Here is a 100,983-nt window from a genome sequence, read left to right as displayed (position 1 = left end):
ATATTAAATTGTCGACAGAATATGAGAGGTAGGGCGAAGGGGTGTAGTTCATGTTTTTCCAATGAAAAAGAGTTAAATATAAAGCGGTTTTTAATTTAATTCTTTTATATCAGTTGTTTGTTGGCATGTTTAATTTAATTTTGGGGTGTTACTTTTTCGTCTGGCAGGCTGTTTTGAAAATTCCCTTACAAGCTTACACTCCGTTACTTTAATTTGGCGTTTCATTTTAAAATGGAAAAAAGGGGGGTGACATTTTTATTTTTCCAATATCCCGTCATATGTACTCGATATATTGTATGCCTCACACTGATCTTAACTATTTATTCTGTATAAATGCATATATTTCCAATATCAGGGACCTATGTTTAGTTAATTCTCTATGATTATTAATTCCGCGAAATATATCTTTTTTTATTTTTATTTCTGCGTGATGGGTGTCACGTTGTGGTGGTTTTGTTTTGTGATTGATTGGGTTTTCTACGGCTTATTTCTTTTATGTTGTTGTTTTTAATTGGTAAATGCTGCTTTTACTTGGAAATGTGATGTCTGTCTGTTTTTCTCTATATTGAGGTGTTTGAGTGTTGATAATTCGCGGCGCGAATGTAGTATGGGTGACAAGCAAGCAGCGTGGTATTTACTTAGTTCATAAGAAACTAAAAACCAAATTGCTTCTTATTTTTACCTTATTAGCAGCAGTTATTTCGTCTATCTTGTTGCTAATTTAATATCTATTTTTTAATTGAATTTGGCTTCCTAGACAAATAGAAGTCACTAAATACTATGCTTATTTAAAGGAATATTGATATGTTTAAAAAAACACTTTTAGCCGCAGTTTTGACAACGGTTTGTCTCTCCTCTCAGGCCTATCAGATCGGTTTAGATAACGATTTTAATGTTGAAATTTATGGCGTCGCAGCCCTATCTGTCGTTAATTACGACACAGGAGATAATGATAACGGCACAGAATCAGACCAAGGTTTTGTTGTCGAAAATGAATCCCGTATTGGCTTCCGTGCCGGTAAAGCAATGACTGATTCCATCGAAGCGTTTATGCAAGTTGAGTCAGGTTATGTAGGCGGAACAGACTGGGGTCACGGTGGTACACACGGTGGTGTTCTGGGTTTTAGGGACACATTTGTCGGCCTTAAAGGTAATTGGGGTAAAGTACGCGTTGGCCGTGTGTTAACACCATTATATGAAATTGTTGACTGGCCGTTTTCTAATCCCGGTTTAGGCTCTGTATTTGATTGGGGCGGATTAACGGCTCATTACGATCGTCAGTCAAATCAAGTTCGATATGATCAAAATTTCGGTGATGTCGCCTTTGCCGCATCAGTTGGTCGTGATTCAGCTACAGCGGCTACGGGTAATGGTGGCAATGCAACAAAAGGGTCATATTTTTACGCTAGCAGTGTAAAATATACCATTAAAAAAGTAACTTTAATGGGTGCTGTAGAGACAGGCTCTGATTTTAAAGGCGTCGATGGGCAGGACAATTTAACTTATATTGTTGGTTTTGAAGCGGGCCTACCCGGTGGTTTTAGTTTAGCCGGCGCTTATAAAAAAGAAGCTGTTGACAACTTTGTCGGTGAAACCTCAACTTATGATGCTGAACAGGATTCCGTTTCTGTCATTGCTCAATATTGGAATGGCCCACTCGGTGTTAAGCTTGGCTACGCAGCTAACTTTGATGAAAAACACGATGGTTCGAGTCAAAGTGATACTGATTCTAATACTATTTCAGCTCAGGTGATGGGCTCAATTAACGGCTTCGTCCCTTACGTTCGAGTTGCCGGCAGAACGGTTGGCACAGCTGATACAGATGTTGTAACACGCGTCGGCTTAGAGTATGGTTTTTAGCTCATAAATTCTGGTATCTCTCCAGTACTCAGAAGATGCCGGCAACATTGCTGGCATTTCTGTGTTCAGTCTATCAAAGAAATAAACGGCTCTTTTTGGTAAGGAAAATATAATGCTAAAAAAATTTATAATACTGTCATTAGTGACATCGCTCTGGGCATGCTCTCACCTCTCTTCTAGAGGTGATCTTAGCAATGCGGTTGAAAACGTTAATATTAGAGCAACTTATATTGAAGTATTAGGGAAAAAAATAATACCTGATAATTTAAGTGCAGATGGTCACGGCGTATTAGAATCAACTGTGTTTATTACGGCTAATTTTGCAAAAGAAAAAGTAGCCCCTAGCTCTGAATTACAAATGACGTTAGGTTATTTTAAAAATTATAACCCCTATCAGTTTGTTGTTGTTGACGGACGTCGAATAGCGTTGACCGAGAGCCAAGTCGCGACTAGTTTATGCAGTGAAAATTGCGTGACTACGCAATATTTTAACTTTCCACTTAGTAACGAGTTACTATTACAATCTGCACATGACGAGCTGATTTTTGAGTTACAAAATAATAATGGTAATAATAAACTGTTATTTTCAATTCCGGGTGGCTACATAAAAGCGTTACTGCAGAGTTCAGATATCAATACATCGGCTGTTAACAAGGTGCAGAAAAGGGAGCAAGATCCCGTAGTGATCAGTCAACGTTTATTTGTTAAAGCAAGCCCGGATGAAAAAGAGATCTTTACTAAATGGGCATTTGCCAATAGACAAGAGGATATAGCAATGCTTGATTCTGAAAGTCAGATCTTAACTATGCTTGCTTATTGGTTTGATCAGGCAGATAGAGTACAAAAAGCAGAGATATTATCGTGGGTAATATCTCTATAAAAAAGGGCACTTAAAGAATAAAATATTAGATATGGGGGATTGAAATAGGCAGGCTGGCCTAAAGACGTATCTTTTGTAATAAATCGCCCTCATAAATAGCTTCTTTGATGAGTGAAAATGCTGCAATAGTTGAATTTTGCTGTAACTCGGTAGGTACTATTGACAGTTTATTTTGAAATTTTGGTAATGTTTGGTGGGCAACACATTGTTGAATTATTGAAAATAGAGTGTCCCCACTTGCGGTTATTTTGCCCGCGATAATTATTTTTTCTGGATTGAGGATATTAACTAAAACAGCAATCGTTTTTCCCAAATAGGTGGCCGCATCTTCAACTATTTTTTGACATAAAGGGTCTCGATTAGCGGCCGCTTGGTATATGTTTTCTATTGTGAGTGTCTCAGGCGTTATGCAAGTTAAACCGCCGTAATTAAGCGCACTTTGTACTTTTTCAACAATCACATTATCGTTTATTTCGGTTTCTAAACAGCCAAAGTTGCCGCAATGGCATTGTTTACCCGCTGGGTTGGCTTGAATATGTCCAATCTCTCCAATATTACAGTTTTCACCTAACAAGCATTTACCTTGAATAATAATGCCAGATCCTACGCCGTGGTGGATACTAAGTAAAATTGAGTCTAAACAATTCCGTGAAGCCCCAAAGTAGTGCTCTGCTAACGCGAGAGCGCGAGTATGATTCGCAATAAATGTTGGGATATTAAACTTTTTTTCAATGTACTCAACTAATGAAAAGTTATTAAATGAGTAACGCGATGAGTAAATTATTGTGCCCTGTTTAGGATTGATTAAGCCTGCCATAGTGATTGAGATTGCTGATATCTTTTCAGAGAATTGTTTCTTATTATCAATAATAAGCGCTATTTTAGACGTGAGTAGCTCAATAAGGTGCTCATGATTAGTTGATTCCAGACTGTCTTTTTCGTTTGCTAATTCTCTGCCTGATAAATCATAACGGCTTATCGATAATAGGTTGCGACCAATTTTAATGGCTAATACATGAATTGATGAATCATTAGGCGCGAGAGAAATGGCAGATCGTCCGCCTGTTGATGCTTGCCTGGCAGTTTCTCTTATAATCCCATTTTCGAGTAATTGTCGTGTTATTTTAGTGACACTCGCAGGGGCAAGTTTGCTGATATTTGCTATTTTTACGCGAGAAATGGGGGTGTGTTTTTCAATGACTTTATAAATAGCAGCGTAATTTATTTGCTTGATATTATCAATATTTGCAATAACTGAAACTGTTTGTTTATTATTTTGTACCATTATTATTTCACTTTCAATAATTATCCGACAGGCGATGTGGTATTTATGCTGCTTAGAAGTCTCTTTCAAACAGAATGAATGTAGTCTAACAAATATTGGTCATCTATTATGTGTTTTTTATTGCTGCAGAAGGTAGATTATACAATTAGTATTTATATGTACTGACAAAAAATGACTAGAAAAGCTATTTTATATTGACACATATTAAACCACTAAAAATCATTGATAATACCCATATTCTTTGAAAAGTGAGTTTCAAAGAATATCGGTACTGATTGATGAAGCTTGGTTAGCTGTTTTGATAGTATCCGTTAACTACGGTCGCAATGACTTTATAATCATTGTTAAAAATGGTGAGGTTTGCAATTTTATCCGCTTCAATGCTGCCCAATTTGTTTGCTACTGAAATAGCTCTTGCAGGGTAAAGCGTCGCCATACGGATAGCCTCTGATAGTTCAATATCAGCAAATTTAACACATTTTTCTATGGATTCGATCATCGTTAGGGCGGATCCTCCGAGTGTACCGTCTTGCCTGAAACATTTCCCTTTTTTGTAGTAAACGGTCGTGCCAACAAAATCAAATTGGTCTATGTTTGCGCCCACGGGAGATGTTGCATCAGTGACTAATATCAGCTTTTCACCTAGAATTTTTTTAGATATGCGCACATTTGGATAAGCCACATGAATACCATCAACAATAATGCCTGCATAGATTTGATGATCATAAATAGCACCAATAACGCCGGGTTCTCTGCCGGTCATAGGGCTCATTGCATTAAATAAGTGGGTTGCAAACGTTGCGCCATTATCAATGGCCGCTTTTGCTTGTGCATAAGTGGCATTGCTATGGCCTATCGACACGACAATACCTGCGTCATTGAGTTGCTTAATGACTTCAAGAGGCGAGTTTTCAGGTGCTATTGTCACTTTTGTTACAATATCGGCATTGGCGCAGATAAGATCAACCATTTCCTGATCTGGTTTTCTAATAAACTCAGGACGGTGAATGCCTTTCTTTTCTAAGCTAATAAACGGGCCTTCCAGATGCAGTCCTAATACTTCGTTAGCTGTTTTATCTATGAAATTTCGAGCGACCTTAAGTGCCGCTATGATATCGGCATCTGATGAAGTGATAAGTGTTGGTAAATAGCTTGTACAGCCTGATTTTAGATTGGCCGCCTGCATTATATTAAGTGTTTGCTCAGATATATTTCCATTAAACATGACGCCGCCACAGCCATTAATCTGCAAATCGATGAAGCCGGGACAAAGATTAGCGCCATTGAGGTTGATCATTTTGGTGTTCGCATCTAATGCTGAGATTGGTTTAATACTTTTAATTTTATCATTTTCGATAACAACAGCGTGATCAGTTAAAATCGCTTGTGTTGTGTAAATTGTACAATTTGTTAGTGCATACATAACAAATTTCTCCATATCAAGGTTTCCTACTTAAATGCTGTAAAGGTATGCTTTACTTCAACATAAATAAAGCAACAAGAATAGTTCATAGCGATCTGTATAAATATGATACTTGATTTTACGCACTCAAATTTACGCTAGCGAAGGCTTTGATTACACATGGCAGCTAATACCTTGCTATCGTGAAATTATTTGTTTAACTATATATTACCGATATTGTCGCTTTCTAATTCAGTAAAATATTTAAGCGTTTTCACTTTAAGTTCCATCGTAGAATCTGAGTCACATGCAATCAGCGCTTTGGGATGAAGTTGTAATGCAGAAACGGTCCATAAGTGGTTTAGACAGCCTTCAACGGCCGCTTTAACTGCTAACGCTTTGTTGCTGCCTGTTACCAAAATTAATATCTCAGCCGCTTCTAGTAAAGTACCCACACCAATTGTTAATGCTAATTTAGGCACTTGATTAACATCATTATTGAAAAAACGTGAGTTAGCGATGCGTGTGTCGGGTGTTAATGTTTTAACTCGAGTGCGAGAAGCGAGTGAAGATGCTGGTTCATTAAATGCAATATGACCATCTGTACCAACGCCGCCCATAAACAGGTTGATTTTACCATAACTTCTAATCTTTTCTTCATAACGTAAGCATTCAGCTTCTAAATCATCCGCAAGACCATTTAGCAAATTGATATTTTTTGGTTGAATATCGACGTGATTAAAAAAGTTGTTATGCATAAAGCTGTAATAGCTTTCTGGATGAGAGGGCTCGAGGCCAACATACTCATCCATATTAAATGTAACGACATTTGCAAAACTAACGTCACCAGCTTGGTGAAGTTCAATCAAACGTTTGTAAGTTTCCAGTGGAGTACCACCTGTCGGCAAGCCTAAGATGAATGGTCGATCGGCTGTTGGTGAAAATTTATTGATGGTGTCTGCAATATAACGAGCAGACCAAAGACCTACAGTGGTTGCATTATTAAGAGGTATTAAGCGCATGGTTTTCTCCAAGTAAAGTGAATATTAAATATGGGTATTGCATCATTAATTTGTAGTGTAAATTAAGATTGCATAAAATGCCATATGAAAGGAGTAAATAAAAAATATAAAGCGATCTAGCTCACAATGTAACCTATATTGATTTGCGCCAAGCCGTAAAAGCTTTAAAGTTTACTGCGGGATTTGTGGTTTTCCACCGAATTTATAGAAAACATTTTTTAAAATGAGGTTTGAACTGCGGATAATAATCATCACGAAATAAGTGCGTTGTGTAATCTTTAGGAGAGTTAGTATGAACATTCTTGGTTATTTTCAAAAAGTCGGTCGGGCCTTAATGGTGCCTGTTGCAGTTCTTCCAGCGGCTGCAATTTTAATGGGTATCGGTTACTGGATAGATCCCGCTGGTTGGGGCGGTGATTCTGCGTTAGCTGCTTTTTTAATTAAAGCGGGAGCGGCTGTTATTGACAATATGTCAGTATTGTTTGCCGTGGGTGTTGCTTATGGTATGTCTAAAGATAAAGATGGTGCGGCTGCACTTTCTGGTTTAGTTGGCTTTTTGGTTGTAACTACATTACTTTCCCCCGGAGCAGTGGCACAAATTCAAGGTATTGATCCTTCACTTGTGCCATCCGCATTTTCTAAAATCAACAACCAATTTGTTGGTATTTTAGTCGGTATTATATCTGCCGAGCTTTACAATAAATTCTCTAGTGTTGAATTGCACAGTGCATTAGCGTTCTTCTCTGGACGTCGTTTAGTGCCAATTGTCGTTTCAGTCGTTATGATCGTTGTGTCATTTATACTGATGGCTATCTGGCCTGTTATCTTCTCTGGACTACAACACTTCGGTGAAACAATTTCTGGAATGGGTGAAGTTGGGGCGGGTATCTACGCATTTTTTAACCGTTTATTAATCCCTATTGGTCTTCACCATGCTCTTAACTCTGTGTTCTGGTTTGATGTTGCAGGTATTAACGATATTCCTAATTTCCTAAGTGGTCAGTCTGGTATCGATGCCGGTACAGCTATCATCGGTAAGACAGGAATGTATCAAGCTGGTTTCTTCCCCATCATGATGTTTGGTCTTCCTGGTGCGGCTCTTGCTATCTACAGAGCAGCTAAACCTGCAAATAAAGCCAAAGTTGCATCTATAATGTTAGCCGCAAGTTTAGCTTCTTTCTTTACCGGTGTAACTGAGCCTCTTGAATTCTCATTTATGTTTGCTGCTCCATTGCTTTATGTTATTCATGCAGTATTAACGGGCGTATCAGTATTCATCGCTGCATCAATGGGATGGATGGCTGGTTTTGGTTTCTCAGCAGGTCTTGTGGATATGGCTCTTTCTTCGCAAAACCCACTTGCAGTTAAATGGTACATGCTTATTGTTCAAGGTGTTGCATTCTTCGCAATCTACTACTTCGTCTTCCTCACAGTCATTAGACGGTTAGATCTTAAAACACCTGGTCGTGAAGATGATGCAGAAAATGTTTCCAATATCACTGGCAGCCAAGACGCCGGCGAACTCGCGACTCAGTATGTTGCAGCGCTTGGTGGAATTGCTAACCTAGAAGTCATTGATGCTTGTATCACTCGTTTACGTTTGACACTTAAAGACCGTAGCGTAATCAATGAAGCTGAGCTTAAAAACTTAGGTGCGATGGGGGTTGTTAAGTTAGGTGAGAATAACTTGCAAGTCATTATTGGCACTCAAGCAGAAAGCATTGCTACTCGCATGAAGGCTATTAAATAAGATAACTTAGAATAGTCTGCAAAAGCACTCCGAGCAGTCGGAGTGCTTTCTTTATGTCTAAAAGCGAGGGATCTTTTGTAAGAAGTAAATGACCTCATTGAGAGTGAGCACTTATAGGCACAAATCCCAAATTGCTGGGTCGATAACAGCATGTTGGCCTAGCAAATGTTTTATCAGTTATTAGCATACTTAAATTGCCTGCCTTAACATTGAACTTAAACAGTAACTATTCAGAGTTATTTATTGAAGGAATCATTTTTTGCATTGATGGCATTGCTAAGCAATTTTATTAGGCATGTTTTAGCTCCTTAAAGACAGCAATAAAAGTATTCATAAACGTACTATTAATAAAGGTGTTTCTATGTATCAAAAAACAGTCACTATCACAGCGGTCAATGGCCTACATACTCGCCCAGCGGCTCAATTTGTTAAACAAGCTAAATCTTTTGCATCTGACATTTCTGCTGAAGTCGGAGGTAAATCGGCCAGTGCTAAAAGCCTATTCAAATTGCAAACGTTAGGTTTAACTCAAGGCACAGCGGTGAATATCAAAGCTGAAGGTGCGGATCAACAAAAAGCAGTTGAAACGTTAGTTGAGCTAATGGCGACGCTTAAATAGTAATATCGCCATGATACCTCAAGATGTTATATCTGGATTCAGTTCGGAGAGCATAATAAGGCCCTGCATGAAGGCATTTTGAGAGATTAACTAACCTCAGTTCTGGATAATGGAAGCGAAATTAGATTAAATATCAAAAAGTTAAAAAACATATTATACAGTGCTGTTAGTTTTGCGTAGTTCAAGGCGAATCATCGCAGCAATAACTGGTTATTGCTAGATGATTTAACGCAGAAATACGCGTAAATAACGGTACTGTATCGTTTAGCTTATCCAGAATTGAGGTTAACTACGTTAATCCTCTATCGGCAGGCGTAAGACTACTGCTTGTCGAGCTGAGTCCTCGTAGGGCAAGGAAGACCGCACTCATCTACGTGGTTATAACATGTTAATGTTGAACCGCTATATTTCATCATATTTCCTCCATAATAAATGCCTTTATAGTAGATACAATAAATCATCAGCGCTATGCTTTGCATGAAAAAGGTAAGCACACAATTATTAAGGAAAGCCAATGAAGCGCATTAAGGCAATAATTCCCATTGTTTTTATCTTCTTAACCCTACTTTGGTTTACATCTGAAGACTTTGCTCGGTTAACGTGGTCCTATTTTTCTATTAGAGGATTTATCATACAGTACAGCGGTATTCTTGCTATTTCTGCAATGAGTATTGCGATGATATTGGCTGTACGATTAAATCCGCTTGAAAAGTTTACCCAAGGGCTAGACAAATCATACCGATTGCATAAATGGTTAGGGATCAGCTGTTTGATAGTGGCTGTTATTCATTGGTTTTGGGCAAAAGGCACAAAATACATGGTTGCTTTGGGGCTATTAGAAAAACCAAGCCGAAATGGAAATGTTATTGGAAGTGGTCTTGGCGAGGGGCTCGGTAACGGTCTTCACAATGGTGCGGGGCTTGGTAATGGCAGAGGTTCGCCCGATTTAACAACAATCAAAGGTGTGTTTAGCAGTCTACGTCATTTAGCTGAATCGGTCGGTGAATGGGGATTTTATTTACTTGTTTTGCTGATTATTATTGCATTGCTAAAGTCTATTCGTTATTCCAAATTCTTAAATACACACAAAATCATGCCTGTGGTGTATTTGTTGTTTGCCTTTCATACCATTATATTGACCAAGTTTACCTATTGGCAAGCTCCTATCGGCTGGGTTATTGCCATTTTAATTGCGGGGGGCTGTTGGGCCGCTATTTACAGCCTGTGTGGCAGAATAGGTAAGCAGAATAAGGTCCAAGGTAAGATAGAAAAATTTCACTTCTACAAACATAATCGGGTCTTAGATATTACCATTAATACACAACAAAGTTGGCGAGGTCATCATCCTGGGCAATTTGCATTTGTGCAATTTAAAGGTGAAGAAGCGCATCCTTTTACAATTGGTTCGGTTAAGAATGTCAGTGGCCGTATTCGTTTTCAGATTAAAGGTATTGGTGATTTCACTAACAACCTTAACCAAAATTTAAAAATAAATGATGAAGTGATAGTGGAAGGCCCCTATGGTTACTTCAATTTCAAATCGAAAACTAACCGGCAAATATGGGTGGCTGGGGGCATTGGCATCGCTGCATTTACCGCTCAAATGGAGAGCTTGGCTGAAAACCCACAGTTAAAAGCAGTTGATCTGTTTTATTGTACACAATGCCCTGATCGTGATTTTATCGAATATATACAGACGCTAGCCAAGCAAGCTAATGTTAATTTCTATTTGATGGACACTAATGTTGATGGTTTCTTAACGGCGGAGCATATTTGCGACGAAGTGCATGGCTGGGAAAAGGCTGACATTTGGTTTTGTGGCCCGAGCAACTTTGCTAAAATTTTACAGAATCGTTTTGCGCAGTTGGGGTTGAAAGGCAATAGTTTTCATAATGAATTATTTGAGATGCGTTAAGTCTGTCCTCTTGTACTCATATGAAAAATACTCCGGAACGGGTTTTCAGCTTGACCTACGCATTGAGTTGCCTTTTCCCTCTCAAATTAGAGCACTGCGACTGATTTGACTTGTGCCCAAATAGGAGTCCCAAGCTTTAGTTGTAGTCGATTAAGGGAGTAGTTGGAAATTTGAGCCAATAACTTTTGTCCCTTGGCCAACTCCAGAGTGACAAGGCTCTCTCCCTTTTGTTGTCCAGCATCGATACGTAATACCTGTCCCTGAAATATATTTAAAATGCTCGAGTGAGATGGTTTTTGCGTACACAAGCTCACATCGCTGGCATAGAGCCGACAGCGAATCGGACTCTCTAGCGGTAATGGACGAGGGGTTAATCTTAAGGTCAGCTCATTAGCGGTCACTTCTGTCATTAAATCCTCGTGCTGGGCGGTAACTCGTCCTTCAAATAGGGTACTGGCGCCATCAGCAAATAATTCAGCAAAACGTGGATCAACCATGATCTCACTTATTGCACCAGAACAGATATGTTTGCCTTGATCTAGCATTACAATGTGATCGGCTAATCGCACTACTTCATCAGCTGCATGACTAACATATATCACCGGGATCGACAGCTCACGATGTAGCCCTTCTAAATAGGGCAAAATCTCGCGTTTGAGTCGCTGGTCTAATGCCGACAGTGGTTCATCCATTAAAAGCAATTGAGGAGATCGCAATAGTGCTCGAGCAATTGCAACCCGTTGTCGTTCGCCGCCAGAAAGTGCCGCTGGAGGTCTTGATAATAATGGACCAATGCCGAGTAATACAATGACCGAGTCTGGTTCAATCTTACGCTTTTCTTTGGCTAAGCGGTTTAAGCCAAATTCAAGATTTTGTTGCACATTGAGATGTGGAAATAGGCTCGCTTCTTGAAACACATAACCAATCTCACGTTGATTGGCGGGGATAAAAATCCCTTTAGATTCATCTTGCCAAACTTTGTCACCAATCTGGAAAAAACTATTGGGTAAACGTTCTAAGCCCGCTATCGCACGTAAACAAGAGGTTTTTCCGGAGCCAGATGGCCCAAATAGGGCCGTGATACCTTTACCGGGTAAAATGAAGTCAACATCTAGCTGGAAGTCACCGCGATCTACTTGAAAACTGGCTTGTAATTGACTCATGCCATACTCCTCTTAGCTGCTTTTTGATTGACTAGATAGACGATTAGTAAAGCTAAAAATGAAAAGATGACCATACTGCCAGCGAGCCAATGTGCTTGGGCATATTCCATGGCCTCCACATGGTTGTAGATTTGTACCGACAATACGCGAGTTTTACCTGGAATGTTGCCGCCAATCATCAAAACCACCCCGAATTCACCAATGGCGTGGCAGAATCCCATCACCATTGCGGTAATAAATCCTGGACGTGCTAAGGGGATGACAACATTCCAGAAACAGTCCAAAGGCGAGGCACCCAAGGTAGCGGCGACTTCCAATGGTCGTTTACCAATCGATTCAAAGGCATTTTGTAGTGGCTGAATGACGAAGGGAAACGAGTGAACGGCGCAGGCAATGGCAATGCCAGTAAAACTAAAAGGTAATATTCCCAGTCCCAATATGTCGGATAGTTGTCCGATAGGGCCGTTGGGACCCAGTAATAGCAACAAGTAAAAACCCATCACAGTGGGCGGTAGCACCAGTGGAACCGCAAAGAGGGCACTAATAACCGGTTTATAACGTGATTGAGTTTGCGATAACCACCAAGCGAGTGGTGTGGCCACCAAAAACAAAATTATGGTGACCACTGAGGCCAGCTTAAGCGTGACCCATACTACGGTTAAGCTTGTTTCAGACATTGATGTCTCCTTGCTCGAGCGTTTGTACTAACTGATAGCTGGCCGTAGCGAATAACAGCATGGTTGCCGCTCTCATCCACTCACCTGAGTGTTTAAACACTTCACTTGTAGCCCTTTAAAAATGAGAAGACGAGCTATCTTTTTTACTGCACAACAGCACAAATCATAACGTGCACTCAACTTAATACGGCCGAGTCGCGCCTCTGACCGCAAATCAGAGGTACTAAGATCGCCCTGTGGTAGGTCTTCTTGGTATAAGGCAAACAAGTGCTGATCACCCAACATAATTTCGTTGATCATAAGTCAGCTCTTGGTTTTAGATTTTATAGCCAAATGAGCGAATTGTTCGTTTGGCAGGTTCACTTTGTAAAAATTCTAATAAGGATTTAGCCACATCATTGCTTTCACCTTGGTTTAATAGCACTGCGTCTTGTTTTAGGGCTCGATGCAGGTTAGAAGGAACTAGCCAAGCACTGCCTTCAGTGATTTTACCCTTCTGATAAACCTGAGATAAGGCGACAAAACCACAAGAGACGTTTTCGGAGCTAATATATTGATAGGTCTGCCCAATATTATGCCCTTCAACAATCTTTGGCTGCGCTTTTTCATACATATCCAATTTCTTTATGGTATCGATTGTCGCTGCACCATAAGGAGCATTCTTAGGATTCGCAATGGCAATGTGCGCGACCTGAGAAATGGCATCGATAAAATCTTGCTGGGTTTTATAGCCGCCGTTTTTCGACCAGAATGCTAATTGCCCTTGGGCATAGGTAAAATGAGAACCGTTAACGGCTAGTTTTTCATTCTCTAGGGCTTTTGGACGGCGTTGATCAGCGGCTAAAAACACTTCAAAAGGAGCGCCATTCTTAATTTGCGCATATAAAGTACCCGTTGAACCAGCTGAAAGCATGACCCTATTTCCTGTCGCTTGTTCAAACTCTTTTGCTAATTGCAACATAGGCTTATAGAAGTTAGAAGCCACTGCCACTTTTACCTCTCCTGCCTGTGCTAGGCCAGCTGCTGATAGCAGTGTGATCATCATTATCCATTTAAAGTCGGTCATATTTATTACTGCATCCATTTTCTAATCAAAAGGGCGATACGTTAGAGCCATATTTGTTGTGCTATTTACGCTATTGTCGATGTGTTGTTGTTAATATAACGACAATGGCGGAATAGTTTACATTATCACCAAGGACTAACATAAATAAAAACACATAAAAAACAATAAGTTGGATTTGTTCTAAGTGTCTATTCATAACCTGAAAGCTTTCAATACAGAGTCTTCTGCTAGGCTACGTTACGGATTTGCAAAGATAAGGCCAACTTAATAGATTAGAGACCCCCGTCATTCTCGTACGGCTTAGCCCCTTTTGTTGCTCGCCATTACTTTAAGTTATATATGGACACGCCTTTCTATCAAAAAACACCATTATGGTTAATGTGATCTGTAAGCTAATTGATTGAAATACTTATTTTATATCTTATTCTGTTGTAGGTGGATAACTCTTTTATTGTATTTTTCTTAGATTGCTTCGATTGCTATGATCATTCTCATTCTCTATTTTCACAACCTGTTAATGCTGTGTTTTCGCGTGCAGAGCTTGGATTTTGGTCATTATCCTGGACCTTCGCAGAGAATGCCGCTGGCCCATTACTGACAACTGCAGAAGAAGCACAGCATTTCTGTTACTCTGTTTATATTAGAAAGTCACCGCGCCAATATTCAGCAATTGTGTTGCTTTATGGCGAGTTTCACTAATATTCAATTTCAAAAAGATATTCACATGGCCAGTTTTCTTCTGTTTTTGTGCGTGTTTGGATGAATGTGTTAACAATAAATTTAAATTAAGTCTTTATTTTTCATGACTTTATAGGGTTATTGAAATAAAGGGATCAAGCTATGCTTGCTAGTCAGATTTTCACTGGCTGCCGCAATTAGCTGCATATTATTCCCTTTTTGCGAAATTCAGTTTGCTTAATTCAAATTACGCGTACTAAATTTTTATAAAAAGTCAGGATTATAGCGTTACAAAGTGTTTAAAAATCCTTATACTTACGTGCTTCATTTTTAGGTGCTGGTGATGGGACTGATTTTTACCGCTTTGCACTCCTCACTTTTTCCTTTTGAGTGAGATCGTTTTACCCTCCATTAGAGATTGTTTGGTTGGTATTATTAATTATTAACAGTGGATACAATGAGTTATGAGCACAAAAAATACTGAAAATACCACAAGCTCACTGGACGGGCTTAAATGGGGTATCACAATTTTATTATTAGCAGCAATTATTGTTGGTAATTATATCTATGGCGAAAGTTTACATATTGTTGCGCGAGTAGGTGTGCTTTTGCTTTTAGCTGCACTTGCTGTATTCTCCGCTGCAATGACTGAAAAAGGCAGAATCTTTGTCGATTTCGCTAAAGAATCACGTTTAGAAGTACGCAAAGTAGTTTGGCCAACACGTCAAGAAACAATACAAACAACATTGATTATCCTCGCTGTATCAACAATTGTTGGTTTGGTTTTGTGGGGTCTTGATGGTGTTTTTGTTCGTGTTGTTGAATTTATTACAACAGCAATTTAAGGGTTTAATATGTCAGAAGAAGTACAAAAAAAGAGATGGTATGTTGTACAAGCTTTTTCAGGTTATGAAGGGCGAGTTCAGAAAACATTAATCGAGCATATTAAATTAAACGAAATGGAAGATTATTTCGGCGAAATTCTTGTCCCAACTGAAGAAGTTGTCGAGATGCGTGCTGGTCAAAAACGCAAAAGTGAACGTAAGTTTTTTCCAGGATATGTACTCGTAGAAATGGCGATGAATGATCAGAGCTGGCATTTAGTGAAAAGTATTGATCGCGTAATGGGCTTTATCGGCGGAACAAAAGAACGTCCTGCGCCTATCTCGCAAAAAGAAGTAGATAACATTCTTAATCGTCTGCAAGAGTCGCATGACTCACCACGCCCAAGAACACTCTTTGAAGCGGGTCAAATTGTGCGTGTGACTGAAGGTCCTTTTGCTGACTTTACGGGTACGGTTGAGAAAGTTGATTATGATAAAAGTCGCCTAAAAGTATCTGTTTCTATTTTTGGTCGTGCAACACCTGTTGACCTTAATTTCTCTCAAGTAGAGAAAGATAATTAATCTTTGGCTTACAGATTAAATGAGCAAACGCTATTAAAGGTTAAAAAAACAGCAAAAGTTCTTGTGAATGGTCGCATATTATAGATATAATATGCGGCCCTTTTTAATCGGGAAGCTAAATTCATTTGGAATTAGCGTTACACCCAAATATAGGTAGTAAAATCATGGCTAAAAAAGTACAAGCGTATATTAAGCTGCAAGTTTCAGCTGGCGCGGCGAATCCGTCACCACCAGTTGGTCCTGCACTTGGTCAACACGGTGTTAATATTATGGAATTCTGTAAAGCATTTAATGCACGCACAGATTCTATGGAAAAAGGCTCACCAGTACCTGTTGTAATTACAGTCTACTCTGACCGTTCTTTCACATTCGAAACTAAGACATCTCCTGCATCTTTCTTACTTAAGAAAGCGGCTGGTATCAAATCTGGTTCTGCAGTTCCTAACAAAAACAAAGTGGGCAAAGTAACTACAGCTCAACTTGAAGAAATTGCTAAAACTAAAGAAGTTGATTTAACCGGTGCCGATCTTGATGCGATGGTACGTTGTATAGCGGGTTCTGCTCGTTCAATGGGTCTGGAAGTAGAGGGATAATACCATGGCTAAATTATCAAAACGCATGAAAGCTATCCGTGAATCTGTTGACGGAACTAAAGAATACGAAATCAATGAAGCTGTTGCACTGATTCAAAAATTAGCGACGGCTAAATTTGCTGAAAGTGTTGATGCATCTATCAATCTAGGTATTGATTCTCGTCGTAGTGACCAAAATGTGCGTGGTGCAACTGTACTACCACACGGTACTGGCCGTAATGTTCGTGTTGCTGTCTTTACTCAAGGTGCAAACGCAGAAGCGGCTACAGCTGCTGGTGCGGACATCGTTGGTATGGATGATCTTGCTGCACAAATCAAAGCAGGCGAAATGAACTTCGACGTAGTGATTGCATCTCCAGACGCAATGCGTGTTGTTGGTCAACTAGGTCAGATCTTAGGGCCACGTGGTCTAATGCCTAACCCGAAAGTTGGTACTGTAACCGCTGATGTCGCGACTGCTGTTAAAAATGCAAAAGCGGGTCAAGTACGTTACCGCAACGACAAGAATGGTATTATCCATTCTACTATCGGTAAAGCAACGTTCACTGCAGAACAAATTAAAGAAAACCTAGAAGCATTATTGGTTGCGCTGAAAAAAGGCAAACCATCAGGTGCTAAAGGTCAATTTATTAAAAAAGTTAGCCTATCTTCAACTATGGGTGCAGGTCTTAAAATCGACCAAGCATCACTTAGTGCTACGGTAGTTTAATTTTTTAATACCCATTTCCATTTTGATTTATTGGAATAGGATGTGGGTATACAGGGCGATAAATTATCTGTATAATTCGTCGCCTTACTTTGGAGGGCCTTAGGTCCCTTCCGAGACCGTAGGTGCTGATAGTGATATTGGCTTAATTTCCTACGTAGATGGTGCCGGACCCCAGAAAGAATTATTCTACCTGGATCCGATTACCGAAATAGTGCCTCATTTCCTAAATGGGATATGAGGGTGTTTATCTGGGGTAAAATCCAGTGTAATCCAGGAGTAAAACCAAATGGCATTAAGACTCGAAGACAAGCAAACTATTGTCACAGAAGTCAATGTAGCTGCTAAAACTGCTCTGTCTGCTGTTGTAGCCAATTCTCGTGGCGTAACAGTGGGTGCAATGAATGTACTTCGTTCAAAAGCCCGTGCAGAAGGTGTTAATTTACGTGTAGTACGTAACACTTTAGCGCGTCGTGCACTTGAAGGTACAGACTTTGCATGTTTAATAGAGTTGTTTACTGGTCCAACTATCCTTGCATTTTCAAACGAACATCCAGGAGCTGCTGCTCGTCTTTTAAAAGACTTCGCAAAAGCAAATGAGCAGTTTGAAATTAAAGGACTAGCATTTGAGGGCGAATTTATTGACGCTGCTCAAGTTGACCGTCTAGCAACACTACCAACATACAACGAAGCAATTGCGAAACTGATGGCGACTATGAAAGAAGCTGCAGCGGGCAAACTTGTTCGTACACTGGCTGCAATTCGCGACCAGAAAGAAGAATCTGCAGCGTAATTGCTGTAATACTATCTAATTTTATAATAGGAATTGACTCATGTCTCTTACTAAAGACCAAATCATTGAAGCAGTTGCTGCATTATCAGTAATGGAAGTTGTTGAATTAATCACAGCAATGGAAGAAAAATTCGGCGTGTCTGCAGCTGCTGCAGTAGCTGGCGTTGCTGGTCCTGCTGAAGCTGTTGAAGAACAAACTGAATTTGACGTTGTAATGACTGCATTCGGCGAAAACAAAGTTAAAGCAATCAAAGCTGTTCGTAGCGCTACAGGTCTTGGCCTGAAAGAAGCTAAAGACGCTGTTGAATCTTGCCCAGTAGTGATTAAAGAAGCTATCTCTAAAGCAGATGCTGAAGCACTTAAAGCTGTGTTAGAAGAAATCGGCGCAACAGTTGAACTTAAATAAGTTATATTTTATAACTTATTAGCCATGTAAATGGCATTGGCTGGTGATTTTTTAATCACCGGCCTTTTTGCGCTATAGGATGCCGTGATTTTTCATTATTTTTTACGGGGTCGGACACTAAAGGTGATGTTATATAACGCATCATTAACACCAAAATAATGTTCGCCGTTGTCTAACATTATCAGTCTAATAATAGACTTAGGCAGCTATGATCACTTATCAGCGAGCAAAGGAACCACATGGGTTACTCTTATACTGAGAAAAAACGTATTCGTAAGGATTTTGGTAAACGTCCACAGGTAATGGAAAAACCATACCTGTTGTCGATTCAACTAGATTCATTCAAACGATTCATTGAAGTTGATTTAACTGGAGAAGTTGGTTTAGAAGCAGCTTTTAATAGCATCTTCCCAATCGCCAGTTATTCAGGCACATCAGAACTACAATATGTCAGCTACCGTTTAGGTGAGCCGGTATTTGATGTCAAAGAATGCCAGATCCGTGGAGTAACATACTCTGCTTCAATACGCGTGAAATTACGTCTTGTTATTTATGATCGTGATGCACCAGCAGGCACGGTTAAAGATATTAGAGAACAAGAAGTTTACATGGGTGAAATGCCACTCATGACTGAAAACGGTACTTTTGTAATCAATGGTACTGAGCGTGTTATCGTTTCTCAATTACACCGTAGTCCTGGTGTGTTTTTCGACCACGATAAAGGTAAAACGCACAGTTCTGGTAAAGTTCTTTATAACGCGCGTGTAATTCCATACCGTGGTTCTTGGTTAGACTTTGAGTTTGATCCTAAAGACAACTTATTTGTCCGTATTGACCGTCGTCGTAAGCTGCCTGCAACTATCATGCTGCGCGCGCTGGAGTACTCGACACAAGAAATTCTTGAAATCTTCTTTGATACTACGAAGTTTAAGATCAAAGATGGCAAGATCACCATGGCATTAATCGCAGAGCGCTTACGTGGTGAAACTGCGTCGTTCGAAATTATTGCTAATGGCACCGTTTATGTTGAACAGGGTAAGCGAGTAACCGCTCGTCATATCCGCCAGCTAGAAAAAGATGGTATTGACAATATTGAAGTGCCACTTGAATACCTTGAAGGTAAAGTTGCCGCAAAAGATTATATCAGCCCAGAAACGGGTGAGATTATTGTTAACGCAAATGATCAGTTAACGGCTGAACTCCTTGCTGAGCTTTCGCAGTCCGGCTTTAAAGAGTTTGAAGTTATTTACACTAATGAACTTGATTGTGGGTCATTTATTTCAGATACATTACGTGTTGACTCGTCAACTAACCGTATTGAAGCTCTGGTTGAAGTTTATCGCATGATGCGTCCTGGTGAGCCACCAACAAAAGACGCAGCAGAAGGGTTATTCCAAAACTTATTCTTTGCTGAAGAACGTTACGAACTATCTAAAGTAGGCCGTATGAAGTTCAACCGTCGAGTCAATATCGAGGGTGATGAGGGATCGGGTATCTTATCTAAAGACGATATCTTAAGTGTCATGAAAACACTGATAGATATCCGCAATGGTAAAGGCGAAGTGGATGATATCGATCATCTTGGTAACCGTCGTATCCGTTGTGTTGGTGAAATGGCTGAAAATCAATTCCGTGTTGGTTTAGTGCGTGTTGAGCGTGCGGTTAAAGAGCGTCTATCATTAGGCGACCTTGATGCTACCATGCCTCAAGATCTGATCAATGCAAAACCTATTTCAGCTGCTGTTAAAGAGTTCTTTGGTTCATCACAACTGTCTCAGTTTATGGATCAAAATAACCCGCTTTCAGAAGTAACACATAAACGTCGTATCTCAGCGTTAGGACCTGGTGGTTTAACACGTGAACGTGCTGGTTTTGAAGTACGTGACGTACATCCAACGCATTATGGTCGCTTATGTCCGATTGAAACGCCAGAGGGACCGAACATTGGTCTAATTAACTCACTGGCTACTTTTGCGCGTACTAATGATTACGGTTTCTTAGAAACACCTTACCGTAAAGTTGTTGACGGCAAGCCAACCGAGCAAGTGGAATATCTTTCTGCTATCGAAGAAGGTTCATTCGTCATTGCACAAGCAAGTGCAAGTGTTGATGAAAAAGGCTTACTGAACGAAGAGATGATCCCTTGTCGTCATAAAGGTGAGTCTACCTTTATGAGTCCGGCGGACATCGATTATATGGATGTATCACCACAACAGATCATCTCTGTTGCGGCGTCGCTTATCCCGTTCTTAGAACACGATGATGCTAACCGAGCTTTAATGGGCTCAAACATGCAACGTCAAGCAGTGCCTACGTTACGTGCTGATAAACCACTTGTTGGTACAGGCATTGAACGTCGTCTTGCTATCGATTCAGGTGTTACCATTATCGCTAAACGTGGTGGTTTAGTTGATTATGTGGATGCCTCGCGAATTGTTGTTAAAGTTGATGAAAACGAACTCCTTCCTGGTGAAGCGGGCATCGATATCTATAACTTAACGAAATACACACGTTCAAACCAGAATACTTGTATCAACCAAAAGCCGACTTGTAAACCTGGCGAGCCAATCGTTAAAGGTGATGTGCTTGCAGATGGCCCATCAACAGATATGGGTGAGTTAGCGCTTGGTCAAAACATGAAAATTGCTTTCATGCCTTGGAATGGTTACAACTTCGAGGATTCAATCCTTATTTCTGAGCGTGTTTCGCAAGAAGATCGTTTTACTACTATCCATATCCAAGAGTTCTCGTGTGTTGCACGTGAAACTAAATTGGGTTGTGAAGAAATTTCTGCGGATATCCCGAACGTTGGCGAAGCGGCCTTAAGCAAACTTGACGAGTCAGGTATTGTTTACGTTGGCGCTGAAGTTAAACCAGGTGATATTCTAGTTGGTAAAGTGACACCAAAAGGTGAAACACAGCTAACACCAGAAGAAAAACTATTACGCGCTATCTTCGGTGAAAAAGCGTCTGATGTAAAAGACAGCTCGCTGCGTGTATCTGCTTCTACATACGCAACGGTAATAGACGTACAAGTCTTTACCCGCGATGGTGTTGAAAAAGATAAACGTGCACTAGAAATTGAAGAGATGCAGCTAAAAGCCGCTAAGAAAGATTTAACTGAGAAGTTCAAAATCTTAGAAAATGCGATTTATGAAAAAGCATTAAATATTCTTATCAGCTCAGGTCAAGATGAAGCGCGTCTACTGCAGATGCCTCGCGCACAGTGGTTAGAAGTGCTGATCGATGATGAAACTAAGCAGTCTTATTTGGATCAAATCGTTGCTCAATACGATGAAATAAAAGCTGATTATGATAAAGAGTTTGATCTTAAACGTCGTAAAATCACCCAAGGTGATGACCTGGCACCAGGCGTGCAAAAGATAGTTAAGGTTTACTTAGCTGTTCGTCGTCGTCTGCAACCAGGTGATAAAATGGCCGGCCGTCACGGTAACAAAGGTGTTGTCTCCAACATCGTTCCCGTTGAAGATATGCCGCATGATGAGTTTGGTGTCCCTGTTGATATCGTACTTAACCCGCTAGGTGTACCATCGCGTATGAACATCGGTCAGATTCTTGAAACACATTTAGGCCTTGCGGCTAAAGGTGTGGGTGAGAAACTTGAGCGTATGATTAAAGAACAACGCGACGTTGAAATCGGTAAAGTGCGTGAATTTATTCAGAAACTTTATTCTTTCGGTGATGCTCCTTGCCATGTTGACCTTAATGATTTCGATGACGAAGCGGTACTCCGCCTTGCTAAGAATCTTTACAAAGGTTTGCCAGTAGCAACTCCTGCATTTGATGGCGCACATGAAAGTGAAATTCGTGAGCTATTACGTCTTGCTGATTTACCAGAATCAGGTCAGTTAAACTTAATTGACGGTCGTACGGGTATCCCGTTTGAGCGACCTGTTACTGTAGGTTACATGTATATGCTGAAACTGAACCATTTGGTTGATGACAAAATGCATGCACGTTCAACAGGATCTTACAGTCTTGTTACTCAGCAGCCGCTTGGTGGTAAAGCTCAGTTCGGTGGCCAGCGTTTCGGTGAGATGGAAGTATGGGCGCTAGAAGCTTATGGTGCGGCTTACACGCTTCAAGAGATGCTTACGGTTAAATCGGATGATGTTAATGGTCGTACTAAGATGTATAAAAACATCGTAGATGGCGATCATAGAATGGAGCCAGGCATGCCTGAATCTTTCAATGTATTGTTGAAAGAGATCCGTTCATTAGGCATCAATATCGAGCTCGATGAAAGTAATTAAGCATTAAGCTGTAGTCTAAATATGTGGCGTCTTGTTACCTGAGGCGCCTAGTTTCAACTCCTATGGGAGAGTAGCGTGAAAGACTTACTAAAGTTTTTAAAGCAACAAAATAAAACCAAAGAATTTGATGGTATTAAAATTGGTTTAGCATCACCTGAAATGGTCCGTTCATGGTCATTCGGTGAAGTTAAAAAACCGGAAACAATTAACTACCGTACGTTTAAACCTGAGCGTGAAGGTCTATTTTGTGCGCGTATCTTTGGTCCAATTAAAGATTACGAGTGCTTATGTGGCAAATACAAACGCCTTAAGCATCGTGGTGTTATTTGTGAAAAATGTGGTGTTGAGGTTACTCAATCGAAAGTTCGTCGTGATCGTATGGGTCATATCGAATTAGCATCACCTGTTGCGCATATTTGGTTCTTAAAATCACTTCCGTCTCGTATCGGTCTAATGTTGGATATGACGCTACGTGATATTGAACGTATTCTCTATTTTGAATCTTTCGTGGTTGTAGAACCCGGCATGACAGATCTTGAGCGTCGTCAAATTCTTCTTGAGGAAGAATATTTAGACATGCTTGAACAGTGGGGCGATGAGTTCGAAGCTGTAATGGGCGCAGAAGCTATTTTTTCTTTATTGAAACAGCTTGACCTTGAACACGAAATTGCGGTGATGCGTGAAGAATTAGGTACAACTAATTCTGAAACCAAACGTAAAAAATTGACTAAACGTCTGAAATTGGTTGAGTCTTTTCACCAATCTTCAAACAAACCAGAATGGATGATTCTGACTGTATTGCCAGTACTTCCACCTGATTTGCGTCCGCTAGTACCACTCGATGGCGGTCGTTTTGCGACTTCTGATCTAAATGACTTATACCGTCGTGTTATTAACCGTAATAACCGTCTGAAACGTCTATTAGATTTGGCTGCGCCGGATATTATCGTACGTAATGAAAAACGTATGTTGCAAGAATCTGTAGATGCATTGTTAGATAATGGCCGTCGTGGACGCGCTATTACTGGTTCTAACAAACGTCCTCTAAAATCGCTTGCTGATATGATTAAAGGTAAACAAGGTCGTTTCCGTCAGAATCTACTCGGTAAACGTGTCGATTATTCTGGTCGTTCTGTAATCACTGTTGGTCCATCACTGCGTTTACACCAGTGTGGTCTACCTAAGAAAATGGCACTTGAGTTATTCAAACCATTTGTTTACGGAAAACTAGAAGCACTCGGTCTGGCTACTACTATCAAAGCAGCTAAAAAACTAGTTGATCGTGAAGGTGGTGAAGTTTGGGATATCCTCGAAGGGGTTATCCGTGAACATCCAGTACTACTTAACCGTGCGCCAACACTGCATAGATTGGGTATCCAAGCATTCGAACCTGTACTCATTGAAGGTAAAGCTATCCAGCTTCACCCGCTAGTATGTGCGGCATACAATGCCGATTTCGATGGTGACCAAATGGCGGTACACGTACCGTTAACAATTGAAGCACAGCTTGAAGCGCGTACTTTGATGATGTCTACGAATAATATTCTGTCACCAGCAAATGGTGAGCCGATTATCGTACCTTCTCAAGATGTCGTACTTGGTCTTTATTATATGACTCGCTCTAGGATCAATGCTAAAGGCGAAGGCATGTGGTTCCAAAGTGCGAAGGAAGCTGAAAAAGCTTACCGTGCAGGTGCTGTAGCGCTACAAGCTATTGTTAAAGTGCGTATGACACAAGTGCATATTGCCGAAGACAAATCTCGCAGTGAAACAACTGAAATCGTTGAAACGACTGTAGGTCGCGCAATACTGTCATTGATTATGCCTGTTGGTCTGCCATTCTCTCATGTTGATCTGAACATGGGTAAGAAAGCAATCTCAACGGTGTTGAATGCTTGTTACCGTCTATTGGGTATTAAAGATACCGTTATTTTCGCTGACCAACTAATGTATACCGGTTTTGAATATGCAACATTATCAGGTGCCTCAGTAGGTATCAACGATATGGTTATTCCTGATGCGAAGAAACGTTTAGTTGAAGATGCGGAAGAGCAAGTTCTTGAAATCCAAGAACAGTTCCAGGCCGGTTTAGTAACTGCTGGTGAGCGTTACAATAAAGTAATCGATATCTGGGCAAGTACCAACGATCAAGTTGCGAAAGCGATGATGGAAAACCTTTCTAAAGAGACCGTGCTTACTAGTAAAGGTGAGGAAGTTGAGCAGGACTCATTCAATAGCGTTTATATGATGGCCGATTCGGGCGCACGTGGTAGTGCTGCTCAGATTCGTCAGCTAGCGGGTATGCGTGGTTTGATGGCTAAACCAGATGGTTCTATCATTGAAACGCCTATCACAGCGAACTTCCGTGAAGGTCTAAACGTACTTCAGTACTTTATCTCTACGCATGGTGCGCGTAAAGGTCTGGCCGATACCGCACTTAAAACAGCAAACTCGGGTTACCTAACGCGTCGTCTAGTTGATATTGCACAAGATCTTGTTATCACTGAAGAAGATTGTGGTAGTGAAGATGGTCTACTGGTTAAACCGCTTATCCAAGGTGGCGATATCGTTGAACCACTTCGTGAGCGAGTGCTTGGCCGAGTTGTTGCACAAGATGTGATCCGACCTGGTACAGAAAACGAAATCTTATTTGCACGTAACACACTGCTTGATGAGAAACTTTGTGATCTTATTGAAGAAGCCTCGGTGGATCAAATTTGGGTGCGCAGTGTTATCACTTGTAAAACTGACTTTGGTGCCTGTGCGGCTTGTTACGGTCGTGATCTTGCGCGTGGTCATGTTGTTGGCCAAGGTGAAGCAATCGGTGTTATGGCGGCACAATCAATCGGTGAGCCAGGAACACAGTTAACAATGCGTACGTTCCACATCGGTGGTGCAGCATCTCGAGCGGCATCTGAAAATAATATTCACGTTAAAAACTCAGGTAAGATTAAGTTACACAATGCTAAATTTGTAATTAATTCTGACGACAAAGTAGTTGTTACCTCGCGTTCAACTGAGTTAACGATTATCGATGAGTTAGGTCGTACTAAAGAAAATCATAAACTGCCTTACGGTGCTGTACTTGAGAAACAAGATGGCGTAGCAATCACAGCGGGTGAGATAATTGCTAACTGGGACCCACATACACATCCAATCATTACGGAAGTGGAAGGTACGGTTGAGTTCTTAGACTTTATCGAAGGTGTTACGATCAATAAGCAAACTGATGAATTAACAGGTTTATCAAGTATTGTTATTATCGATCCAGGACATCGTCCGTCTGCGGGCAAAGAGATGCGTCCAATGGCTAAACTGGTTGATGCTAAAGGCAACGATCTGTTTATTCCTGGTACTAAAGTTGCGGCGCAATATGCATTACCTGCTAATGCAATCGTCAGTCTAGAAGATGGCGCGCAAGTACGAGTCGGTGATGCGGTTGCACGTATTCCGCAAGAAAGCTCGAAAACACGTGATATTACCGGTGGTCTACCACGCGTAGCCGACCTGTTTGAAGCGCGTACACCAAAAGATGCAGCTATCTTGGCAGAAGTTTCTGGTACGCTCGCATTTGGTAAAGAAACTAAAGGCAAACGTCGTCTTGTTATTACTCAGCCAAATGGTGATATCTATGAAGAGATGATTCCTAAATGGCGTCACTTAAACATCTTCGAAGGTGAGAAGATTGAAAAAGGTGAGGTTATTTCTGACGGTCCAGAATCGCCACATGATATTCTTCGTTTACGTGGTATTAGCCCAGTGGCTAACTACATCACTAACGAAGTACAAGAAGTTTACCGTCTACAAGGCGTAAAAATTAACGATAAACATATCGAAGTTATCGTTAACCAAATGCTACGTAAATGTATGATCACTCATGCTGGTGACTCAGACTTCTTGGCGGGTGAGCAAGCTGAAGTGGTACGTGTCATTATTGACAACCGTCGCTTAGAAGCTGAAGGCAAAGTGCCTGCTACATTCGATTATGTTTTACTGGGTATTACTAAAGCATCACTTGCAACTGAATCATTTATTTCAGCCGCATCTTTCCAAGAAACAACACGTGTTCTTACGGAAGCTGCTGTCGCCGGTAAATGTGATAAATTGCATGGCTTGAAAGAGAATGTAATCGTAGGTCGTTTGATTCCTGCGGGTACTGGTTTTGCTCATCACAGAGCACGTGCTGCAGCGAAAGCTAAAGCGCTTGAGCCGAAAGTTGAACAGCCAGTAGTTGATATCGATGCCGCTGAGCAAAACTTAGCGGACTTGCTAAACGCGGTTGATTTTGGTGATTAATCCTCACTAAATTGAGCTAATAAAAAAGGTGCTTCGGCACCTTTTTTTATGCCTGTAATTTAGCCATCAGTGATCGCCTGTTAACTGAAACCCGTTAGCTAGTAGCCCTTGTTTTTGTTCATCATCTAATCCAATATGAAGGAACAATAATTAATATCTTAAGGGTAATAGATAAATGACAATTAAAAAAATAATTAATACAGCTAATGCTCCTGCTGCAATTGGCCCCTATTCTCACGCAAATCAAGTGGGTAATATGCTGTTTACATCCGGACAAATCCCGCTTGTTCCTGAAACTATGGAAATTGTTGCGGGAGGCATCACTGAGCAGACAGAACAGTCAATGCAGAATTTAATGGCGGTATTAAAAGAAGCAAATGCTTCAGCTAAAACGGTCATCAAAACAACTTGTTTTCTGAGTGACATGAATAATTTCGCTGCATTTAATGCTGTGTATGCTAAATATTTTCCTGAAAATGCACCTGCACGGTCTTGTGTAGAAGTGGCTCGCTTACCAAAAGATGTTTTAGTTGAAGTAGAAGCCATTGCAATAAGCGAAGCGTAACGACTTGGAGTCGAAAGGTTATAGCTACGAAATTTGACAATCGTAGCAATAACGACACTTTTTATGGCTTTTAGTAGAAAATTATTCTTTTATATCTCTTTTTTTAGCAAATATAGCAAAAAACTGCTTCCTCAATGCCTGTATATTTACCTCATTCCCGTTGGACGATTTAAGGTACAAAGATGAAAATGCATTTATGGAGTGAATTTATCGCTGTTATTAAAAAAGAAGTGGTGCCAGCTTTAGGTTGTACTGAGCCCATTTCTGTTGCTTTAGCGGCTGCGATAGCGGCACAAAAACTGTCGGGAAAAGTGCAAAAAATAGCGGTTTGTGTTTCTCCTAATCTAATGAAAAATGGGATGGGCGTCGGTGTACCCGGTACCGGTATGGTGGGGCTACCAATTGCAGCTGCCGTGGGGGCAATTGCAGGTGATCCAACCGCGGGGCTTGAGGTACTTAAAAGAATTACCCCAAAAGATGTGATACAAGCAAAAGCACTGCTTAACTGTGATTCTGTTTCCGTCAATGTTGCTGATGTTAGTTATACCCTTTATGCCAAAGTAACTGTAAGCAGTGGCATTGATTTTATAACCGTTACGATTGCAGATTCCCATACTCAAGTACTATCCATTGAAGAAAATGGAGTCTCGACTTATATCGCTCCTCAGTTTTGTTCGAAGAAACCTCAGTCTTACGATCCGTTTAAAGATATTGTTGTAAAAGACCTCTATGATTTTGCCGTGAATATTCCAATCTCATATATTTCCTTTATAGAACAAGCGCAAACGCTAAATGAAGCTCTTTCTATTGAGGGATTAACTGAGAATTATGGTTTGCAAGTTGGGATGACTTTTCAGCGCAATATAGAACGTGGCTTATTATCTCACGGATTATTAACTGATGTCATTATGCATACTTCAGCGGCTGCAGATGCGCGTATGGACGGAGCAATGAAAACTGCGATGAGTAACTCTGGCTCTGGCAACCAGGGAATTACCGCTACTGTGCCGGTTGTTGTCGCTGCGGCCTACTTAGGTGTAGGTAAAGATAAAACTCTACGTGCACTTGTTTTTTCTCACTTGGTAGCTATTTATATTAAAAGTCAGCAGCATAAACTGTCGGCGCTTTGTGGGGCAAGTACCGCAGCTATGGGGGCTGCTGCTGCGATAACTTTCCTGCTTGGAGGTAATTACCAACAGATAAGTCATTCGTTAAGTAGCATGATTGCTGACATTGCTGGGATTATTTGTGATGGTGCAAAGCCAAGCTGTGCGCTGAAAGTCTCATCGGCAGCGGGTGCTGCCGTCAAAGCGGCATTGCTGGCATTAGATGGTATGCATGCTTCCGGTGACGATGGCATTGTGACTAATGATGTTGATCAATCAATTCAAAATTTGTGTGCATTAGTAAATGGTTCCATGATGCAAACTGACGTACAAATTTTGGATATTATGATCAATAAGTAGGGCAATGTGATTATGAGATTCTACGATAATAATTTAATACATTACTGAAAAATACCAATACAGTCATTTTCAGTGTTATTGAGTTTAAATCAAAACACCATTTAATACACCACAGAGAACACAAATGTGCTGGGCACTGTACAGAGAGAGTTCAAATATAAGTGTTATCTTTTTTAATGGTGTTGTTGGATTTAAATCAAAATATAGTTTAATGCACCACATAGAAAAACTAATATAGTGATTTCTCTGTGAACTCTGTGTTCTCGGTGGTAGTGATATCTTTGGAAATATGTCGAATTAACTTATCGGAAGGGCGGTTGTATATTTGAGCGGCTCCATCGCAAAAGTTGAGGTTACATTGGAAATCCCGGGTACGCTGTTAACCAGTTTTTTATAAAAATGGTCAAAGTTTTTCATGTCTGCAACTTGAACCTTCATCATATAGTCATATTCACCTGCCATACGGTAAAACTCAATCACCTCCGGATATGCTCGGACTGTATCAACAAAGTGGCTATACCATTCGTGGGAATGATCGCTGGTTTTTAACAAGACAAATGCAGTAAATAGCAACCCAAGCTTTTCTGGATCTAGCAGTGCGACTCTTTTTTGAATAATACCTTCATCTTCAAGTCGTTTGATTCTCTTCCAGCAAGGGGTTGTGGTTAAGTTTACTATTTCCGCTAATTCATTTAGAGAAACAGTACTATCGTTTTGCAGTATTGAAAGTATAATTCGATCAGTTTTATCTAATTTCATTCTATATCAGCCGCTAATAAGAGAGCAATTTTCTCTCATGTAATTACAATATAGAAATATTAATGGAACTTCAGCTGAAAGGCTATTATGAAATGAGGGCTGAAGTTGTTTAGAGCTTCGCGAATGGATTCAAAGTTCGTTGCTAGTGACTCGTCGCTGTTATTATATGGAGTGCTTTAATGGACAACCAAAAGACTAAATTTTCAGTTGTTGTGACTGGTGCGCCTTATGGCTCGCAAAGCGCCAGTAGTGCTTATCAATTTTGTGCGGCCGCAACATTGGCAGGACATGAAATAGCGGGTGTTTTTTTTTATCAGGAAGGGGTGCTCAATGCAAGCCAGCTAGTCAGTCCCGCAACAGATGAGATCAATTTACCTGATTTATGGGCGACACTTGCTAAGCAGTATCAATTTCCCCTTGAGGTCTGTGTGTCTGCTGCGCTACGACGTGGGGTTGTCGACCAGCAAGAAGCAAAACAGTTATCTCTTGCGCAGTTTAATTTAAAATCACCCTTTGTATTAAGTGGCCTGGGGCAGCTTGCAGAGCTCAGCGCAAATTGTGATCGTTTAGTGCAGTTTTGATAGGTAGGCATGATGACTGAAAAAAAAATGGGTATTATAAATCGTTGTTTACCACATGGCAGCGCGCATGGACGAGAATCGTTAGATTTAACATTGGCTATGTCTGCATTTAATGAGTCTATTTCACTTTTTTTTATCGGTGATGGTGTTTATCAGTTACTCGCGGGGCATTCTCCGGCCGATATACTACAGAAGCATTATCAGCCCCTATTTAAGATGCTAGAATTATATGATATTGAGAATATCTATGTGTGCAGCGCTTCACTGCGACAAAGACGGTTGACGACTGAGATGTTAATCATCGAGGTGACTCCCCTTGCGCGTGAACAACTACAAGTCAAATTAGCTGAGCAACAGCAATTACTGAGTTTTTAAATATGTTACTTCATACGGTAAAAACATCACCTTTTCAGACACTTGCAATTTCCAATTGTCTTGACCTACTGGCGGATGGCGATACGTTGCTATTGATTGAGGATGCTGTCGTGGCTAGTCAGGCTGATCATCCGTTGTATGCGCAGCTTAAATTACTTGCTGATCAAGGTCGGCTAATGGTTTTAGATGCCGATCTCGAGGCGCGCGGTATTCAAAACAGGATCGGAACGCGCTGTAGTTACTTAGACTTTGTTGCATTAGTCATTAAACATCAAAGCCAACTTGCCTGGTGAGCAGAAATTCGCTAGCTATCTGCATTTGCTCATCAACTCTTAGTTTTTGCGCTGATAAGCCTGAACACTGTAAAGCTGATATAGCAGAAAGCGGCTAGCGGTTAACCAACAACCGCTCTTTAAACACGATTGCTTAATTATTGACTCCTTTTTCTAATCAGCGTAAACTCTCGCAACCCTTATTTTAAGGGCTGATTTTTCACACACACAATTTAGGAGCTATGTAATAATGGCAACGATTTCACAATTGGTACGTAAACCACGTAAGGACAAAGTTCAAAAAACTAGTGTTCCTGCGTTGGAAGCGTGCCCACAAAAACGTGGTGTATGTACTCGTGTATATACAACTACTCCAAAAAAACCAAACTCAGCAATGCGTAAAGTTGCTCGTGTTCGTCTAACTAACGGTTTCGAAGTAACTTCGTACATCGGTGGTGAAGGCCATAACTTGCAAGAGCATAGTGTAATCTTGATCCGCGGCGGTCGTGTAAAAGATTTACCGGGTGTTCGTTACCATACAGTTCGTGGTGCATTAGATACTTCAGGCGTAACAGCTCGTCGTAAAGGTCGTTCTAAGTACGGTGCTAAAAAGCCAAAGGCTTAGTATTTTCCGTAAGTAAGGCCAAACAAACACTATTTTAATTTAATATGTTTTGGGTAATATCCTGAAGCGCACGGAGAAATAAGATGCCTAGAAGACGCGTCATAGCCACTCGTAAAGTACTACCAGATCCTAAGTTCGGATCAGAAGTTTTAGCAAAATTCGTTAACGTTGTAATGGTTGACGGTAAAAAATCAGTTGCTGAAAAAATTGTTTATGTTGCATTAAAAACTGCCGCTGAAAAAAGCGACAAAGTTGCATTAGATCTTTTTGAAGTAGCTCTTGAAAATATACGTCCAAGCGTCGAAGTTAAATCTCGTCGTGTTGGTGGTTCAACTTACCAAGTACCAGTAGAAGTTCGTCCTTCTCGTCGTAATGCGTTAGCAATGCGTTGGTTAGTTGAAGCATCTCGTAAACGTGGTGAAAAATCAATGGCATTACGCCTAGCTGGTGAGCTAGTCGATGCATCAGATAATAAAGGTTCAGCGGTTAAGAAACGTGAAGACGTTCACCGCATGGCTGATGCTAACAAAGCATTCGCGCATTACCGTTGGTAAGAATCTAGTACAAATTATTGTTTGTGTTTTTTGTTTCAATATTAAAGCTTGGTTTTATTTAAAAGGACATCAAATTGTCACGTACAACACCCATTGAGCGCTATCGTAATATCGGTATTGTTGCTCATGTCGATGCGGGTAAAACAACAACGACAGAGCGTGTATTGTTCTACACCGGTCTATCTCACAAAATAGGTGAGGTACATAACGGTGCGGCAACAATGGACTGGATGGAGCAGGAGCAGGAGCGGGGTATTACTATCACCTCCGCGGCGACTACTACATTTTGGTCGGGCATGCAGGGGCAGTACGAACAGCACCGTATCAACATCATTGATACGCCGGGGCATGTTGACTTCACTATTGAAGTTGAACGCTCTCTGCGCGTACTAGATGGTGCGGTGGTCGTGTTCTGTGGTGCATCGGGCGTTGAACCGCAATCAGAAACTGTTTGGCGTCAAGCCAATAAATACCATGTGCCGCGTTTAGTCTTTGTTAATAAGATGGACCGTACAGGTGCAGATTTCGAAGCTGTGGTCACGCAGATCCAAACTCGTTTAGGCGCTATTTGTGTTCCCATTCATTTGAATATAGGAACTGAAGAAGAGTTTAAAGGAGTGATCGACCTGATAAAAATGAAGGCGATTCATTGGACTGATGCGGATCAAGGCATGACGTTTGAGTATTATGATATTCCAGTTGACTTACAAGCACGTGCGGCACAACTGCATGAAGAGCTTGTAGATGCGGCAGCGGAAGCAAACGATGAACTGATGGAAAAATACCTCGATGAAGGTGAGCTTTCTATTGATGAGATCAAAGCGGGTTTACGTATTCGTACGTTAAACAATGAAATCGTTTTAGCGACCTGTGGTAGCGCCTTTAAAAATAAAGGCGTGCAAGCGGTCTTGGACGCGGTCATTGACTTTCTGCCTTCTCCACAAGAAGTTGCTGCTATTAAAGGCATCAATGAAAAAGAAGAAGAGATTGATTGTCCGGCTACTGATGACGCTCCCTTTGCTGCACTCGCGTTTAAAATAGCAACGGACCCCTTTGTGGGGACGTTAACGTTTATGCGCGTGTACTCGGGGGTGGTTAATTCAGGGGATCACTTTTATAACTCAGTGAAAATGAAGAAAGAACGTTTTGGCCGTATCGTTCAGATGCATGCCAATGACCGTAAAGAGATCAAAGAGGTGCGCGCTGGCGATATAGCTGCTGCAATCGGCCTTAAAGATGTCACTACGGGTGATACGCTTTGTTCTCCTGAACATATAGTGATTCTTGAGCGCATGGAGTTTCCTGAACCGGTGATTCAAATCGCAGTTGAGCCTAGAACAAAGGCTGATCAAGATAAATTGGTTATCGCGTTAGATAAACTTGCTGCTGAAGATCCTTCATTTCGTGTCGAAACAAATGAAGAGTCTGGGCAAATTTTGATTTCCGGTATGGGTGAATTACATCTAGATATTATCGTCGATCGCATGCGTCGTGAATTTGCTGTTAACTGTAATGTGGGTCATCCACAAGTTGCCTACCGAGAAACCATACGTAAAACGGTTTCTGTTGAAGGTAAATTTATTCGTCAGGGTGAAGGACCTAGCCATTATGGCCATGTCCATCTTAAACTTGAACCGCTTAAGGCGGGTTCTGGTTTTGAATTTGTTAACGCAATTGTCGGAGATAGTGTTCCCAAACAATTTATCTCTGCTGTTAGCAAAGGCTGTGAAGAACAGATGAACCAAGGTGTGCTTGCAGGATACCCGATGCTTGACATAAGAGTCACTTTATTTGATGGTTCATACCATGAAGTCGACTCAAGTGAAATGGCATTTAAAATCGCGGGGATGATGGGGTTCCGTGATGGGGCATTAAAAGCGAATGCAACTATACTTGAACCGCTGATGAAAGTTGAAGTGACAACGCCGGAAGATTGGATGGGATCTGTTATTGGTGATCTTAATAGTCGCCGTGGTACCATCGATGGTATGGGGGATGGCCCCGGTGGGGTTAAAATCCTGCATGCTAAAGTACCGCTTGCGGAAATGTTCGGTTATGCAACCGCATTACGCTCTGCGACACAAGGTCGCGCTTCATATTCTATGGAATTTTCCGAGTATGCTGATGCGCCTAAAAAAATAGCGAATGCTATTATTGAAGCGAAATAAAAAATAAATTAAACTATGACCTTTCCATGTGATGGCATGTGGAGAGGTATTAACTGATAAAGAAGGTACACACTGTGTCTAAAGCTAAATTTGAACGTAATAAACCACATGTAAACGTTGGAACAATCGGCCACGTCGATCATGGTAAAACAACTCTAACAGCGGCTATCTCTGCTGTACTATCTAAAGTACACGGCGGTGTTGTTAAAGATTTCGCATCTATCGATAACGCTCCTGAAGAGCGCGAACGTGGTATTACAATCAATACCTCTCACATCGAATACGATACAGAATCTCGTCACTACGCACACGTAGACTGTCCTGGACACGCCGATTATGTTAAAAACATGATCACGGGTGCTGCACAAATGGATGGTGGTATTTTAGTTGTTGCTGCAACTGATGGCCCTATGCCACAAACTCGTGAGCATATCCTACTTTCTCGTCAAGTTGGTGTTCCACATTTAGTTGTTTTCCTAAACAAATGTGACATGGTTGATGATGAAGAGCTTCTTGAGCTAGTAGAAATGGAAGTTCGTGAACTTCTTTCTGAATACGATTTCCCAGGTGATGATCTACCTGTTATCCAAGGTTCTGCTCTTAAAGCACTTGAAGGCGACCCAGTATGGGAAGCTAAAATCATGGAACTTGCTGATGCACTAGATACTTACATTCCGCTTCCAGAGCGTGATGTTGACAAACCATTTATCCTTCCAATTGAAGATGTATTCTCAATTGCGGGTCGTGGTACAGTTGTTACTGGTCGTGTTGAGCGCGGTATCATCAAAGTTGGTGAAGAAGTTGAAATCGTTGGCCTTCGTCCAACAGTTAAAACTACTTGTACTGGTGTTGAGATGTTCCGTAAATTGCTTGACGAAGGTCGTGCTGGTGAAAACGTGGGTGTTCTTCTACGTGGTACTAAGCGTGATGACGTTGAACGTGGTCAAGTTCTTGCTAAACCAGGATCAATCACTCCTCATACTAAATTTGAGTCTGAAGTGTACATCCTAAGCAAAGATGAAGGCGGACGTCATACTCCTTTCTTCAAAGGTTACCGTCCACAGTTCTATTTCCGTACAACTGACATCACTGGTGCTGTTGAGCTTCCTGAAGGTGTTGAAATGGTAATGCCTGGTGATAACCTTAAGTTCATCGTTGAACTAATTGGTCCAATCGCAATGGATGAAGGTCTACGTTTCGCTATCCGCGAAGGTGGCCGTACTGTTGGTGCTGGTGTTGTTTCTACAATCATCGAGTAATAATTACTCTTTAAATTGATAGATTGAACAATACAAAAAAGAGAGCTTAGGCTCTCTTTTTTTATGACTGCAGAAAACGGATTATCCGTGAAAGTACGCTGCACCTGTAAAAGAATGTAGGTGTTAGCTTTACAATCATCGAGTCATAATTACTCTTTGATTTTAGAATTTTATTTTAGCGTATTGATATTACTGCTGAGAGTGATGCGTTTAGACAGGGGGGGATATTAAGAGCCGCAGTAGAGGTCGCTGTAACAGTAATTATTATAACATTGACATGGTTGTTCCAATAAAGGCTGTAAATGGCTGTAAAGTTCCTCACTTGCGTAGAAACATCATCAATTTTATATACGGACTGTGCAGGGGGGAATTGATTACTTTAGCTTCAGGACTGAATGAAGTGAGGTAGGGATAGGCTCCCATTGAAAATAGGTTAACAGCGCTATTTAGATTATTTCTAGCCAAATAGCACTGTGCAATAAAATTACATTACCTCTTTACGTGCACGTGTGACCACATTTTCGGGCATTTTTTCTGCGAGTTGAGAAAGTAGTCGTCGTGACTTTCGTTTAAGTTTTGCATTATCTATTATACTAAGAAATAATGCGCGGTAGGCATCTTCATAATCAACGGGACTACCATAACCATCAATTAACATGCGTACATAGTTAAATTGTGCATTCAAAAATCCTTGCAGTGCCGCTTCTCGGTAATAGATAATTGCGCGCTCTTTATTCGCTTCAACTAGAGTCCCTCTTTCATAGTAACGGCCTAATTGTTCAATAGCTGGCAATAAACCTTGCTTCGCAGATTGTTTGATATAGTACATGCCAAGTCTGGCATCACGTTCAACACAGACTCCCCAGGCAAGCATATCACCCCATAAATAGGTATATGCGGGTTCTTTTATTTTTAGCGCATGTGCTTTGATATCTTCGACTAATTGGCAATCATCTGCTTTCACTCGTTGTAGATGCTGATTAATGTTGACTAAGTGGTTGAGTTCATCCTGAGAATAAACTTGTATTACATCATATTGCGAATCGTATGCACTGGCGTATTGGGAAAATGTAAATATCAACAATAAAAAAAGCGACTGCTTCATAACCTTCATTCCTTGGGTTGGGATCTAGTTCTTTTTATTTCTATCGGCAAAGTCGCACAAATTTTAACCCCTATTATTTTTTATGTAAATAGAAAAGCCGCTGTCAACGGCGTTTTCAATCACGGCTTAGTAAATCTGAGAGGTTAAATACCACTGCCAAGATTTTCAGTTTGATCCTCATGTAAGCCACATTCGCGTTTTAAACCGAAGAAACGTGTTTCCTCTTCACTCATACCCGTTTCAAGGGGGCGGGATGTTTGCACGTCACCCACAGAAACATAACCTTGATCCCAAAGTGGATGGTATTTAAGGTTGTTATCTTTAAGGTAGTAATGAACGTCTTTATTACTCCAATCAATAATAGGTAGAAACTTAAAACAAGCATTTTGAATACTCAGTACAGGCAGATCTTCACGACTGGATGCCTGCGTTCGGCGCAAACCTGAGCACCAAGTTGCGGCATTCAATTCTTTCAGTGCGCGTTTCATCGGCTCAACTTTATTAATTAAATTGTAGCGAGTTAAACCATCAACACCTAGCTCCCACAACTTACCGTAGCGTGCTTCCTGCCATGCACTGCTCTGCTGTGCCCGATAAGTCTTCAAATTAAGATTTAACTTTTCAGTCAATTCATCGATAAACTGATAAGTTTCAGGAAATAGATATCCTGTATCAGTTAAAATAATCGGCGTGTCTGCTTTTATCTGTGTGATCAGATGTAAACAGACTGCGGCTTGAATTCCGAAACTTGAGGATAAAACAAATTCACCTTCAATATTTTCAAGCGCCCATTTCACTCGTTCTTTTGCTGTCATCTCGTTGAGCTGAAGATTAATATCGGCTAGCGATTCTTTCTGCTGTGCTTTATCTAAGTTTAATAGCGCTGCAATATGTAGTTTATTGGTCATGAAAATCCCTCGAAGCGATAATGACTTCTGCAATGATACCTGCTCGGATTGAAAAATCACCAAAACATTCACCCTGTTCTCGTTCACTTGCCCAGCGGCCTATAAGTTGATCTAAGGTTGTAATGATGGTTACTTCATCAATATTTTCTTTATACATTTTAGGTAAGCGAGTGCCGTTGGTATTGCCGCCTAAATAAAGGTTATAACGACCGGGTGCTTTGCCAACGAGGCCTATTTCAGCCAACATTGCACGAGCACAACCATTTGGACAGCCTGTTACTCGTAAAATAATTTTATCTTTTGCAATACCATGCTTTGTTAATAACGCTTCTACATCATCGGTTAAACCTGGCAGATAACGCTCAGCTTCCGCCATTGCTAATGGACAAGTCGGTAATGAAACACAGGCCATCGAGTATTTGCGTTGATCGGTGGTACTATCGTCAATCAACCCACATTCACGTGCTAATGCCTCTATGTTCTCTTTGTCAGATTCAGGAACACTAGCAATAACCAAGTTTTGATTAGCGGTCATACGGAAAGTACCCTGATGTACTTTCGCAATCTTAACTAAACCTGATTTTAGTGGTTTACCGATGAAATCAAGAATTCGGCCATTCTCAATAAAGACGGTTAAGTGCCATTTATCATCAATTCCTTTCACCCAACCAATGCGATCACCACGCTCAGTAAATTCGTAAGACCCCGGCGCGGCAAAGATCACACCTGAACGTTTTTCTACTTCGTTTTTAAACTTCTCAACACCGTGGGTTTCTATCGTGTATTTAGTTCGCGCATGAGCACGGCTAACGCGGCCACCGAGATCTCGTTGGGTGGTCACCACCGCTTCCGCAATCGCCATCACTTTATCGGCAGTAATAAAGCCAAAGTCATCGCCTAGCCGCGGGAAAGTGGTCTTATCGCCGTGGGTCATCCCTAAACCAGCGCCGACTACAACGTTATAACCAGTGATTTTATTGTCGACAATAATAGCGATAAAGTTAAGATCATTGGCATGAATATCAACGTCATTATAAGGGGGTAGTGCTACTGCAATTTTAAACTTACGCGGTAATAGTGTTTTACCGTAAATCGGTTCATCTTCAGTCTCTAATACTTTCTCACCATCTAGCCAGATCTCTGCATAGGCTTTACTTTTTGGTAGAAAGTGTTCGCTGAGTTTTTTGGAGAGTTCATATATTTCTGTGTGTAATTCAGATTGCTCCGGATTCGATGTACAAATTGTATTACGGTTAACATCGCCAGCTGTGAAAATTGAATCTATATCTGCTTTAAACTTAAGCTCCTGAAATACTGACTTAAGATTACGTTTGAAGATACCGTGGTATTGAAAAGTTTGACGCGTCGTAATGCGAATACTGCCCGCATCTGTTAACTCCGATGCGATACGATCAATTTCTAGCCATTGATGTGGTGTAACGATACCTCCGGGTAAACGTGCACGTAATAAAAAAGAGTATAACGGCTCTAATTTTTGCTTCTTACGCTCGGCACGGTAATCTCGATGATCTTGCTGATACAGACCGTGGAATTTAACTAACTGCACGTCATCAGGTGTGAATGAACCCGTTGTGTTGTCATTGAGCCCTTCAACTAATTTACCGCGAAGAAAGTTACTCTCAATTTTAATACGTTCATTATCGTGTAATTTCTGGCTCATTAGTAAACATCCCTCTGGTAGCGTTTTGTTTGTCTTAATTCGGTTAAGTATTGTTCTGCGTCTTTAGTGCTTAATTTACCTTGTTCACTGATAATCTCAATGAGTGCTGTTTGTACATCTTTTGCCATGCGGTTGGCATCACCACAGACATAAAAATGTGCGCCATCTTGTAACCATTGGTAAACGTCAGCGGCATTTTCTTTAAGACGATCTTGTACATAAATTTTTTCTGTTTGGTCGCGAGAGAAAGCCAAATCAAGTTTGCTTAACAAGCCTGATTTTAAGTGTGCTTGCCATTCAACTTGGTATAAAAAATCTTCATTAAAGGTTTGCTCACCAAAGAATAACCAATTTTTACCCATTGCATCGGTTGCTTCACGTTCCTGCATAAAAGCGCGGAATGGGGCGATACCTGTCCCAGGGCCGACCATGATAATAGGTGTTTCTGGGTTGGAAGGTAAGCGGAAGTTATGGTTATCTTCTATAAACACCTTTACTTCTTGATCTTCTGCTAAACGATGATTCAAAAAACCGGATGCCCCGCCAGAGCGTTGTTGACCTAGGGTATTATTAAATAACACGGAACCAATGGTTAAGTGAACTTCTTCATCGACTTCTGCTTGGCTTGATGCAATCGAGTATAAGCGAGGGCTGATCCGGCGTAGTAGTGAAAGGAAATTTTCCGCGGTCAGGTTTTCATTGCCAGTGTCACTGATGACATCAATAATTTGGTGATTATTGGCAAATTCACGTAGTGCATTTTTATCTTCTGTTAAGGTTAATAGTTCGCGGTTATTGGTGAGTGCCGCATAACCGGCAACAAATGCTGGGTGTGTACTGGTTAATTCGTAAAATTCAATCAGTGCATCAGCTAAAGAGATGGTTGTATCATCGATCTTAACTTCTGTTGCTGCATCAAGATTTAATTTAGCCGTGATTTCGGCCACCAATAGACTGTCATTTTTAAACCAAACACCTAATGCATCACCTGCTGTGTAGGTAAGATCAGAACCTTGTAAATCTATTTCAATATGGCGTACATCTTTTGCTGATTGTTCCCCCGTTATTTTTTGGCTAACTAACAGGTTCGCAGCGAAAGGGTTTTGTTTATCATATTTGTTGGTCGATATTGGCGCCATTGCTGAAGCCAAGGTTACGCTGGCAACGCCACCTTTTTCTAGTGTTTTTTCAACTGCAGTTAATACCGTTTCAATCCAAGTCGGTATGACCTGTTCATAATCAACATCGGCATCTAAACGTTCAACAATTTCAGTCGCGCACAATGCACTTATCCGTTGCGCAAAGTCTTTGCCTGTTTGGCAAAAAAACTCATAGCTTGAATCACCGAGCCCTAAAACAGCGAATTTAAGGTTGTCTAATTGCGGGGCTTTTTTAGTGGCTAAGAACTGATGTAGATCTATCGCATCATCCGGCGCTTCACCTTCACCATTAGTACTCGCAACGATAATAAGATGGCTTTCATCTTTAATGCTTTTAATCTTATAGTCAGCCATGGAAACAATACGGTTTGCGATACCTTTGCTGCTGGCTTGTTCTGCAATCTGCTCTGCAACACCTTTGGCGTTACCGGTTTGCGTCCCGTATAAAATAGTCAGGCTTTGGCCGCTGGCTGCTGTTGCTTGCGGCGTAATAGATTGTTGGCTTTGAGCGGCTAAATAACCGCTGACCCAAGCTGTTTGAACTGGGGTTAAACCTAGCATAGCCTGTTGCAGTTGCGAAAGTTGCAACTCAGACAAGGGTGAGGTTAAAGCCGAGAGATTGTTTAGTGCCATAACGCTATTTTCCACTATTACATAAAGATAATCATGATAGTACGCATTGTTGAGCTGACAATATAATAATAGAAATGAATCTTTTATAACAAAATGGAATTACAATTTGAGTTCTAAAAATCTTATTTTTACCAATACGTCGAGCAGTTATCTATTCTGCCACGCGAATACGGCTAGATATTTAAAGATCAAGAGGTTTTGACTGATGTTGGCGGCCGATAGAATACCTGACAATGGTTGTTATTTTCTCCTCTGTGGAGGCTATATAATATGCTTTGTGGTTACTCAGAATGCATTAAAGTGTATTTCTATGGGATTCAGTTAACTCCATAGATTTTTAATCCCAGTGCAGTGTCTCAAGTTGAAGTAAATTATTTGAATTTTAAATAGATAAAATTTAATGCCAAGGTCTATCATTTTTGAAAAAGTTTGAAGAGAAAAAGCGTCAGTTATTTTTGTAGGTTACTTGCTAACCTGCATACCTGACGCTTAGTTTCAGTTAACTCATACTGTTATTATTTTTGATGCTCCGGTAAGTCGCCAGATTCAAAAGAATCAGCAAACTGATGGTTACGATCACGATGAGCTGCTTCATCGTTGCGGATGCACAGTATTACATCCCTTAATTTTGCATCACTATCTAACTGATAGTAGCTAATTGCGATGCTTGGGGCGGCTGTGTTTTCTACCTCTCCCTGATCAATTTTATCTAAGTATTCGCTGTAACTCTTACAGGCTTCTTCTTCAAAATAACCGACGACTCGGTGTGCAGTTTTACTTGATATAATGTACAACAAGCTGTAAACCACTAAAAAAGCACCTTGACCTAATAATACCAGTATGCGTTCAATGCGGCTTGGTTTGGCGATATCTAAGAAAATCATCAAATGCATGCGTTCATTTTCTGCTTCGTCTAATAACTCCCGTATCCACCCTTGATCATCACGCATACGACGCAGTGCTTTTAGATGGTTGAGCATGCCTGCTACCATGCCCGGCACTGCTGCTATTGTTTCTAATATTACGGCGCGTTTTGCATATTTAGTACCGTAAAAGATATTGAGCATAAACTTTAAAATCTGAGTTATTTTATAAGCGATGTACTCAGAAGCTTTACTGGGTTTTTGATGGGATAATTTGAAATTTTCCATGGTGACCTCCAAGTTAAGATTATCAGTGAATAGTGTCTAAACTAGAGTGAAAATTGATCTAAGTCAATATTTGTTCGAGGGGGAAATCAAAGCTAATAGTAGATGTTAAATATATCAACTTACAATCAAAATTTAAATTTAACATTCTCATCAGTAAACAAAGGACCTGTAAATGAGTTTGTTATAATTAGATCATTGTTTGTAATGTCAATGTTAATGAGAGTGATCTTTTTAGCGGGGTTGATGTTGATGAAAATTTGTTGTGTCTAAGTGACAAGCGTTATTTGTTATTACAACAAGGGCTGCATCCGGTATGTGTCAGCTAAAGTTAAGGTTAAAGCAGAGGGGTTGTTTAGTGCCAAAATATTATTTCCCATTATCACATAAAGAGGAGGGAACAATCATAATACGCTTGTTTGAGTTGCTAATATAATAATAGGCATAATTTTTTATAACAAAGTGGAATTTAATGCTCACAAGTCTGCAGTTAGCAGGACTATTTGAAAGCCTTATTCTAACGGCTCTTGTGATGACTGAGTTTAAGGTAAATAACCTCGGTTCGGGATAAGCAAATCGATACAGCGCAGCTAATTTCGCTTTCATTATTCCGAGTTGAGGTTAAATAATAAAAAACACCTATCAGCTGACAGGTGTTGATTCATTATTGCGGTTAATTATAAAGTACAGACAGGAATGGATTCAGTTAATCCACTTGCGTAATCTAATGCGGTTTGCTTATCAAAGAAGTATAGATCCACATTGTCAAATTGCTCATTAACAACAAATTGTGTTTTGATATAGTCAGAAGTGCTACCGCAACTTATACGGTTTCCTTCGCTTGCTGTATCTTGGTCTTCTTCAATATATAGAAGCCCGTTGTCACTAACCTGATAATGCAAAATCAGATCTGCTGGAATGCTTGTGTTCAATAAACCCGTTCCAGTTAATTCCCCGTTAGCATTGAAGTTCATTTCAATCACCACAGGCACATTATACAGATCGCCATTCACATCATCGCCATCACCAAACCAGACTACATAAAATGTTTTCCCTGCTACGTACTCAGTTGAAAACGCATCAGGAGCGTCAGTGCTGGCCGTCAATGTGAATTCACCACTCTCATCACCATCAACATAAGAGAAGGTTACACTGCTGTCAGCTTGATATGCAGTAAGTACAAAAGAATTATCGGGATTATTCACATAATCAGAAAGCCCCGAGGTGCCATTATTATCTGCGCTGATAAGAGCAATCGTGATAGCTCCGGTATCAGGATCGTAGCTGTAAGTGCCAAACTCTGTCCCCGCATAGGAATCATCACCCACTTGATAATCAGTAATTTGCTGCATGTTATAAGTCATATCAGAGTTAAATTGAAAAACGACATCGTCATTTTTCCAACTGCCAATTAGTGCGGTTAATGGAATTACATTATCGCTGATATTACTTGGAATAAACGCAGCTAAGATATCGTCTTTCGCAATGCCATTAAACATCAACTCAACTTCATTGTCCTCCGGACTGTCACCCCATGTTTCCCCGATTCTGACATAGCCGCCAATTTCAGTTAAAATCAGCCCATTAATCTCAGATAAAACCAAGTTATCGGTACTGAAAGTAACAAGTGTTTTATCGTTAACCGTAATTGTTTGCCAAGTAACGTCACCAGAAACTGGAGTAATGGTGTTATTTTCCGAATCTAAGTTGTAGATATCGACACTGTTACTACCATCATTAACTAAGCGTATTGCATAATTATTGAAGTACATACCGCCAAAGTCGCGCCAACTAGTGCTTCCCGTATTAGCAAAAGAAGAGGTAACTGTAATTTGCGCGATGCCTGTTACTGCAGCACCGTCAGTCGTGGAGTACTGAGTATTACATAATCCAGTATCAGCTACTGTCATCATCGGTAAGTCAGTAAATCCTTGCGGTTGTGCACAAGCGAGCTAGTTGCTAAGGTCTTGGCGAGTCCTGCTTGTAATTTAATGAACAAAAATGCGTATACAAATTAATTTATACGCATTTTTTATAGTGGCATATCGTGCCTCTAAAAGTGCACGTCTAGGCCGGCAAATAAGCCTTTATTTTCTTGTTTAAAGTTGTTGATTTCAGCATCTTGGAAACGGTATCCGGCACGAACAGAAACGTTTAATAATAGTGAATCTGGGTTGAACGTGTAAGCAAGGCCGAACTCTGCATCGGTTGCATCATCATCAGCTAGCGAGCCAGCAATCACTTCTGCAAAAGCATAAACGGGCGCGCCAGGGATATGCACTTTTGCTGCGCCATAGGCTTGTCCTAAATCGGTGCTTAAGTTTTGAAAGTCTGTCTCAATACGGCTATAGGCTAAGCCCAAATCCAATTCAAATAAATCGTTATCAAATAGTTCATAATACAAAATAGCACTGGCTTCTGAGCTGTTAATTTCAGTTGAAGTGCCACTGACTTCAGCGTCCAGATAAGAGTACTTTAGTTTTGCATTGGGAATAAGCGGGATAAAGTGCTCAAATGCAATGTAACCTGACAGGTTATTAGTGTCATCGAACCCGCCAGTATATCCATTGGCGGTATGGCTTGTACTAGTGGTGCGGTAATCAACCCCCGCATAGACACCTAAAAAATCAGCCATTGTCGGCATGCTAATAACACCAGCTACAAGAGCTGCGCAGATCTGTTTTTTCATTGTTATTCCTAATTTAAATTATTTGTTAGTGTTTTTTGTACAGTTATTTTTTTATTGGTAGGGTAACTGACAGTATTTCGCCGTTATCAAAGTGCAATTGTATTGCCACTGACTCGCCATCTTTAAGTTGTTGTTTCAAATGTAAAAACATAATGTGATAGCCACCCGGCTGTAATTTTTGTTGCCCTCCTGCGGGGATACTGATCTGTTTAACTTGACGCATTTTCATTAAACCATCTTGCATCACATGATTATGTAACTCTACACGTTCCGCAATATCACTACTCGCGGCGATAAGGTTTATGTCGTTTTTAGCCGCATTGTGAATCATCATAAACGCAGCGCCATTTTTGGCATGTGGCGGCGTGGCCCGTGCAAAACCCTTGTCGACTGCTAATAGATTAGCAAATGCGCTATTGCTGATAAAAAGTGTGCTCGCTAATAGCAATAAAATAATAGATTTCATTGGACTTCCTTATTTTTACTAAAGAAATAATAGATAGCAACGGCCAGTAATATCCAAAAACCAAATTTAAAAATAAATGAGAGAGTGGTCAGTAAAATAAAACTCAGTATCATGATCATCGCTATTATGGTTAAACTTAGCAGAGATACGCCAAACAGAAATAAAACCAAGGCAGAGAGTAATAATGCGCCTAATTCAAACATGGGGCTAACTCCTTATAAAAAATGCAAAGCGATAATTATCTGCTTTGCATTTCTATTTTAGTGCTTATTAACGGTGACTCTATGAGTCATAATCAACCGCGCAATGCTTTTTCTCCACGTGCAATGCCACAAACACCAGAGCGAACGACTTCAACGATTTCACTGGTTTCTTCAAGCGTTGTAACAAACGCATCTAATTTAAAGCAGGTACCACTCAACTGGATAGTATAAAGGTGTTGTGTAATGTCAACTATTTGTCCACGGTAAATATCGACGCAACGCTTAACCTCTTCGCGTGTGCCATTGAGTGTGCGCACTTTCACTAACATAAGCTCCCGTTCAACATGTGGCCCTTCTGTTAATTCAGTTACTCGCAATACATCAACTAACTTATGCAGCTGTTTCATCATCTGTTCAAGCGTTTCTACATCGGTTACTTCGGTGGTAATGGTCATACGTGACAATGTTTTATCATTAGTTGGTGAAACGGTCAGGGACTCGATATTGTAACCCCGTTGGGAAAACAGACCGACTACGCGAGACAGTGCTCCTGATTCATTTTCAAGTAATACAGAAATAATACTACGCATCGGTTCTCTCCGTTTTGCTAAGGTACATATCTTCCATGCTGCCGAATTTTATCTGCATCGGGTAAACATGTTCTTCCGGGTCAATCGCTATATCAATAAATACGACGCGATCTTTGAGTTCAACCGCACGTAGCAGAGCGGGCTCAAGTTCTTCAATTTTGTCAACTTTAATACCGATATGATTATATGCCTCGGCAAGTTTGACGAAATCAGGGACACTGTCCATATAAGAGTGTGATTGACGACCGCCGTAGAACATTTTTTGCCACTGTTTAACCATACCTAAAGAGCGGTTATTGAGTAATACAATAATAACCGGAATTTTGTACTGCATGCAGGTAGACAGTTCTTGAATGTTCATCTGAATTGAACCATCACCCGTGACGCAGCAAACGGTTTTCTCAGGATGGGCAATTTTACAGCCAATAGCAGCTGGCAGACCAAACCCCATCGTGCCGAGTCCACCTGAGTTGATCCATTGGCGCGGCTCTTTAAAGGGATAATAGTTGGCGGCGAACATTTGATGCTGACCTACATCGGAGGTGATAATCGCATCACCATTGGTGACTTTGTATAAACTTTCGATGACTTGCTGAGGCTTGATATAAGTCTCTGAGGTTTTATAAGCAAGGCATTTTTTTGCGCGCCATTCGTTTATTTGATCCCACCATAAATTGATTTTTTCGCTGTCATTACTTGCTTGTGTTTCATCAAGCAGAACCAGCATTTGCTGTAATACTATTTCGATAGAGCCAACAATAGGTAAATCAACATGAATGTTTTTAGATATTGAGGTTGGATCAATATCAATTTGCATTATTTTTGCATTTGGACAGAATTTGTCGACATTATTGGTGACGCGATCATCAAAGCGTGCGCCGATAGAAAAAATAAGATCGGCATTGTGCATCGAACGATTGGCTTGGTAAGTACCGTGCATACCGAGCATGCCGATATTTTGTTTGTGCTGTCCAGGAAATGCGCCAAGGCCCATTAATGTATTGGTTACGGGTAAATTGAGCCTTTCAGCCAGCTCAATAATTTGCTTGGAGGCATTTGATATAATCGCGCCGCCACCGACATAAAGTACTGGTTTTTTAGCTGCGAGTAATGCTGTCAGTGCGCGTTTTATCTGTCCTTTATGTCCTCGGAGCGTTGGATTATATGAGCGTAATTCAATACTTTTTGGATATTCATAAGGAAATTTAAGCAGCGGATTTTGTACATCTTTTGGTAAATCAATAACAACAGGTCCTGGGCGGCCCGTTGATGCAAGATAAAAGGCTTTTTTTATCGCCATTGGAATTTCTTGCGCAGTGCGACATAAAAAACTGTGTTTTACCACTGGGCGTGAAACACCTATCATATCGGCTTCTTGGAAGGCATCATCTCCAATCCAGTTGGTCGGAACCTGCCCGGAAATAACGACCAGTGGAATTGAATCCATATATGCCGTTGCAATCCCTGTAATGCAATTTGTTGCGCCTGGTCCGGCGGTCACTAGTACCGTGCCTACCTTACCTGTGCAGCGTGAATAAGCGTCTGCCATATGTACGGCGGCTTGCTCATGTCGAACCAAGAAATGCTCAATATCGCTGCATTGAAAAATCGCATCATAAATATCCAATACTGAGCCACCAGGGTAACCGAAAATATGTTCAATACCTTCGTCCTGTAGTGAGCGGACAACCATTTCGGCGCCAGATAACATTTCCATAACATACTCCTTTATACAATTGGTAAATTGCGTCACTTTCCACCTGTATCGGGTGGAGGTGAACCTTGTTTTGAACTAAGCGGTGGTTAACTTTACTGCAATCAAAAATAATTGCACCAAGAAAGCGCTCAAAATGTGCAAATATTTTGAAAATAAGCATGCAGGCAGAATAAAATCACCACAAATGTGGGCAAATCATCGTTCTCCTAGCTGACTCAGAGCAGCTCGTTATCGACAATTGACGACAGTGTCGCTATTTCTGTCTGTTGCTGCGCTGAGTGCCTTAACAGGCAGAAACGATTAAGTCGCTAAGCTTTTTTTGTTAACTTGTTGATCTAAGTGGTATTTTGTTATTTTGCGTCGTTTTGTCAGAGCTAATTATTTGCCGCTAGCGATTGCTCAGGATAAAAAACCGAGTAATCATATGGATTCAGATTTTTATTTTCTATCTGCACTATATATTTCGCTTGAGATTGGTTAAAATTCGACTCTTTTTTACTATCAATCTAATTGAGATCTTTGATGTTTGAAGTCAACCCTATTTTAAATAAAGTAAAAGACCTAACTGAGCGCGCCGAGCTGCTTAGGGGGTATCTTTGACTATGAAGCCAAATCAGAACGGCTAGAAGAAGTTAGCCGCGAACTCGAATCCCCTGATGTATGGAATGATCCGGAGCGAGCGCAAGCGTTAGGCAAAGAGCGCAGTGCGTTGGAGTTGGTGGTGGAAACTATTGATGTCTTAACGGCAGGAACAGATGACATTCAGATGCTGGTAGAGATGGCGGTTGAAGAACAAGATCAAGATAGTTTTGATGAAGCGCTCAAGGAAGCTGAGCAATTAGAGACAAAATTAGAAATCTTAGAATTCCGACGCATGTTTTCAGGTAAACACGATGCCAGCTCATGTTATTTAGATATTCAATCCGGCTCTGGCGGTACCGAAGCGCAAGATTGGGCGAATATGCTGCTGCGTATGTATCTTCGTTGGGGTGAAGCTCATGGTTATAAAACTGAACTAATGGAAGCTTCAGCGGGTGATGTGGCGGGAATTAAAGGCGCGACTATTCGCTTTTCAGGTGAATATGCTTTTGGTTGGCTGCGAACTGAAACGGGTGTGCACCGCTTGGTACGTAAATCCCCCTTTGACTCAAGTGGTCGTCGTCATACCTCCTTTGCATCTGCATTTGTTTACCCTGAAATTGAAGATGATATTGATATTCAGATAAACCCTGCCGATTTACGTATCGACGTTTATCGCGCCTCTGGAGCGGGAGGACAGCACGTTAATACGACAGAATCTGCGGTGCGTATTACCCATGTACCGACTAATCTTGTGGTGCAGTGTCAAAATGACAGGTCACAGCATAAGAATAAAGATCAAGCAATGAAACAGCTAAAAGCCAAGCTGTATGAATATGAATTGCAGAAACAAAATGCCGAAAAACAAATCAGTGAAGATAGTAAATCGGATATTGGCTGGGGTAGCCAAATTCGCTCATATGTATTAGATGATGCGCGGATTAAAGATTTAAGAACCGGCATTGAAAGCCGTAATACTCAGGCGGTATTAGATGGCGGTTTAGATAAATTCATTGAAGCTAGCCTAAAATCTGGACTGTAATCATCGCGTTGCGTTAGCTCGTGAATTAAATAAATTATATTGAAAGAAAATAAATAGGAAAAATCATGTCAGAGAAAAACCCAACAGAAGCACCTAAAGAAGAGTTAAATGAAATTCTAGCGCAGCGTATGGATAAGCTTAATGCAATGCGTGAAAAGGGACAGGCCTTCCCCAATGATTTCCGCCGTGAAAATATCTCTGATAATTTACATGAATTATACAATGATAAAAGCAAAGAAGAGTTAGCTGAATTAGCGGTTGAAGTCAGTGTTGCCGGTCGTATGATGATGCGTCGCATTATGGGTAAAGCCAGCTTTGCGACTATTCAAGATATGGGTGGACGTATTCAGGTTTATGTTACACGAGATAATCTGCCTGAAGGTTTCTATAATGAAGAATTTAAAAAATGGGATTTAGGCGATATCCTAGGTGCTAAAGGTGTGTTATTTAAAACGCAAACGAATGAGCTAAGTATCAAAGTCAGCGAAATCCGTATATTAACGAAAGCGCTGCGCCCATTACCCGATAAATTCCACGGTCTTGCAGATACCGAGGCGTGTTACCGCCAGCGTTATTTAGACTTAATTGCCAATGAAGGATCACGTAAAACTTTTATTCTGCGCAATAAAATTGTTACTGCTATCCGTCAGTACTTAAATGATCGTGATTTTATGGAAGTTGAAACGCCCATGTTACAAGCGATTCCGGGTGGTGCGGCGGCCAAACCATTTGAAACGTTTCATAACGCACTTAATTTACCTATGTACTTGCGCATTGCACCGGAGTTAAATCTCAAGCGTTTAGTCGTAGGTGGTTTTGAGCGTGTATTTGAAATCAATCGCAGTTTCCGTAATGAGGGGGTTTCAACACGTCACAATCCAGAATTTACTATGATTGAATTCTACCAAGCTTATGCTGATTACATCGATCTAATGAACTTAACCGAAGATATGTTACGTACTATTACGGAAAACGTACTGGGATCAAGTATTGTTAAATACGGTGAACAAGAGTTTAACTTTGGCCAACCTTTTATCCGCATCACCATGAAAGAAGCGGTGATTGAATACAATGAAGGTGTTGATGCATCTGAACTTGAAAGTATGGAAGGGCTAAAAGCATTAGCGGCTCGTTTACATGTAAATCTGAAAGATGGCTGGGGAGAAGGTAAAGTATTAACTGAGATCTTCGAAGAAACAGCGGAACATAAACTACTGCAACCGACCTTTATTACCGCCTACCCTGCTGAAGTTTCACCACTAGCACGTCGTAACGATCAAGATCCAAGTATCACCGACCGTTTTGAGTTTTTTGTTGGTGGTCGTGAACTTGCTAATGGCTTCTCTGAGCTGAACGATGCACAAGATCAAGCAGAGCGTTTCTTGGAGCAAGTGGCGCAGAAAGAGTCAGGTGATGATGAAGCGATGTTTTACGATGCCGATTATATTACTGCATTAGAGCACGGGTTACCGCCTACAGCAGGTGAAGGTATTGGCATTGACCGTTTGGTAATGCTGTTTACTGATAGTCACACTATCCGTGACGTGTTGCTATTCCCACATATGCGTCCACAGGGAAAATAACTGTATTAGCATTCGTTTTTGGTGGTAAATTAAATCGTCTCACTTTATGTGGGACTTTTTTTGTGTGTTTATGTTGTCCCTATAGTAATTGCTCTAATTAAATTTCACCCTTTATTCCGACCCGTTTGGCTCTTAGTGTTGTAACTTATCTGGCTTTAGTATTAGTTTGATGGGTTATGATTAGATGCGCGGAAATTCAATGGCTTTGAATTTACTTATTGTCACAATTAGCAGCTATAATATTTCACTTTAACTCGTCCTGAGTTAGTTGGATTGGGTGTTGCTTGTTTTTTGCGTACTGTTCTTAAGAATGCTTTGTTGTGTATGACACGAATATTATTTTTATTAATCAAATAGGGTATTTATGACAGCGATTATGTTTGCCGCCATCACGTGTGTCTCGGTGCTTGCCCAATGGCTTGCTTGGTCATTAAAAGTGCCTGCCATTTTATTTCTTTTACTAACGGGGTTAATTTTGGGACCCGGCCTAGGTTTATTAAATCCCGATAATTTACTCGGTGATCTTTTATTTCCTGTTATCTCTCTGTCTGTTGCTATTATCTTATTTGAAGGTGCATTAACCTTGCATTTCAAAGAGCTAAAGGGGATTGGCAAAGTGGTGACAAACCTCTGTTCAATCGGTATCTTAGTGACTTTCACTGTTGTTGGGCTGGCGGCCTATTGGTTGCTTGATTTGGATTGGCGCGTTGCAGCAACACTTGGCGCCGTTTTGGTTGTGACCGGCCCGACTGTTATTGCGCCTATGTTAAATAGTATGAAACCCGTTAAAGAAGTTGATTCTATTCTACGCTGGGAGGGGATCGTGATTGATCCTATTGGCGCACTCTTTGCCGTACTGGTATTTGGAGCTGTGACCTCCGCCAATGGAGGGGATGCAGCACTCAATACTTTATTTTCCCTGCTCAAAACATTAGCGATAGGATCGCTTATTGGCGTGTTTGCTGGCTGGTTTACAACATTAATTATACGTCGTGAATGGTTGCCCTACGAATTACATAAATTTATGGTGCTTGCATTGGTACTTGCTAGCCTCTCCTTATCTAATTTACTTAGTCATGAATCTGGCTTACTTGCGGTAACTATCTACGGTATCTGGTTAGCGAATCAGGATGATCTTGATTTAAGCGCGGTGTTGGCATTTAAAGAAGATCTCTCCATGATCTTAATTTCCAGCCTATTTATTTTACTGGCTGCAAGGCTTGATATAGACAGTCTGTTATTGCTCGGGCCGATGGTCTTTGTGTTTCTAGCGGTGGTGCTATTTATAGCGCGTCCGTTATGTATTGCGGCTTCAACCTTCGGGACTCAGATTACTTTTAAAGCGAGAATATTACTGGCTTGGATTGCTCCAAGAGGGATCGTTGCCGCCGCGGTTGGGTCGGTTTTCTCTTTAAGTCTGGCAGAAGCGGGTGTCGCTGATGCGGATAAAATTGTGCCGTTGGTCTTTACGGTCATTATTGTCACTGTTGTACTGCAAAGCCTGACGGGGACACCTTTGGCGAAGTGGCTAGGATTGCGAAAACCGGATCCTTCTATGGTATTAATTATCGGTGGTAATCACGTTGCACGTGGTATTGCTTTAGGTCTAAAAGAACTTGGCTTCTCGGTTTTACTGTCTGATCCGGCTTGGGAAAACTGCCATTTAGCACGCATGGCAGGGCTTTCCTGTTATTACGGGAATGCGCAATCGGAACATGCAGAACGTTTTGTGCCATTAGCGGACTTAAAAACAGTGCTGGCACTGTCACCTAATCCTCATTTTAATGCGCTGGGTGTGCAGCATTTTTCGCATTTATTAGGTGAGCAGGTTGTTTTTTCTCTGCATTCTGGTGGAAATCATAACAAAAGCAATAAAGTCAGTTCTACATTTCGTTCAAGGCAGATTTTATTTGGCCGTGATGTTACTTTTGCTAAATTAAGTAGTTTGCTTACCAAAGCTGGGAAAGTAAAAGCAACTAAGTTAGGAGAGTCTTTCCTTTGGCATGATTACCAGCAAACCAATAAAAGTGCCGTCCCCCTTTTTGTTATCAATAGTAAAGAAGGTTTAAAACCTTTTGAAATTGGTGATAATTACCAACCTATTGAAGGCGATACTATTATTGCGGTTCATCCTGCACCACCGCTTACCAATGATAAAATTGAACGGTTGGATAATAGCAATAAAGGTAAGGCGTAATTTATATTTATGGCAGAGTAATAAAATAGCGGAATCGCCAACGATTCCGCTATTTACTTTTTTATTGCATTTCTACTGCGGCTTGATCTAAGGCCTCACGAACGGTTAATTCGCCAGAAATAGCTTGTTCGATTGCTTTGGCCATTGGATTCCAAAAATTACTCATTTCAGCAATGTTAGGCATTTGTTGGCCACTGACAGCGACTTGCAAAGTGTCCAGGATACGCGGGTTGTTATCATCACTTAATACGTAAGAGATATTCAATACGCCGCCGAGAGGATAGTCCTCCTCAATCAATGCAACGCCCTCTTCGGTTAACAGGTAGTTCTGTACAAATGACTGAGCTTCACTCTGAAAAGGTGACTGACTGCTGACAAGGTACATCATAATGCCACTAAACGGTTTGCCATTTTGACCTGCAACGCTGGGAAGGGGGGCAATACCAATGTCGATACCCGCCGCTTCATATGTTGGCCAAGACCAAGGGCCATTGATTATCATTGCCACAGAGCCATTAAGGAAACCTTCATTCATCGAGTCGTAATTTGCAGCCGGATCTAATGCACCAGTTTCAACCAAGTTTTTAACGGCGCTAAGACCAGTAACGGCGCCAGCATTATTAACGCCAATATCACTTGCATTCCAACCGTCTGCCGTTTGCAAGAACGGGTATCCACCATCAGCGGCTAATAACCCCCATGTAAAATAGGTGTTTTTGTAATCCCACTCAATCGCTTTGACAGCATCCAAGTCAAGTGCGCTAATCTCTTCAAACGAAGTGGGTGGTTGATTAATCAGGGCCTTGTTATAGATTAGTGCGCTTGATTCAATCGCTATTGGAAAGCCATAATATTCGCCTTTATATTTTCCGCCTTCCCATGTTGTGAGAGGCACTGAATTAAACATTCTTCTACGTGGCGAGATGGGGGATATATAACCATCTTCAACCCATTGACCAATGCGATCGTGTGCCCACAAAATAAGATCTGGTGCATCACCCGAAGCAGCGCGATCGCTATAAATCCCAGCCATGTCATCACCAGGTAAGGCATGCTCGACTGCAATACTAATACCTGTTTTTTGTGTATAGCAGTTGCCTAGTTTCTGCATCGCTGTATAACCGCGATCGTAATTAACATAAAGCGTTATATCCGCTGATTCTGGCACATCTGCTGAGATATTTGTTAAACAACGTTTTAATCTAAAATTTGCTTTGTTACGTAATACAAATTGTTGGTGAAAAATATCTTGGATATAGGGATGCTGACCCGCATCGGTAGTGAATAAACGATACAACAAAGTATCTTTAAATCCATGTGCGGCGATTGCACTACTTGGAATAATGGCTGTTGCCAACAAAGCAGCAGAAAGAGTACGAGATAAAAATTTCATGATTAAAGTTCCTTTTTAGATAAAAAAAGCCTCCATTATAAGGGCGTAAAACTATTATCTTATTGTTTTATATCGCTTAAAATCTGGAAACCTCGCAGAGGCGTGCAGGGTAAAATAAAAAGTAAATTATAGCAAATAAATCACATAAACATCACCTCTCTTAGATTTCTTTGCGAGGCACTGCGCAGGAGATGATGACGAATAGGTAACCTTAGATTGTCATCTTAAGCTTTTTATTATTTAGTATTTTTTATTTTCCTCTAAGATGAATTTGTATATTAGCGATGATATTTAATAGACAGGATTGGCAATAATCTTTACATTGAGATCACTTTTGCTTTTTATCAGGGGGTTACATGCAGTATTCAAAGTTAGGTAGCAGCGCGATAGATGTCTCACGCATCTGTTTAGGCAGCATGACGTGGGGATTACAAAATAACCAGCAAGATGCCGCTCAGCAGATTGATTATGCGTTGGCGCAGGGAATTAATTTTATTGATACCGCCGAGATGTATGCCGTGCCGCCTTCAGCTGAGACTTATGGTAAAACTGAAACTATCATTGGTCATTATATTGCTAAAAATCCAAGCAAACGGCAGGATTTTATACTCGCCAGTAAAATTGCAGGTCCTGGTTTAGATTGGGTACGTGATGGCGGGTTAATCACAGGTGACGCGGTGGAGAGTGCGGTAGATGCTTCCTTAAAACGCTTGCAGACAGATTATATTGATCTCTTTCAATTACATTGGCCAAATCGACAATCGCCTCATTTTGGCAAGCATGCACCCAATAGCTTTAAGTTTAGCGATGCCGATAGTGCGCAGCAAACTGCCCAGATGTTAGATATATTACAAGGGTTAGATAAGTGCGTTAAAGCAGGTAAAATACGTTTTTGCGGATTAAGTGATGATACCCCTTGGGGGATTAATACCTACCTTAAACTGAGTGAGAAGTATGACTTACCGCGTATGGTTTCGATTCAGAATGAGTTTAATTTATTACACAGTAAAGATTGGCCTTATTTAATTGAAAATTGTGTGCAAGAGGATATTGCTTATCTACCGTGGTCGCCATTGGCCAGTGGTATGCTGAGCGGTAAATATTTAAATGGCGCACGTCCGCAGGGGAGCCGCTGGACTTTTAGTCAGCGTAATAGACTCTTTCGAGATACACCCGTATCTGAGTTGGCCATAAAAGCTTATCAAGAAATAGCAGTGGCGAACGGTATTAGCACAGCACAATTGGCACTAAAATGGTGTGATCAAGTCGACGGAGTCACATCAACGATTATTGGCGCGACGAGTATGACGCAGCTTGTTGAGGATATTGATGCGTTTAAAGCACCACTTTCAGCACAGGCACTAACAGATATCGCCAATATTCTTAAGCAATATCCCGCACCTTTCTAATTTATGACGCTAGCTAAGGGAACTAAAAAGCGACAATATATTGTCGCTTTTTTTAATTCATCTGATAATAACCATCGACTCACTGACCGAAAAAATGAAAGCGCACAGCAGCAAAATCAATAATTTTGTGGTTATCGATTTCAATACCTTCGCTGCGCAGTAATGCAATTTTTTTATCGCGCCCTAAAGCATAATTACCGACATCAGCATTGCCTTTTACCACGCGATGACAGGGAACTATAATCGGGCTCGGGTTGGCAGCCATGGCATTACCGACTGCTTGATAAGCTTTGCAATCTAATGCATGGGCAATATCGCCATAAGTAACAATCTTACCTTTAGGGATCTGCATTAATAGGGCATAACATTGTTCATTAAAACTTTCAGGTTTAGGCAATGCTGCTCACCTCTTGCGGGGTTAGGTAACGCCATTCCCCTTGAGCAAGTGCTGTATCCAATTCAATTTCTCCAATTTGTTCGCGATGCAGTGCGATCACATGGCTACCAATCGCAGCAAACATACGTTTAACTTGATGGTATTTTCCTTCGCTGATAGTCAATAAAGCTTTTGTTTCAGAAATAGTCTCTAATGTAGCGGGTAAGCAAGGTTGGTTTTCACTTTTAAGTTGAATGCCTTCATTAAAGAGTGCGACAGCATTATCGGCAAGCGGTTCGGCAAGTTCAACTCGGTAACGTTTTGCGCATTTTTTACGTGGACTAGTGATTTTGTGTGACCACTGACCATCGTCGGTAATTAAAGTTAAGCCTGTTGTATCTGCATCAAGTCGGCCCGCTATGAATAACTGCTCGCGTTTTTCTACCGTAATTAAGTTAAAGACACTGGGTAACTGCTCATCGATGGTGGAGCAGATAAAATTGCTCGGCTTATTGAGCATGATATAACGCAATCCGCGTACGCTAATTGGTTTGCCATCAAAATTGATTGTTTCATTATCAGATACTTGATAAGCGCTGTTACGGATAGTGGTAGATGAGCTGCTAATACGCCCTTGTGCAATGGTCTTTTTAGCTTGGCTACGGGTCATTGTCGTTGACTGGCTTATATATTTATCTAGGCGCATGATTTTCTTCTTGTATTAATATTTGTTTAATGGCGCTCTTAAGGGTGCTTTGAGCTTCTTTTTTGCCAGTAAGATGGTGTTTTTTACAAATCTCGGCCCAGCTATTATTTTGTAATATTTTTTCTATTGTAAGGCATTGCTGTGTTTTATCTAAGTTTTTTAAGTTAACACTCAGTAATAGGGTAATTAAAGCCGGCTCAATAAACTCATAAGCAAGATTGCCTTGTAAATAACTCTCAAGTTGTGTCGTCGCTGTCTCCTTTTTTTCGAACTCTTGTAATAAAATTAAAACTAGCTCGCTATCCATATCTTGCAGATGGCGACTTAATTGTATGGGAAATTGTGCCTTAAATTGGCTATGGATTTGTGTATCTAATATTTTCCCCTCATAAGACAATGGTCGGTTAACGATCAACGAATAGCTGCCACTGCTACTATCTTTACTTAAACCAATGCGTAATGTTGTGAATCCTAATTGTTGCCAAAAAGACAATAACGCTGCTGTTGCGCCAAAACTGGCACACAGGTGATCAAATTGTTGTTCGCCTGCCCAATGCGTTAAATATTCTACAAATTGTTTTCCCAGCCCGTGGTTTTGTAGCGATGGGTGAATAGCAATTCTCTGAATTCGCGCGTAACGCAACGCAGCCGCTTGTTGGCAAGCGCTATGAAAGGTGAGCGATTGTGCAACTAAGTTGCCTTGCACTCTACGTGTGCCTAGCCAAATCTGTTTACACATTTCTTCATTGAAACCGCCTTCCTCATTAATCAATGCGACACCAAGCAGCTGCTTATTTTGCCTCACGACAAAGATATGAAGTGTGGGGTCATTTAGCATTTGCACTAGATCGGAAGGTTTTGTTTGATAGTGGGCCAGTACTAATAAAGAAAAAACCGTTTGTAACAAGGATCGGTTTTTTATTAACTTTTTTCTTTCTAATTGTTCAAATTGCACTGCTTGTTGCATATCATATTGTGCTAATTGTTCCTCCGAGCCGCCTAAGCAAAGGCTATTTAAGGTAAAGGACTCAAGGGGATCATCACTGGCCCAGCGAATTGGTTGATCAAGGTGCTCTTGGCGCCAGTGTGGCGTTATCTTACTTAACTGTTTTTGGAAGCGAAGGGCAAAACCGCGTCCAGAACCTTCATAGCCGTGTAAGGTGGTGGCAAAAACTACACGGCTATAATGCTTGGCAAGCGCTTCTAATGTTGGGACTGGCAATGCAGCTGCTTCATCAATTATCAGTAGATCACATTTAGGTTTATCAGCAAGCAGATTATCGGGGGCTATAAATAGAATAGTTTTACCTTGCTCAATAATAGAAAAAGGTGTTTGCTGTTGGGCATTCAATAACAGTCGAGCATGTTTAAAAAGGGTTGTTGTCGCTCGTTTATTAGGGGCGCAGACTAAGATCGTTTTTAGGCCTGAATTTAATAATTGCGCGGCAGCAATACCCAACGCTGCTGATTTGCCTCGGCCCCTATTCGCCGTTAAGACGAGCGGCCGCCGCCGGTGTCCTGTGATGGTCTTTATAATAGCGGTTACGGCATTTTCTTGTTGGTATAGGTTGAGGTCATTGCTAACGGTTACTTTTGGCATCGTCGCAATGAAATTAGGTGGCGGCTGATTTTGGGTGATGGTTATAAAATCAAATTGATGAAACTGTGCATTGAGATATTGATAGAATAAATCATTTGTATTTATCTCAAGGGGGCTAATAAGCACTAATAAACCACCACCGCGTAACGTGCCTTCGCTAGCCGCAAAAGTATTGGCATCAAAATTATGATGTGCGTTGATAATCAGGAGCGAAACCTCTTGGCCTAACACCTGTTTGTAAGTTGTGGCAGTAATCGTACTCGGTGCAGGCCCACACCAAAAAAAAGGCTGTTGCAAATGGCTAATTAAAAATGTGGTTTGTTGATAACACCAAGCCAGCTCTCCTTGTACACGTAATATTTGCCGGTGATTGTTAATCATCGCTTGCTGTTGAATCTTTTTGACAAGTGTAAGAAAGGCTGGCACAGATATTCCTCATTTTACTGATAGCTATGTTTACAGTATACCATCGACAGATGAAGAACAGTTTAAGTCGATGCTGAGTTTGCTTGTTGATACGCCATACTGCATCTATTCAGCACAAAACATATATCAAACAAAAGATTAAGAAAGCCTTGTGTTGAACGGGAATTGCTGTATTATCTCCCGCACTTGCCAATATAGCAGGCGGGCGATATGCCCATAACCTAGATTCTTAGGTTATCAAAATGGCTCCCGATTGGGGAGTAACTAGTTTGAATGAGCACTTGAGATCTATCTTGTATGGATTGTCAGGTGTTTGTTTGTATGTTGTATTTTTAACTATTGGAGTTTTGGTCCATGCAGAACCAAAGAATCCGTATCCGCCTTAAAGCTTTTGATCACAAACTGATCGATCAATCAACGGCGGAGATCGTTGAAACTGCAAAGCGCACAGGTGCTCAGGTACGTGGTCCTATCCCACTACCAACTCGTAAAGAGCGTTTCACAATATTGGTATCACCGCATGTAAACAAAGATGCTCGTGACCAATATGAGATTCGCACTCACAAGCGCTTGATTGATATCGTAGAACCAACTGAAAAGACTGTTGACGCACTAATGAAGCTAGATCTAGCTGCTGGCGTTGATGTTCAAATCAGCTTGGGTTAGAGAGGAGTTATAACAATGACAATCGGTCTAGTAGGTCGTAAAGTTGGCATGACTCGCGTCTTCACTGAAGATGGTGTTTCTATCCCAGTTACAGTTCTTGAATGTACACCTAATCGCGTTACTCAAGTTAAAACACTTGATACTGATGGCTACCAAGCTATTCAAGTAACAGCTGGCACTAAGAAAGCTAGCCGTGTAACTAAGCCACAAGCTGGACACTTTGCGAAAGCAGGTGTTGAAGCTGGCCGTGGTCTGTGGGAGTTTACTCTTGCGGAAAACGAAGGTGCAGATATCAAAGTAGGCGCTGAGCTAAGCGTTGAGCTTTTCAACGAAATTAATAAAGTAGATGTTACAGGTCAGTCTAAAGGTAAAGGTTTCCAAGGTGGTGTTAAACGTTGGAACTTTTCCACGCAAGATATGACACACGGTAACTCACTATCACATCGTTCTAATGGTTCGATTGGTATGTGTCAAACACCGGGTCGTGTTTTCAAAGGCAAAAAAATGTCTGGCCATATGGGTGCTGAGCGCGTTACTACTCAAAACCTCGAGATTGTTCGCGTAGACGTTGAACGCAACTTACTGCTCGTTAAAGGTGCAGTACCAGGTGCGAAAAACGGCAATGTGTTCATTAAACCTGCTGTTAAAGCATAACCAAGGAGCTAGTATGGAATTGGTATTGAAAGATGCACAAAGTGCTCTTGAAGTTTCTGACGCTACCTTTGGACGTGAATTCAATGAGGCCCTAGTTCATCAGGTAGTCGTTGCATATGCAGCTGGTGCTCGTCAAGGCACTCGCGCTCAGAAAACGCGTAGCGATGTACGTGGTGGCGGTAAGAAGCCATGGCGTCAGAAAGGTACGGGCCGAGCTCGTGCTGGTACAATCCGTAGCCCTATTTGGGTTGGCGGTGGTGTTACTTTTGCTGCACGTCCTCAGGATCACAGCCAAAAAGTTAACAAGAAAATGTACCGTGGTGCAGTGAAAAGCATTCTGTCTGAATTAGTTCGTCAGGATCGTCTAATCGTTGTCGAAAACTTTAGTGTTGAAGCTCCGAAAACTCAAGAGCTAAAAGCTAAGTTAAAAGACATGGGTCTTAAAGATGTACTGATCATTACTGAAGAACTAGATGAAAATCTATTCTTAGCAGCACGTAACCTCTACAAAGTAGACGTTCGTGATGTTCAAGGTATTGATCCAGTAAGCCTTATCGCATTTGATAAAGTTTTAGTAACTGCAGCTGCAGTGAAAAAGATTGAGGAGAGTTTAGCATGATCAGTGAAGCACGTTTACTGCAAGTTATCCTAGCCCCGCATATCTCTGAAAAGGGAACTTTATCTGCTGAAAACCATAACACTATGGTATTCAAAGTTGCAGGTACTGCAACTAAAGCAGAAATCAAAGCGGCAGTTCAGAAACTGTTTGAAGTCGAAGTTACTGGTGTTCGCACACTAAACGTGAAGGGTAAAACCAAGCGTACAGGACAACGTATAGGTCGCCGTAGCGACTGGAAAAAAGCATACGTTACTCTTGTTGAAGGTGCTGACATTGATTTCGCTGGCGCTGAGTAGAGGAATTATAAATGGCTATTGTAAAATGTAAGCCTACGTCTCCAGGTCGTCGCCACTTAGTTAAAGTGGTAAATAACGATCTGCACAAAGGCAAGCCATACGCTCCACTTTTAGAGGCTAAATCTAAATCTGGTGGTCGTAATAATGGTGGTCGAATTACGGTTCGTCATATTGGTGGTGGTCACAAACAACACTACCGTATCGTCGATTTTAAACGTAATAAAGACGGTATCCCAGCAAAAGTTGAGCGTTTGGAATATGATCCAAACCGCAGTGCAAATATTGCACTTGTACTTTATGCTGACGGTGAGCGTCGCTACATCCTAGCCCCTAAAGGCCTGGTTGCTGGTGATTCAATCCAATCTGGTGAAGATGCATCAATTAAAGTGGGTAACTGCTTACCGATGCGTAATATCCCAGTGGGTACAACTGTACACGCTGTTGAAATGAAACCTGCTAAAGGTGCGCAAATTGCACGTTCAGCTGGTGCATACAGCCAAATTGTAGCTCGCGATGGTGCTTACGTTACCCTACGTTTACGTAGTGGTGAAATGCGTAAGATCCCTGCTGAGTGTCGTGCAACAATCGGTGAAGTTGGTAATGCAGAACATATGCTACGCCAATTAGGTAAAGCTGGTGCTACGCGTTGGCGTGGTGTTCGTCCTACCGTTCGTGGTGTTGTAATGAACCCAGTAGATCACCCACATGGTGGTGGTGAAGGTAAGTCATCGGGTGGTCGTCACCCTGTTTCTCCTTGGGGCGTGCCTACTAAAGGCTACAAAACTCGTAAGAACAAGAGTACAGATCAGTACATTGTTCGTCGTCGTAACAAGAAATAAGCAGAGGTATCGCCATGCCACGTTCTCTCAAGAAGGGTCCATTCATTGACCTACACTTGCTGAAGAAGGTAGAGAAAGCGATGGAAAGCGGCGAGAAAAAACCAATTAAGACTTGGTCTCGTCGTTCAATGATCATCCCAAATATGATTGGTTTGACCATCGCTGTCCATAACGGGCGTCAACACGTGCCAGTATTCGTAACCGATGAAATGATCGGTCACAAACTGGGTGAATTTGCACCAACGCGCACTTACCGTGGTCATACCGCGGATAAGAAAGCGAAGAAATAGAGGTAATTATGGAAGCTTTAGCTAAACATCTTTTCGCTCGTTCTTCAGCTCAGAAAGCGCGCCTGGTAGCAGATCAAGTACGTGGTCTTCCAGTAGAAAAAGCACTAGAACTTTTATCTTACAGCCCTAAAAAAGCTGCTGTATTGATTAAAAAAGTTGTAGATTCTGCAATAGCAAACGCCGAACATAATGAAGGCGCTGATATTGATGAGCTTGTTATCACAAAAATTTGTGTTGACGAAGGCCCAACAATGAAGCGTATCATGCCGCGTGCGAAAGGCCGTGCCGATCGTATAATGAAGCGTTCTTGCCATATCACAGTAGTGGTATCAGACAGGGGTTAAACAATGGGACAGAAAGTTCATCCTAACGGTATTCGCCTAGGTATCACTAAAGCATTTAGCTCTACTTGGTATGCAGGCACAAAAGATTTCGCTGATAATTTATACAGTGACTTCGAAATCCGTAAATTCTTAACAGAGAAGCTGAAAAATGCTTCTTTGTCTAAGATCACAATTGAACGCCCAGCGAAAAGTGTCCGTGTGACTATTCACACTGCACGTCCAGGTGTTGTAATTGGTAAAAAAGGCGAAGATGTTGAGAAGCTACGCGCTGCTATTGCTAAAATGGCCGGCGTTCCTGCCCAAATCAACATTTCAGAAGTTCGTAAACCTGAACTTGACGCAAAACTAGTAGCAGATTCAATCTCTTCTCAGTTAGAGCGTCGTGTAATGTTCCGTCGTGCTATGAAACGTGCGGTACAAAATGCTATGCGTCTTGGCGCTAAAGGCATTAAAGTTCAAGTAAGTGGTCGTTTAGGTGGTGCAGAAATCGCACGTGCTGAATGGTATCGTGAAGGTCGTGTACCTCTACATACTCTTCGTGCTGATATCGATTACTCAACTTCAGAAGCGCATACTGTTTACGGTATTATCGGTGTTAAGGTTTGGATCTTTAAAGGTGAAGTTCTAGGTAGTTTACCGCTACAAGAAGAGCAACAGCCATCTAAACCAAAGCGCAAAAGCCGCGGTAAGTAGGAGATACGCTAATGATGCAACCAAAACGTATGAAGTTCCGTAAAATGTTCAAGGGCCGCAACCGTGGTCTTTCGAAAGGTGCGGAAGTAAGCTTTGGCGAATTTGGATTAAAAGCTGTCGGTCGTGGTCGAATTACTGCTCGTCAAATCGAAGCAGCACGTCGTGCAATGACTCGTCATGTTAAACGTCAAGGTAAAATCTGGATCCGTGTATTTCCTGATAAACCGATCACTGGCAAACCGTTAGAAGTTCGTCAAGGTAAAGGTAAAGGTAACGTGGAATATTGGGTTGCCCAAACTCAACCAGGTAAAGTTCTTTATGAAATGGGAGGTGTTCCAGAAGCATTAGCTCGCGAAGCATTTGCTCTTGCGGCAGCTAAATTGCCTTTGGCAACAACTTTCGTAACTCGTAAGGTGATGTAATGAAAGCTAACGAACTAAATGAAAAAAGCGTTGAAGAATTAAATGCTGAACTTCTTAATTTATTACGTAAACAGTTTGAATTACGTATGCAGTTAAACACCGGTCAGTTAGCACAAGCGCATTTAGTTAAACAAGTGCGTCGCGACATTGCCCGTGTTAAGACAGTATTAAATCAGAAGGTAGGTGCGTAATGAGCGAAACTAGAACTCGTACTCTTCAAGCGAAAGTAATCAGTGCAAAGATGGATAAATCTATCGTTGTTGCTATCGAACGTAAAGTGAAACATCCGTTATACGGTAAATTCATGAAGCGTACGACTAAGTTACATGCGCATGATGAAACAAATCAATGTAGTGAAGGCGATGTTGTATTAATCAGCGAATGCCGTCCACTTTCTAAGACTAAATCTTGGACATTGGTAGAAATCGTAAGAAAAGGTTAATTCATTAAACTTTTTTTACATACGTATAAACGGTATCCATTCTGGATGCCGTTTTTTTAGACTATCTTTCTAATAAAGTTGGTGGTATTATGCCGCACCCTGAATTAATGGGTAAGCAGCTCTTAGAGAGTAATCAATTGTAATATAGCGGAGCACTGTAATGATTCAGATGCAAAGTGTGCTAGATGTCGCCGATAATTCTGGCGCTCGACGCGTAATGTGTATTAAGGTCCTTGGTGGCTCGCATCGCCGTTATGCAGCAATCGGTGACATTATCAAAGTTTCTGTGAGAGAAGCAATTCCTCGTGGGAAAGTTAAAAAAGGTGATGTTCATTCAGCTGTGGTTGTGCGTACCAGAAAAGGTGTACGTCGTCCCGATGGTTCTGTTGTTCGATTTGATCGCAATGCTGCGGTTATGTTGAATGCAAATAACCAGCCTATCGGTACACGTATCTTTGGCCCTGTAACTCGTGAACTTCGTAATGATAACTTCATGAAGATTGTTTCACTGGCGCCAGAAGTACTGTAAGGAACCGAAAATGGCAGTAAAAATTAAACGTGATGATGAAGTAATTGTAATTACTGGTAAAGATAAAGGTAAAACTGGGAAAGTTTCTCAAGTTTTAGCTAACGGTAAAATAATTATTGAAGGTGTAAACACTGTTAAGAAACACCAAAAGCCAAACCCACAAGCGGGCGTAACTGGTGGTATTATTGAACAGTCAGCACCCATACAAATTTCAAATGTTGCGATCCTTAACTCGGAAACGGGTAAAGCAGATCGTGTTGGTTTTAGACTTGAAGACGGTAAAAAAGTACGTTTTTTCAAATCTAATAATAACCTTGTGAAGTAACTGGAGTTTACGATGGCGAAACTGCATGATTTCTATAAAGACAACGTAGTGTCTGATTTGCAAACGCAATTCGGCTATACGTCTGTCATGCAAGTCCCTCGAATAGAGAAAATCACCCTTAATATGGGTGTTGGTGAAGCACTGGCTGATAAAAAAGTCCTTGAGAATGCCGCGTCAGATATGGCAGCAATCTCAGGTCAAAAGCCAATCATCACCAAAGCACGCCGCTCTGTGGCTGGCTTCAAAATTCGTGAAGGCTACCCGATTGGTTGTAAAGTAACACTACGTGGTACTCGTATGTGGGAATTCTTTGAGCGTTTGGTAACAATCGCTATTCCTCGTGTACGTGATTTCCGTGGCCTGAATGCTAAGTCATTCGATGGTCGTGGTAACTACTCTATGGGTGTACGTGAGCAAATCATTTTCCCTGAAATAGATTACGATAAAGTTGATAAAGTACGTGGTTTAGATATCACAATTACGACATCAGCTAAGACTGACGAAGAAGGGCGTGCATTACTGTCTGCCTTTAACTTCCCATTCCGTAAGTAAGGTGTAAATAATGGCTAAACAATCAATGAAAGCGCGTGAAGTAAAACGTGCGAAGCTTGTTGTTAAATTCGCAGAAAAACGTGCGTCTTTAAAAACAATCATTAGTGATATCAATGCAACTGACGAAGCTCGTTGGGATGCAGTGTTACAGCTTCAAACGCTACCTCGTGATTCAAGTCCAGTTCGTAAACGTAATCGTTGTAACGTAACTGGTCGTCCGCATGGTTTCCTACGTAAATTTGGCATGAGCCGTATTAAGGTTCGTGAGCATATGATGCGCGGAGAAATCCCTGGCCTGAAAAAAGCCAGCTGGTAATCAATTAAATCACGGAGTAGAAATTTATGAGCATGCAAGATCCTATTTCGGATATGCTTACGCGTATTCGTAACGGTCAAGCAGCAAGCAAAGTTTCTGTTAAAATGCCTTCTTCTAAGCAAAAAGTTGCAATTGCAATTGTGCTTAAAGCAGAAGGTTACATTACAGAATTCTCTGTTGCTGGTGACACCAAGCCTGAATTAGAAGTTACTTTAAAGTATTTCGAAGGCAAAAAAGTTATCGATACTATTAAACGAGTTAGCCGTCCAGGTCTACGTATCTATAAAGGTACAAACGATCTTCCGAAGGTTATGGCTGGTTTAGGTATCGCAATCATTTCCACTTCACATGGTGTTATGACTGACCGTGCTGCGCGTAAAGCAAGCATTGGCGGTGAAATCATCTGTTACGTATCATAAGGAAGGTAGTCTATGTCTCGTATAGCTAAGGCACCGATTACTGTTCCTTCTGGCGTTGAAGTTAAAGTAAATGGTCAAGAAGTTGCTGTTAAAGGCAACAAAGGCGAATTAGTTCGCACTCTTAATGATGCTGTTGTTGTTAAGCTTGAAGATGGTGTGATTACATTCGCACCAGTGGAAGGCGTAAAAAACGCTTGGGCACAAGCAGGTACTGCTCGTGCTAACGTTAACAACATGGTTGTAGGTGTAACTGAAGGCTTTAAGAAGACACTTCTTCTTCAAGGCGTTGGTTACCGTACACAAGTTAAAGGCCAAGATGTAAACCTAACATTAGGTTTCTCTCATCCTGTTGTTTATAAATTGCCACAAGGTGTTTCTGCTACGGCGCCAAGCCAAACAGAAATTATTCTTGAAGGTGCTAATAAGCAACAAGTTGGTCAAGTAGCTGCAGAGATTCGTGCATTTCGTCCACCAGAGCCTTATAAAGGCAAGGGTGTTCGTTACGCTGATGAAAATGTGCGTCGTAAAGAAGCGAAGAAAAAGTAAGGTAAGACTATGGATAAGAAAGCATCTCGTCTTCGTCGTGCTACTCGCACACGTAAGAAATTACAAGATCTTGGTGCCACTCGTCTTGTGATCAACCGTACACCTCGCCATACTTACGCGCAGGTAATTACAGCTGACGCACAAGTCGTAGCAAGCGCTTCTACATTAGAAAAAGAAGTTCGTGCACAAGTGAGCAACGGTGGTAACAAGGAAGCAGCTCAACTAATTGGTAAATTAGTTGCAGAGCGTGCTATTGAAAAAGGGATTTCTAAAATCTCTTTTGACCGTAGCGGTTTCCAATATCACGGTCGTGTAGCGGCACTAGCTGAAGCAGCTCGTGAAGCTGGTCTACAGTTCTAATCAAAGGGTATAGATGATGTCAAAAGTAGAATCTCAAACCGGTGATCTGAACGAAAAGCTAATCGCAGTAAACCGAGTTTCAAAAGTAGTTAAAGGTGGTCGCATCTTTAGCTTTACCGCACTGACTGTAGTTGGTGATGGTAATGGTCGTGTTGGTTTTGGTTATGGTAAAGCACGTGAAGTTCCTGCAGCTATTCAAAAAGCTATGGAAAAAGCACGTCGCAATATCAGCGAAATCCAATTAAAAGGTAACACTCTGCAGCATCCTATCAAAGGCCGTCATTCTGGTTCTAAGGTATATATGCAACCAGCCTCTGAAGGTACTGGTATTATTGCAGGTGGTGCAATGCGCGCCGTATTAGAAGTTGTTGGTGTACAAAACGTACTCTCTAAAGCTTACGGCTCTACTAACCCAATTAACGTTGTTCGCGCTACGCTTGATGCACTAGAGAATATGAATTCTCCAGAGCAAATTGCGGCTAAGCGTGGCTTAAACGTTAGTGAATTACTGGGGTAATTAAGCATGGCTACTAAAACGATTAAAGTAACCCAAACCAAAAGTGCAATTGGCCGTTTACCAAAGCACCGTGCAACATTAACAGGCTTAGGTCTGCGTCGCATCGGTCATTCTGTTGAGTTAGAAGATACTCCTTCAGTTCGTGGTATGGTTAATAAAGTTTACTATATGGTTAAGGTTGAGGGGTAATTATGAAACTAAATACTCTATCTCCAGCAGCTGGTGCTAAGCACGCTGCTAAACGTGTAGGTCGTGGTATCGGCTCTGGACTTGGCAAAACTTGTGGCCGCGGTCATAAAGGTCAAAAGTCTCGCTCAGGCGGTACTGTACGTCCAGGTTTTGAAGGCGGTCAAATGCCATTAAAACAACGTTTACCAAAATTCGGTTTTACATCACGTAAATCTCTTGTTAGCTGTGAAGTTCGTCTGAGCGAAATAGCTAAAGTTGAGGGTGATGTGGTAACTATCGAAACGTTGAAACAGGCTGGTCTACTTGCGAACACTGTTAAGTTTTCAAAAGTAGTACTATCCGGTGAAATCACTCGTTCAGTTACAGTACAAGGCATTCGTGTTACGAAAGGCGCGCGTACTGCAATTGAAGCTGCGGGCGGAAAAATCGAGGAATAATAGGCAATGGCAAAGAAACCAGGATCAGATCCTAAAGCTGTACAAGGCAGTAATTTGAGCGAACTTAAAACACGACTTTGGTTTGTTTTAGGTGCTATTTTAGTGTTTCGTGCAGGTTCTTTTGTTCCAATTCCTGGTATTGACGCCGCTGTCCTGGCTGATCTGTTCCAACAGCAAAAGGGCACCATCATAGAAATGTTCAATATGTTCTCTGGTGGTGCACTTTCGCGTGCATCTATCTTTGCATTGGGTATTATGCCGTACATTTCGGCTTCAATTATTATCCAATTATTGACTGTTGTTCATCCTCCTTTAGCTGAGCTAAAAAAAGAGGGTGAGTCAGGTCGACGCAAGATAAATCAATACACGCGATATGGTACTTTGATACTGGGTACATTCCAAGCAATTGGTATTGCGACTGGTTTGCCTTCGATGATGCCAGGACTTGTGGAAAATGCAGGTCTTAGCTTTTACATCACGGCTGTTGTAAGTCTAGTAACAGGAACGATGTTCCTTATGTGGCTAGGTGAGCAAATTACTGAACGTGGTATCGGTAATGGTATTTCTATCATTATTTTTGTCGGTATTATTGCAGGATTGCCTCAAGCAATTGGGCAAACTGCTGAGCAAGCGCGTCAAGGTGAAATTCACCTTCTCGTGTTATTAGCACTAATCGTTATCGTTTTTGCGACAACCGCATTTGTTGTATTTGTTGAACGTGGTCAACGACGTATCGTTGTTAATTACGCAAAACGTCAACAAGGGCGTAAAGTGTTTGCTGCTCAGAGTACGCATCTTCCATTGAAATTAAATATGGCCGGTGTTATCCCTGCAATTTTTGCCTCGAGTGTTATCTTGTTTCCTGGTACAATCGCTCAATGGTTTGGTCAGACTGAAGGTTTAAGTTGGTTATCGGATGTTTCATTGGCTTTACAGCCAGGACAACCGTTGCATATGATGTTATATGCTGCAGCAATTATCTTCTTTTGCTTCTTTTATACTGCGCTTACGTTTAATCCACGTGAAACTGCAGATAATCTGAAGAAAAGCGGTGCCTTTATTCCAGGTATTCGTCCCGGAGAACAAACATCACGATACATTGATAAAGTGATGACACGCCTGACATTGGCAGGTGCGTTATATATTACTTTTATCTGTTTGATTCCCGAGTTTATGATGGTCGCAATGAATACGCAGTTCTACTTCGGTGGTACATCGTTATTAATTATTGTGGTGGTAATCATGGACTTTATGGCACAGGTACAGACGCATTTGATGTCTAATCAATATGATTCTGTCTTGAAAAAAGCTAACTTGAAGGACTACGGTAAATAAGCCGTACCAACAAGTTATACTAACTACGGAGTGTTGCAATGAAAGTTCGTGCATCCGTTAAAAAAATCTGTCGTAACTGCAAAGTTATCAAGCGCAAAGGTGTTGTGCGAGTTATCTGTGTAGAGCCAAAACATAAACAACGTCAAGGCTAAGATCGATTTTGGATCTCAATAGCTTAGGTAACTAATGTTATCTAAGCTTTGTTTTGTTTGATAAATCATCATTTGTAGAGTATCCTACCGGGCTTTTCGCAAATGAATCGTTAACTTTTAAGGAGTGCATAGTGGCCCGTATCGCTGGCATTAACGTTCCTGATCATAAGCACGCTGTAATTGCATTAACTGCAATTTTTGGTATTGGTAAAACTCGCGCACAGAAAATTTGTGTCTCTGCGGGTGTTGCTGAAGCTAGCAAGCTTAAAGATCTGGATGAAACACAAATCGAAGCTCTTCGTACAGAAGTAGCTACGTTCGCCGTTGAAGGTGATTTACGTCGTGAAGTTTCTATGAACATCAAACGTCTTATGGACCTTGGTTGTTATCGTGGACTTCGTCATCGTCGCAGCTTGCCTGTGCGTGGACAGCGTTCTAAAACGAATGCTCGTACTCGTAAAGGTCCGCGCAAAGCAATTCGCAAATAAGGGTAAGAGATAATGGCTAAGACTCCAACTCGTGCTCGTAAGCGCGTTAAAAAGCAAGTTGCAGATGGCATGGCGCATATTCATGCTTCTTTCAACAATACAATCGTAACTATTACAGACCGTCAAGGTAATGCGCTTTCTTGGGCAACTGCCGGTGGTTCTGGTTTCCGTGGTTCTCGTAAATCTACTCCGTTCGCTGCACAGGTTGCTGCTGAACGTGCTGCTGAAGCGGCTAAAGAGTACGGTCTTAAAAACGTTGAAGTTTTTGTCAACGGACCAGGACCTGGTCGTGAATCTTCGATTCGCGCACTAAACGCGGCGGGTTTCCGTGTAACTAATATTACTGATGTTACACCCATCCCACATAATGGTTGTCGTCCACCGAAGAAACGTCGCGTTTAATAGCGATATTCTTAGGTAACTGGAGAAAGAACAATGGCAAGATATTTAGGTCCTAAGCTAAAGCTTAGCCGTCGTGAAGGAACCGATCTTTTTTTAAAGTCAGGTGTCCGTGCGATTGAATCTAAGTGTAAGATTGATAATGCACCAGGTGTTCATGGTGCGCGTAAACCACGTCTTTCAGACTATGGTTTACAGCTACGTGAAAAGCAAAAAGTGCGTCGTATGTACGGTGTACTTGAAAAGCAATTTCGTAATTACTACAAAGAATCAGCTCGTTTACAAGGCAACACAGGTGAAAACCTTCTTCAACTTCTTGAAGGACGTTTAGACAATGTTGTTTACCGTATGGGATTTGGTGCGACTCGCGCTGAAGCTCGTCAACTAGTAAGTCACAAATCAATTCTAGTAAACGGTAAAGTGGTCAATATTCCATCTTTAAACGTTAAAGCAAGTGACGTTATCGCAATTCGTGAAAAAGCTAAAAAACAAGCACGTATTGGCGCTGCACTTGAAATCGCTGGTCAACGAGAAGTCCCTACATGGGTTTCTGTTGATACAACGAAAATGGAAGGCGTATTTACACGTCAACCTGAACGTTCAGATTTATCTGCTGAGATTAACGAACAGTTAATCATCGAGCTTTACTCCAAGTAAAGTTAACCGTTAAGAGAGGGCACAAATGCAGGGTTCTGTAATTGATTTTCTAAAACCAAGATTAGTTGATATCGAGCAAGTAAATGCAACTAGAGCAAAAGTGACTTTAGAACCACTAGAACGTGGTTTCGGTCATACTTTAGGTAATGCACTTCGTCGTATCTTGTTATCATCTATGCCGGGAACGGCGGTAACAGAAGTCGAAATAGATGGTGTACAACATGAGTACAGCACTAAAGAAGGCGTACAGGAAGATATCCTTGAGATTCTTCTTAATCTTAAAGGCCTAGCCGTTAAGCTTGAAGGTAAAAATGAAGTTCTAGTTAGTTTAACTAAATCTGGAGCGGGTCCTGTTACTGCAGGCGACATCATTCATGATGGTGATGTGGAGATAGTCAACCCAGAACATGTGATCTGTAATTTAACAGGCAATGCTGAAATTAGCATGCGTATTAAAATTGAATCAGGTCGCGGTTATGTTCCAGCTTCAACACGTATTCATAGTGAAGAAGATGAGCGTCCAATTGGTCGATTATTAGTCGATGCGACTTTCAGTCCTGTACAGCGTATCGCTTACAGTGTTGAATCTGCTCGTGTTGAACAACGTACCGATTTAGACAAGCTTGTTATCGATATGGAAACAGATGGAACACTTGATCCAGAAGAAGCAATTCGTCGTGCAGCTACTATTTTAGCTGAGCAATTAGACGCTTTTGTTGATTTACGTGATATAAGTGAGCCGGTTGAGAAAGAAGAAAAACCTGAGTTTGATCCAATTCTCTTACGCCCAGTAGATGACTTAGAATTAACTGTTCGTTCTGCTAATTGTTTGAAAGCAGAAACGATTCACTATATCGGTGACCTGGTACAAAGAACAGAAGTTGAGCTTCTTAAAACGCCTAATTTAGGTAAGAAGTCTCTTACTGAGATCAAAGATGTACTTGCATCACGTGGACTGTCTCTAGGCATGCGCTTAGAAAACTGGCCACCAGCAAGTCTAATCGAAGATTAATCAGTCGTCATCCGAATAACGAATAATAAGGATTAGGTTATGCGTCATCGTCACAGTGGACGTCAACTTAACCGAAACAGTAGCCATCGTCAGGCTATGTTTCGCAATATGGCAAGTTCAATTGTTAGTCATGAAATTATCAAGACTACTTTACCAAAAGCAAAAGAACTTCGTCGTGTGGTTGAGCCTTTAATTACACTAGCTAAAACGGATAGCGTTGCTAACCGTCGTTTAGTTTTTGCTCGCACCCGTGATAACGCGGTTGTAGCTAAACTGTTTAACGAATTGGGTCCACGTTACGAGTCTCGCCCTGGTGGTTATACTCGTATCATTAAATGTGGCTTCCGTACCGGTGATAAAGCTCCTATGGCTTACATCGAATTGGTAGACCGCCCTATAGTGGCATCTGAGGAAGAGTAACTCTTCTTTTGATATCATAATAAAAAAGCCGAATTAATATTCGGCTTTTTTATGTCTAAAATTTCGCTCCGAGTTTTGCGTCTTAAGCTTTCACCAACCCCATTAATTTAAGGTTCTATTTAGAGGCATGAAAAATGCTTAGCAGGAAGATATTGATTGCAGTAACTGGTTGTTCTAATTGCAAAATTAATAACGAAGCTAACCACTATTTTAACCAACATAAATGAATAGGAAACTATTAGGTTTAGTATTGCTTCCTTGTTTCCGGCTCTTAGCTATGGACTCGCAGCTCTTACCTATACTGCTTAAGTTTGTCCTCAACGGTTTCGCTAATAAGCTTCGCTAATTGTTCAAAGCAGATTTTTCGAACGCTGTTTTTACGTGATAACAAAGCAACTGCTCTTGACGGTACAGGTTTATTAAAGGGGATATATCGGACCCCAGCCTGATGACGGTTAACTGGGATAGCGAGTTGAGGCAATAAAGTAAGTCCATTATCCGCACTGATCATATGACGCAGTGTTTCTAAACTGGTTGCCTTAAAACTATGATCTTCAATGGCACCGGCTGTAAAGCAAAAACCCATTGCCTGATCGCGCAAGCAATGGCCATCTTCAAGCATTAAAAGGCGTTCACCATGCAGCTCATGCAAATCGATACTGCTTTTATCTGCCCATTGATGTGTTTCTGCGAGTGCGAGTTCAAGTGGCTCGTCATAAAGTGCAAATTTCTGAAATGATTCCATCTCTGGTAATACTGCGAGCATCAAGCAATCAAGCTCTCCATCTTCTAACTGTTTTAATAGTTTATGAGTTTGATTTTCATGCAGGTAAAGGTCTAACTCCGGGAAATGTTTTTTTATCGAGGGAATAATCACAGGTAATAGATAGGGGGCTACCGTCGGTATTAAGCCAATATGCAAGGAACCTTGCATTGGCTCTTTATAGCTTTTAGCAATCTCTTTTAATGACTTAGCTTCTAATAGAATTGTTTTTGCTTTGGCGACAATATCGAGTCCTGCTTCAGTGAATATAACTTTTCTGGATGAGCGTTCCATCAACTGAATATTCAGTTCATCTTCTAGTTTTCTGATTTGACCACTCAAAGTAGGCTGGCTAACAAAACACTTTTCTGCTGCTTTGCGAAAATGTTTTAACTCTTCAAGTGCGATTAAATACTCTAGATCTCTGAAATTCATGGGGGTAGCCTTGTACGGGAAGTAATAATTACAAATGTATAGCAATATCTGTATGAGCGATATCCAAAAATCAGATAATAATTGAATTATCTAAATAAATTTGCTTTATACTTCTCAACTTATTGGCAATTTTATATTTATTAGAAGGAACTTTCCATGCAATTGCACCAAACATTTTCTATTGCATTACTTACGATACTACTTTCTGCCTGCGGTGGCAGTTTAGACGGCTCGACAGATAATACAGATAATACAGATACTACAGATACTACAGATACCACTACGACACCTATTGTCGAGGAAGTCGCCGGTGATCCATCGTATTTTACTTATCTGGGTGCCACTCCAGAATGGATTTCAATTAAAGGAACTGGTGGGTTTGATCGTAAGGAAACGGCAAAAGTTACCTTTAAGCTAGTCGATGATAATGGCGAGGCAGTTGTTTCACAACCTGTGACTTTCGAGCTTTCGGGACCCGATGGCGCATCTCTAGCTATCGAATCTGATACAAGTGATTCGGCTGGTTTAGTGACTACGCTAATAAAAGCAGGTAGTGCCGCTGGCCCTGCAACGGTTAAAGTTAATGCTGTCAATGATCCGAGCATCTTTAATACTTCTACTGGTCTATATATTTCGACAGGTTACCCAGATCAAGATAGTTTTTCTATTGGCGTGAATAAATCGTCTGTTCCTGGTATAGATCATAATGATGCAACCATCGCAGTTACAGTTAATTTTGCTGATGCTGATGGCAATAATCCTATTCCGGATGGAACGGCGGTTTCATTTAGGGCAGAGAAAGGGCGAATTGAGGATTCAACAGGTAAAGTGGGTGCATGCACAACGTTAAGTAGCAAGTGTGTGATGACTTGGACCTCAATCGGTGATATGCCAGATGATGGTAAGGTGACTATTTTAGCCTATAGTTTAGGAGTTGAAAGTTTTGAGGACCTTCATCCATCTAATGGTATTTATGATGACGGAGAAACTTTTACGGATAACAGTGAGGTTTTCTTCGATATAAATTATGATGGTATTTATAATGATGGTGATGAGTGGTCTTTAGATGTAGAAGATGCATTAGGTCCTAAAGATCAAGCTTACACATATGGTGATAGTAAATATACTGGGATGCAATGTGAAGATAATGTTGCATATTGCGATCAGCGTTTTATTTATATTTATAAACAAATACAAATAACAGCAACCAGCGATGAACAAAAGTGCGTTTTCAAGAATAGCAGCGGTAGCATTATAACCGATGTAGATTTATCAGGAACAGCAAAGCAAGCAACAGTGACAGTTGAAGTTTCTGATATGAATAATAACACCCCTCCCACAGGGACTGTCATCAATGCAAGTTCAACTAATGGTACGATAAATGGGGATGCTTCATGGACCGTGCCTAATTCATATGGAGTTTACTCATTTGATGTTGAATTGACTGCCGACGATAGCTCTAGCACCGGAAATTTAGTGATCAAATCTCTAGCTCCTTCACCTTCTGTTCTCGAAACAAAATGTAGATTATCTATTAATGATTAATTTAAAGTAATGGAATCACGAAGGAGCTTCGGCTCCTTTTTTCTTATCTAAAATCCTTCAAAACCGCCTCAAAGAAAACACTGGCACGCCCCTTGCTTTACATATGATATGTAACAATTTTTTGGCGGGGATTATAATTATGATGCAGTTAATTCAACGAGTTAGAGAACAACAAGGGATTACTTTGACGATAGCGTGGATTTGCCTCGCCAGTGCGACCCTTTTGATAGTACCAGCCTCACTGTTGCAGCGTCCTGATACTGCAGCGTGGTCAATGACTTACATGCCTTATGTGTGGATTTTGGCACTATTGACCGGATCTTACTTAATCACCCGTTTAGTGACTTTTATCTTCAGCTATTGCTGTGGTGTGTTGGCAAAGCGTCAACTTTTAGCCTCACGTAATAAAATGATCCGCCAATTAGACTTTGAAGAGAAAGCCGTATTGCGTGAATTTATTATTCAGCGAAAAAATGTACTGTCACTGCCAATGAATGAACCTGCGGTGAGTAATTTATTACGTTCTGGTGTACTGGTACCTGCTTTTGAGACTCAGGAGATCAAAGGCAGTAGTCGGATTATCAAATTATCGATTGCGATTGATGCAAGAGAGCAATTAACGCATAAAGTATTAAGCCTGCCTGTCGGTAAATTAACCGAACAAGAAGCGATTATTTTAAAAGCCGCGCGACCTGACTATGCACGCTCAAATTACATTGCATTAAGAGATTAATTGCGGGCTTTTTTTTGCAGACAGGATCCTAGTGCTGCTTTTCTCTGGGATCCTACCCTGTAACCCGTTTGTCTGCTTTTTTGTCCCTCTTATTTTATGTATAATGACTCTTTAATTTACCCCCCCCCATTTTTTGTTGAGAGTTATTATGTCACCTGAACGCCTTGCCCGTATCACACAAATGCTAAATCAGCGCCAACCCGATCTTACTGTGTTTTTAGAGCAGGTGCAGAAACCGCATAACCTCGCTGCTATCGTGCGTACTGCCGATGCGGTCGGGGTAAGTGATGTGCATGCCACTTGGGAAAATAAAGCAAAACGTCTTTCTGGTAGCACCGCAACGGGTAGTCAGAATTGGGTTAATGTACATTCCTATGACAGCTTAACTGACGCGGTTCAGGCCTTGCGCGCTCAAGGTATGCAGGTTATTGCTACTAATCTATCAGAGACGGCAATTGATTTTCGTGAAGTGGATTATACCAAGCCAACCGCTATTATAATGGGGCAGGAAAAACATGGTATTAGCGCTGAAGCGCTAGCACTTGCAGATCAGGACGTGATTATTCCAATGGTTGGCATGTGTCAGTCTTTAAATGTGTCTGTTGCTTCGGCGCTTATATTGTACGAAGCACAGCGACAACGCCGACTCTCAGGTATGTATAATGGTGAATGCCGTTTACCTGACCATGAAACACAACGAATTTTGTTTGAAGGGGGGCATCCTATTTTTGCCAAGCTATGTAAACAAAAAAAGTTACCTTACCCGCCATTAGACGAGAAGGGGCAGATCAATGCCAGCGAAGAATGGTGGCTGGCTATCCGCACAGCTAAAAAAAGTGTTGCGCAATAAACCAGTTCAGGAGAATTGTCATTGAGTCTATTTCAGCAACGTTTATTAGCCGAAGGTGTGCGCACTGTTGAAGGTGATTATCCTACTTTAGATTCTCCATCTCTAGGAAAGGCTGGTGCAGAATTTGAGACATTACTGTTGCAACGTGCTCAGCACCTCGATGGACAACTGCAAATATCGGGTCTTTTTTCACATTTTAAAGCGCTCACTAAAAAACTATTTATCCTGCTATCTGTGCTTGTATTGCTGCTTGGTGCAAGCAGCGTACAGCAACTTTTCTTTAGCGAGCAGGGGACACAGATAAATTTTTTCTGGGCTTTTGTCCTGTTTTTTATTCCCAATCTGTTTGCACTCTTTTTTTGGCTGTTGCTATTTTTGCATCCGCGCCTATTAAGTGGCGGCTGGCTGGCTCGCCTGAGTCTATTTTTATTGAAAACAGTGGAGAAACGCTTAAATCCGCAATCAACACAGCATGCGCATTTCTGGGCACTCTATAGATGTTATTTTAAAATTAATTTATCAGGGGCGATCGGGCGTTATCAGCTTTCCTACATGACGCATTTACTGTGGTTAAGTTATTTTTGTGGAGCAACCCTAATGCTGGTTATTATGCTCGCAACCCATCAGGTCGATTTTATCTGGCAAACCAGTATTCTCTCGTTGAATGATTTTCAGGGCTTAACTCAGCTACTCGCTTATATTCCCGACCTGTTGGGGCTCGCGGTGCCGACCCCTGAACAGATACAGCAAAGCCATTTAGGTGCAGTGAGTGGACTTGTCGATGCGCAAAATAGTCGTCTGGTTTGGTCTAGTTTATTGATCAGTAGTTTACTCATATATGGCCTATTGCCACGTTTTCTGCTGTTATTATTAATGGAATTTTTGTTAACCAAAAAGAAAAGAAAATTTAGCTTAAATTTTAGCAATCCTTATTATGTGCAATTACGGCTGCAGCTAGTGCCTAATGTGACGTCTTTAGGCATTAGCGATCCCGATAGCAGTCAAAAAAACGCATTTGCTCCGGGTCGATACTCAGCAATTGCAGGCGCACAACTGCCATCCTCTTTTTATCCCGTGGCGATTGAATTGTCAGCAGCACAATTGATAGAATGCACAAAGCATGTTACGCAATATGCACCCGACAATATAAAATATTTAAAACATATCTGTGATTTCCAAAGCCAGCAATTTTTATTAAATGAGCTTTTAACTATTGAGTCGCAAGCAATTGTTTTATACGTCAGTTTATCGCGTGTACCCGATAGAGGTTTACTCGCGTTCATTAACTCATTAACTCAAGTAACTGCCCAACCATTTTATCTACTACTGATGGATAATGGCCAGATGCAAGCTGCACAGGCAAGTCAGCGACACAGTGATTGGTATACACTGGCTGCACAGGCTAACATTATGTTAGAAAATGTTATCCAGTTTAAAAGTAATCAATATCCGGAGGGGAGATGAATAAAAATAGTTTGTCTGTAGCGGTTGTTGGTCACGCGAATGCAGGAAAAACATCCTTAATGCGTACCTTATTACGTGATACCGAGTTTGGTGATGTAGCCGATCAAGCGGGCACTACGCGTCATGTTGAAGGCAGTGCTTTAGTCATCGACGAGAGCAACAGTCTGGCTTTATTTGATACCCCGGGACTCGAAGATTCTATCCGTCTGCAGCATATTTTAAGTCGTTATTTTACCGATAAATCGGTAGATGGTATTGAGCGATTGCACTATTTTTTAGCGCATATTGCTGATTATCCCGAGTTTGAACAAGAAGCCAAAGTTTTGCGCGCTTTGCTAAGCAGCGATCTTATTTTTTATGTGATTGATTTGCGAGAACCTGTTTTGGGTAAATATCGGGATGAGCTGCAAATTCTCAGTTATGCTGCAAAGCCGATTATTCCGGTGCTTAACTTTACGGCGCAAGGTGGTGATAATTTGGCGCAGTGGAAAGCGCAATTGGCACGCCTAAATTTTCATGCTTTAGTCAGTTTTGATAATGTTCATTTTAATTTTTCAGATGAGATAAAAATTTACCAAAAAATGCAAACTTTGCTGGCCGATAAAGAAAGTTTACTGCAAAAATTTATAGTGCAGCGCCAGTGCCAGTGGGAGGAACGTTTTCATGCGGCCAGCGAGATAGTGGCCAACCTATTTATTGAATCTGCTTGTGTACGTTTTAAAACAGCCAATACCGATCAGGAAGTTGAGCAAACAACGCTGAAGCTCCAGCAAGTGGTGCGTAAAGCGGAAAACCGAGCCGTCCGCCAACTGCTAAAACTCTACCAATTTCGCAAAGAGGATTTAGCAAACAGTCAATTACCCGTTGAGCAGGATGGCTGGCAACTGGATCTTTTTTCAGTTGATAATCTACAAGAATTTGGCATTAAGTTAACCAGCGATATTGCTAAAGGGGCGGGACTGGGTGTCGCCATCGATTTGGTGACTGCCGGAATGACCTTAGGGGCCGCGGCCTTCACCGGTGGCGTGGCGGGCGCTTTATGGGGGGTTAAAAAACGCTATTACGAAGAGATAGAAGCTAAAATAAAAGGCTGTCGTTATATCGCTTTAAATGATGTGACGCTACAAGTACTGTGGTTAAGGCAGTTAAAATTGTTAGATCTGTTTCAAAAAAGAGGCCATGCCAGTTTCGATAAAATTGATTATCAGGTGAGCAACTCTGGACACCTACTGCCTAAAAACTGGTCTAAATGGTTACGGCAACTACGCAGCCATCCAAACTGGTCTTCATTGAATAAAAATATGCGTGAGGCTGAAGACAGCAAACGGCAGTTATTTGCCGATAAAATAAGTTCAGAAATAGTTAATGGGTTAACTAAATTATAACCAATCAGTTAATGAAATACCCAACCCTATGGTATTGGTATATTCATTATATTCAATCAAGCTATTGCCATAACCCGCGAACAGTTGAAAATAACCACGCACTTTTCCATGTATCGGGAAACTCCAATCGAATTCTATTGCGCCTTTGCTAAAACCGCTTTCTATGTTATTGCGGCTGATAAGGGTAAATATGTTGTTATCTGCTTTATAGATGGCTGTCACTTTACCGTGTCCATAATAATCCAATAAATCTGGGTTATCATCATCGCTTGTATTTTCTTCAAATCGATACCAAGGATTAATTGCCAGCGTCATATTGCCCTTTTCAAATATCAGGCTGCTTTCAATACGGTTCCAGCTGCGCGACAGTGGTTCCGCCCTTCCATTGGACTGATGGGTTAAATTCAGTGTTGCTAATTTAAAATCCCATCCATAAGCTAATGCTCTGTTTTGATGCCACATTGCGAAAACTTCTGGTTCATAATTTGTTTCACGAAATGGTGATGAATTATCGCCGTTGTATGCTTGCCAAAAAGAGACTTGGGTATAACCGAAATACAGAGAAAGAGGAAGATCGGCAATATCTGTTAGAATTGGCGCTTTAAAACTAAACTGGAATTTAACTTCTAACTGCTGTAATTGCTCTTCATCAATAACGTCTTTATAAGTACGTTCGGATTGAATATGACTATTATAGGTTAGGGGTAAAAGATAGTTGGGTTTATGAGGAGTGATAGAAAATAGAAGTTTTTGCGTCTTTTTTTCTTGCGCTATTCGTTGGTCAATAGCCGACTCTTCAGCTATGGTAGAGATGCTAAATAAAGAGATAATAAGTAAAAATAGTAAACGCATAGCCATCCTTGATAAATTATGTAAATAATTGGCTTAACTTCAAGCATAATATGTGCAAGTTGAAATTATGCGGTTCGCCCATTCTAACCGTCTCGAGGGTAAAATGAAATTAGAAAAAGTACCCTTGACGGTACTTAAAGGTGTCGGTATAAAAGCCGCTGAACGGTTGGAGAAGCTTGGCTTAAGCAGTGTTGCTGATCTGCTCTTTCATTTACCCTTGCATTATCAAGACAGAACGCGGCTTTATGCTATCTCTGATCTCAAAGACGGAATGCAGGTCAGCGTGCAAGGGCGAGTATTAAGTTGCGATCTGCAGTCGGGGAAAAGGCGCATCTTGAAATGTAAAATAAGTGATGGCAATGGCAGTGTGACACTTAATTTCTTTCATTTTAACGCCGCACAACAAAATAGCTTTGTTAAAGGCACTAGGATCACTTGCTTTGGTGAATTCAAACGTGGTTATCAAGGACTTGAGGTTACTCATCCCGATTATTCATTGCTTGGTCCCGTTGGCGGAAAACAAGTTGAAACGCGCTTAACCCCCATTTATCCGAGTACGGATGGATTGAAGCAAAACAGTTTGCGCAATCTGACAGAGCAAGCGTTAGTTTTACTGCAGCAAAATAAAATAGATGAACTAGTACCAACTGCACTTTTAAGTTATCCGATAAGTTTAAGCGACGCACTTTATTATATTCATCGCCCCCCCGCAGACGCCTGTATTGAGCAACTAGAGGCTAAAATCCACCCGGCGCAGCAACGGTTGATTATCGAGGAGTTATTAGCTCAACAGATCAGTATGTTAACGTTGCGCGCGGATGCCCAGCGACACCAGGCGATCACGATCAGTGGAAATGGTGATTTACAAAAACGACTGTTAGCTAGCTTGCCATTCTCACTGACCGCTGCACAACAAAGAGTGGCGCAGGAGATCCACTACGATCTACAACAGGCGTTGCCGATGATGCGACTCGTGCAGGGCGATGTGGGATCGGGTAAAACATTGGTGGCCGCATTGGCTGCCTTGCGTGTTATTGAAGCTGGCTATCAAGTTGCGTTAATGGCGCCTACCGAGCTATTAGCTGAACAGCACTTTATTAATTTTAGTGACTGGTTTACATCCTTAGATATCAAGGTCGGCATGCTTTCAGGGAAAATGCGTGTTAAAGAGAAACGCTCACAGTTAGAAAATATTAGTTTAGGTTTATCGCAAATGGTGGTTGGTACGCATGCGCTTTTTCAAGAGCATGTGGCTTTCAATAATTTGGCTCTGATTATTGTTGATGAGCAACACCGCTTTGGTGTTGAACAGCGTTTAGCATTGCGAGAGAAGGGGCTGGCCGGGGATTTTGCACCGCATCAGTTAACTATGACCGCGACACCCATTCCAAGAACATTGGCCATGACCGCCTATGCAGATCTTAATGTATCGGTGATTGATGAGCTGCCGCCGGGACGAACAGCAGTACAAACAATTGCACTGCCAGATTCGCGTCGAGAAGATATTATTCAACGCGTCTATCAAGCCTGTAAAAATGAAGGTCGACAGGCGTATTGGGTGTGTACCTTAATTGAAGAGTCTGAGGCGTTAGACTGTCAGGCCGCAGAAGACAGTGCTAATAATTTGCAGTTAACACTCCCAGATTTACGTATTGGTTTAGTACATGGGCGTATGAAAGCGATTGAAAAACAGTATGTAATGGACCACTTCAAAGCAGGGGAGTTAGATTTACTTGTTGCGACGACGGTGATTGAAGTGGGAGTGGATGTGCCTAACTCGAGTTTGATGATTATCGAAAATCCTGAGCGCCTCGGTTTAGCGCAACTGCATCAACTGCGTGGTCGGGTTGGACGCGGTAGTATCGCCAGCCACTGTGTTTTGCTTTATAAAAAACCACTTTCACAGAGCGCGCAGAGACGCTTGCATATTCTACGTGAAAGTAATGACGGTTTTTATATTGCAGAACAAGATCTGCTCATCCGCGGACCCGGCGAGGTGCTTGGCACTAAACAGACAGGTATCGCGGCATTTAAAATTGCGGATCTTATTCGTGACCAAGCCTTAATTCCTCAAACTCAGCAACTTGCAGTAAAAATAATGAACAGTTATCCGGAGCTGATTCCGCTACTTAATCAACGTTGGTTAGGGAATAAAGGGCAATATGTACATGCTTAGCTTAGTTTCCAAGACGGGATGCCTACAGTGTGCTATTAGGAAAAATAGATGAAACAATTTTTCATTATATCTACCTTATTACTCGCACTTTTTTTAGCCTCGCTAACATTGTTCTTTTGCACCTTTAATATCAATGATTACTCAGGGTGGATAGCGCAACAAATTGAAAAATCCACAGGCTATCAAATTAGTTTTGACGTAATTGAAAATAATCTTTGGCAAGATAGCAGCTTATCTATTTCAGGTTTATCCGCGGGGCGCGATCAACAGATACGATTCGATATACAGAAAATCAAGATAGAGATTGCAAGATTGGATCTTTGGAATCGCCACTTAGAACTTGGTTTAGTTGAACTGGCGGGCATTAATTTGCGTGTTAACCCGCTCTTTTTAGAGCATCCTGCCGTCGCGAAAAACAGCAGAGAAAAAAACATCGCTCAGATACAAGCCTTGCCTTGGGATAAATTATATATAAACAAATTACGCCTTTCTGATTTAAATGTCGCGGTAAGTGATGGGCAGCAAAGCTTGCTATTACAGCAGGCCATGCTCCGCTCTGATAATTTGTCTATTATCGATAACAAAAAACTGCTCGGCACCTTGTTTAAAGGAAATATGCACTTTGACTTTGCCAAATTGGCGATACAGTTAGCTGATTTGAGTGCATTAAGGGTTGATAATCTGTCATTATCTACTGAGCTGGATTTAGCTAAACTGCAGGGAACGCTGGCATTATCAGCCAAACATTTCGCATTTATAGGGCCAAACCAAGCTGGAATCAGTGCAGAGAACAGCTCAGTTGATCTGCAACTCGATAAAAATAAACTTACTTTAACATGTTTATTTAACAATATATTTTCTGGTGAGCTGGCGGTGCAAGCGGATGCGCGGTTATCTATTGCGCTTTTTCCTGCCCCTGATTTTTCTATAGAACGCTTGCAGGTCGAGTCGTTATTGCTTAAAAATATGAATGTAACCATTCCTGCTTTTATGGCTGCACCTGGGGATGATGTGGCTATTAAGAACAATGAAAAACAGAAACTGCCGATTAAAACGCTATTTTTGAAACAGCTCACGGTACAAAATTTAAATATCCTCAGTGAAGAAAGGCAGATTCCTTTAACCGTAAAAGGGCTAAACAGTCGTATTGATGATTTCTACCTGCTGCAAAATAATCAACGGGTTGGTTTATCTGAACAAGATAATCAAGCAGGCATGTTTATGTTGAAAGTTGATTATTTACAATGGGCTGATAGCGTTATAGAGGCGTTGCAAGTCTCAGGTAGCCTGACTGAAAATGATCAAGCCAAAGGGCTATTGGAGCTGCTTAAAAATGATTTTTAATAGGCTGTAAATAACTTTATGGGGATCATCTTGCGTGGATCTCGGATTGCTGCAGCCCCGTTTTATTAGCATCCATTTCTGCGCTTACTTGCCACATCCCCTAAAAATTATAAATAATATTATCTAACAACTTATTGTTCACAAGATGAAGCGCTATCATTTTATTACTGATATTATGTGATCTTGATCTTGCTGCACTCAATAACCACCATTAATTAGTCTCTGTTATGATTTTAGTGAATAAAAACTTTGAGTCGCACGAGTCTAGGAGTCGCCTATGCGTCTACAAACCACCCCGCTCAGTTTTTTACTGATTATTATTCTAGGTGCAATCGCTGCATTAACCCCCTTTGCTATTGATATGTACCTCCCTGCGATGCCCTCAATATCGAATGAGTTTTCAGTCTCTGCGGGTGATATTCAGTTTACGTTAACGGCTTATATGGCAGGTTTTGCAATCGGGCAGTTACTGCATGGGCCATTGGCTGATAGCTTCGGACGTAAGCCTGTCCTCTTAATAGGCATCCTGTTTTTTACTTTAGCTTCTGTTTTTAGTGCAATTTCACCGAATATTGAAATATTAACTTGGATGCGTGTCGCACAAGGATTTGCTGGCGCGGCTGCAGCTGTAGTGATTCAGGCGATTGTACGTGACATGTTTGAAAAAGAAGAGTTTGCACGTACCATGTCATTTATTGTACTGGTCATGACATTAGCGCCACTTATCGCACCATTGCTGGGGGGGTATATGACCATTTGGTTTGGTTGGCGCTCAATTTTTTGGTTAATTGCACTGATCGCGCTGGTGGTGATTGTTGCTATCTCTTTTAAGATTCCAGAAACACTACCCATTGATAAGCGCCATCCGTTTAGAGTGCATTCAGTGCTGCGCAATTATAGGTCATTGGTTGTGAGTGCGGATGCCATGCTGTTAATTTTAACCGGGGCACTCTCCTTTGCGGGCATGTTTGCATTTTTAACCGCTGCTTCATTTATCTTTGTTGAGTTACATAACGTTGCTATTGAACATGTCGGCTATCTGTTTGCCCTAAATGTTTTTGCAATGATGGTAATGACAGTCGTTAATGGCCGCCTAGTACGCGCTAAAGGCTCTCAATGGATGCTAAAACTAGGGTTAACCATTCAGCTTGTTGGTGCTATTTTACTGTTGTTAGGGCAAATTGCTAATTTAGGGCTTTGGGGGGTTGTATTACCGGTGATGTTATATGTCAGTGCAATATCAACGGTTGGCAGTAATTCGATGGCGATCTTATTAAATGACTACCCCTGGATTGCGGGTACAGCATCTTCACTTTCTGGCACGTTACGCTTTGGCTTAGCGGGCGTCGCTGGCGCGGTGATCTCATTTTTACCGGCAACATCAAGTTGGCCGATGGTCGTTGTTATCTGTTGCTGCGCAATTTTAGGATTTGCCTGTTTTTTACTAAGAAATGCCAAACAACAGAAGGGTGTAAGCCAGTAAAATAGAGAGATATAGCTTGGCGTTGTTAAGGAAGGCGTGATGGATTGTTATTGCGTAAAGAAAAGCCGCGCCATTAATTTTTCAATTAATGGCGCGCATCAGTAATGCAATAATAATGGCCCCGAGCAGGGCCACAGTAGTCGTAAAACTTTAAATGAGCAGTTAGTCCATGCTAAATTCTTTTAATTTACGAGTGAGTGTATTTCTTCCCCAACCGAGTAGTTTTGCGGCTTCCTGCTTTTTTCCTTGAGTGAAGGTGAGTGCAGCTTGCAGCATTATTTTTTCAAACTCTGGCAACGCATTAGCAAGAAGATTCTCTTCACCGCGCTTTAACTCAGCTAAGGTCCATAACTTTAAGTTTCGCTGCCATAGTGGACTTTCACCGTCACTTTTGTGCGTTTCTTGCGAACTCAATTCGGGTGGCAGATCTGAAATATGCACCTCTTGTCCACTCGCCATCACCGTTAACCAACGGCAAACATTTTCCAGTTGACGGACGTTCCCTGGCCAGGGTAGTTGGCTTAAATATTCTTTTGTTTCAGTTGTGAGCTGCTTACTATCGACATTTAGTTCTGCCGCGATATTATTTAAAAAATGCTGTGCCAATAAGCTGATATCTTCACGCCGCTCTTTTAATGCGGGTAGCTGTAAGCGAATAACATTAAGACGATGAAATAGATCTTCACGGAAATCACCACTGAGCACCTTTTTCTCGAGATTTTGATGGGTGGCTGCAATAATGCGCACATCCACTTTCATCCCCTGATGCCCACCAACGCGGTAGAACTGGCCATCGGCAAGTACGCGTAATAAACGGGTTTGCACATCAAGTGGCATATCACCTATCTCATCTAAAAACAGCGTGCCACCATCTGCTTGTTCGAAGCGACCTTGACGATTATGTGCGGCACCGGTAAACGCTCCTTTTTCATGACCAAACAGCTCAGCCTCAATCAACTCTCTGGGTATGGCGGCCATATTCAGTGCGATAAAGGTTTTCTCTTTGCGCGGGCTATGTTTATGCAGTGCATGGGCTACTAGCTCTTTACCTGTACCAGATTGACCATTAATTAAGACACTCATGCTGGAACGAGATAATCGCCCGATAACACGGAAAACTTCTTGCATTGCTGGGGCTTCACCGATAATTTCGGGCATTGATACAATTTTTTCAGCGGGTTTTTTCTTCTGCTTTAATTCTAAGCTGTGGCTGATAGCACGTTGAATTAATGCGGTGGCCTCGTGGATATCAAAAGGTTTAGGAAGATACTCAAATGCTCCGCTTTGGTAAGCATTAACTGCGCTGTCTAAATCGCTGTGCGCGGTCATTATAATAATAGGAATTAAAGGAAAACGTTCGTGAATTCGCTCCATTAAAGCGAGGCCATCAATACCCGGCATGCGGATATCGGAAATAATAACCTCGGGCTGTTCGATTTGCAGCTGCTGCCACAAACATTCACCATCAGAAAAACTGGCATATTCAATTTTTTCAGCTTTTAATGTTCGCTCTAAAACCCAACGAATCGCGTGGTCATCATCCACAATCCAAGCTGTTGCCATCTGTTATGTCCTTTTTAAACTGTTATTGTAAAATAGTGTTAGTGACGCGCTAGGAAGAATCCCACATCTTTACTTTATAGTATCATCGGTAAGTAGATAAGAAATTCAGTATTGCCTGTTGTACTGTGGCACTCGATGCGCCCATTATGTTGTTTAATTAACTCTTGTGCAATGGAAAGCCCTAAACCCGTGCCATCACTTCGGCCCGTCACCATCGGATAAAAGAGCGTATCTTTTAATTGTTCAGGGATTCCTGGACCATTATCAATAATTTTAATTTCAGCTGTCAGGCGTTGCGGTAAACCATTGATAGTTATTTGGTGCGCGGTACGTGTCTTTAATGTGATTTTAGAATGCTGCTTTGCACCTGAGCTGAGTGCTTGCACGGCATTCTGAATAATGTTTAAGAACGCTTGCTGTAGTTGATCGGGTTGCATTTCGAAGTCCGGAATACTGGGATCGTAATCAACTTTGATGTTAATAAAATCTGGTAGATCTAAACACACTAATTTGCGTACTTTTTCGAGTACTGAATGGATATTATGGGTCGCGCGCAAGCCGATCTTTTGTGGTCCCAATAAACGGTTAACCAATGCATTTAAGCGGTCTGCTTGTTCGATAATAATTTGTGTAAACTCTTTCAGCTCAGGATTACTAAGTTCACTTTCTAATAGTTGCGCCGCGCCGCGTAATCCCCCTAACGGATTCTTTATCTCATGGGCGAGTCCACGGACCAGATCTTGAGCTGCTTTTTGTTGATGCTCCTGATAATGAACTTGACTGAATTTACGCTGTTGTTCAATACAACGCATCTCAATAATGACGTAGTCAGTGTTAGCAAAATTGAGGTAAGTGGCACTTAATGCAATTAAAACAGGGTGGCCCTCAATACGCAGAGTCACTTCATTCTCAGTAAAAGAATTTCTATTAACAAAAATGTTTTGGATAGATGTTGGCTTGAAATGATAGTGTCTGGCGAGTTGCAGCAAGCTCTGCTGATAGAGACGCTGTTTACTTTGTGATAGTAATAACTCACTGGCGGGGTTAGCGTAAATCAGTTTAAAGTCAGCGCTAATAACCACAAAAGCTGTATTTGCCTCTTCAAGCAACGCCAGGGGTAGTTCATTATTGCCATTGAAAGATAACATTATTGAAGGTTGCCAACCGCAACACGTTGCAAATGCACTGTGACTATCTGCGTTTTAGTGAGTAGTGCCCCATCTTCATCGAGTAGTTGAACTTGCAGTTGGTGGGTGCCTCGATCAATATTCTGGGCGCTGATGGAAGGAGATATTTGTGGCTCTCCAAGGGCTTTTCCATCTAAAAATAGCTGCAGTTTTTGATTGTTTTTTTTCTCTGGCGTAGTGGATACCTGGATATTAATGGTTCCTGCATTACTACGCAGGGCGACATCATCTAGTGGCGACGTAATAGTCGCTTGGTATTCAATGGCTGTTTTTTGTAGTTGATCAAGCGCAGTAGGAGTGTCTTTCTTTGGTTTTGTCACTTGACTGTGCAATAATAAATTTTGATGACTGATACTGATCTCTTTTGCGCCAGGTGGAGCCGTGTCTGAAAAATAGCTTTTCCCCTGCTCATCAACCCAGTGATAAATTTTAGTGTCGGCTAGTGCTGTGGCAGAAGAAAAAATAAAGATCAGTGCGGATAAGCATAATGTAAAGCGTTTCATAATAAGATACCTCAAATACAAGAGTGGTAATTGTGGAGTAGGAATAGCACTCTGGCAATAAAAAACCCGCACCACTGTGGGTTTAATCACTGAATATTTAGATCGCTTAAAAAACCTTCAACCGGTCTGCTTTAACGTTGTAATTGTTCTTCGGTAGAAAATACAAAAGAGCCTATTAAAGAAGCTCTTTTGTATCAAAATAGTGAAAGGCCAGTCACACTTTGACCTTTAAATAAATTTATTTGATAAATAACATTTCGTGATACTTAGGTAGTGGCCATAGTTCATCTGCTACCATAGTTTCAAGTAGATCCGCATGTACACGTACCTCATCCATTAGACCGCGGATAACATCTGCACAGAAACGCATGTGCGCTTCAGTATCAGCAAAGTCATGTGTTGCAATTGCCTTACTAAGCGTGCCAACAGCAGCCATCATGGCATTACTTTCAGCCGCGATTGAAGTCGCAAGTGATGTCTCAAGTTCGATACCCAAATCTGCCATTGCAGTCGCGGTTAAACCAAGCTCAGATAAATAGCTAATCGCTGCAGGGTAAATTTTAGTGGTCGCTATATCAACCACTAATTTAGCTTCGACTTCAATCGCAAGAACATACTGTTCAGCGTAGACTTCATAGCGGCTTTCTAATTCAACTGGTGAGAATACGCCCGTTTTTTCAAAAAGTTCTACAATATAATCTTCACGTAAAGCAGGTAATGCATCCGCCGTTGTCGGTAGATTTTTCAATCCATGCTTTTCAACAGCTGCTTTATGCCATTCTTCGGAATAACCATCACCACCAAAGATAACATTGCCATGAAGTTCCATAAGCTCTTGTAATACAGTAATAACTGCAATATTTTGGTCTGCAGAATCGGCTAAAGCAGCTTCTAATTTTTCAGCAATCCAGTTTAATGAGTCAGCAAGCATGGTGTTCATTGCCACTAATGGACCTGAAACCGATTGTGATGAACCCACTGCGCGAAACTCAAAACGATTACCGGTGAATGCGAAAGGTGAAGTTCTGTTACGATCACCAGGATCACGTTCAAAATGAAGGATTTGTGATAAACCAAGATCCATCACACCTGCGGCAGCCGCTTCGGTTAATTTACCTGCTTTAATATCATTAAAGACAGCTTCTAGCTGTTCACCTAAGTACACAGAAAGGATTGCCGGTGGCGCTTCATTCGCACCTAAACGATGATCGTTAGAGGCGGTGGCAATAACGGCACGTAATAAGGGACCATATTTATGCACGCCACGAATAACGGCACCACAGAAGAGTAAGAAATTAAGATTGGCATGTGGAGTACTGCCTGGATCTAACAAGTTTCCTTGTGTACTGTTGCCCACTGACCAATTAACATGTTTACCTGAGCCGTTAATACCTGCAAATGGTTTCTCATGTAATAAACACAGAAAACCATGTTCTTTGGCTGTACTTTTCATCAGCGTCATCAGCAATTGCTGGTGATCTGCTGCAACGTTAGCGTTTTCATAATAAGGTGCGATTTCAAATTGACCTGGCGCCACCTCGTTATGATGCGTTTTAGCTGGAATGCCTAACTTATACAGTTTATTTTCAAAGTCTTGCATAAATACTTGCACACGCTCAGGAATTGCGCCGAAGTAATGATCATCAAATTGCTGTCCTTTTGCTGGTGGCGCACCAAATAAGGTTCTGCCTGCTAGTAATAGATCTGGGCGCGCATTAGCAAAGTTTTCATCAACTAAGAAATATTCTTGTTCCGCCCCACAGCTTGAATTAATCGGTGCGATATTAGTTTCACCCATCAATTTAAGGACTTTATTTCCGGCTTCATCCATGGCTGAAATTGAGCGTAAAAGTGGGATTTTTTTATCGAGAGCTTCACCCGTCCAAGACATAAATACGCTTGGGATCATTAAGGTTGAGCCATTAGCTGTATGCATAATATAAGCTGGGCTTGTAGGATCCCATGCAGTATAACCACGTGCAGCATTGGTCATGCGCAAACTACCATTCGGGAAAGATGATCCGTCTGGTTCGCCTTTAATTAATAAGCTACCGGTAAATTCGGTGATCGCACCACCATCAGAATTGGTGATGATAAAACCATCATGCTTTTCTGCGGTAATGTTAGTCATAGGATAAAAAATGTGTGAATAAAATTTAACACCTTTTCCAAGTGCCCAGTCTTTCATTGCAGCTGCAACAACATCAGCAGTTGCCGCGTCTAATGCGCCGCCAGTCTGAACCGTTTTCTTAATTGCTTTAAAAGCATTTTTTGATAACGCTTCTTCCATTTTTTGCAGGTTAAAAACGTCTTCGGCCCAAATTTTGCTCAATGGCTCAGGGGTACTGACCAATGTTGGTGCGCGATTAGTAATTTGCTCAATCGCTTGAAGACGGGTTTGGTTTCCACTCATGTAGGGCTCCTTCCTTATAAATTGTGGGCTTTATGATATCAGCCTAGTTATTTTTAAATTTAAAAATTGTTAATATCTGTAATTGTAGCAAGAATCAGACCAACTAACGCTCGAGTCGTATGCTTTGCTCCGTGTTATACAAGAAGAAGGTGTTTTTTGATTGTTGTAGCAGCGGGTTATTGAAGCATCGCTATTTAATTAATCGCTAGCCGTGTGAAACTGAGGATAACGCTTTCACCTCATTTTGGTGTTCCTCCATAGGGCGTTTTTTTGAGGGGGATTTATAAAAAAAAGGAACAATAAAATTGTTCCTTTTTTTGAATTTATCACGCTGAAAAGACGCAATAGCCTTTTATAAGGCTACGCTAATGCGTAGTCCTAAAGCGGCTGGAGATTATACGCTATAGTATAATTCAAACTCTTTTGGATGTGTGGCACGAGAAACAGCCTCACATTCGCCTATTTTAAGCTTGATATAGGCATCAATTGCGTCATTAGAAAATACGCCGCCAGCCGTTAAAAAGTCACGATCTGCATCCAGTGCAGCAAGTGCCTCTTCAAAAGAAACTGCAACTTGTGGTATTGCATCCGCTTCTTCTTTCGGTAGGTCGTAAAGATCTTTATCAAGTGACTCGCCAGGGTGGATCTTGTTTTTGATACCATCAAGGCCAGCCATCAGCATCGCTGAAAAACCTAAGTATGGGTTCATTGTCGGATCTGGGAAACGCACTTCAATACGTGCGGCTTTTGCAGATGGCACGACTGGGATACGGATTGATGCGCTACGGTTTCCGGCAGAGTAAGCGAGCATAACCGGTGCTTCGAAATGGGGTACTAATCGCTTGTACGAGTTAGTTGACGCATTGGTAAACGCATTCAGTGCTTTCGCATGCTTGATAATACCGCCAATATAGTAAAGCGCCATTTCAGACAGACCGCCGTACTGGTCGCCAGAGAAGAGGTTAACGCCATCTTTACCTAGAGACTGGTGACAGTGGTTGCCTGAGCCATTATCGCCGATAATAGGTTTTGGCATAAAGGTAGCTGTTTGCCCATAGGCATGAGCAACATTATGGACAACATATTTGTAGATTTGTAGTTCGTCGGCTTTTTTAACCATGGTATTAAAGCGGCAAGCGATTTCATTCTGACCCGCTGTTGCAACTTCGTGGTGATGTGCTTCAACAACAAGCCCCATCTCTTCCATAATTAAACACATCGCGCTGCGGATATTTTGCGCTGAATCGACAGGTGCGACTGGGAAATAACCGCCTTTAATGCCAGGACGGTGACCTGTATTGCCTTCTTCGTATGATGTGCCTGAATTCCATGCCGCTTCTTTTGCATCAATTGAGAAGAATGCACCTTGCATCGTATTACCGTATTTGACGTCGTCAAATAGGAAAAACTCTGGTTCAGGACCAAATAAAACTGTGTCAGCGATGCCCGTTGAACGCATATATGCTTCAGCACGTTTAGCAACAGAGCGAGGATCTCTATCGTACCCTAACATGGTTTTTGGCTCGAGTACGTCACAGCGTAGGTTAAGCGTTAAATCATCTGTGAATGGATCAATTACAGCTGTTTCAGGAACAGGCATCAGAACCATATCTGAATCTTGAATTCCTTTCCATCCGGCGATTGATGAACCATCGAACATTTTACCATCTTCGAAAAAGTCTTCCGTAATTTGGTGAAATGGAACTGATACGTGCTGCTCTTTACCATGGGTATCAGTAAAGCGTAAATCAACGAATTTAACATCTTGCTCTTTAATTAGATCAAGAACATCTTGTGCTGTTTGTACTGACATGTTGAGAACCTCAATTGGCGTTAAATATGAGGGATAACCATAGCAAAAATATTTTATAACTCAAGCGCGTTAGTGAGATAGTAATAAGAATTTGTTGTTAATCATTTTTTAAAACGAGTAAAAAACGCAACAAGCGCACCAACTTGGTGCTTTAGTGCCTCTTGTTGGTGCTGTTGTCATTTTTTCTGATCGGTGAACAGTTAAAATAGCGATTAATTGCCTGATAAGTTAATTGTGACGTAGTTAAAACTTTCTATTTTTTTTATTCTGGTTACAATGTGCGCGTTATACCAATTAGATAAATGTAACGCAGAGATCTCTCTCTCGTTTTATTTATTTAATTGGTATTTTTAAATTAATTGTTACTTTGAGGCTCATCATGTCGTTAGAAAAATTAAGAAATATTGCCATTATTGCCCACGTCGACCACGGTAAAACAACGCTAGTTGATAAACTTTTACAGCAATCAGGTACATTAGATTCCCGTGGTGGTTCTGAAGAGCGCGTAATGGACTCTAACGATTTAGAGAAAGAACGTGGCATTACTATCCTGGCTAAAAACACCGCAATTGTTTGGCATGACTACCATATCAATATCGTAGACACACCGGGACACGCCGATTTTGGTGGTGAAGTAGAACGTATTTTATCTATGGTAGACAGTGTTTGTCTTATTGTTGATGCTGTTGATGGCCCTATGCCACAAACACGCTTCGTAACGCAAAAAGCATTTGCTCACGGCCTTAAGCCGATTGTTGTTATCAATAAAGTCGACAAACCAGGTGCTCGACCTGAGTGGGTAATGGATCAAGTGTTTGATCTTTTTGATAATTTAGGTGCGACGGATGAGCAGTTAGATTTCCAAGTCGTTTACGCATCAGCGCTAAATGGCTGGGCAAGTAATGATATGGAAAAAACTACTGAGAATATGGAAGATTTATTCCAAACTATTGTAGACAGTGTTGCACCGCCTGAAGCGGATCGCGATGGTGATTTCCAAATGCAAATCTCTCAGCTAGATTATAACTCCTATGTTGGTGTTATCGGTGTCGGCCGTATTACGCGTGGTAATGTAAAAGTTAACCAACAAGTCACCATTATTGGTGCTGACGGTAAAAAACGTAACGGTAAAGTCGGTCAGGTACTCGGTTACCTAGGTCTTGAACGTAATGACATTGAGATTGCTGAAGCGGGTGATATTGTTGCCATCAGTGGTTTAGGCGAACTTAAAATATCGGATACTGTGTGTGCGCAAAACAATGTTGAGGCTTTACCGCCACTAAGCGTTGATGAGCCAACTGTTACCATGACTTTCCAAGTAAACAATTCTCCATTCTGTGGTAAAGAGGGTAAATTTGTTACTTCTCGTAATATCCTTGAGCGCTTACAAAAAGAGTTAGTACATAACGTTGCGCTTAGAGTTGAAGAAACTGTCGATCCTGATAAATTTAAAGTATCTGGTCGTGGTGAATTACATTTAGGTATCTTGATTGAGAATATGCGTCGCGAAGGTTTCGAACTGGCTGTTTCTCGTCCAGAAGTGATCGAACGAATGATTGATGGTCAATTACATGAGCCAATGGAAACATTAACGGTTGATGTTGAAGAGCAAAATCAAGGTTCAGTAATGGAGCAGTTAGGCATCCGTAAAGCGGAACTAACTAACATGACGCCAGATGGTAAAGGCCGTGTGCGTTTAGACTTTATTATTCCAAGTCGTGGTTTGATCGGTTTCCAAACTGAGTTTATGACATTAACGTCTGGATCTGGTCTGCTATACCACTCATTTGATCATTACGGCCCACATAAAGGCGGTACTATTGGTCAACGTCAAAATGGTGTAATGGTTTGTAACCAAACAGGTAAAGCTGTTACTTACTCGTTATTCTTCTTGCAAGAACGTGGTCGTTTATTCCTTGGTCATGCGACAGAAGTATATGAAGGTCAAATCATCGGTATTCATAACCGTTCTAATGATTTAACGGTTAACTGTATTCGTGGTAAACAGCTAACTAACGTGCGTTCATCAGGTACAGATGAAGCGCAAACACTTTCACCAGAAATAATTTTGACACTTGAGCAGGCGCTTGAATTTATCGATATTGATGAATTAGTGGAAGTCACGCCAAAAAGCATTCGTATTCGTAAGAAATTACTTACTGAAAACGAACGTAAACGTGCGGCTCGTCCAGCTAAAGCTTAATGCGTTAGTAATAACGTATAAGTAAGGTCTTACTTCGGTAAGGCCTTTTTTTTTATCTGTAATTTCGTCATATAGTATAGAATAGAGAGAGAATCACTTTTCGACTTAGGATAAACAAGATGCAATTGAGTAAGCAATTAGTTTTAGACAAAAGTAAGACGGCATACTTATACTTAATTTTTTTGTGGCAACGTAGTCGGCAAGATAATATTAAGGTACCAGCAGGTCATCTTGCCTACGTTACTCTTTTATCTATCGTGCCGTGTTTAGCGGTTGTCTTTTATATGTTATCTGCTTTCCCGATGTTTTCTGAACTCAATAAAATTATCGAAGATCTTATCTATAATAACTTCGTGCCGACTTCGAGTGGTGCAATTAAAGTACATATGAGCGGTTTTATTGAAAATACTAAAAAAATGAGCATGATGGGGATCGCTTCATTAATCGTTATCGCCTTATTGCTGATATCCTCTATTGATCAAACCATTAACCGTATTTGGCGCTGCACTCATAAGCGTTCGCTGGTGCAAGCTTTTACCATTTATTGGACTATTTTGAGCCTAGGGCCAATTATTATTGGTAGTAGTATCGCTTTGAGCTCTTACCTCTTTACCAGTTTCCACGAGGTCGGTTTCCTTTCATTGGGGCAGAAATTACTCAGCTTGATGCCATTTATTTTTAGCTGGCTTGCTTTCGCCGGTGTGTATACTTTAGTGCCGCATCAGCGTGTAAGATTTCGTTATGCATTAATTGGTGGCTTGATAGCCGCTATACTATTTAATTTTGCAACCGATCTTTTCCGTTTATATATTACCCATTTTCCTTCTCAACAGATAATTTATGGTGCATTGGCGGTGATTCCAATTCTTTTTATCTGGACCTATTTTAGCTGGTTAATTGTATTAATTGGTGCTGAAGTGACTTCTACACTGGAAGAGTTTCTACACCCAAAGGACGATGATCAAGGTGTGGATATATGATTGCGTTAATTCAGCGAGTTAGTTATGCAAAAGTGGTAGTGGCAGGCGTCACTGTCGGTCAAATTGAAGGCGGTTTGTTAGTTTTGTTAGGGATTGAAAAAGGGGATGAAGATAAAAAATGCAAGCGTCTTGCACAGCGTGTTTTAGCTTACCGAATTTTTGCCGACAGTGAGGATAAAATGAATCTTAATGTGCAGCAGGCGGGTTGTAGCTTATTGGTTGTTTCGCAATTTACGCTAGCTGCTGAAACAAATAAAGGTAATCGGCCGGGATTTTCTAATGGTGCAGAACCAGCTGAAGCAAATCGACTTTATGAGCTGTTTAATGAAAATTGCCGTACCACAGGTATTGCTGTTGAAACGGGGATTTTTGCAGCGGATATGCAGGTCAGTTCAACCAATGATGGGCCGGTAACATTTTGGTTGCAGGTTTAATATTTAATAAACTTCACCTGACTTTTAGTACGTATATTTTCTTGGGTTATTGATAAAAGTCGTTGAATGTATTCACTTTATGTTTATAGTTGATCACCTCATTTTTAATGTGACATCCGTATAATATCAAGTCAATTAATTAGCGGGTCAAACTTGCCCAATCACGGCAAGATCATTATAAATTTTGATGCCTGCGAAAGAAAGTCTACTTGGTGGTAAGCAAAAAATCGTTATATTTTCTCCGGATGTTAGTGATTTTCGTGTTGCTAAACCAAGTCATACTGATATGGCAATATCTATTGCGTTAGAGACTTCTTGTAGGTAGATATAAATTACAAAAAGAGTTGGGCGTAGCTGAGTCAAAAGGAAAATCAGCAAATGAATGACCCGCGAGAGCTCACTATACTGTTACCGAGAAGATAACGAATGCAAGTTTATCTTCATCTTTCACTAAATGCCACGCACACAAAAGTAAGAAAGATACGTTTGTCCTGCGCATTGTGATTTTAAAGCAACTGTGTCTGTAAATTTAAAGCTATATCAACGACCCACGCTCCCTTTTGCAAAAACAATTCATTGAAAAACAGATAATAAAGCCGATGATTTTTGCGACTAACCGCTCGTTTTAATTGATTTGTTTTTATTTTTAAAAAATATGCCGCTTAAAAATTGCACAACAAAAAAATTACTCTACCATTCCAAATCAGTGTAAATGAGATTAATTCTAATGAATAGATCAGTAATAAATCTTGATTGGCATTGAAAACAGAAAGCGACTTATTAAAACAGTTATTTTTTAAATCGCTTTCAATCTAATTGCTCTGTTGTTATCTCGAATTTTATTAATAATTATTAAAAATAAAAATCTTGTTTAGTAAAATTTTTTGCTAAAAACGACATTGCTTATTATACCTAACTCACTTAAAAATATGGATATTGGGCTCTGCGTGAATGCAGGAACAAGACATAATCTTTTTATGAATTGCGAAAGACCCTATTGGCAGTGGCTAGGTATGCCTAAACTGTAAAGAAAAAGGATTTCTTAACAATGAAAAAAGTAATTTTTATAGGTTTAATGACGCTCTCATTAACAACACAGGCCAGTTGGTATTTCCGGGGGACCGCAAATGATTGGCAGGCCACTGCAATGGAAACTACTGATAATATTAATTTTTGTACGCAGCAAAGCTTTGCTAATCTATCACCGCGTTTCAAAATTGACCATTACGCGGATTGGAGTGAAAATTACCCCTCTGTCGATGTCACTGTTGAGGGAAATACGACTTATGATATCTGTTTCAATGAAAGCAGCAAGCAGATAACCAAGACAATCGTTAATGGTGTCGATAATACGGCCCCAATCGCGACGGCATCCATTACCGCTGGCACTTATAATAGTAGTCAACAAATCACTTTGAACGTAACTGATAATCAAGATGACGCGCCATTATTGTACTGTACAACTGATGGTTCTATGCCAACCATAATATCGCCAATCTGTAACTCACAAATATTTAACGCGACAGATATTAATGGAGCTGGGGTCGATTTAGCAATTAAAGCGCTTGCAGTAGATGTATCGGGTAATAGTGCCATTTATGACTTTGATTATACGATTGCAGTAACTCAAGAAACTTGGTATTTCCGTGGTACCTCGAATAATTGGATTGCGACTGCAATGGACTCGACGGATAATCTTAATTTTTGTACGCAGCAGAGTTTTGCCAATGTGAATCCGCGTTTTAAAATTGATCATTACGCCGATTGGACGGAAAACTACCCCGCAGCAGATGTGACTGTAACGGGTGATGCAACCTATGATATCTGTTTTAATGCCACTACTAAGCAAATTACCAAAACAGAAGTCGGTGGTGTTGATAAGACCGCTCCTGTCGTCAGTGCATCCCCTTCAGCTGGTAGTTATAATAGTAATCAACAAATTTCCTTAAGTGTCTCTGATAATCAGGATAATGCGCCATTATTGTATTGCACAACGGATGGCTCAACACCAACAACGCTATCTTCTGCTTGTAATTCACAAACATTTTCTGCGCTAGATATTAATGAATCTGGTTTTGATTTAACACTTAAAGTACTGGCACTCGATGCTTCGGGTAATAATGCTATTTATAGTTTTAATTACAGTATTGGTGTACAGAGCGTTAGTAATGATTTCCGCGGAGAAAACGTTTATTTTATTATGACTGACCGTTTTGCCGATGGTGATACCAGCAATAATAATATCTGGGGTGATGAATATTTACCTAATGGTGCTGCAGATAAGTACAACACCAATACCAGTAAAACGGGGCCCTTATCTTATTACCATGGTGGGGACTTTAAAGGCATCATGGATAACCTTGATTACATTCAAGGTATGGGATTTACCGCCATTTGGATAACACCCGTGGTTAAGCAACCAGAAGGACGTCGTTTTAATGCTAACGATCCTTATGAAGCGTCTGCTTTTCATGGCTACTGGGGCTATGATTTTGACCAAATAGACCCGCATCTACATTCATCGGGTAAAGATAATGATGGTTGGAATGATTTCGATGCATTGGTGGAAGCGTTGCATGCACGTGGTATGAAATTAATGCTCGATATTGTGGTTAATCATGGGCAACCGGGCTCTTCTGTTGTCGGTTCAAAAAGTAAATGGGCAGATCGCGCGCTAGAAATTATTATGGATGGTCAAACGTGGAACTGGGAAACGAATGATCCCTATATGGATGGCGCTCTAAATGGTTTCTTTAGTTATGCCAGTACGGGTAACACTTGGCTTATTGATCTGCTTGATTTTAATGAGCATGGCGATAACGATCAAAATGCCACTAAACATCTTATAAATGTTTACGAACGTTTTATTGACCATGGTGTTGATGCGTTCCGTATTGATACTGTGTCTTATATGAGCGCGGCTTTTTGGGAACGATTTACACTGGCGATGGACGAGCATGCACGTAGTTTAGGCAATGATAATTTCTATATGTGCGGCGAAGCTTGGACAGGGGATCGCGCCTCTGCTGTTGATCTTATTTATAATGGCGAGGGTAAAAAATTCCATATGTTAGATCTTCATGGATCGTCTATGGATTTCCCTGGATGGATGGGGAAAGCCTTTAAAGGTGAAGCGGGTTTTGATGATGAGAATGGTTATGCACGTATCGCTGGTGTAAATGGTGATGCGTCGGGTATCTATGATCCGACTTATCTCTCTACATTTGTTGATAATCATGATGTTACTCGTGCCAATGGTATCCTTAATGAGGCTCAATATATGAACAATTTAAACTTTGTTTATCTATTTAGAGGATTACCTATTGTCTTTTACGGAACAGAGGTACTTTATTCTAGCTGGCCACATTATATCACCACCACTGAAAAAGAGGATGTCGTCGCGCGCTGGATGTTAGGCTCGGAAGGTATCAGCTATGCAAAAAATAATCAGCCGACTATGTATAAACACTTAAAAATGCTTAACAGCCTACGCAGTTCATCTGAGGCGCTACAAAAAGGTCAGCAGACGGATCTGTTAATGGCAGGCGATCATGCTGTTATTAAACGTGATTTAGGTAGTGCTGTCGCTTATGTGGCGATGACGAAAGGGTCTGCTTTTAATTACACGTTTACTGGTTTAAGTAACGGTACTTACCGGTTAATTACACCTGATACTGCTAATTCAACTTATAATGAACAAAGTATTAATGTTGTAAATGGTAGCTACTCAGTAAGTGTTGCCAGTAATGCATTTGTGGTGTTAGATAAAAAATAAAAATACTTAATTAACCTGAGATCTGGATAAGAAACTGCATTTATTAAGCTGTCATTACACCCGATTCGCTTGTTGACAGCTTAATGCATGGCTTCTGTTTTTTTACGCAGTAAGCTACTATTCCTGCAATAATATTAA

At 41.1% G+C, this 100,983-nt stretch carries 96 protein-coding genes and 1 pseudogene; 66 read left to right on the top strand and 31 right to left on the bottom strand.

Annotated elements, in window-relative coordinates; genetic code table 11:
- The first annotated feature begins 804 nt into the window (after positions 1–804).
- On the top strand, positions 805–1,860 hold the full coding sequence (locus KSO91_RS03355) for a porin (RefSeq protein WP_275113895.1): 1,056 nt from the start codon (positions 805–807) through the stop codon (positions 1,858–1,860).
- 112 nt (positions 1,861–1,972) lie between these two features.
- Positions 1,973–2,740 (top strand): hypothetical protein, encoded by a 768-nt coding sequence (locus KSO91_RS03350; protein WP_238741331.1) that lies wholly within the window; start codon positions 1,973–1,975, stop codon positions 2,738–2,740.
- 58 nt (positions 2,741–2,798) lie between these two features.
- Here KSO91_RS03350 and KSO91_RS03345 read toward each other — a convergent pair whose 3' ends face one another.
- The 3 genes from KSO91_RS03345 to nagB all read right to left on the bottom strand — a co-directional run bounded on the left by KSO91_RS03345 (position 2,799) and on the right by nagB (position 6,449).
- On the bottom strand, positions 2,799–4,025 hold the full coding sequence (locus KSO91_RS03345) for an ROK family protein (RefSeq protein WP_238741329.1): 1,227 nt from the start codon (positions 4,023–4,025) through the stop codon (positions 2,799–2,801).
- A 289-nt stretch (positions 4,026–4,314) separates the two neighbouring features.
- Positions 4,315–5,463 (bottom strand): N-acetylglucosamine-6-phosphate deacetylase, encoded by a 1,149-nt coding sequence (gene nagA, locus KSO91_RS03340; protein WP_238741326.1) that lies wholly within the window; start codon positions 5,461–5,463, stop codon positions 4,315–4,317.
- Positions 5,464–5,648: 185 nt separating this feature from the next.
- On the bottom strand, positions 5,649–6,449 hold the full coding sequence (gene nagB, locus KSO91_RS03335; RefSeq protein ID WP_238741324.1) for a glucosamine-6-phosphate deaminase: 801 nt from the start codon (positions 6,447–6,449) through the stop codon (positions 5,649–5,651).
- A 292-nt stretch (positions 6,450–6,741) separates the two neighbouring features.
- On the opposite strand from nagB, the gene nagE reads away from it, so the two are divergent.
- The 3 genes from nagE to KSO91_RS03320 all read left to right on the top strand — a co-directional run bounded on the left by nagE (position 6,742) and on the right by KSO91_RS03320 (position 10,733).
- The gene (gene nagE, locus KSO91_RS03330; RefSeq protein WP_238741322.1) at positions 6,742–8,199 is read left to right on the top strand and encodes an N-acetylglucosamine-specific PTS transporter subunit IIBC; all 1,458 of its coding nucleotides are present in this window, start codon (positions 6,742–6,744) and stop codon (positions 8,197–8,199) included.
- Between the two features lie 361 nt (positions 8,200–8,560).
- Positions 8,561–8,818, top strand: a complete 258-nt coding sequence (locus KSO91_RS03325) for an HPr family phosphocarrier protein (RefSeq protein WP_238741320.1) — start codon at positions 8,561–8,563, stop codon at positions 8,816–8,818.
- A 514-nt stretch (positions 8,819–9,332) separates the two neighbouring features.
- A complete protein-coding gene (locus KSO91_RS03320; protein WP_238741318.1) occupies positions 9,333–10,733 on the top strand; it encodes a ferredoxin reductase family protein in 1,401 nt (466 codons plus the stop codon).
- Between the two features lie 86 nt (positions 10,734–10,819).
- On the opposite strand, the gene modC is transcribed toward KSO91_RS03320, so the two are convergent.
- From modC to modA, 4 genes are all read right to left on the bottom strand, one after another.
- The gene (modC, locus tag KSO91_RS03315) at positions 10,820–11,896 is read right to left on the bottom strand and encodes a molybdenum ABC transporter ATP-binding protein (RefSeq protein WP_238741316.1); all 1,077 of its coding nucleotides are present in this window, start codon (positions 11,894–11,896) and stop codon (positions 10,820–10,822) included.
- Positions 11,893–12,573 (bottom strand): molybdate ABC transporter permease subunit, encoded by a 681-nt coding sequence (gene modB, locus KSO91_RS03310; RefSeq protein WP_238741313.1) that lies wholly within the window; start codon positions 12,571–12,573, stop codon positions 11,893–11,895. Before modB ends, modC begins: the two co-directional genes overlap by 4 nt.
- A 72-nt stretch (positions 12,574–12,645) precedes the next feature.
- The gene (locus KSO91_RS03305) at positions 12,646–12,873 is read right to left on the bottom strand and encodes a beta/alpha barrel domain-containing protein (RefSeq protein WP_238741311.1); all 228 of its coding nucleotides are present in this window, start codon (positions 12,871–12,873) and stop codon (positions 12,646–12,648) included.
- 16 nt (positions 12,874–12,889) lie between these two features.
- Positions 12,890–13,657, bottom strand: a complete 768-nt coding sequence (gene modA / locus KSO91_RS03300; RefSeq protein ID WP_238741309.1) for a molybdate ABC transporter substrate-binding protein — start codon at positions 13,655–13,657, stop codon at positions 12,890–12,892.
- Positions 13,658–14,781: 1,124 nt separating this feature from the next.
- Here modA and secE point away from each other — a divergent pair.
- The 10 genes from secE to KSO91_RS03250 all read left to right on the top strand — a co-directional run bounded on the left by secE (position 14,782) and on the right by KSO91_RS03250 (position 28,822).
- On the top strand, positions 14,782–15,162 hold the full coding sequence (secE, locus tag KSO91_RS03295; RefSeq protein ID WP_238741307.1) for a preprotein translocase subunit SecE: 381 nt from the start codon (positions 14,782–14,784) through the stop codon (positions 15,160–15,162).
- 9 nt (positions 15,163–15,171) lie between these two features.
- Positions 15,172–15,723 carry a transcription termination/antitermination protein NusG gene (gene nusG, locus KSO91_RS03290; protein ID WP_238741305.1) on the top strand — a complete coding sequence of 184 codons (552 nt, stop codon included), beginning with the start codon at positions 15,172–15,174 and terminating at the stop codon, positions 15,721–15,723.
- Between the two features lie 164 nt (positions 15,724–15,887).
- Complete coding sequence (gene rplK / locus KSO91_RS03285; RefSeq protein WP_238741303.1) at positions 15,888–16,316, top strand: 50S ribosomal protein L11; 429 nt, start codon at positions 15,888–15,890, stop codon at positions 16,314–16,316.
- Positions 16,317–16,320: 4 nt separating this feature from the next.
- Positions 16,321–17,025 carry a 50S ribosomal protein L1 gene (rplA, locus tag KSO91_RS03280; protein ID WP_238741301.1) on the top strand — a complete coding sequence of 235 codons (705 nt, stop codon included), beginning with the start codon at positions 16,321–16,323 and terminating at the stop codon, positions 17,023–17,025.
- A gap of 286 nt (positions 17,026–17,311) precedes the next feature.
- Positions 17,312–17,815, top strand: a complete 504-nt coding sequence (gene rplJ / locus KSO91_RS03275; protein WP_238741299.1) for a 50S ribosomal protein L10 — start codon at positions 17,312–17,314, stop codon at positions 17,813–17,815.
- A 40-nt stretch (positions 17,816–17,855) separates the two neighbouring features.
- On the top strand, positions 17,856–18,221 hold the full coding sequence (rplL, locus tag KSO91_RS03270) for a 50S ribosomal protein L7/L12 (RefSeq protein WP_238741297.1): 366 nt from the start codon (positions 17,856–17,858) through the stop codon (positions 18,219–18,221).
- A gap of 239 nt (positions 18,222–18,460) precedes the next feature.
- Positions 18,461–22,495 (top strand): DNA-directed RNA polymerase subunit beta, encoded by a 4,035-nt coding sequence (gene rpoB / locus KSO91_RS03265; protein WP_238741295.1) that lies wholly within the window; start codon positions 18,461–18,463, stop codon positions 22,493–22,495.
- 75 nt (positions 22,496–22,570) lie between these two features.
- Positions 22,571–26,791 carry a DNA-directed RNA polymerase subunit beta' gene (rpoC, locus tag KSO91_RS03260; protein ID WP_238741293.1) on the top strand — a complete coding sequence of 1,407 codons (4,221 nt, stop codon included), beginning with the start codon at positions 22,571–22,573 and terminating at the stop codon, positions 26,789–26,791.
- A 175-nt stretch (positions 26,792–26,966) separates the two neighbouring features.
- Positions 26,967–27,356 carry a RidA family protein gene (locus tag KSO91_RS03255; RefSeq protein WP_275113894.1) on the top strand — a complete coding sequence of 130 codons (390 nt, stop codon included), beginning with the start codon at positions 26,967–26,969 and terminating at the stop codon, positions 27,354–27,356.
- 182 nt (positions 27,357–27,538) lie between these two features.
- Positions 27,539–28,822 carry an L-cysteine desulfidase family protein gene (locus tag KSO91_RS03250; RefSeq protein ID WP_238741291.1) on the top strand — a complete coding sequence of 428 codons (1,284 nt, stop codon included), beginning with the start codon at positions 27,539–27,541 and terminating at the stop codon, positions 28,820–28,822.
- 297 nt (positions 28,823–29,119) lie between these two features.
- Here KSO91_RS03250 and KSO91_RS03245 read toward each other — a convergent pair whose 3' ends face one another.
- Positions 29,120–29,581: an Lrp/AsnC family transcriptional regulator gene (locus tag KSO91_RS03245; RefSeq protein ID WP_238741288.1), complete on the bottom strand. Its 462-nt coding sequence runs from the start codon at positions 29,579–29,581 to the stop codon at positions 29,120–29,122.
- 179 nt (positions 29,582–29,760) lie between these two features.
- On the opposite strand from KSO91_RS03245, the gene tusD reads away from it, so the two are divergent.
- The 7 genes from tusD to tuf all read left to right on the top strand — a co-directional run bounded on the left by tusD (position 29,761) and on the right by tuf (position 35,415).
- On the top strand, positions 29,761–30,162 hold the full coding sequence (tusD, locus tag KSO91_RS03240; RefSeq protein ID WP_238741286.1) for a sulfurtransferase complex subunit TusD: 402 nt from the start codon (positions 29,761–29,763) through the stop codon (positions 30,160–30,162).
- A 9-nt stretch (positions 30,163–30,171) separates the two neighbouring features.
- Positions 30,172–30,537, top strand: a complete 366-nt coding sequence (gene tusC, locus KSO91_RS03235; protein ID WP_238741284.1) for a sulfurtransferase complex subunit TusC — start codon at positions 30,172–30,174, stop codon at positions 30,535–30,537.
- A 2-nt stretch (positions 30,538–30,539) separates the two neighbouring features.
- The gene (tusB, locus tag KSO91_RS03230) at positions 30,540–30,830 is read left to right on the top strand and encodes a sulfurtransferase complex subunit TusB (RefSeq protein ID WP_238741282.1); all 291 of its coding nucleotides are present in this window, start codon (positions 30,540–30,542) and stop codon (positions 30,828–30,830) included.
- Positions 30,831–31,059: 229 nt separating this feature from the next.
- Positions 31,060–31,434, top strand: a complete 375-nt coding sequence (rpsL, locus tag KSO91_RS03225; RefSeq protein ID WP_238741280.1) for a 30S ribosomal protein S12 — start codon at positions 31,060–31,062, stop codon at positions 31,432–31,434.
- Between the two features lie 83 nt (positions 31,435–31,517).
- A complete protein-coding gene (gene rpsG, locus KSO91_RS03220) occupies positions 31,518–31,988 on the top strand; it encodes a 30S ribosomal protein S7 (protein ID WP_238741278.1) in 471 nt (156 codons plus the stop codon).
- A gap of 74 nt (positions 31,989–32,062) precedes the next feature.
- A complete protein-coding gene (gene fusA / locus KSO91_RS03215; RefSeq protein ID WP_238741276.1) occupies positions 32,063–34,156 on the top strand; it encodes an elongation factor G in 2,094 nt (697 codons plus the stop codon).
- A gap of 74 nt (positions 34,157–34,230) precedes the next feature.
- Complete coding sequence (gene tuf, locus KSO91_RS03210) at positions 34,231–35,415, top strand: elongation factor Tu (protein ID WP_238741274.1); 1,185 nt, start codon at positions 34,231–34,233, stop codon at positions 35,413–35,415.
- A 484-nt stretch (positions 35,416–35,899) separates the two neighbouring features.
- Here tuf and KSO91_RS03205 read toward each other — a convergent pair whose 3' ends face one another.
- The 11 genes from KSO91_RS03205 to KSO91_RS03155 form a co-directional block, all read right to left on the bottom strand.
- Positions 35,900–36,520 carry a tetratricopeptide repeat protein gene (locus tag KSO91_RS03205; protein WP_238741272.1) on the bottom strand — a complete coding sequence of 207 codons (621 nt, stop codon included), beginning with the start codon at positions 36,518–36,520 and terminating at the stop codon, positions 35,900–35,902.
- A 143-nt stretch (positions 36,521–36,663) separates the two neighbouring features.
- Positions 36,664–37,428 carry a phosphoadenylyl-sulfate reductase gene (locus KSO91_RS03200; protein ID WP_238741270.1) on the bottom strand — a complete coding sequence of 255 codons (765 nt, stop codon included), beginning with the start codon at positions 37,426–37,428 and terminating at the stop codon, positions 36,664–36,666.
- Positions 37,418–39,109, bottom strand: a complete 1,692-nt coding sequence (gene cysI / locus KSO91_RS03195) for an assimilatory sulfite reductase (NADPH) hemoprotein subunit (RefSeq protein WP_238741267.1) — start codon at positions 39,107–39,109, stop codon at positions 37,418–37,420. The genes KSO91_RS03200 and cysI overlap by 11 nt, the downstream gene beginning before the upstream one ends.
- A complete protein-coding gene (locus KSO91_RS03190; RefSeq protein ID WP_238741265.1) occupies positions 39,109–40,902 on the bottom strand; it encodes an assimilatory sulfite reductase (NADPH) flavoprotein subunit in 1,794 nt (597 codons plus the stop codon). The genes cysI and KSO91_RS03190 overlap by 1 nt, the downstream gene beginning before the upstream one ends.
- Before the next feature lie 515 nt (positions 40,903–41,417).
- The gene (locus KSO91_RS03185) at positions 41,418–42,053 is read right to left on the bottom strand and encodes an alternative oxidase (protein ID WP_238741263.1); all 636 of its coding nucleotides are present in this window, start codon (positions 42,051–42,053) and stop codon (positions 41,418–41,420) included.
- 674 nt (positions 42,054–42,727) lie between these two features.
- A complete protein-coding gene (locus tag KSO91_RS03180; protein ID WP_238741261.1) occupies positions 42,728–43,963 on the bottom strand; it encodes a hypothetical protein in 1,236 nt (411 codons plus the stop codon).
- A gap of 140 nt (positions 43,964–44,103) precedes the next feature.
- Positions 44,104–44,739 carry a TIGR04219 family outer membrane beta-barrel protein gene (locus KSO91_RS03175; RefSeq protein WP_238741259.1) on the bottom strand — a complete coding sequence of 212 codons (636 nt, stop codon included), beginning with the start codon at positions 44,737–44,739 and terminating at the stop codon, positions 44,104–44,106.
- 43 nt (positions 44,740–44,782) lie between these two features.
- Positions 44,783–45,205, bottom strand: coding sequence for a copper chaperone PCu(A)C (locus tag KSO91_RS03170; protein WP_238741257.1), 423 nt, complete (start codon positions 45,203–45,205; stop codon positions 44,783–44,785).
- Positions 45,202–45,408, bottom strand: coding sequence for a hypothetical protein (locus KSO91_RS03165; RefSeq protein ID WP_238741255.1), 207 nt, complete (start codon positions 45,406–45,408; stop codon positions 45,202–45,204). Before KSO91_RS03165 ends, KSO91_RS03170 begins: the two co-directional genes overlap by 4 nt.
- A gap of 92 nt (positions 45,409–45,500) precedes the next feature.
- Positions 45,501–45,998 carry an acetolactate synthase small subunit gene (ilvN, locus tag KSO91_RS03160; RefSeq protein ID WP_238741253.1) on the bottom strand — a complete coding sequence of 166 codons (498 nt, stop codon included), beginning with the start codon at positions 45,996–45,998 and terminating at the stop codon, positions 45,501–45,503.
- A complete protein-coding gene (locus tag KSO91_RS03155) occupies positions 45,991–47,715 on the bottom strand; it encodes an acetolactate synthase 3 large subunit (protein ID WP_238741251.1) in 1,725 nt (574 codons plus the stop codon). The genes ilvN and KSO91_RS03155 overlap by 8 nt, the downstream gene beginning before the upstream one ends.
- A gap of 522 nt (positions 47,716–48,237) precedes the next feature.
- On the opposite strand from KSO91_RS03155, the gene prfB reads away from it, so the two are divergent.
- The 3 genes from prfB to KSO91_RS03140 all read left to right on the top strand — a co-directional run bounded on the left by prfB (position 48,238) and on the right by KSO91_RS03140 (position 53,116).
- Positions 48,238–49,336 (top strand): peptide chain release factor 2 gene (gene prfB / locus KSO91_RS03150; protein WP_238741249.1). Its coding sequence is split into 2 segments (ribosomal slippage): positions 48,238–48,312 and positions 48,314–49,336, totalling 1,098 coding nucleotides; the frame shifts between segments, so codons are not numbered across the junction.
- Between the two features lie 65 nt (positions 49,337–49,401).
- On the top strand, positions 49,402–50,919 hold the full coding sequence (gene lysS / locus KSO91_RS03145; RefSeq protein ID WP_238741246.1) for a lysine--tRNA ligase: 1,518 nt from the start codon (positions 49,402–49,404) through the stop codon (positions 50,917–50,919).
- A 364-nt stretch (positions 50,920–51,283) separates the two neighbouring features.
- Complete coding sequence (locus tag KSO91_RS03140; RefSeq protein WP_238741244.1) at positions 51,284–53,116, top strand: cation:proton antiporter; 1,833 nt, start codon at positions 51,284–51,286, stop codon at positions 53,114–53,116.
- Between the two features lie 61 nt (positions 53,117–53,177).
- Here KSO91_RS03140 and malE read toward each other — a convergent pair whose 3' ends face one another.
- On the bottom strand, positions 53,178–54,509 hold the full coding sequence (malE, locus tag KSO91_RS03135) for a maltose/maltodextrin ABC transporter substrate-binding protein MalE (RefSeq protein ID WP_238741242.1): 1,332 nt from the start codon (positions 54,507–54,509) through the stop codon (positions 53,178–53,180).
- A gap of 356 nt (positions 54,510–54,865) precedes the next feature.
- On the opposite strand from malE, the gene KSO91_RS03130 reads away from it, so the two are divergent.
- Positions 54,866–55,918, top strand: a complete 1,053-nt coding sequence (locus KSO91_RS03130; RefSeq protein WP_238741240.1) for an aldo/keto reductase — start codon at positions 54,866–54,868, stop codon at positions 55,916–55,918.
- Between the two features lie 79 nt (positions 55,919–55,997).
- On the opposite strand, the gene KSO91_RS03125 is transcribed toward KSO91_RS03130, so the two are convergent.
- Genes KSO91_RS03125 through KSO91_RS03115 form a run of 3 tightly spaced genes read right to left on the bottom strand, consistent with a single transcriptional unit; the run spans position 55,998 to position 59,026 of the window.
- Positions 55,998–56,315, bottom strand: coding sequence for an MGMT family protein (locus KSO91_RS03125; protein ID WP_238741238.1), 318 nt, complete (start codon positions 56,313–56,315; stop codon positions 55,998–56,000).
- The gene (locus tag KSO91_RS03120; protein ID WP_238741236.1) at positions 56,308–57,000 is read right to left on the bottom strand and encodes a pseudouridine synthase; all 693 of its coding nucleotides are present in this window, start codon (positions 56,998–57,000) and stop codon (positions 56,308–56,310) included. The genes KSO91_RS03125 and KSO91_RS03120 overlap by 8 nt, the downstream gene beginning before the upstream one ends.
- Positions 56,987–59,026 (bottom strand): tRNA(Met) cytidine acetyltransferase TmcA, encoded by a 2,040-nt coding sequence (locus tag KSO91_RS03115; RefSeq protein WP_238741233.1) that lies wholly within the window; start codon positions 59,024–59,026, stop codon positions 56,987–56,989. The genes KSO91_RS03120 and KSO91_RS03115 overlap by 14 nt, the downstream gene beginning before the upstream one ends.
- 354 nt (positions 59,027–59,380) lie before the next feature.
- Between KSO91_RS03115 and rpsJ the strand changes: the two genes are divergently transcribed.
- The 28 genes from rpsJ to rplQ all read left to right on the top strand — a co-directional run bounded on the left by rpsJ (position 59,381) and on the right by rplQ (position 72,944).
- Positions 59,381–59,692, top strand: a complete 312-nt coding sequence (gene rpsJ, locus KSO91_RS03110; RefSeq protein WP_011771756.1) for a 30S ribosomal protein S10 — start codon at positions 59,381–59,383, stop codon at positions 59,690–59,692.
- 15 nt (positions 59,693–59,707) lie between these two features.
- Positions 59,708–60,346: a 50S ribosomal protein L3 gene (rplC, locus tag KSO91_RS03105; RefSeq protein WP_238741231.1), complete on the top strand. Its 639-nt coding sequence runs from the start codon at positions 59,708–59,710 to the stop codon at positions 60,344–60,346.
- Positions 60,347–60,359: 13 nt separating this feature from the next.
- Entirely contained in the window at positions 60,360–60,965 is a 606-nt protein-coding gene (gene rplD / locus KSO91_RS03100; protein ID WP_238741229.1) for a 50S ribosomal protein L4, read from the top strand.
- Positions 60,962–61,261, top strand: a complete 300-nt coding sequence (rplW, locus tag KSO91_RS03095) for a 50S ribosomal protein L23 (protein ID WP_238741227.1) — start codon at positions 60,962–60,964, stop codon at positions 61,259–61,261. Before rplD ends, rplW begins: the two co-directional genes overlap by 4 nt.
- Positions 61,262–61,272: 11 nt before the next feature.
- A complete protein-coding gene (gene rplB, locus KSO91_RS03090) occupies positions 61,273–62,100 on the top strand; it encodes a 50S ribosomal protein L2 (RefSeq protein ID WP_238741225.1) in 828 nt (275 codons plus the stop codon).
- A gap of 14 nt (positions 62,101–62,114) precedes the next feature.
- Positions 62,115–62,390, top strand: a complete 276-nt coding sequence (gene rpsS, locus KSO91_RS03085) for a 30S ribosomal protein S19 (protein ID WP_238741222.1) — start codon at positions 62,115–62,117, stop codon at positions 62,388–62,390.
- 8 nt (positions 62,391–62,398) lie between these two features.
- Positions 62,399–62,734 carry a 50S ribosomal protein L22 gene (rplV, locus tag KSO91_RS03080; RefSeq protein ID WP_238741221.1) on the top strand — a complete coding sequence of 112 codons (336 nt, stop codon included), beginning with the start codon at positions 62,399–62,401 and terminating at the stop codon, positions 62,732–62,734.
- 3 nt (positions 62,735–62,737) lie between these two features.
- The gene (rpsC, locus tag KSO91_RS03075) at positions 62,738–63,427 is read left to right on the top strand and encodes a 30S ribosomal protein S3 (RefSeq protein WP_238741220.1); all 690 of its coding nucleotides are present in this window, start codon (positions 62,738–62,740) and stop codon (positions 63,425–63,427) included.
- Between the two features lie 11 nt (positions 63,428–63,438).
- Positions 63,439–63,849 carry a 50S ribosomal protein L16 gene (gene rplP / locus KSO91_RS03070; RefSeq protein WP_238741219.1) on the top strand — a complete coding sequence of 137 codons (411 nt, stop codon included), beginning with the start codon at positions 63,439–63,441 and terminating at the stop codon, positions 63,847–63,849.
- The gene (gene rpmC / locus KSO91_RS03065) at positions 63,849–64,040 is read left to right on the top strand and encodes a 50S ribosomal protein L29 (RefSeq protein ID WP_238741218.1); all 192 of its coding nucleotides are present in this window, start codon (positions 63,849–63,851) and stop codon (positions 64,038–64,040) included. Before rplP ends, rpmC begins: the two co-directional genes overlap by 1 nt.
- Positions 64,040–64,291: a 30S ribosomal protein S17 gene (gene rpsQ / locus KSO91_RS03060; RefSeq protein WP_238741217.1), complete on the top strand. Its 252-nt coding sequence runs from the start codon at positions 64,040–64,042 to the stop codon at positions 64,289–64,291. Before rpmC ends, rpsQ begins: the two co-directional genes overlap by 1 nt.
- 160 nt (positions 64,292–64,451) lie before the next feature.
- Positions 64,452–64,820, top strand: a complete 369-nt coding sequence (gene rplN, locus KSO91_RS03055; RefSeq protein WP_238741216.1) for a 50S ribosomal protein L14 — start codon at positions 64,452–64,454, stop codon at positions 64,818–64,820.
- Positions 64,821–64,830: 10 nt separating this feature from the next.
- Positions 64,831–65,145 (top strand): 50S ribosomal protein L24, encoded by a 315-nt coding sequence (gene rplX, locus KSO91_RS03050; protein ID WP_238741214.1) that lies wholly within the window; start codon positions 64,831–64,833, stop codon positions 65,143–65,145.
- A 12-nt stretch (positions 65,146–65,157) separates the two neighbouring features.
- Positions 65,158–65,697: a 50S ribosomal protein L5 gene (gene rplE / locus KSO91_RS03045; RefSeq protein WP_238741212.1), complete on the top strand. Its 540-nt coding sequence runs from the start codon at positions 65,158–65,160 to the stop codon at positions 65,695–65,697.
- A gap of 10 nt (positions 65,698–65,707) precedes the next feature.
- Complete coding sequence (gene rpsN, locus KSO91_RS03040) at positions 65,708–66,013, top strand: 30S ribosomal protein S14 (RefSeq protein WP_238741209.1); 306 nt, start codon at positions 65,708–65,710, stop codon at positions 66,011–66,013.
- A 26-nt stretch (positions 66,014–66,039) separates the two neighbouring features.
- Positions 66,040–66,432: a 30S ribosomal protein S8 gene (rpsH, locus tag KSO91_RS03035; RefSeq protein ID WP_238741207.1), complete on the top strand. Its 393-nt coding sequence runs from the start codon at positions 66,040–66,042 to the stop codon at positions 66,430–66,432.
- Positions 66,433–66,444: 12 nt separating this feature from the next.
- Positions 66,445–66,978, top strand: a complete 534-nt coding sequence (gene rplF, locus KSO91_RS03030; protein WP_238741205.1) for a 50S ribosomal protein L6 — start codon at positions 66,445–66,447, stop codon at positions 66,976–66,978.
- A gap of 9 nt (positions 66,979–66,987) precedes the next feature.
- Entirely contained in the window at positions 66,988–67,338 is a 351-nt protein-coding gene (gene rplR / locus KSO91_RS03025) for a 50S ribosomal protein L18 (protein WP_238741203.1), read from the top strand.
- Positions 67,339–67,354: 16 nt separating this feature from the next.
- The gene (gene rpsE, locus KSO91_RS03020; RefSeq protein ID WP_238741333.1) at positions 67,355–67,855 is read left to right on the top strand and encodes a 30S ribosomal protein S5; all 501 of its coding nucleotides are present in this window, start codon (positions 67,355–67,357) and stop codon (positions 67,853–67,855) included.
- A gap of 6 nt (positions 67,856–67,861) precedes the next feature.
- Positions 67,862–68,044, top strand: a complete 183-nt coding sequence (gene rpmD, locus KSO91_RS03015; RefSeq protein ID WP_238741201.1) for a 50S ribosomal protein L30 — start codon at positions 67,862–67,864, stop codon at positions 68,042–68,044.
- A gap of 2 nt (positions 68,045–68,046) precedes the next feature.
- The gene (gene rplO / locus KSO91_RS03010) at positions 68,047–68,481 is read left to right on the top strand and encodes a 50S ribosomal protein L15 (protein WP_238741199.1); all 435 of its coding nucleotides are present in this window, start codon (positions 68,047–68,049) and stop codon (positions 68,479–68,481) included.
- Between the two features lie 6 nt (positions 68,482–68,487).
- Entirely contained in the window at positions 68,488–69,816 is a 1,329-nt protein-coding gene (gene secY, locus KSO91_RS03005) for a preprotein translocase subunit SecY (RefSeq protein WP_238741197.1), read from the top strand.
- A 38-nt stretch (positions 69,817–69,854) separates the two neighbouring features.
- A complete protein-coding gene (gene rpmJ / locus KSO91_RS03000; RefSeq protein ID WP_238741194.1) occupies positions 69,855–69,968 on the top strand; it encodes a 50S ribosomal protein L36 in 114 nt (37 codons plus the stop codon).
- Between the two features lie 131 nt (positions 69,969–70,099).
- A complete protein-coding gene (rpsM, locus tag KSO91_RS02995; protein ID WP_238741190.1) occupies positions 70,100–70,456 on the top strand; it encodes a 30S ribosomal protein S13 in 357 nt (118 codons plus the stop codon).
- Between the two features lie 12 nt (positions 70,457–70,468).
- Positions 70,469–70,858, top strand: a complete 390-nt coding sequence (rpsK, locus tag KSO91_RS02990) for a 30S ribosomal protein S11 (protein WP_019613697.1) — start codon at positions 70,469–70,471, stop codon at positions 70,856–70,858.
- Between the two features lie 33 nt (positions 70,859–70,891).
- Positions 70,892–71,512 carry a 30S ribosomal protein S4 gene (rpsD, locus tag KSO91_RS02985; protein ID WP_238741189.1) on the top strand — a complete coding sequence of 207 codons (621 nt, stop codon included), beginning with the start codon at positions 70,892–70,894 and terminating at the stop codon, positions 71,510–71,512.
- A 25-nt stretch (positions 71,513–71,537) separates the two neighbouring features.
- Positions 71,538–72,524, top strand: coding sequence for a DNA-directed RNA polymerase subunit alpha (locus tag KSO91_RS02980; RefSeq protein ID WP_238741188.1), 987 nt, complete (start codon positions 71,538–71,540; stop codon positions 72,522–72,524).
- Between the two features lie 39 nt (positions 72,525–72,563).
- Positions 72,564–72,944, top strand: a complete 381-nt coding sequence (rplQ, locus tag KSO91_RS02975) for a 50S ribosomal protein L17 (protein ID WP_238741187.1) — start codon at positions 72,564–72,566, stop codon at positions 72,942–72,944.
- Positions 72,945–73,236: 292 nt separating this feature from the next.
- Here rplQ and oxyR read toward each other — a convergent pair whose 3' ends face one another.
- On the bottom strand, positions 73,237–74,142 hold the full coding sequence (gene oxyR, locus KSO91_RS02970; protein ID WP_238741186.1) for a DNA-binding transcriptional regulator OxyR: 906 nt from the start codon (positions 74,140–74,142) through the stop codon (positions 73,237–73,239).
- Positions 74,143–74,298: 156 nt separating this feature from the next.
- Between oxyR and KSO91_RS02965 the strand changes: the two genes are divergently transcribed.
- The 5 genes from KSO91_RS02965 (at position 74,299) to KSO91_RS02945 (ending at position 80,119) form a co-directional block, all read left to right on the top strand.
- Entirely contained in the window at positions 74,299–75,687 is a 1,389-nt protein-coding gene (locus KSO91_RS02965) for a hypothetical protein (RefSeq protein ID WP_238741185.1), read from the top strand.
- Positions 75,688–75,826: 139 nt separating this feature from the next.
- Complete coding sequence (locus KSO91_RS02960; RefSeq protein ID WP_238741184.1) at positions 75,827–76,420, top strand: superinfection exclusion B family protein; 594 nt, start codon at positions 75,827–75,829, stop codon at positions 76,418–76,420.
- Positions 76,421–76,568: 148 nt separating this feature from the next.
- A complete protein-coding gene (gene trmH, locus KSO91_RS02955) occupies positions 76,569–77,270 on the top strand; it encodes a tRNA (guanosine(18)-2'-O)-methyltransferase TrmH (RefSeq protein WP_238741183.1) in 702 nt (233 codons plus the stop codon).
- A 21-nt stretch (positions 77,271–77,291) separates the two neighbouring features.
- Positions 77,292–78,734, top strand: a complete 1,443-nt coding sequence (locus KSO91_RS02950; RefSeq protein WP_238741181.1) for a DUF2868 domain-containing protein — start codon at positions 77,292–77,294, stop codon at positions 78,732–78,734.
- Complete coding sequence (locus KSO91_RS02945; RefSeq protein ID WP_238741179.1) at positions 78,731–80,119, top strand: DUF3482 domain-containing protein; 1,389 nt, start codon at positions 78,731–78,733, stop codon at positions 80,117–80,119. Before KSO91_RS02950 ends, KSO91_RS02945 begins: the two co-directional genes overlap by 4 nt.
- On the opposite strand, the gene KSO91_RS02940 is transcribed toward KSO91_RS02945, so the two are convergent.
- Entirely contained in the window at positions 80,114–80,971 is an 858-nt protein-coding gene (locus KSO91_RS02940; protein ID WP_238741177.1) for a phospholipase A, read from the bottom strand. The genes KSO91_RS02945 and KSO91_RS02940 overlap by 6 nt on opposite strands.
- Positions 80,972–81,074: 103 nt before the next feature.
- On the opposite strand from KSO91_RS02940, the gene recG reads away from it, so the two are divergent.
- The 3 genes from recG (at position 81,075) to KSO91_RS02925 (ending at position 85,974) form a co-directional block, all read left to right on the top strand.
- Positions 81,075–83,147 (top strand): ATP-dependent DNA helicase RecG, encoded by a 2,073-nt coding sequence (recG, locus tag KSO91_RS02935; protein WP_238741174.1) that lies wholly within the window; start codon positions 81,075–81,077, stop codon positions 83,145–83,147.
- 48 nt (positions 83,148–83,195) lie between these two features.
- Positions 83,196–84,491, top strand: a complete 1,296-nt coding sequence (locus tag KSO91_RS02930; RefSeq protein ID WP_238741172.1) for an AsmA family protein — start codon at positions 83,196–83,198, stop codon at positions 84,489–84,491.
- Between the two features lie 277 nt (positions 84,492–84,768).
- The gene (locus KSO91_RS02925) at positions 84,769–85,974 is read left to right on the top strand and encodes a Bcr/CflA family multidrug efflux MFS transporter (RefSeq protein ID WP_238741170.1); all 1,206 of its coding nucleotides are present in this window, start codon (positions 84,769–84,771) and stop codon (positions 85,972–85,974) included.
- Positions 85,975–86,136: 162 nt separating this feature from the next.
- On the opposite strand, the gene glnG is transcribed toward KSO91_RS02925, so the two are convergent.
- The 5 genes from glnG to glnA all read right to left on the bottom strand — a co-directional run bounded on the left by glnG (position 86,137) and on the right by glnA (position 93,453).
- Complete coding sequence (gene glnG, locus KSO91_RS02920) at positions 86,137–87,537, bottom strand: nitrogen regulation protein NR(I) (protein ID WP_238741168.1); 1,401 nt, start codon at positions 87,535–87,537, stop codon at positions 86,137–86,139.
- A gap of 74 nt (positions 87,538–87,611) precedes the next feature.
- Positions 87,612–88,685, bottom strand: coding sequence for a nitrogen regulation protein NR(II) (gene glnL / locus KSO91_RS02915; protein WP_238741166.1), 1,074 nt, complete (start codon positions 88,683–88,685; stop codon positions 87,612–87,614).
- The gene (locus tag KSO91_RS02910; protein WP_238741164.1) at positions 88,685–89,227 is read right to left on the bottom strand and encodes a DUF4124 domain-containing protein; all 543 of its coding nucleotides are present in this window, start codon (positions 89,225–89,227) and stop codon (positions 88,685–88,687) included. Before KSO91_RS02910 ends, glnL begins: the two co-directional genes overlap by 1 nt.
- A gap of 238 nt (positions 89,228–89,465) precedes the next feature.
- Positions 89,466–91,640, bottom strand: a complete 2,175-nt coding sequence (locus KSO91_RS02905) for a glutamine synthetase III family protein (protein WP_238741162.1) — start codon at positions 91,638–91,640, stop codon at positions 89,466–89,468.
- A 394-nt stretch (positions 91,641–92,034) separates the two neighbouring features.
- A complete protein-coding gene (gene glnA, locus KSO91_RS02900) occupies positions 92,035–93,453 on the bottom strand; it encodes a glutamate--ammonia ligase (protein WP_238741159.1) in 1,419 nt (472 codons plus the stop codon).
- 379 nt (positions 93,454–93,832) lie between these two features.
- Here glnA and typA point away from each other — a divergent pair, with 379 nt between their 5' ends.
- From typA to KSO91_RS02880, 4 genes are all read left to right on the top strand, one after another.
- Positions 93,833–95,656 carry a translational GTPase TypA gene (gene typA, locus KSO91_RS02895; RefSeq protein WP_238741157.1) on the top strand — a complete coding sequence of 608 codons (1,824 nt, stop codon included), beginning with the start codon at positions 93,833–93,835 and terminating at the stop codon, positions 95,654–95,656.
- 119 nt (positions 95,657–95,775) lie between these two features.
- The gene (locus KSO91_RS02890; RefSeq protein ID WP_238741155.1) at positions 95,776–96,636 is read left to right on the top strand and encodes a virulence factor BrkB family protein; all 861 of its coding nucleotides are present in this window, start codon (positions 95,776–95,778) and stop codon (positions 96,634–96,636) included.
- A complete protein-coding gene (gene dtd / locus KSO91_RS02885; protein ID WP_238741154.1) occupies positions 96,633–97,070 on the top strand; it encodes a D-aminoacyl-tRNA deacylase in 438 nt (145 codons plus the stop codon). The genes KSO91_RS02890 and dtd overlap by 4 nt, the downstream gene beginning before the upstream one ends.
- A 1,048-nt stretch (positions 97,071–98,118) precedes the next feature.
- Positions 98,119–100,845 (top strand): alpha-amylase family glycosyl hydrolase, encoded by a 2,727-nt coding sequence (locus KSO91_RS02880; RefSeq protein WP_238741153.1) that lies wholly within the window; start codon positions 98,119–98,121, stop codon positions 100,843–100,845.
- Between the two features lie 43 nt (positions 100,846–100,888).
- On the opposite strand, the pseudogene KSO91_RS17840 reads toward KSO91_RS02880, so the two are convergent.
- Positions 100,889–100,983 (bottom strand): annotated as a pseudogene (locus KSO91_RS17840) (IS982 family transposase); the annotation flags it as partial.

The sequence above is a fragment of the Psychromonas antarctica genome (assembly GCF_022267535.1).
GTDB lineage: Bacteria > Pseudomonadota > Gammaproteobacteria > Enterobacterales > Psychromonadaceae > Psychromonas > Psychromonas antarctica.
This window is presented reverse-complemented; position numbering and strand designations above follow the sequence as displayed.

What these genes read in the sequence shown, in the direction of transcription:
- KSO91_RS03355 (WP_275113895.1), top strand. Translation starts at nt 805, where the DNA reads ATGTTTAAAAAAACACTTTTAGCCGCAGTTTTGACAACGGTTTGTCTC.
- KSO91_RS03350 (WP_238741331.1), top strand. Translation starts at nt 1,973, where the DNA reads ATGCTAAAAAAATTTATAATACTGTCATTAGTGACATCGCTCTGGGCA.
- KSO91_RS03345 (WP_238741329.1), bottom strand. Translation starts at nt 4,025, where the DNA reads ATGGTACAAAATAATAAACAAACAGTTTCAGTTATTGCAAATATTGAT.
- nagA (WP_238741326.1), bottom strand. Translation starts at nt 5,463, where the DNA reads ATGGAGAAATTTGTTATGTATGCACTAACAAATTGTACAATTTACACA.
- nagB (WP_238741324.1), bottom strand. Translation starts at nt 6,449, where the DNA reads ATGCGCTTAATACCTCTTAATAATGCAACCACTGTAGGTCTTTGGTCT.
- nagE (WP_238741322.1), top strand. Translation starts at nt 6,742, where the DNA reads ATGAACATTCTTGGTTATTTTCAAAAAGTCGGTCGGGCCTTAATGGTG.
- KSO91_RS03325 (WP_238741320.1), top strand. Translation starts at nt 8,561, where the DNA reads ATGTATCAAAAAACAGTCACTATCACAGCGGTCAATGGCCTACATACT.
- KSO91_RS03320 (WP_238741318.1), top strand. Translation starts at nt 9,333, where the DNA reads ATGAAGCGCATTAAGGCAATAATTCCCATTGTTTTTATCTTCTTAACC.
- modC (WP_238741316.1), bottom strand. Translation starts at nt 11,896, where the DNA reads ATGAGTCAATTACAAGCCAGTTTTCAAGTAGATCGCGGTGACTTCCAG.
- modB (WP_238741313.1), bottom strand. Translation starts at nt 12,573, where the DNA reads ATGTCTGAAACAAGCTTAACCGTAGTATGGGTCACGCTTAAGCTGGCC.
- KSO91_RS03305 (WP_238741311.1), bottom strand. Translation starts at nt 12,873, where the DNA reads ATGATCAACGAAATTATGTTGGGTGATCAGCACTTGTTTGCCTTATAC.
- modA (WP_238741309.1), bottom strand. Translation starts at nt 13,657, where the DNA reads ATGGATGCAGTAATAAATATGACCGACTTTAAATGGATAATGATGATC.
- secE (WP_238741307.1), top strand. Translation starts at nt 14,782, where the DNA reads ATGAGCACAAAAAATACTGAAAATACCACAAGCTCACTGGACGGGCTT.
- nusG (WP_238741305.1), top strand. Translation starts at nt 15,172, where the DNA reads ATGTCAGAAGAAGTACAAAAAAAGAGATGGTATGTTGTACAAGCTTTT.
- rplK (WP_238741303.1), top strand. Translation starts at nt 15,888, where the DNA reads ATGGCTAAAAAAGTACAAGCGTATATTAAGCTGCAAGTTTCAGCTGGC.
- rplA (WP_238741301.1), top strand. Translation starts at nt 16,321, where the DNA reads ATGGCTAAATTATCAAAACGCATGAAAGCTATCCGTGAATCTGTTGAC.
- rplJ (WP_238741299.1), top strand. Translation starts at nt 17,312, where the DNA reads ATGGCATTAAGACTCGAAGACAAGCAAACTATTGTCACAGAAGTCAAT.
- rplL (WP_238741297.1), top strand. Translation starts at nt 17,856, where the DNA reads ATGTCTCTTACTAAAGACCAAATCATTGAAGCAGTTGCTGCATTATCA.
- rpoB (WP_238741295.1), top strand. Translation starts at nt 18,461, where the DNA reads ATGGGTTACTCTTATACTGAGAAAAAACGTATTCGTAAGGATTTTGGT.
- KSO91_RS03255 (WP_275113894.1), top strand. Translation starts at nt 26,967, where the DNA reads ATGACAATTAAAAAAATAATTAATACAGCTAATGCTCCTGCTGCAATT.
- KSO91_RS03250 (WP_238741291.1), top strand. Translation starts at nt 27,539, where the DNA reads ATGAAAATGCATTTATGGAGTGAATTTATCGCTGTTATTAAAAAAGAA.
- KSO91_RS03245 (WP_238741288.1), bottom strand. Translation starts at nt 29,581, where the DNA reads ATGAAATTAGATAAAACTGATCGAATTATACTTTCAATACTGCAAAAC.
- tusD (WP_238741286.1), top strand. Translation starts at nt 29,761, where the DNA reads ATGGACAACCAAAAGACTAAATTTTCAGTTGTTGTGACTGGTGCGCCT.
- tusC (WP_238741284.1), top strand. Translation starts at nt 30,172, where the DNA reads ATGATGACTGAAAAAAAAATGGGTATTATAAATCGTTGTTTACCACAT.
- tusB (WP_238741282.1), top strand. Translation starts at nt 30,540, where the DNA reads ATGTTACTTCATACGGTAAAAACATCACCTTTTCAGACACTTGCAATT.
- rpsL (WP_238741280.1), top strand. Translation starts at nt 31,060, where the DNA reads ATGGCAACGATTTCACAATTGGTACGTAAACCACGTAAGGACAAAGTT.
- rpsG (WP_238741278.1), top strand. Translation starts at nt 31,518, where the DNA reads ATGCCTAGAAGACGCGTCATAGCCACTCGTAAAGTACTACCAGATCCT.
- KSO91_RS03205 (WP_238741272.1), bottom strand. Translation starts at nt 36,520, where the DNA reads ATGAAGCAGTCGCTTTTTTTATTGTTGATATTTACATTTTCCCAATAC.
- KSO91_RS03200 (WP_238741270.1), bottom strand. Translation starts at nt 37,428, where the DNA reads ATGACCAATAAACTACATATTGCAGCGCTATTAAACTTAGATAAAGCA.
- cysI (WP_238741267.1), bottom strand. Translation starts at nt 39,109, where the DNA reads ATGAGCCAGAAATTACACGATAATGAACGTATTAAAATTGAGAGTAAC.
- KSO91_RS03190 (WP_238741265.1), bottom strand. Translation starts at nt 40,902, where the DNA reads ATGGCACTAAACAATCTCTCGGCTTTAACCTCACCCTTGTCTGAGTTG.
- KSO91_RS03185 (WP_238741263.1), bottom strand. Translation starts at nt 42,053, where the DNA reads ATGGAAAATTTCAAATTATCCCATCAAAAACCCAGTAAAGCTTCTGAG.
- KSO91_RS03180 (WP_238741261.1), bottom strand. Translation starts at nt 43,963, where the DNA reads ATGATGACAGTAGCTGATACTGGATTATGTAATACTCAGTACTCCACG.
- KSO91_RS03175 (WP_238741259.1), bottom strand. Translation starts at nt 44,739, where the DNA reads ATGAAAAAACAGATCTGCGCAGCTCTTGTAGCTGGTGTTATTAGCATG.
- KSO91_RS03170 (WP_238741257.1), bottom strand. Translation starts at nt 45,205, where the DNA reads ATGAAATCTATTATTTTATTGCTATTAGCGAGCACACTTTTTATCAGC.
- KSO91_RS03165 (WP_238741255.1), bottom strand. Translation starts at nt 45,408, where the DNA reads ATGTTTGAATTAGGCGCATTATTACTCTCTGCCTTGGTTTTATTTCTG.
- ilvN (WP_238741253.1), bottom strand. Translation starts at nt 45,998, where the DNA reads ATGCGTAGTATTATTTCTGTATTACTTGAAAATGAATCAGGAGCACTG.
- KSO91_RS03155 (WP_238741251.1), bottom strand. Translation starts at nt 47,715, where the DNA reads ATGGAAATGTTATCTGGCGCCGAAATGGTTGTCCGCTCACTACAGGAC.
- lysS (WP_238741246.1), top strand. Translation starts at nt 49,402, where the DNA reads ATGTCAGAGAAAAACCCAACAGAAGCACCTAAAGAAGAGTTAAATGAA.
- KSO91_RS03140 (WP_238741244.1), top strand. Translation starts at nt 51,284, where the DNA reads ATGACAGCGATTATGTTTGCCGCCATCACGTGTGTCTCGGTGCTTGCC.
- malE (WP_238741242.1), bottom strand. Translation starts at nt 54,509, where the DNA reads ATGAAATTTTTATCTCGTACTCTTTCTGCTGCTTTGTTGGCAACAGCC.
- KSO91_RS03130 (WP_238741240.1), top strand. Translation starts at nt 54,866, where the DNA reads ATGCAGTATTCAAAGTTAGGTAGCAGCGCGATAGATGTCTCACGCATC.
- KSO91_RS03120 (WP_238741236.1), bottom strand. Translation starts at nt 57,000, where the DNA reads ATGCGCCTAGATAAATATATAAGCCAGTCAACGACAATGACCCGTAGC.
- rpsJ (WP_011771756.1), top strand. Translation starts at nt 59,381, where the DNA reads ATGCAGAACCAAAGAATCCGTATCCGCCTTAAAGCTTTTGATCACAAA.
- rplC (WP_238741231.1), top strand. Translation starts at nt 59,708, where the DNA reads ATGACAATCGGTCTAGTAGGTCGTAAAGTTGGCATGACTCGCGTCTTC.
- rplD (WP_238741229.1), top strand. Translation starts at nt 60,360, where the DNA reads ATGGAATTGGTATTGAAAGATGCACAAAGTGCTCTTGAAGTTTCTGAC.
- rplW (WP_238741227.1), top strand. Translation starts at nt 60,962, where the DNA reads ATGATCAGTGAAGCACGTTTACTGCAAGTTATCCTAGCCCCGCATATC.
- rplB (WP_238741225.1), top strand. Translation starts at nt 61,273, where the DNA reads ATGGCTATTGTAAAATGTAAGCCTACGTCTCCAGGTCGTCGCCACTTA.
- rpsS (WP_238741222.1), top strand. Translation starts at nt 62,115, where the DNA reads ATGCCACGTTCTCTCAAGAAGGGTCCATTCATTGACCTACACTTGCTG.
- rplV (WP_238741221.1), top strand. Translation starts at nt 62,399, where the DNA reads ATGGAAGCTTTAGCTAAACATCTTTTCGCTCGTTCTTCAGCTCAGAAA.
- rpsC (WP_238741220.1), top strand. Translation starts at nt 62,738, where the DNA reads ATGGGACAGAAAGTTCATCCTAACGGTATTCGCCTAGGTATCACTAAA.
- rplP (WP_238741219.1), top strand. Translation starts at nt 63,439, where the DNA reads ATGATGCAACCAAAACGTATGAAGTTCCGTAAAATGTTCAAGGGCCGC.
- rpmC (WP_238741218.1), top strand. Translation starts at nt 63,849, where the DNA reads ATGAAAGCTAACGAACTAAATGAAAAAAGCGTTGAAGAATTAAATGCT.
- rpsQ (WP_238741217.1), top strand. Translation starts at nt 64,040, where the DNA reads ATGAGCGAAACTAGAACTCGTACTCTTCAAGCGAAAGTAATCAGTGCA.
- rplN (WP_238741216.1), top strand. Translation starts at nt 64,452, where the DNA reads ATGATTCAGATGCAAAGTGTGCTAGATGTCGCCGATAATTCTGGCGCT.
- rplX (WP_238741214.1), top strand. Translation starts at nt 64,831, where the DNA reads ATGGCAGTAAAAATTAAACGTGATGATGAAGTAATTGTAATTACTGGT.
- rplE (WP_238741212.1), top strand. Translation starts at nt 65,158, where the DNA reads ATGGCGAAACTGCATGATTTCTATAAAGACAACGTAGTGTCTGATTTG.
- rpsN (WP_238741209.1), top strand. Translation starts at nt 65,708, where the DNA reads ATGGCTAAACAATCAATGAAAGCGCGTGAAGTAAAACGTGCGAAGCTT.
- rpsH (WP_238741207.1), top strand. Translation starts at nt 66,040, where the DNA reads ATGAGCATGCAAGATCCTATTTCGGATATGCTTACGCGTATTCGTAAC.
- rplF (WP_238741205.1), top strand. Translation starts at nt 66,445, where the DNA reads ATGTCTCGTATAGCTAAGGCACCGATTACTGTTCCTTCTGGCGTTGAA.
- rplR (WP_238741203.1), top strand. Translation starts at nt 66,988, where the DNA reads ATGGATAAGAAAGCATCTCGTCTTCGTCGTGCTACTCGCACACGTAAG.
- rpsE (WP_238741333.1), top strand. Translation starts at nt 67,355, where the DNA reads ATGTCAAAAGTAGAATCTCAAACCGGTGATCTGAACGAAAAGCTAATC.
- rpmD (WP_238741201.1), top strand. Translation starts at nt 67,862, where the DNA reads ATGGCTACTAAAACGATTAAAGTAACCCAAACCAAAAGTGCAATTGGC.
- rplO (WP_238741199.1), top strand. Translation starts at nt 68,047, where the DNA reads ATGAAACTAAATACTCTATCTCCAGCAGCTGGTGCTAAGCACGCTGCT.
- secY (WP_238741197.1), top strand. Translation starts at nt 68,488, where the DNA reads ATGGCAAAGAAACCAGGATCAGATCCTAAAGCTGTACAAGGCAGTAAT.
- rpmJ (WP_238741194.1), top strand. Translation starts at nt 69,855, where the DNA reads ATGAAAGTTCGTGCATCCGTTAAAAAAATCTGTCGTAACTGCAAAGTT.
- rpsK (WP_019613697.1), top strand. Translation starts at nt 70,469, where the DNA reads ATGGCTAAGACTCCAACTCGTGCTCGTAAGCGCGTTAAAAAGCAAGTT.
- rpsD (WP_238741189.1), top strand. Translation starts at nt 70,892, where the DNA reads ATGGCAAGATATTTAGGTCCTAAGCTAAAGCTTAGCCGTCGTGAAGGA.
- KSO91_RS02980 (WP_238741188.1), top strand. Translation starts at nt 71,538, where the DNA reads ATGCAGGGTTCTGTAATTGATTTTCTAAAACCAAGATTAGTTGATATC.
- rplQ (WP_238741187.1), top strand. Translation starts at nt 72,564, where the DNA reads ATGCGTCATCGTCACAGTGGACGTCAACTTAACCGAAACAGTAGCCAT.
- oxyR (WP_238741186.1), bottom strand. Translation starts at nt 74,142, where the DNA reads ATGAATTTCAGAGATCTAGAGTATTTAATCGCACTTGAAGAGTTAAAA.
- KSO91_RS02965 (WP_238741185.1), top strand. Translation starts at nt 74,299, where the DNA reads ATGCAATTGCACCAAACATTTTCTATTGCATTACTTACGATACTACTT.
- KSO91_RS02960 (WP_238741184.1), top strand. Translation starts at nt 75,827, where the DNA reads ATGATGCAGTTAATTCAACGAGTTAGAGAACAACAAGGGATTACTTTG.
- trmH (WP_238741183.1), top strand. Translation starts at nt 76,569, where the DNA reads ATGTCACCTGAACGCCTTGCCCGTATCACACAAATGCTAAATCAGCGC.
- KSO91_RS02945 (WP_238741179.1), top strand. Translation starts at nt 78,731, where the DNA reads ATGAATAAAAATAGTTTGTCTGTAGCGGTTGTTGGTCACGCGAATGCA.
- KSO91_RS02940 (WP_238741177.1), bottom strand. Translation starts at nt 80,971, where the DNA reads ATGCGTTTACTATTTTTACTTATTATCTCTTTATTTAGCATCTCTACC.
- recG (WP_238741174.1), top strand. Translation starts at nt 81,075, where the DNA reads ATGAAATTAGAAAAAGTACCCTTGACGGTACTTAAAGGTGTCGGTATA.
- KSO91_RS02930 (WP_238741172.1), top strand. Translation starts at nt 83,196, where the DNA reads ATGAAACAATTTTTCATTATATCTACCTTATTACTCGCACTTTTTTTA.
- KSO91_RS02925 (WP_238741170.1), top strand. Translation starts at nt 84,769, where the DNA reads ATGCGTCTACAAACCACCCCGCTCAGTTTTTTACTGATTATTATTCTA.
- glnG (WP_238741168.1), bottom strand. Translation starts at nt 87,537, where the DNA reads ATGGCAACAGCTTGGATTGTGGATGATGACCACGCGATTCGTTGGGTT.
- glnL (WP_238741166.1), bottom strand. Translation starts at nt 88,685, where the DNA reads ATGTTATCTTTCAATGGCAATAATGAACTACCCCTGGCGTTGCTTGAA.
- KSO91_RS02910 (WP_238741164.1), bottom strand. Translation starts at nt 89,227, where the DNA reads ATGAAACGCTTTACATTATGCTTATCCGCACTGATCTTTATTTTTTCT.
- KSO91_RS02905 (WP_238741162.1), bottom strand. Translation starts at nt 91,640, where the DNA reads ATGAGTGGAAACCAAACCCGTCTTCAAGCGATTGAGCAAATTACTAAT.
- glnA (WP_238741159.1), bottom strand. Translation starts at nt 93,453, where the DNA reads ATGTCAGTACAAACAGCACAAGATGTTCTTGATCTAATTAAAGAGCAA.
- typA (WP_238741157.1), top strand. Translation starts at nt 93,833, where the DNA reads ATGTCGTTAGAAAAATTAAGAAATATTGCCATTATTGCCCACGTCGAC.
- KSO91_RS02890 (WP_238741155.1), top strand. Translation starts at nt 95,776, where the DNA reads ATGCAATTGAGTAAGCAATTAGTTTTAGACAAAAGTAAGACGGCATAC.
- dtd (WP_238741154.1), top strand. Translation starts at nt 96,633, where the DNA reads ATGATTGCGTTAATTCAGCGAGTTAGTTATGCAAAAGTGGTAGTGGCA.
- KSO91_RS02880 (WP_238741153.1), top strand. Translation starts at nt 98,119, where the DNA reads ATGAAAAAAGTAATTTTTATAGGTTTAATGACGCTCTCATTAACAACA.